Below are 115,343 nucleotides of genomic sequence, written 5' to 3'. Positions count from 1 at the left end.
GGGTGTCGCGCTCGACGCGGCGTCGCGCGGGCTGTCCGTCGCGCTCGTCGAGGCGCGGGACTTCGCCGCCGGGACGTCCAGCCGGTCGTCCAAGCTGATCCACGGTGGCCTGCGTTACCTGGAGCAGCTGGACTTCAAGCTGGTGCGCGAGGCGCTCAAGGAACGCGGCCTGCTGCTGCAGACCCTGGCGCCGCACCTGGTCCGGCCGGTGAAGTTCCTGGTGCCGCTGACGCACCGGGTGTGGGAGCGCGGGTACATCGGCGCCGGCGTCACGCTGTACGACACGCTCGGCGGGGCCCGCGCGCTGCCGCGGCACCGGCACCTGTCCAAGCGTGGCGCGTTCAAGGTGGCGCCGGCCCTGGCCGACGACGCCCTGGTCGGCGCGATCCAGTACTACGACGCCCAGGTCGACGACGCGCGCCACACGATGACCATCGCGCGGACCGCCGCCGAGCAGGGCGCTTCGGTGCTGACGCGGGCGCGGGTGACGTCGTTGCTGCGTGACGGCGAGCGGGTCGTCGGCGCGAAGGTCGTGGACCGCGAGAGCGGCGCCGAGATCGAGGTGCGCGCTCGTACCGTCATCGCCGCCACCGGCGTGTGGAGCGACGACATGTCCGAGGCGGCCGGGATCCCCGCGCCGTTCACCGTGCGCGCGTCGAAGGGCGTGCACCTCGTGGTGCCGCGGGAGAAGATCGACCTCGACACCGGGTTGATCCTGCGCACCGAGAAGAGCGTGCTGTTCGTGATCCCGTGGGGCAAGCACTGGCTCGTCGGCACCACCGACACCGAGTGGGACCTCGACCGCGAGCACCCGGCGGCGAGCCGCGCGGACGTCGACTACGTGCTGGAGCACCTCAACGCCGTGCTGCGCACGCCGGTCACGCACGACGACATCGAAGGCGTCTACGCCGGTCTTCGCCCGCTGCTGGCGGCGAAGGCGGCCGCGACGACGAAGCTGTCGCGGGAGCACGCGGTGGCGCACCCGGTGCCGGGCCTGGTGATCGTGGCCGGCGGCAAGTACACGACCTACCGGGTGATGGCCGCGGACGCCGTCGACGTCGCGGTCGAGGAGGTCGGTCGCCCGACGCCGCCGTCGTGGACCGACCGGCTGCCGATCGTCGGCGCGGCGGGTTACCACGAGCTGTGGGACGGCCGGTTCGCGCTGGCGTCGCGGGCGGGCCTGCCGGTGGCGCGGATCGAGCACCTGCTGGGCCGCTACGGCTCGGCGATCGAGGACGTCCTGACGTCGATCGCGGAGCGCCCGGAGCTGGGTGCGCCCTTGCCGGGCGCGTCCGAGTACCTGAAGGCGGAGGTGGTGTACGCGGTCTCGCACGAGGGCGCGCTGCACCTGGAGGACGTCCTCACCCGCCGCACGCGGATCTCCATCGAGGAACGCGACCGCGGCGTCACGGCGGCCCCGTGGGTCGCGGAGCTGATGGCCCCGCTGCTGGGCTGGGACGAGCACCGCCGGTCCCGCGAGGTGACGAACTACCTCGCCCGCGTCGAGGCGGAGCGCACGGCGCAGGAAGCACCGGACGACGAGGCGGCGAACGCCAGCCGCCTCACGGCCCCGGCCCTCCTCCCGAGCTGACCTGCACCCCCGCAAGCCCCGGAAAGCCGTGAAGGCCTCTCGGAGTCATGGAGTCGTTGCAACACCGCCCAGCGAAGGGTGGAACTGCGATGACACGGGTACGAACCCATCGGTGGCTACCACGCTCGGCGCAGCTGCTGTTCTGGCAGCAGATCCGGGCAGGCCTGACCGCGAAACCGGCCGCGCAAGCGGCCGGTTTCGCCCCCGCCACAGGCGGGCGGCTGTTCCGCCAAGCTGGCGGGGTGATCAGCAACGCACCCCACCAGCCCGGGCCGGTCCGGCTGACCATCGCCGAGCGGGAAGAGATCGCCTGTCTGAAAGCCGCAGGTCACGGCCCACGCGCCATCGGCAGAACGATCGACCGGCCGGCCTCGACAGTGTCACGGGAGCTGGCCCGCAACACCGGCCTGACCGGCCACTACCGGGCCAGCAGTGCCCAGCACGCGGCCGAGGAACGCGCGAAACGACCCAAACCGGCGAAGCTGCGCGCCGATCCGGCGTTGCGGGCGGCGGTGCAGGACGGGCTGACCCGGAAGTGGTCGCCGCGGCAGATCTCCGAGAGACTGGTGCTGGACTTTCCCGACCGGCCGGAGATGCGGGTGTCGCACGAGACGATCTATCAGTCGCTGTATGTGCAGGGCCGGGGCGCGTTGCGCCGGGAACTGACCGCGGCACTGCGGACCGGGCGGGCGTTGCGGATGCCGCGGCGGCAGGCCCAAACCCGGCGGGAACGCCCGTCGGGCGGGATCCAAGACATGGTCAACATTTCCGAGCGGCTCGGCCGAGGCCGCCGACCGGACGGTCCCGGGGCATTGGGAAGGCGACCTGATCCTGGGCAAGGACAATCGGTCCGCGATCGGGACGCTGGTGGAACGCTCGACCCGGTTCGTGATGCTGCTGCACCTGCCCCACGGGCGGGACGCAGCCACCGTCGCCGCGGCGATGACCGAGATGATCCAGACGTTGCCGCCGCTGCTGCTGGGCTCGCTGACCTGGGATCAGGGCAAAGAAATGGCCCATCACCGGAAGATCACCCTGGACACGGGGTTGCAGATCTACTTCTGCGATCCGCATTCGCCCTGGCAGCGCGGCAGCAACGAGAACACCAACGGTCTGCTCCGGCAGTACTTTCCCAAAGGCACCGACCTGTCCCAGCACAGCGCGGATGATCTGGTGCGGGTGGCGGAGGAGCTGAACGGGCGGCCTCGGGAGACCCTCGGCTGGCGGACACCAACCGAGGCCCTCACGAAGCTACTGTCAGATCAACAAACACCAGGTGTTGCAACCACTGCGTGAATCCGCCCCTCCTTACCGGCTCTTATGGCCGGTAAGGAGGCCTTCACGGCTTTGGACCGCAGCCGAGTTCGGCGAGGACGTAGCGGGCGTTGGCGGAGATGACGGCGTTCGTGTGGCGGTAGTAGGGGAGCTGGATCACGGCCATCGACAGCGCGCGGCCGCGGCCGCGTGCCCAGGCCGCGTCGTCGGCGCCGACGGCGTCGCGGAAGGCCGGGCGCGTGGCCTCGGTGAGCAGGTTCCACGCCGGGATCAGGTCGCAGGCCGGGTCGCCGAGGCCCGCGGTGGCCCAGTCGAGGACGGCCGTGAGGTGTCCATTGTGGACCAGCAGGTTGCTGGGCATCAGGTCTCCGTGGACCCAGCAGTTCGTGTCGGAGGGTGCTTCCAGGGCCTCGGACCACACCGTGAGGGCGGCTGAGGCGTCGAACGGCTCGTCGGTGTGGCGCAAGGCCTCCACGGCGTCGCGGGTCGCGTGGTCGAGGAGCGCCAAGGGACCGCCGCGGTAGGCCGGGGGACCGTCGGCCTTCGTCGTCCGCAGGGCTAGGACGAACTCCGCCAGTGCCTCCGGAGCGAATGGGTGGCCTTCGACCGCGGGCTCGCCGTCGAGCCACTCGTGCACCGCCCACGGCCACGGGTAGCCCTCGCCGGGTTCGCCGATCCCGGCGACGACCGGGACCGCCACCGGCAAGCCATCGAGCGTCGCCGGCAGCCGCTCCTCCTTCGCGACGTCCGCGGCGCCCCCGGCGGTCCGGGGGAGGCGGACGGTGAAGTCGTCACCGAGGCGGTGGACGGCGTTGACCGTGCCGCCCGACGCGAGCGGCGTGACCGGGAGTGCGGCCCACTGGGGGAACTGCGTGCGCACGAGACGCCGGACGAGGGCGGTGCTGATGGTGGGCTCGTCGGGGTGCATGCCGCTACCGAATCAGCAGGTCAGGCCGGGGTCAACGGGTTTCCGCGACCCCGAATTGCACGATGATGCATCGCCGTGCATAATCATTCGCATGTCCAAGGTGCTCACTTCCCTGCCCGTCGGCGAACGTGTCGGTATCGCCTTCTCCGGTGGCCTCGACACTTCCGTGGCCGTCGCGTGGATGCGCGACAAAGGCGCTGTCCCCTGCACCTACACCGCCGACATCGGCCAGGCCGACGAGCCCGACATCGGGTCGGTGCCCGGGCGGGCCCACGCCTACGGCGCGGAGGTCGCGCGGCTGGTCGACTGCCGGGAAGCTCTCGTCGAAGAGGGGCTCGCGGCGCTGACGTGCGGCGCGTTCCACATCCGCTCCGGCGGCCGCAGCTACTTCAACACCACCCCGCTGGGGCGCGCCGTCACCGGCACCCTGCTGGTGCGGGCCATGCTCGAGGACGACGTCCAGATCTGGGGCGACGGCTCCACCTTCAAGGGCAACGACATCGAGCGGTTCTACCGCTACGGCCTGCTCGCCAACCCCTCCCTGCGGATCTACAAGCCGTGGCTGGACGCCGCCTTCGTCACCGAGCTCGGTGGCCGCAAGGAGATGTCGGAGTGGCTGCTGGCGCACGACCTGCCCTACCGCGACAGCACGGAGAAGGCGTACTCGACCGACGCCAACATCTGGGGCGCGACCCACGAGGCGAAGTCGCTGGAGCACCTCGACACCGGTCTCGAGATCGTCCAGCCCATCATGGGCGTGAAGTTCTGGGACCCCGAGGTCGAGATCGCGGCCGAAGACGTCACGATCGGCTTCGAGCAGGGCCGGCCGGTGACGATCAACGGCAAGGAGTTCGCCTCCGCCGTCGACCTGGTGCTGGAGGCCAACGCCGTCGGCGGCCGGCACGGCCTGGGCATGTCCGACCAGATCGAGAACCGGATCATCGAGGCCAAGAGCCGCGGCATCTACGAGGCGCCGGGCATGGCGCTGCTGCACGCGGCCTACGAGCGGCTGGTCAACGCCGTCCACAACGAGGACACCGTCGCCAGCTACCACAACGAGGGCCGCCGCCTCGGCCGGCTGATGTACGAAGGCCGCTGGCTCGACCCGCAGGCGATGATGCTGCGCGAGTCGCTGCAGCGCTGGGTCGGCACCGCGATCACCGGCGAGGTGACGCTCCGGCTGCGCCGCGGCGAGGACTACTCGATCGTCGACACGACGGGCCCGGCGTTCAGCTACCACCCCGACAAGCTGTCGATGGAGCGGACCACGGACTCGGCGTTCGGCCCGGTGGACCGCATCGGCCAGCTGACCATGCGCAACCTCGACATCGCCGACTCGCGCGCCAAGCTGGAGCAGTACGCCAGCCTGGGCATGGTCGGCGGCACGGCGCACACCCACCCGAAGCTGATCGGCGCCGCCCAGGCGGCCTCGACGGGCCTGATCGGCGCGATGGCCGAGGGTGGCGCCGAGGTGATCGCCTCCCGCGGCAAGGCCTCGGGCGGCGACGAGCTGCTGGACCAGGCCGCCATGGAGTCCGGCACCGACTGACCCACTGACCTGCTGGCGAGAGAAGAGACCCGGCCGCATCGGTCGGGTCTCTTTTCGTCCGCGGGATGCGTGACTGGTCACTCACTCGACGGCACGAGAACGACCTTGCCAGTGACCGTGCCCGACTCTGCGAGGGTCAGCGCCTTTGCGACGTCCGTCAGCGGGAACCGCGCCGCCACCTGGGCCTTCACGGCACCCGTCGCCGCCAGGTCGAACACCGCCGTGAGGTCCTCCGCCAGGCGCGCGCGGAACTTCGGGAGGTTTCGCTTGCCGCCCCAGACGTTGTAGAAGTGGGTGCGGCGGCGGTTCGGCAGGGCGTTCCACCACAGCAGGCGGCCGACCAGCTTGAGCACCGCCGGGCGCGGGTTGCCGCCCGTGTCCTTCGTCGACGCGCTGCCGTACGCCACCAGCGTGCCGCCCGGGGCCAGCAGGCGGAACGAGTCCACGATGCCGGGGCCGCCGACGTGGTCGAAGACGGCGTCGACGCCGCCGGGCGCCAGCGCGCGGACCTGGGCCGGGACGTCGCCGCGGTAGTCGAGGGCCGTGGCGCCCAGTGCGGTCACGACGTCGGCGTTGCGGGCGGACGCCGTCCCGATCACGTGGATCCCGGCGGCGCGGGCGAGCTGGACCAGCGTGGTGCCGACGCCGCCGCTGGCGCCGTGGACCAGGATCGTGCCGCCCGGCCGGACGCGGGCCTTGCGGTGCAGCATCTGCCACGCCGTGATCCCGTTGACCACGAACGTCTCGGCGTCGGCCGCGTCCAACCCGGCCGGCACCGGGACGAGGTCGGCCGCGTCCACGATGAGATGGCTGCTCCAGCCGCCGATCTTGGTCATCGCGGCCACCCGGCGGCCGACGAGCGCCGGGTCGGGCGCCTCGAGCACCGTGCCGACGACGTCGTAGCCGGGCACGAACGGGAACGGCGGCTGGTCGTAGTACTTGCCGCGCCGCATCTGCTGCTCGGCGAACGAGATCCCGCTGGCCTCGACGCGCAGGAGCGCCTGGCCCGGGCCCGGCGCCGGCAGTTCGCGGGTGGTGACGCGCAGGCCGTCCGGCTCGACGAGGCCGGGGAGGACGATTTCGGTGGTCGTGGTCATGGGACTGTCCTTTCGGAGGTGGTGCGTGACTGGTCAATCACTCTTGGGCCGTGCGGAAACTCCCCAGGTGGGGAGGGGATTCAGTGGTGGCGGATGCCGGCGGACAGGACGGCCGCCCAGTCGCCGGGTTGCTTGTCCAGATCGAGGGTCGTGATGAGGTGGCAGAGCTGGCCGTAGGCGATGAACCGCTGGACCTGCTCGTCCGGCGCGCCCGAGCGGGAGCGCGCGAACTCGGTCACCTTGGCGAGGCCGCGGCGCACGGCGTCGGCGATCTCCGGGGTGTCGGTGGCCGACTGGGCGTGCACCTGCAGCATCAGCAGGTTCCGGTCGGCGATCAGTTCGGCGTAGGCGCCGCCCATCTCGTACAGGACGGTTTCCGGCTCGGCGTCCCCGGCGCGGGCGGCGCCGTTCGAGAGCGCGTGCACGACCTGCTCGTAACACCGGTCGAGTGCCGCCACGAACAGGGAAACCTTGCCGGGGAACAACTTGAACACGTAGGCGGGGGAGATGGCCGCCCGGGTCGCCACCGTGCTGATCGGCGTGCTGTGGAACCCGCTCCGCGCGAACTCGGCGATGGCCGCGTCGACCACGGCGTCCCGCCGGGCGTCCGAGGTGGAGAGGGTGGCACCGCGCTTCGTCATGTGAGTGACCGTACACTCACTCTTCTTGGCAGGCAAGCCGGGTGCCCGGGAACACAGCGACGCGGAGTGCGACGCGTCCGCGGGCACGGCAGGATCGAGGCCATGAGGACCACTGACGGGAGCGCGATCGTCCCGGAACCGCGGCATGCCTGACCGAGTGTTTACTGTGGACACAGCGGGGCCGGCGGCCTGGCCGGAGCGGGTGGTGGGCGAACTCCTCGACGGCGGCCTCACCGTCGTCCACCACTGGTACGGGCACACGGTCTGGCCGCTGCTGGGGCACTCCGACATCGCCGCGCTCCACCTGCGCGGGACGCCGGTGCCGGCGGAGACCTGGCGCGCGACCCTGGAACCCGCGCTGCGTGACGTCTACCGCCGCGCCTACCCCTACGACGACGCGTACGCGACGGCGGCCGTGGCGGCCGGCGGGTTCGCCCTGGCCCACGGCCACAGCGAAGCCGAGGCCACCGAGTACGGCGAGACCTACGCCGCGACGAACACCGACGCCAACGTGACAGCGCACGCCGAAGCCAACGCGGCGGCGAACGCCGCCGCGCTGGCCGCCGCGTTCGCCGCCGAAGACGTCACGGCCTACGCCGCGACCTACCCGGCCGCGTTCGTGCGGGCGTGCGTGCTCGCGGGCGGTCCCGGAGCCCGGCAGCGGCTGGCCGGCGGGCTCCGGGCGAGCCTCACCCCTTGAGCGGGCCGCCGTTGATCGCGATGCGCTGCCCGTAGCGGGTGTGCGGGAAGTAGTCGTACACCGCGTGGTGCTGGGCGCAGCGGTTGTCCCAGAACACCAGCGTGTTCGGCTCCCAGCGCACCCGGCAGGCCAGCATCGGCCGGTTCGGCACGAGCGCGAACAGCATGTCGAGCACCGCGCGGCTCTCGTCGGCCGACAGCTGCGGGATGTGCGAGGTGTAGGCCGGGTTGACGTAGAGCAGCTTGCGGTCGGTCTCCGGGTGCCGCACGACCAGCGGGTGCTCGCTGCACGGCGGCTCGTAGCCCGGCGGGATCGGGTGGCCGCGGAAGGCGAGCGCGCCGTCGTGGACCGCGGTGAGCCCGTCCAGCAGCGACTTCATCGTCGGCGACAGCATGTCGTAGGCCAGGTACATGTTGGCGAAGAGCGTGTCGCCGCCGCTGCCGGGCTCCGGGATCTCGGTGATGTGCAGCATCGAACCGAGTGACGGCTCGGCGTCCGCGGTGCCGTCGGCGTGCCAGCCGTTGCCGAACACGTTCGCCGCCTCGGGGCTGGTCGCGACCTCGAGGATGTACGGGTCGCCGTGCTCCGGCGGCGGGTTCACCGGGCGCAGCTCGCCGAAGCTCGCGGCCAGCCGCTTGTGGTCCTCGGCGGTGATGACCTGGTCGCGGAACACCAGCACGTGGTGGTCCAGGAACGCGGTCTTCAGCTCGGCGAGCTGCTCGTCGGTCAGCTCCGTCCCGAGGTCGAGGCAGGTGACCTCGGCCCCGATCACGGGGGTCAGCCCCCGCACCGCCAGCGTCCGGTACTCCCGCGCCGGGCGCGTCGTGATCGCCTTGACGGCGTCGAGTTCGTACTGCTCCATGGTTTCCTTTCCTCCCGGGTCTCAGAGTCCCAGATCGAGCAGTTCGGCCAGGACGATCCGTCCCCAGGCCAGGTTTCCGTGGATTTCGTCATCCGCTTCGCACAGCTCGGGCCGCTGGAACCCGTTCGTGCCGGTGATCCTCCCGCGCAGGTCGGCCACCTCGACGCCGAGGCCCTCGACCGCGCGGCGGACGGTTTCCTGCGCGGCCAGGAACACCGCGGCGTCCGACTGGCCGGGCACCCGCTGCGGCGGCAGCACGGCGATCACGCGCACGCCGAGGTCGCGCGCGTGCCGGTAGAAGGCGAGCGCGTCCCGGACCGTCGCGAGGACGATCGCGTCGAACAGCGCGCTGCCCAGGAACCCGGGCGGGAAGCCGTCGCCGGTCCGGTAGAGGTGCCAGTTCTCCTTGGTGGCCACGAAGTGCGCGGCGAACCCGAACGTCGTCACCAGCGGGACGCCCAGCTCGCCGAGCCCGGCGACGCCGAGTTCGCCGAGGAAGCCGCGGTAGTGCTTCTCGGCTTCGGGCCGGTGGAACTCGACGTCGGCGTCGCGCGCGGTGAAGAACCGGTCGGTGAACTCGCGGCCGGCGCCGATCGGGCCGCCCAGGAACGGCAACCCGGCCGCCCGCGCCGCGCGGCCGATCGGGCCCGCGTGGGAGTCGCCGAGCAGCAGGAACCTAGCGGGGGCCTCGAGGGCCGTAGTAGTCGAGGACGGCGTCGTCACAGACATCTCCTCCCTTCACCCGAGGTTCGCGGCGCTCCTGGACCGGCGCGGTCGCCGGGCCCCGCAGCGCGGACGTGAAGTGCCCCATCACGAACTCGACGCCCTCGGCGGTGACCTCGCGCAGGTTGGGCTCGTAGAAGCCGCCGCGGAACGGCTGCCCGGTGATCAGCTCGTACGCCGGGAAGTAGTCGACGTGGTCGTGCTCGTTGGCCAGCTGCCCGGCGACGCTCCGCAGCACGGACTTCGCGTGGGTGTTCGCGACGAGCGCGTGCTGCGTGCCCGCGGTGGCGGTGAGCGGCACGGGGGAGACCGTGAGCACGAACCGGATGTCCGGGTTCACCGCGCGGGCCAGGGCGAAGACGTCGAGCAGGTCCCGGTGCACGTCGGCGAAGGTGAAGGTGCGCAGGGTGTGACGGGTGTCGTCGAACGTGCCGCGGACCGTGCCCGGGCAGGAGGGGTAGACGGTGCCGTCGGCGTCGCCCCAGGCCTCGGTCAGGCCGAGGGTGAAGATCAGGCAGCGGGCCCGGGCGACGCCACGCCGGATCGCGGCGAGGGTTTCTTCGCGGGCGGCGAACACATCGTCGGCGGAGGCGAACCCGGCGGGCTCGACGGACGGGCGGTACGGGTCGAAGCACCGGCCGTCCCCGGTCCACACCGTGTCCGGCGCCTTCTCGTGGCCGAAGGCCCAGGCAAGCCACTGCCGCAACACGGCGGCGGTGTAGATGGTGCCGGTGCGGAAGGAGAACTCGCCGAAGTGCCGGGCGCGGCGCTCCTCGCGGGTCAGGCCCGGCGGCGGCGGTTCGGCGTCGAAGAAGTTCATGCCGTGGTCGATCAGCGCGCGCCCGAGCCGCGCGGCGAAGCAGGAGCCCGCGGTGAGCACCGGGTCGTCCTGGCCGATCGCGAACTTGGGCGTCCAGACACCGCCGATCGCGGCGGGCTCCGGTTCGGCGACGGCGGTCCGCCAGAACGCGCGGGCCGGCTGGGACTCGTACGGGTTCACTCGGCTCCGATCGTGATCGCGTCGGCCACGGCGCTGACGTGCGGGGCCCGCACGATGCCGTAGTGGGTGGCGGGCAGCTGCCGCCACTCGCTCGGTTCGGGCAGGATCGTGTGCCAGCCGTCCGGGTCGGCGGCGGGCGGCAGGCCGGGCTCGACGTCGGCGGCGATCCAGACGTGGCTGGGGGTCGTCGCGAGCTTCGGCAGTTCGTGGCCGGTCATGCTCCGCAGGTTCGCACGGCAGGCGCGGGCGAGGCGTCGCGCGTGCTCGCCCGCCGTGCCACCGGACGCGCCGAGCTCGCGCTCGAACACGGCTTCCAGCCGGGATTCGTCGTAGTCCGCGAAGCTCGCGCCCGGGGCGGGCGGGTCGATCAGGTGCAGCGCCCGCACCGGACGTCCGCCCAGCTCGGCCTCGGCGGCCATACCGGTCGCGACCCACGCGCCGAACGACCAGCCCGCCAGCTGCCAGCGCCACTCGTCGTCGGGGAAGCGCGCCTGCAACGCGGCGTGGTAGCGGCGGGCGCGCTCGGCGACCGGCCAGCCCGGCGGCTCGGGCCGGCTCAGCGCCGGGTCGGCGATGACGCAGACGGTCAGCTCCGGTCCGAGTTCTTTCACCAGCGGGCGGTACGCGTGGACGTCCCCGCCGACCGGGTGGACCAGGCACACGACGTCACGGCCGGTGCCCTCCTGCCACACCTGGACGGCGACGTCCTCGGGGCCGGCGGCCTCCGACAGCCGGGCCAGCAGGCCGGTGAGCGTCACTTCCGGGCCGAGCCAGGCCAGCTCGAGGTCGACGCCGAAGAGCCGTTTCACCGAGTCGACGACGTCGAGCAGCATCAGCGAGTCGGCGCCGAGGTCGTAGAGCGGGACGTCCGGGTCCAGCGCGTCGACGCCGAGCAGCACGCGCACCTCCTCGGCCAGTTCCGCGGCGGGGTCCTCCTGCGGCGCGGTGACGGCGACCGGTTCGCGCTCGTGGAAGCCGCGGGCGTCGGCGAGGTCGGTCGTCGACACCAGGAGCTGCGGGAGCCCGGCGTCGAGAGCACTGGCGAAGACGCGTTTGCCCTCCTCGGCGGTCAGGCCGACGGCGAGGTGGGCCTGGTGGCGGGCGTCGGTCCGCAGCGCCGTGACGGCCATGCCGGTGTCGCGCCAGACGTCCCAGCCGAGGCTCAGCCGGACGGTCGGCGCGTCCGGAGCGTGGTGGGCGAGGGCGTCGAGGAAGCCGTTGGCGGCGGCGTAGTCGAGCTGGCCGGTGCCGCCGAACTGCGCGGAGAGCGACGAGCAGTAGACGGCGAGGGCGGGCCGGTGGCGTTCGATGAGCCGCTCCACCAGCAGCGCGCCGGCGAGCTTGGCGTCTTGGCCGGTCGTGTCCCCCCGGGTCGCGATGAGGCCGCCCGCCGCGACCCCGGCGGCGTGGACGATCCCGGCCAGCGGCGTGTCGATCCGGATGTCGTCGGTGGTGAGGTCGGCTTCGAGGAGGTCGACGCGGTCGGCCCACGGCTCGAGCGGTGCGGGCAGCCGCGGGTTGCGGGCGGCAAGCACGACCCGGCCGGTGGTCCTGGTCAGCAGGACCTCGGCGACGGCGGTGCCGATGCCGCCGGTGCCGCCGAGGACGAGGTACGTGCCGTCTGCGGTCCGGCTGCCGCCGGGCGTGACCGGGGAGGTGCTTTGTTCCCACCAGAAGCCGTGCCGGAGGGCCACCCGCGCGGGCGGGGTGGGGCCGGTGAGGAGGCCCGCGACCGCGGTGTCCCAGTCGCCCGCGACGTCGACCCAGTGCCCGGGGACGCCGGTTTCCTGCGGCCCGACGGCGGTGACCCCGGCGAGCAGCCCGGCTTCGGGGCGGGTGACGTCGGTGTGCGCGGGCGCGGCCCCGGCGGAGAGCCACCAGGTGCGCAGCTCGCGGGTCCCGGCGGCGCGCAGCAGGGCGGCGGGGGTGTCGACGCAGGCCCAGCGCGCGTGGGCGAGGGCGGTTTCGCCGACCGGGCCGCCGATGCCGAGGGGGAGGGTGTGCAGCCAGTCGACGTCCCCGTCGAGGGCGGCGAGCACCTGGCCGAGCTGGGTCGCGTCGGCCGGATCGGCTTCGAAGAGGTCCGGCCCCGGGTGGGCGAACGACGTGGCGGCGTGCACGCGAACGACCCGGGTGTAGGCGGCGTCGAGGGCCGGGGCCGGCAGGGGGCCGTCGCTGGAGATGACGAGCACGCGGTCGGCGGGGGCCTGCGCGGGGGTGGCCCGCCGGAGCCGCACCCAGGTGGGCTGGTGGAGCCACTCGGCTTCGGGAAGCCGCTGGACGACGGGCTTCCGCGGGAAGTCGAAGTCTTCGCGGGCGAAGGAGGGCGGCGGGAAGTCCCACGGAGCCGGGGAAGCGGGGATGCCCCAGTCGACCGGCTCGCCGCGCAGCCAGGCCGCCGCGAGTTCCGCCGGGTGATCGCGCGGTGTGCTCGGGCCCGTGGGCTCTGCTTCGCGTGGCTCGGCCGTGCGCAGCCAATCCACTGCCGTCGACGCGTCGTCGCATGCTGCGGCGACGCGCCAGCGGTACTCCTTGCGGCCCGTCTGCAGGTGGCGCACCACGTCCACAAAGGACTCCGGATGCGCCTCCAGGTACTCCGCGATCCGTAGGGCGTCTTCGCGCAAAGCCGACGCGCTGCTCGCCGACAGCACGACCACCGGCGCGGGAGCGGGACGCGTGACGACGGCCGAGTCCGCCTCCAGGACCACGTGGGCGTTCGTGCCGCCGATGCCGAAGCTGCTCACCCCCGCCACCCGCGGACCGTCGGGCCACGGCTCCGCGGCCGTCGGCACCCGGAACGGGCCCAGCTCCAGCGCCGGGTTCGGCGCGTGGAAGTCCACTGTCGGCGGGATCAGTCCATGGTGGACGGACAGCGTCGCGCGGATCAGGCCGACGACCCCCGCCGCCGCGCCCAGGTGGCCGATCTGGCTCTTCACCGACGACAACGCGCACTCCGCCGACGGATCCAGCGCCTGCCGCAGCGCCGCGACCTCGATCGGGTCGCCCAGCCGGGTGCCCGTCCCGTGGGTTTCCACATAACCGAGGGAAGAACGCCCGGCGCGGCGGAGCGCGGCCCGGATCACCTCGCGCTGGCCGGCCGGCGACGGAGCGGTGTAACCCTGCTTCACCGCGCCGTCGTTGTTGATCGCCGAGCCCGTGATCACCGCGTACACCGTGTCGCCGTCGCGACGCGCGTGGCTCAGCGGCTTCAGCACCACGACGCCGACGCCGCTCGCGCCGACCGTGCCGCCCGCGTCGTCGCTGAACGGGCGGCAGTGGCCGTCCGCCGAGAAGATGTGCTGCGGCCGGTACCGGTAACCCCCGGAAAGGGTGACGTCGACCAGGACCCCGCCCGCCAGCATGACGTCCGCCTCGCCGGTGCGCAGCAGCCCGGCCGCCTGGTGGACCGCGACCAGCGAACTCGAACACGCCGTCTGCGTGGTCAGCGCCGGCCCGGTCAGGTTCAGGTGGTACGCGGCCTTCGTCGCGAGGAAGTCCTTCTCGTGGTGCAGCGCCAGCTGGAAGCCGTCCGGCAGCGCGGCCGGGTCGCCCTCGCGCAGCAGCGACTGGAAGTACGTGTCCTCGCCGCACCCGGCGACCAGCCCGACGCCCTCGCCGGACGTGATCCCCGCGTGGGCCAGCGCCTCGACGCAGCTCATCAGCAGGTGCCGTTGCTGCGGGTCCATCAGCGCGGCGTCGCGGCGGCTGATCCCGAAGTGCTCCGGGTCGAACGCCAAGGGCCCGTCGAGGATGCTGCGCGCGCCGACCAGGCCGTCGGCGGCGGCGAAGTGCTCGATGCCGCGGCCGCCGGACCGCACGAGGTCCCAGAACGCGGCCAGGTCCGGCGCGCCCGGCACTCGGAGCGCCATGCCGATCACGGCGATCGGCTCGTCGGCGGCCTCGGCACCGGAAGCCACGGCCGCCGGAACCGCCGCGTCGGACAGCAGCCGCGCCAGGTCGCGGACCGTGACGTGCTCGAACAGGTCCGCCGCGGTGAACCGGAGACCTTCCTCGGCGCAGCGCAGGTGGAACCGCATCAGCCCGAGGCTGGACGCGCCCGCCGCGAAGAACGTCTCGTCCGCGCCGATCGACGCGCCTGTCACCTCTTCGAACAGCTCGGCCAGCTGCCGCGAGACGCCCGAAAGCCCGGACCGGCGGCCGCGGTGCAGCTCCTCGCCGGGCGTGCGCAGCGCGGCTTCCCGGTCGAGCTTCCCGCTCGGCGTCCGCGGCAGGGCCGGAACGACGCGGAAGCGGTCGACACGCGCGTGCGGCGGCAGCAACGGCTCGAGGTGCGCGGACAGCTCCGCGGCCGTCGGCGTCCGGTGGCATTCGAGGCAGGCCAGCAGGCTCTCGCCGTCGTGGGTCACGACCGCGTTGACGACGTCGGGGTGCCGCAGCAGCGCGGCTTCGACCTGCCCCAGTTCGAGGCGGTACCCGCTGACCTTGAGCTGGTGGTCGGCCCGGCCGTCGAAGTGCAGGAGCCCGTCGCGGCCGAAGTGCGCGAGGTCGCCGCTGCGGTAGAACAGCTCCGGCGTCTCGACGAACTTCCCGGGGACGTCCCCGAGGTAGCAGCGGGTCGTCATCAGCCCGCCGATGAGCAGCTCGCCGATCCGGCCGGCCGCGCCCGCGGTGCCGGCGACCCGCAGCACCGCGCCCGCGACCGGGCGGCCGATCGCCGGGCGCTCGGGCCAGGTCATCGGGTCGCCGTCGAGCGTCAGCGCGCTGACGACGTGCGTCTCGGTCGGTCCGTAGTGGTTGTGCAGCCGCGCGCCGGGCAGGCCGGCGAACCAGCGGCGGATCGCGCCGGTGCACACGAGCTGCTCGCCCGCCGTGATCACGTCCCGCAGCCGCGACGGGTAGCTCCCGAGCCGCACACCGTGCTCGGCCAGCAGCTGCAACGCGACGTACGGCAGGAAGATCCGCTCGATGCCCGCGGACTCCAGCTGCGCCAGCAGCGCCGGGACGTCGTGCCGCCACCCCGGGCGGACCGGGTGCAGGCAGCCGCCGCCGCACAGGGTCGTGAAGATCTCCTGGAACGACACGTCGAACGACAGCATCGAGAACTGCTGGGTCACCGCGGGCGGCGCGGCCTGCCACTGCACGAGGTTCGCCAGGGTGCGGTCCGGAACGCGCACGCCCTTGGGCACGCCGGTCGAGCCGGACGTGAACAGCGTGTAGAGCGGCCGGCCGGCGTGCCGGGCCGGGACGTCCGGCGCCGGGCCGTCGGAGAGCGTGACGAACTGCCGCTCGATCCCGGTGTCGATCTCGTCGAACGCGGTACCCGGGGCGAGCAGCACACAACGCGGCCGGACCTGGTCGAGGACCTGGCGCAGCAGCGCCGGCGGGTAGGCCGGGTCCAGCGGCACGGCGGTGATGTTGAGCCGGGCCAGCGCGAGCAGTGCGACGACGTGCTCGGCGGACGGCCCGAAGTACAGCGCGACGTCGGTGGCGTCCCCGGGCAGCACGGCGGCGAGCCGGGCCGCGTGCGCGTCCAGCTCCGCGTAGGTCATCGTGCCCAGCGCCGGGGCGTCCGGGCTCCGCGCGACCTGCCGCGCGAAGCCCTCGGCCATCGTTTCCCAGTCCAGCTGCGCCTCTTCACCACGGCCGTGGTCGGGCAGGCTCCGCCGGTACGGTGCGGCCAGCTCCGCGGGGGTCGCCGGGCCCGCGTCGAGCAGGTCGAACGCGCGGGAGAACAGCTCGCCGAGCGCTTCGGCCTCCGCCTCGGTGAAGTGGCCTTCGGCGTACTCCCAGAGGCAGTCGAAGCCGCCGGGACGCTCGACCACCGACATCGTCAGCGCGCACTTCGCCCCGGCCGCCTCGATCCACTGTGGACTCACCGTGCAGCCCGGCAGGCTCAACGCGCCGAAGTCGGTGTTCTCCAGCACGAACAGGTAGTCGAACGCGGTGGCGACGTCGGCGAACGCGACGTCCTGCCGGTCGAGCACCGCGCCCGACGCCGTGCCGAGCCGCCGCAGCTGGGGGCGCAGGTCCTCGTCCGGCTCGACGGACAGGGGGAGCAGCACGGTGTTGGCGAACATGCCGACGCTGTGCTCGAACTCCCGGACCGGCCGGTTCGCCACCGGCGCGGCGATCCGCGGGCCGGTCTGCCCGGTGACGCCGTAGAGGCTCCAGGCGAAGACGCCGAGCAGCAGCTGGAACCGCGTCAGGCCCAGTTCGGCGCACCACCGGTCGACGCGCTCGGTGTCGAGCGTGGTCCGGCGCAACCGGCCGGCCATCGACGCGGTGAGCGACGGCTGGTCGTCGAGTCCACTGTGGAGCGACAGCAGCTCGTCGCGCTGGGCGAGGTAGGCGGGGGAGGAGAACCACTCCGTCTGCCAAAGAGCGAAATCCAGCGGCGTGCGGGAAGCCGTCGGAGCCGCGCCGGACAGCTCGCGGAACAGGACGTTCAGCGACCAGCCGTCGACCGCGATGTGGTGCAGGGAAAGCAGGAGCCGCTCGCCGTCCCAGGCGGCCCGGAACAGCCGGGGCACGGCCAGGTCGAAGGGCGCGGTGAAGAAGCCGTCCCCGGCTTCGGTCCACGGGTCGTAGACCGGGCCGGCCACTTGGCGCAGGCCGTCGGGCGTCGCCTCGAACGCCGTCCGCAGCGCGACGTGCCGCTCGACCAGGCCGTGCAACCCCCGGCGAAGCGCCTCGACGTCGACCGGTCCGGTGATCCGGAACGCCAGTGGCACGTGGTACGCCGTGGACGCCGGATTCCGCTGCTGCAGCAGCCAGAGCCGTTGCTGCTCGCTCGTCGCCGGGGCGGACGTCAAGCCCGCGGGAGGCGCGGCTACCGGGTACTGCGCCGTCCCGGCCCCGGCGATCGCCGCCGCGAGGTCGGCGAACGTCCCTTGCCGCACCGCGGAGTGCGGGAGTTCGGTGCCCCACCGCTCCTGGACGGCGAACCGCAGCCGCAACGCCTTGAGCGAGTCGCCACCGGAGGTGAGCCACGTGTCGCCGGGCCGCGGGTCGCGGGTCCCGAGGACGTCCGCCACGACGTCGAGGACCTCTTGCTGCCACGGCGTCGCGGGTTCGCCGGTACCCGGCCGCCGCCACGGCGCGAGGCCGAGCGCCAGCAGCGCGGCCTCGTCGACCTTGTCGTTCGCGGTGCGCGGCAGGGCGTCGACGCGGAAGACGTGGTGCGGGCGCATGTAGGCCGGCACCGACGCGGTCAGGTGCGCGTCGAAGTCCGGGTACGCCAGGTCCCCGGCCACGACGAACGCGAACAGCTCGACCGGCCCGGCCCCGTGGCGCGCGGCGACGTGGGCCTGCCGGACCGCCGGGTGGGCGAGGATCCGGCGTTCCAGCTCGCCCGGCTCGATCCGGAAGCCGCGCACCTTCACCTGCCGGTCGGTGCGACCGACGTAGGCGAAGGTGCCGTCCGGCAGTTCGCGGACCAGGTCACCGGTGCGGTAGTACCGCTTGCCGTCGCGCTCGACGAACCGCTGCGCGGTTTCGTCCGGCAGGTTGCGGTAGCCCGCGGCGACCCCGGCGCCCGAGAGGTACAGCTCGCCGTCGACCACGAGCGCGCCGGTGTCCGGCAGCGGCCGGCCGATCGGCACGATGTCGCCGTCGAAGCCGCGCGGGATCGGGTGGCTCAGCGCGAACGTCGTCGTCTCGGTCGGCCCGTAGCCGTTGTGCAGCCGAGTGGCCGAGCCCGGGTTGGCGGCGTACCAGCGGCGGATCAGCGGCGCGTTGAGCTGCTCACCGCCGACCAGCACCCGGGCCACGGTCGAGAAGCAGGCCGGCACCGTCTCGGCGACGGCGTTGAACAGCGACGCCGTGACGAACATCGTGTCGACGCGCTCGCGGACCAGCGCGGCGGCGAACGCGCGCGGGTCGCGGACGGTCTCGTCGTCGAGCACCACGCACGTGCCGCCGGTCAGCAGCGGCGGCCAGACCTCGAAGCTGATCGCGTCGAAGGCCGGGTTGGCCAGGCTCGCGTACCGGGCGCCCGGGGCCAGCCAGGCCGGGTCGGCCAGCCGCAGGATCCCGGCGTCGCGGACCTCGACGCCCTTGGGCCGCCCGGTCGTGCCGGAGGTGTAGAAGAGGAACGACGTCGCGGCGGCCTCGGCCGGTTCGCCCGCGACGGCGGGAGCGGCCAGCAGCTCGGCCGGGGTGAGCGGCGGGAGCCCGGGCAGGCCGTCGTGGACGACGGCGACCGCGCCCGAGTCGGCGATCATGTGGTCCCGGCGCTCCGGCGGGCTCTGCCGGTCGAGCGGCACGACCTGCCCGCCGAGGCGCAGCACGCCGAGCATGACGAGGATCAGGTCCGCCGAGCGCGGCAGGCCCACGGCGACGGCGTCGCCGGGGCGGACACCGCGCCGGGACAACGACTCCGCGACGGCCGCGGCGCCGGCGTCCAGCTCGGCGTAGGTCAGCGCGCGGGCGCCGTCGGACACCGCGACGGCGTCCGGCGTCCGCCGGGCCTGTTCGTGGACGCGGCGGGCGATCATCGGGCCGCCAGCTCGGTCAGCTCGGCGGTGATCACGTCGGCGACCTGCGGGAGGGCGTCGCTCTCCAGCATGTCCCAGTGCCCGCAGTCGGCCGGTTCGATCCGGTACTCGCCGGTCGCGCGGCGGCGCCAGAACTCGTCCGAACCGGGGATCGTGTCCTCGCCCACGGCTTGGACGAACACCAGCCGCGCGGCCGACTCGCCGGGCTCGTGGTCGCGGGCGGTCAGCCGGTTGTGGTTGTACGTGCGGTGGTAGCGGTCGATCTGGGCGTCGTCGATGCCGGGGTACATCCCGTTGAAGCGCACCAGTTTCTGCCGGAACTCGGACGCGGGTACGGGCTCGATCGCGGCGCGCGCGGCCGGGTCGTCGGTGGCGTTGGTGTCGAGCAGCACCACGCTCACCCGCGGGTGGCCGGCCAGCTGCCGGCCCATCTCGTGGGCGATCAGACCGCCGTAGGAAAGTCCACAAAGGACCAGTGACTCGTCCGGCCGCGGATCGACGAGCCGCAGGTACTCCGCGGCCATCGCCTCGACGCTCGGCAGCGCCTCTTCGCCGGGGTTGAGCCCGGAGGACTGGATGCCGAGGACGCCGGTGTCGTCCGGGAGCAGGGCGCTCAGCGGCAGGTAGCAGAACGCCGTCCCGCCGGCGGGGTGCACGCAGACGACGCGCTGGTGCCCGGCACCGCGGCGGAACTCGATCAGGCTGCCGCCGCTGGGCGGGCTGTCCGCGCGCAGCAGCGCGGCCTGTGCCTCGATGGTCGGGTGCACGATGACGTCGCGGATCGGCAGCTCGCGGCCGAACTCCTCGCCGACCGCGTGGGCCAGCTTGATGGCCGAGATCGACGTGCCGCCGACGTCGAAGAAGTCGTCGGAGATCCCGATCGCCGGGTGCAGCAGCAGCGAGCGCCAGATCCGGAGCAGCGCCAGTTCGACGTGGTCGCGCGGGGCGGCGGTGTTGACGACGGCGGGCGCGGTGTCGCGGGCGTGCGCGAGCAGCGCGTCGCGGTCCAGCTTTCCGCTGCGGCCCAGGGGAAGCCGGTCGAACTCGGCGAAGACGGACGGGATCATGTAGTCCGGCAGCCGGTCGGCCAGCGCGGCCCGCCACTCGTGCGGGGTCCGGCCACCGCCGCCCGCGATCCCCGCGACCAGGCGGGGTTCACCGATGCGGTCGACCAGCACCGCGGCTTCGCGGACGCCGGGGACGGCCAGCAGCGCGGCCGTCACCTCACCCGGTTCGATGCGGAACCCGCGCAGCTTGATCTGGTCGTCGCGGCGGCCCGCGTACTCGGCTTCGCCGCCGGGCAGCCAGCGGGCCAGGTCGCCGGTCCGGTACATCCGCTCCTCGGGCACGAACGGGTCGGGCACGAACTGCGCCGCCGTCAGGCCGGGCCGGTTCAGGTAGCCGCGCGCGAGGCAGTCGCCGGCGAGGAAGACCTCACCCGCGACACCCGGCGGGACCGGCCGCAGCCGCTCGTCCAGCAGGTACAGCCGCGAACCGGGCAGCGGCCGGCCGATCGGGGCCGGCCGGTCCAGGGGGCGCGGGTCGAAGTGGGCGGTCGCGTACAGCGTCGCTTCGGTCGGCCCGTACCCGAAGCAGATCCGCAGGCCGGGCAGGGTTTCCTCGAAGCGGGCCAACGCGGCTTCCGACAGCGACTCGACGCCGGTCAGCAGCTGCCGCAGCGCGAGCCCGGCGAGCCGTGACGGGTCTTCGTCGATCCAGCGGACGTAGGCGGGCGGCAGGAACGCCTGGACGACGCGGTGTTCACGCAACCACCCCAGCAATGCCGCCGGGTCGGGCCGGACCTCTTCGGGCACCACGTGCAGCACCGCGCCGGTGGTCAGCGGGAGCAGCAGCTCGTGCACGGACGCGTCGAAGCCGATGCTGGACCACGCCGACGTCGGCTCGCCCGGCGTCGCGCCGAACCGGCCGAGCCACTGGTCGAACAGGGCCAGCACGCTGCCGTGGGTGACGGCGACGCCCTTCGGCCGGCCGGTCGAGCCTGACGTGTAGATGACGTAGGCCAGGTCCGCGCGCCCGGTCCGGACGACGGGCCGGGTGGTGGCGTGGCCTTCGGCCTCGACGGCGGTGACGGACAGCCAGCCGTCGGGCCGGTCGAGCGCGTCGCTGAGCACGAACGCCGGGCGCGCGTCCTCGACCATCGCCGCCAGCCGTGCGGCCGGCTGGGCGGGGTCTAGGGGCAGGTAGGCCGCGCCGGCTTCGAGGATCCCCAGCACGGCCACCACCAGCTCGGCCGAACGTCCACTGTGGACGCCGACGACCTGGCCGGGCCGCACGCCGCGGGCGTGCAGCGCGTTCGCCAGCCGGGTGGCCCGCCGGTCCAGCTCGGCGTAGCTGACCGTCTTCCCGTCGCAGACCAGCGCGGGCGTGTCCGGGTGGGCGTCGGCCTCGGCCGTGAACCGCTCGACGAGCCCGCCGGGCCGGTGTTCGGGGGCCGGGCCGGTGCTCCAGTTCGCCAGGATCTCGTGGCGCTCGGCGTCGTCGAGCAGCTCGTAGCTCGCGACCTCGTCGCCGGGCCGCTCGGCCAGCTGCGTCAGCAGCCGGACGAGGTAGCGGGCGTACCGCTCGGCCGTCTCGTGGTCGAACAGGGCGACGGCGTAGTCGAGCTGCCCGGCGACGCCGCCGGCCTCGTCGGCCAGGGCCAGGGTCAGGTCGAACTTCGCCGGGGCGTACCGGTCGTCGATGGGGTCGACGCCGACGCCGGGCAGCGCCAGGACGCCGTGTTGCGTCGGCACCCAGGCGAACCCGTTCTGGAACAACGGCGTGTGCGCCGGGCTGCGCGGCGGGTTCACCAGCTCGACGACCCGTTCCAGCGGCAGCTCGGCGTGGTCGAGCGCGCCCCGCAGCGTCGCGCGGACCTGCTTGAGCAGGCCGGCGCCGGTGGGCGAGCCGGCGAAGCCGGTCCGCACCGGGAGGGTGTTGACGAAGAAGCCGAGCACACCGGCGTTGACGCCGCCCTTGCCGCGGTTCAGGGCCGGCACGCCGACAACGATGTCAGCCTGGGCGGAAAGCCGCGAGAGCAGCAGCGACCAGCCGGTCAGGATGGTCGAGAAGAGGGTGGTGCCGTGGGCACGGGCCACCGCTTTCAACGCCGCCGTCAGGTTCTCGCCCAGGCTGATCGGCACCCGGGCCCCGCGGTGGTCCTGCACGGCCGGGCGCGGCCGGTCGGTGGGCAGCTCCAGCAGGGGCGGCACGCCGTCGAGCCGGTCGCGCCAGTACGCCTCGTGCGGCGCCGGTCCCGGTCCGGCCAGCCAGTCCTGCTGCTCCCGGGCGTAGTCGCGGTACTGGCGCGGCTCGGGCAGCTCGGCGGGTTCGCCGCGCAGGAGCGCGGTGTAGAGCACACCCAGCTCCCGCAACAGGATCGTGCGCGACGCGCCGTCGAAGACGACGTGGTGGACGGTCATCAGCAGGACGTGGTCCTCGGGTCCTGCGATGAGCAGCCGGGCCCGGGCCAGCGGGGCGCGGCCCAGGTCGAACGGCGTGAGCGGGTCGGCGCGCCGTAGCTCGTCGAGGTCGTCGGGCCGGCCGGTGACGTCGGTCACGGTGAGCGGCAGCCCGGCCTCGACGGGCTCGACGACCTGTCCGGGGCGGCCCGCGTCGACGACGATCCGGGTCCGCAGCGACTCGTGCCGGGCGGCGAGCGCGTCGAGGGCCCGGGCCAGCACGTCGCGGTCGAGCGGCCCCCGCAGGGCGAACGCCATGGCCTCGTTGTAGGCCGGGCCGGCGCCGTCCAGCTGGGACAACGTCCAGATCCGCTGCTGCGCGGACGACAGCGGGGCGGGAACCTGCATGTAGGTGCGGCCTTTCCGGACGGGACGGTGCGCACCGGGCCCGCGCGTGCGCCGCTGCATCCGTGGCCGGAAAACGCTGTCTGCCTGTCCGGATAGTTAACACCACACCATCGGGTGAACACGAGTTGTGTAGCAGGTTTGCCCGAACTTCCCCGTGTACCGGTGTGTTCGCCGGTCGAACCACGCAAAAGCGGCACCTCCCCGGGGAAGTGCCGCTTTTGTGACGGTGGCTCAGACGCCCGCGGTCGCGGAGATCCAATCGCGGTACTTCGTGATGTTGATGTACGCGGTGTACGACTGGCGGTCACTCGTGGAGGCGACGCCGACCTGCTTGCCGCCGGCGTACATCGGACCGCCCGAGTCGCCGCCCGCGGTGATGCCGTCGCCGCGGTTCGCGCAGACCGAGACGCCGGCCGCGCCGTCCGGGCAGTCGATCGAGGTGACGCTGACCTTCGCCACCTTCAGCAGCTGCGACTGGCACTCGATCTCGGGCTTGTCGGTGCAGGTCGCGCCCCAGCCGTAGACCTCGGCCTGGTCGCCGACGTTGACGTCGCCTTCCGAGCCGAGCGGCGCGTAGTCCGTCTGCACCTGCTGGTCGATCTGCACCAGCGCGATGTCGGAGTCCGGCGCCTCGTGCACCGACGTCGCGTTGACGGTGGTGCCCTTCGTCTGGTCCAGGTCCCCGACGTGGAAGCTGATCTGCTGGCCGTTCGCGCCCTGGGTGCAGTGGCGCGCGGTCAGGATCCAGTCCGGCGCGATGATCGTCGCGGAGCAGATCTCCTGGCCACCCGCGAACATCCGGGCCGCCGCGTGGAGCGAGTCGGCGTTGCCGCCGTCGATGATGGCCGGCTGGGCGGCCAGGGACGGGGCGGCGGTCGCCAGGGCCGACAGCAGGATGCCGGAGACGAGCACGCCGGTTCGCGCAATACGCACTTTAGGATCAACCTCCATCCGCGGGCGGGGCCTCGCGGTGACGGGTGGTCAAGGACCCACCCACCGTCACCTCTGTGAGTGAATCTCGGAACCCGACGATGGTCGGTAAAGGAAATACGCGACTTTCGTCGTGGGCCGGACGGCGCAGCCCGGGATCGGCAATCGAGTGACATCCGCGCGACGTGCCCGCGATGTCGGCGATTCGCCCACCGGCCCCGCATCGCCTGGCTAAAGTCCGCCGTCGTGGGGGCGGTCGTCGTGATGGGGTACGACATGGGCGCTGAAGTGCGGTTCCACCTGCTCGGGCCGCTCACCGTGACGGTCGGCGGCCGCGCGCTGCCGCTCGGCGGCGCGAAGCAACGGGCCCTGCTGGCCCACCTGCTGCTCAACGCGAACCGGCTGGTCCCGCCCGGCCAGCTCATCGACACGATCTGGCCGAGCGACCCGCCGACGTCGGCCACGGCCAACCTGCAGACCTACGTGTGGCGGCTGCGCCGGCTGCTGCCGGAGACCACCCTGCGCACCCACGGCCCGGGCTACTCGCTGGCCGTCGAGCCCGGCGACGTCGACGCGCACGACTTCGCCCGGCTCGTCGCCGACGCCGCCCGCGCGGCCAAGGACGGCGCCCCCGAGACGGCGCTGACGCTGCTGGCCGAGGCGGAAGCGCTGTGGCGGGGCGATCCGCTGTCCGACCTGCCGACGGCGCCCGCCTGGGACGCCGAGCTCGGCCGGCTCACCGAGAACCGCTTCGCCGCCGTCGAGGAACGGCTTTCGCTGCAGGTGCTGCTGGGCCGCTACGACCCGGCGATCGCCGAGCTGACCGTGCTGCTCGCCGAGCACCCGTACCGGGAACGCCTGTGGCAGCAGTACCTGCTCGCGCTGACGGGTGTGGGCCGCCGCGCCGACGCGCTGCGGGCGTACACGACGGCGCGGGAGCGGCTGGTCACCGAGCTCGGTGTCGAGCCGGGGCCGGAACTGCGGGCCCTGCAGGCCGCGATCCTGGCCGGGCGACCCGTGGTGGCGGCCGGCGCCGACGGCTCGGCCCCCTTGCGCCAGCTCCCGGCGGACCTGCCCGACTTCACCGGCCGCGACGACTACGTCCGCGACCTGGAAGCCGCGCTGGGCGCGGGGCCGGCGCCGGTGGTGCTGACCGGCGCGCCCGGCACCGGCAAGACGGCGCTGGCCATGCACGTCGCCCACCGCCTCGCGGACCGGTTCCCCGACGGCCAGCTCTACGTCGACCTCGCCGGCACCGGCGCGCCGCGCGACCCGGCCGAGGTCCTCGCCGACTTCCTGCACGCACTGGGCGTCACCGGCACCGCCGTCCCGGCCGGGCTCGGCCAGCGGGCCGCGTTGTTCCGCTCCCGGCTGGCCGGACGCCGGGTGCTGCTCGTGCTCGACGACACCGCCACCGCCGCCCAGATCCGCCCGCTGCTGCCCGGCGACGCCGGCTGCGCGGTGCTCGTCACGACCCGCGGCCGGCTGCCGGAGCTGGCCGGCGCGAAGCACGTCGAGCTGAGCGTGTTCGGCGAGCGGGAGGCGCAGCGGCTGCTGGCCGGGGTCGCCGGCGTCGACCGCATCGACGGCGAACCCGCCGAAGCCGCAGCGATCGTGGCCTGCTGCGGGTACCTGCCGCTGGCCATCCGGATCGCCGGCGCGCGGCTGGCCGGGCGGCAGGCGTGGAGCCTGCGGACCCTGCACGACCGGCTGGCCGGCGAAGCGGGCCGGCTCAGCGAGCTGCGCGTCGGCGACCTCGGCGTCCGGTCCAGCTTCGAGCTGAGCCTGCGCCAGCTCGACCCGGCCGCGCGGACGGCGTTCTGCCGCACGGCCGTGCTCGGCGCGCAGGACTTCCCGAGCTGGGTGTTCGACGCGCTCCTGGACCGCCGCGGCACGCACGAGGTGCTCGACGTGCTCGTCGACGCCAACCTCGTCTCGCTGGTCGGGCTGGACGCGAGCGGGCAGCCGCGCTACCGGCTGCACGACCTGCTTCGCTGCTACGCGGCGGAACTCCTGGACGCCGAGCCCGCCGCGGTGCGCCGGGACGCGCTCGCCCGCGTCCTGTGTGGACTGCTGGCGCTGGCGAAGGCCGCGGCGGCGGCGCTGCCACCCGCGTTCGGCGCGATGACCGGGCCCTCGCTCGGCCCGCTGCCCCCGGACGCGGCCCGGCTGGTGGCCGATCCGCTGGCCTGGTTCACCGCCGAACGCAAGCTGCTGGCCGCCGCGGTCCAGCTCGCCGCCGACGCCGGGCTGGACGAGCTCGCGTGGCAGCTGACCGCGACCGCTGTCCCGTTCTACGACCTGCGCGGCGCCTACGACGACTGGCGGCGCAGCCACCTGACCGCGCAGGCCGCGGCGCGGGCCGCCGGCAACCGGGCGGGCGAGGCGGTGCTGGCCCGCGGGCTCGGCCAGATCGGCGTCTACAACGACGAATACCCCGCCGCCGTCATGGACCTGGAGCGGTCCGCGGCCCTGTTCGCCGAGCTCGGCGACGTCCGCGGCGAGGCCCTGGCGGTGGCCGGGCTCGGCACCGTGGCCCGCATCCGCGACCGGCCGCGGGACGCGCTGGACTGCTACGGCCGGGCGCTGGCCGGCCTGGAGCGGGCGGGCGACCGCAGCGGCGTGGCCCAGATGCGCAACTCGATCGGCGCGGCCCACGTGCGCCTGGCCGAGTTCACCGAAGCGGCCGACTGGCTGGGCCGCGCCCGCGACCTGGCCCGCGAGATGGGCGACGCGCACCGCGAGGCCAGGGTCCTCACCGAGTTCGGCACCCTGCACCGCGACACCGGGCGGCTGCCGGAGTCGCTGGCCTGCCTGCGGCTCGCGCTGGGCATCTTCGAGGACCTCGACGACGAACGCTGCGTCGCCTACGCGCTCCTCGGCATCGCCCAGACGCTCCTCGCGGTGGGCGAGCCGGTCCAGGCACGCGGGGTGTGCGACCGCGCGCTGCGCGTCTTCCGCGAGTCCGGCAACCGCCAGGGCGAGACGACGGGCCTGGCCCTGCTGGACCAGGCCCAGCACCGGCGCAGCCCGGCCCCGGTCGTGAGTGGCAATGCGGGTTAGAACACTCATTGCCACTCACGACCCGCGACGGCGCTCGGGTGGGCTCCCCGGACCGCTGGGCTAGCCTCGGGCGACCGCCGACCCGGGGAGCACCATGAGCTTGCGCGAGATCCTGCAGCGGCACGTCGACGCCGGTGCGCTGCCCGGCGCGGTCGGCGTCGTGGCCCGGCCCGGCCACGTCGAGGTCGCGGCCGTCGGCGCGGTCGACGTCGAGGGCAGCAAGCCGATGGCCGAGGACAGCCTGTTCCGGTTCGCCTCGCTCACCAAGCCCGTCACCGCCGCCGCCGTCCTGGCCCTGGTCGACGACGGCCGGCTCGCCCTCGACGACCCGATCGGCCGGTGGCTGCCCGAGCTGGCCGACCCGAAGGTCGTGCGCACGCCGGCGGGTCCCGTCGACGACCTCGTGCCGGCGAACCGGGCGATCACCGTCTTCGACGTGCTCACCAGCCAGGCCGGCTGGGGGTTCGCGTCCGACTTCTCGCTGCCGGCGGTGCAAGCGCTGTTCCCCGTCCAGCTCGACGGCCGCGAGGTCCAGCACTTCCCCGAGGCCGACGTCTGGCTCGCGCGGCTGGCCGACGTCCCGCTGCTGTACCAGCCCGGCGAGTCCTGGCTCTACGACACGTGCTCGGCCATCCAGGGCGTGCTCGTCGCCCGCGTGGCCGGCTCGTCGCTGCCGGAATTCCTCGATGAGCGGATCCTCGCCCCGCTGGGCATGGCCGACACCGGGTTCGTCGTCGGCGCGGACCGCCGCGACCGGTTCACCAGCTTCTACAAGGCCGGTCCGGAGGGCCTGGCGCTCGCCGACGCGCCGGACGGCCAGTGGAGCACGATGCCCGCGCTGCCGCTCGGCTCCGGCGGCCTGGCCGGGACGGCGGGGGACTGGCTGGCGTTCGGCCGGATGCTGCTGGCCGAAGGCGCCGCGGCGGACGGCAAGCAGGTCCTGAGCCCCGAGTCGGTCCGGCTGATGACCACCGACCACACCACCGCGGCGCACCGCGAGATCGGCGCGCTCTTCCTGGAGGGCCAGGGCTGGGGGATGGGCGGCGCGGTCGACGTCGCCGTCCTCGACCCGTGGAACGTCCCGGGCCGCTACGGCTGGGTCGGCGGCACCGGCACCACCGCCTACGTCGTCCCGGCCACCGGCACCGTCAGCGTGCTGCTCACCCAGGTCGGCGAGGACAACCCGGTCCCGCCGCGGTGGATGCGGGACTTCTGGCGGTACGCGTCGGCCGAGTGAGCAAGGCTTGAGTAGGGTCGGACGCATGGGCGAGTCGAACTGGGCCGGCAACCATCAGTACGCCGCCGAAACCGTGGTGACGCCGCACACGCGCGACGAAGTGCGCGCGGCGGTCGCGGCCGCGTCGAGCGTCAAGGCGCTCGGCAGCCGGCACTGCTTCAACGACATCGCCGACGCGCCCGGCGGGGTGCTCCTCGACCTGAGCGAGCTCGAGGGCCCGGTGGAGATCGACGCCGACGCCGCCACGGTGACCGTCGGCGGCTCGGCGCGGTACGGCGACTTCGCCCAGCAGCTGCACGACGCCGGGTTCGCGCTGGCCAACCTCGCCTCGCTGCCGCACATCACGGTCGCCGGCAGCGTCGCGACCGGCACCCACGGCTCCGGCCGGCGCCGCCAAGGGCTCGCCGCGGCCGTCTCGGCGCTGGAGCTGGTCACCGCGGGCGGCGAGGTCCGCACCTTCTCGCGGGCCGCCGACCCGGATGTGTTCCCCGGGCTCGTCGTGAGCCTCGGCGCACTCGGCGTCGTCACCCGGCTCACCCTCGACGTCGTGCCCGCGTTCGACGTCCGGCAGGACGTCTTCGAAGGCCTGCCGTGGGCGGCCGCCTACGAGCACCTCGACGAGATCGAGGACGCCGGGTACAGCGTCAGCCTGTTCACGAACTGGGCGAACGACGTCGTCGACCTGGCCTGGGTCAAGAGCCGGGTGGGCGCCTTCACCGAGCGCGCCGGCCTGTTCGGCGCCCTCCCGGCCGGCGCCCCGCGGCACCCGGCGCACGCGGCGGGCGTCCCGGCCGGCAACGTCACCCCGCAGCTGGGCGTGCCCGGGCCGTGGCACCAGCGGCTCCCGCACTTCGCCCTCGAGTTCACCCCGAGCGTCGGGGACGAGCTGCAGACCGAGTACTTCGTGCCCTACCGGGACGCCGCGGCCGCGATGGAGGCCGTGCGCGGGATCGGTGACCGGCTCGCGCCGGTGCTGCTGGTGTCCGAGATCCGCACGGTCGCGGGCGACGACCTGTGGCTGAGCCCGGCGTACGGCGGCGACCGCGTCGCGCTGCACTTCACGTGGCAGCCGCGTCAGCCCGAGGTCGAAACGCTGCTGCCGCTGATCGAGGAACGCCTCGCTCCGTTCGGTGCCCGGCCGCACTGGGGCAAGCTCTTCTGCGGCGGCGAGCTGGACACCGTGTACCCGCGGCTGGGCGATTTCCGTTCCCTGGCGGGAACTCTCGATCCCGGCGGCGTGTTCCGGACGCCGTTCATCCGGCGGAACGTCTTCGGCGAAACCGGCGTGTGAATGCTTTCGGAGTAACCATTCTTCGATGATTTCGAAGGCACGATCCGCGTATTGACACCTTTGTCGCGCACGTCCTACGGTGGACCGCCGAGTTCCTGTAAGCGCTTTCTCGCTGGGTCGTGGGAGCGCTCGCAGATCATTCCGACCGGACGGAGATGTCGATGCGTCGGACGCGTGTGCGCGGGTTCGGGGCGGTCGCCGCGATCGCCCTGCTGCTGTCCGGAACGGCCGCGTGCGGGTCGGACTCGGGTGGCGGCGGTGACGTCAGCATCACCTTCGCCTGGTGGGGCAGCGACGGCCGGGCGAACCTGACCAAACAGGCCGTCGAGCTGTTCCAGAAGAAGAACCCCACGATCAAGGTGCAGACGTCGTTCGCGGCGTACGCGGCCTACTGGGAGAAACTCGCGACGCAGACGGCCGGGGGCAAGCCGCCGGACGTGCTCAACGTCGACACCCGCTACCTCGCCGAGTACGGCGGGCGCAGCGTGCTGGCCGACCTGAACCAGGGCGCGGGCAAGGCGGTCTCGCTGGCCGACGTCAACCCGGAGCTGGCCGCCACCGGCGTCTACCAGGGCAAGCGGTACGCCGTGCCGTGGGCGCAGAACACCCCGGCGATGCTGTACGACCCCGCCGCCTTCACCGCGGCCGGCGCGGACCCGGCGAAGGGCCTGACCTGGGACCAGTACGCCGAAGCGACCACGAAGGTCGGCGCCGCCAGCGGGTTCGCCGCGCGCGGCGTGACCGACTTCGGCATCCTGGACACGCCGCTGGAGATCTGGCTGCGCCAGCAGGGCAAGCAGTTCTACACCCCCGACGGCAAGCTCGGCTTCACCGCCGGCGACCTCCGCGGCTACTGGCAGCTCGCGAGCCGCTTCCGCGACACCAAGGCCGCGTCGCCCGCCGACGTCACGGCGTCCTACAACACCTCGCCCGAGCAGTCGCCGCTCGGCAAGAAGCTGACCAGCTCGGAGTTCGCCTACGACAACCTGCTGCCCGCCTACCGCAAGGCGAACGGCAAGAACCTCAACGTGGCGCCGTACCCGACCGGCGCGAACGGCGACCTCGGGCAGTACCGGCGGCCGTCGATGTTCCTGTCCGTCTCCGCGCGCAGCCAGCAGCAGGAGGCCGCCGCGAAGCTCGTCGACTTCTTCGTCAACGACGCCGACGCGGCCAAGATCCTCGGCACGGACCGCGGCCTCGCGCCCAACCTCAAGATCCGCGCGCAGCTCGCGGCCGGCGCGACCGGCGACGACAAGACGCTCTACGCCTACGAAGCCGCGCTCGAACCGAAACTCGGGGCCGCGCCGCCGGTCCCACCGAAGGGTGCCGGCGCGATCCAGAAGCTCCTCCAGCGCACCTACGAGGAGATCGCGTTCGGGCGGCTGGGCATCGACGACGCCGTCACCCGGTTCATGTCCGAAGCCGACAAGACCCTGGCGTAGCCGATGACGTCGCTGCGCACCCCGGCGCCGCCCCGGCCGGTGGCGCCGGGGCCGCGCGCCGGGCACCGCCGTGAGAACCAGCCGGAGGCGTTCGCCTTCCTCACGCCGTGGCTGCTCGGGGCGGTGGCGCTGACCGTCGGCCCGATGGTCGTCTCGCTCTATCTGTCGTTCACCGACTACGACCTGTTCACCACGCCGCACTGGGTGGGCTTCGGCAACTTCACGCACATGTTCACCGACGACGACCGCTACCTGCGCTCGGTCGAGGTCACGCTGATCTACGTCCTCGTGTCGGTGCCGGTCAAGCTCGCCGTCTCGCTGGGGGTGGCATTGCTGCTCAACACCCGCCGCGGCGGAGGTGGCTTCTACCGCGCCGCGTTCTACGCGCCGTCGCTGCTCGGCGCGAGCGTCGCGGCCGCGCTCGTATGGCGGGCGCTGTTCACCGGCGGCGGCCCGGTGAACGACGTCCTCGCCCGGTTCGGCTGGCACACGCCGAGCTGGGTCGACGACCCGAACTTCAGCCTCGCCTCGATCGTGCTGCTCGGGGTGTGGCAGTTCGGCGCGCCGATGGTGATCTTCCTGGCCGGCCTCAAACAGGTGCCGGCCGAGCTGCACGAAGCGGCGGCCATCGACGGCGCGGGCGCGTTGCGCCGGTTCCGCCACATCACGCTGCCGATGCTGTCCCCGGTGATCTTCTTCAACCTCGTGATGGAGGCCATCCACGCGTTCCAGGCGTTCACCCCCGCGTTCGTCATCGGCGGCGGCCGCGGCGGGCCCGCCGACGCGGACCTGTTCTACACGCTCTACCTGTTCGAGGTCGGCTTCCAGGACTTCCGCATGGGGTACGCGTCCGCGATGGCGTGGGTGCTGCTGGTGGTGATCGCGATCGTGACGGCGATCGTGTTCCGCACCGCGAAGCTCTGGGTGTTCTACGAGGACCGCCCGTGACCGCGCTCCGGGTGCCCCGCACCGCGCGGTCGATCGGCTGGCACGTGCTGTGCCTGTGCGGGGTGGCCGTGGTGCTGTACCCGCTGGCGTGGCTGGCTTTCGCGTCGGTCAAGCCGCCGGACGAGATCCTCTCGCGGCTGGCCCTGCTGCCGACCCGGTTCGTCTTCGACGGCTACTCGAAGGGCTGGGAAGGCGCCGCGGGCGTCGGCTTCGGCCGGTTCTTCCTCAACTCGTTCCTCGTCGCCGGCCTTTCCGTGGTGGCCAACGTCGTCTCGTGCTCACTGGCCGCGTTCGCCTTCGCCCGGCTGCGGTTCCGCTTCCGCGGCGCGCTGTTCGCGTTCATGATCACGACGTTGATGCTGCCCTACCACGTCACGCTGATCCCGCAGTACGTGATCTTCCAGCAGGCCGGGCTGGTCAACACGTTCGTCCCGCTGATCCTGCCGAAACTGCTGGCCACCGAGGCGTTCTTCGTGTTCCTCATCGTCCAGTTCATGCGCGGGATCCCGCGTGAGCTCGACGAGGCCGCGACGATCGACGGCTGCAGCGTCTACCGGACGTTCTGGCACGTCGTGCTGCCGCTGTCGAAACCGGCGCTGGTCACGACGTCGATCTTCACGTTCATCTGGACGTGGAACGACTTCTTCACGCAGATGGTGTACCTGAACGACACGGAGAAGTTCACCGTGCCGCTCGGCCTGCGGCTGTTCGTCGACACCAGCAGCCAGTCCGACTTCGGCGCCATGTTCGCGATGTCCGCGCTCGCGCTGGTCCCGATCGTGCTGTTCTTCCTCGCCTTCCAGCGGCTGCTGGTCGAAGGCGTCAGCACCAGCGGTTTGAAGGGATGACCTCGTGTCGAAAGCGGCCGTGCGGCGGTTGGACTGGCGCACCGGGCTGGGCGAGTTCGCCGACTGCCTGTTGGTGGGATTGCTGGTCGCGCTGGCTTCGGTGCCGGTCTTGACCGCGCCGCCCGCGTTCGCCGCGGGGTGCCGGGCCCTGGACCGGGCCCGGCACGGGATCGGCCGTCCACTGTGGACGACGTTCTGGGCGGACTTCCGCCGCACCGCTCGTGGTGGGGTGGCGTTCGCGGTGGCTTGTGGTGCCGCCGTCGTGCTGGCCGCGGTCGACCTCGAAGTGGCGGCGTCGATGCCGGGCGCCGGTGTGCTCCGGCCGGTGTTGTTCGTCCTCGCCGCGGTGGGGGTGGTGGTCGCGGTGCGGACGTGCGAGGTGATCGCTGGCGGTGACGCACCGTGGCGCCGGGCGGTCGTGGCGGCCGCTCGTGAGACCGTGGGGGCGCCGGGGAAAGCGTTGCTCGTCGCGGTGGCGGTGGCGCTGTCGGCCGTGCTGGTGTGGATGCTGCCGGTGCTGGCCCTCGTGGTGGCAGGCCCGCTGGGCCTGGCCGCGGTCGCGACCGGCGTGCGTCGATGAACCAGCCGCCCAGCGTGGTCGTCTTCGGCACCGCCGGGTACGCCCTCACCCACCTGCGCCGGGCCCGGGAGCTGCACGACCGCGGCGAGCTCGTGCTCGCCGGCGCCTGCGACGTCCGGGACCCGCCGGCGGAAGCCCTCGACCTGCTGCCGGACAACGCGATCGTCACCTACAACCCCGCGGAGCTGCTCTCCCGCACCGGCGCCGGGATCGCGGTGGTGGCCACCCCGCCCCGCACGCACCTGCTGCTCGCGCGCCTCGCCCTCGACGCCGGCTGCGACGTGCTCGTCGAGAAACCGCCGGTGCTCGACCTGGCCGCCTTCGACGAACTCGCGCGGCGGGACCGGGCCGTCCAGACCGGGTTCCAGAGCTTCGGGTCCGCCGCGATCCCGGTGATCCGCGCGGCGATCGCCCGCGGCGAGATCGGCGCGGTCACCGGCGTCAGCGCGGCCGGGGCGTGGATCCGGCGGGACGAGTACTACCAGCGTGCCGCGTGGGCCGGCCGCCGCGACCTCGGCGACGGGTCGCTGACCAACCCGTTCGCCCACGCCGTCGCCTCCGCGCTGCTGCTCAACGGCACCGCCGGCCTCGACCCGGCCGGCATCACCGTCGAGCTGTACCGGGCGCGCGACGTCGAGTGCGACGACACGGCGTGCGCCCGGCTCACCTTCGCGAACGCGCCGGACGTCGTCGTCGCGGCCACCCTCGCCGCCGAGGCCGACCACGATCCGTACGTGCTCGTCCACGGGACCACGGGCCGGATCCGCTGGCACTACAAGACCGATCGTGTCCTCCTCGGCGACCGGCCGATCGAGGTGGGGCCGCCGGAGGACCTGCTCGCCAACCTCGTCCGGCACGTCCGCGACCGGGTCCCGCTGCTCGCGCCGCTGTCGGCGACACGCGCCTTCACCGCGTTCGTCGAAGCCGTGCGCGGCGCCCCGGAACCGCGTCCGCTGTCCGCCGAGCGGGACGGGGACCGGGTGGTCGTCCCGGGTGTCGACGCCGCCGTCGACGACGCGGCCGGCCGGCTCGCCCTGTTCTCGGAACTCGACCTGCCCTGGGGGTGCCCGGCATGACGCGGTACGCGATCGTCGGACTCGGCTCGCGCGCCGAGCTGTTCGCGCGGGCCCTGGCGAAGTCGCCCCGAGCGGAGCTGGTCGCGTTCTGCGACCGCAACGAGACGCGGATGCGCGTCCACAACGGCTGGCTCGGCACGTCCGTGCCGTGCTACCGGCCGGACGACTTCGCCGTCATGCTCGTCAAGGAGCGGGTGGACGTCGTCGTGGTGTGCACGCCGGACCACACGCACGCCCACTACGTCGCCGGCGCGCTCGGCGGGGGCTGCGACGTCGTCACCGAGAAGCCCATGACGACCGACGTCGACGGCGCCCGGCTGATCCTGGCGGCGCGGCGGGTGACCGGGCGGTCGGTGCGCGTGGCCTTCAACTACCGCTACAACCCGGTGCACCGCCGGGTGCGCGAGCTGCTCGCGGGAGGTGCGATCGGCGAAGTCGGCTCGGTCGAGTTCAGCTGGCTGCTCGACACCGCGCACGGCGCCGACTACTTCCGCCGCTGGCACCGCGACAAGGACCGCTCCGGCGGCCTGCTCGTGCACAAGTCCGGGCACCACTTCGACCTCGTCAACTGGTGGCTCGGCAGCGGCCCGGAGACGGTGTTCGCGCTGGGCGGGCTCGTCTTCTACGGCGAGGAGAACGGCCGCCGGCACGGCCACGCCACCGGGTACACCCGCGGCACCGGCGAACCGGCGGCGCGCGACGACCCCTTCGCCCTCGACCTCGAGCGCTCGCCCCGGCTGCGCGCGCTGTACCGGGACGCCGAGGCCGAAGACGGTTATCTGCGCGACCGCAACGTGTTCTCCCCGGGCGTCACGATCGAGGACGACCTTTCGGTGCTCGTCCGCCACCGCAACGGCGTGGTGCTGAACTACCACCTGCACGCCTATTCGCCGCGCGAGGGCTACCGCGTCGCGTTCGCCGGCAGCGAGGGCCGCCTCGAACTCGACGTCCGGGAGAACGTCCACGCGGGCGCGCCGGACCGGCCCGCCCAGGCGCGGCTGACCGTGCAACGGCACTGGGCGGCGCCCGAGGTCGTGCTCGACGTCCGGCTGGGGGAGGGCCACGGCGGCGGCGACGAACGGATGCTCGCCGAGCTGCTCGGCGACGCCGACCCGGACCCGCTCGGCTGCGCGGCCGACCACGACGACGGCCTGCGCGCGCTGCTCACCGGGCTGGCCGCGAACCGGTCGCTGATCACCGGCGAGTCCGTCGGGATCCGCGGCCTGCTGGACGAAATCGGCGAGCGACCCAGGGAGCGATGATGTGGCTCACGGCCTTGTCCTTTTCGGACTGCTCGCCACGGCGGCACCTCCATCGAGTACGGGCGCGAGTACGAGGTCCACGACGGCCTGCCTGACATCGTCACCGGCTCGGACCTGGTGACCTGGCCGGGTGTGCCGGCCCGGTTCGAGGTTTCGGACGCCCGGCGACCGGGTAGGCGGTGATCATCCGCAGCCGGAGGGAGCCCCACCTTGACCGAGACGCCCGCCCCAGACCCGACGGGCCTGATGCTGACCGTGGTGAGGTCCGGGCGCGCGCCCGGGGTCCTGCGCGTCACCGTGACGGGTGAGGTCGACATGTCCACCCGGCCGATGCTCGAAGCCGAGCTGGAGCGGGCCGTGGCCGAGGGGCCGTACCGGCTGGTCGCCGACCTGACCGGCGTCGGGTTCTGCGGGGTGACGGGGATGGCGACGTTCTCCCGGCTGCGGACCCGGTGCGCCGACGCCGGGATCGAACTGGTGGTCCGGCCCTCGAGCGTGGTGCGCCGCGCGCTCGATCTCGCGGCGCTGAGTTCGCTGTTCCGGCTGGAGGGGCCCTGGGCGAACGGCGACCGGGAGATCGCACAGGCCGCCGAGCGCTGAGTCACCTTCGGCGCGGCCCGGCCGTCGTGGAGGCGTAACCGCTTCCCAGGCAAGGACTCCGCCGATGACCACCGTTCATCTCGTCATCACCCTCGCGACCATCGCGGCGAACGCCGGAATGGGCGTCGCCGACGTGCTCCGCGCCCGTTTCGTGCTGGCCAGCTCCGCCGCGGTCGCCGTCCCGGCCGGCTGGGTACCGGCACTGGGCATCCTGAAGCTGGCCGGCGCGGCCGGGCTCACCGCGGGCCTGGCCGGGTTCCCGGCCGTGGGCACGGCCGCGGCGATCGGCTTGGTGCTGTTCTTCGTCGGCGCGATCGGGGCGCATGTGCGGGCCCACGCCTTGAGCACCCTCGGCGCGCCGGGCGCTTACCTGGCGTTGGCGGTCGCGTCGCTGGTCACCGGCATGGCGACGTGAGCTGCTCATCGAGGGCGCGGGCTTCCTCGTCGGCCGCGGCCAGCTCGCGGTCGGCCGCCGCCGCGTCGCCCGGGCGGCCGCGGCGGGTCAAAGCCTCCGCGTGCCGGCGGCGGGAGAACACCACCGCGGGCCAGTGGGCCAACGCGAGGTTGTGGCGGACCGCGGCTCGCAGGTGCGTCACGGCCAGGTCGGCGTCCCCCATGGCCAGTGCCGCGGTGCCCAGCGGGGAGTGGGCCGAGCCGAAGCAGGCGACCGCGAGGCTCGCCATCACCGGCAGGTGCCCGAACGGGCGGAGCAGGTCGTAGACCCGCGCCGCCGTCTCGGCGTCGTCCACCAGGTACGCCGTTTCCGCCACGCCGCACAGGGAAAGCAGCCAGGTGCTGGAGCGGGGCAGCGCGCCCAGGTCGTCGCCGGACAGGCGGGCCAGTGCGCCCACCGCCGTCCGGCGGTCGCCCGCGTACGCGGCGGCCACGGCCAGCGCCGCGTAGTACGAGTTGTCGATCGGGCTGAGCGTGGGGGAGTGCATCAGCCGGTCCAGCACCGGCACCAGCTCCGCCAGCCGGCCCTGGAACCAGCGGATCGCCACCAGCTGCGCGCCGTACCAGCCGAGCGCGTCGGGGTCGCCCGCCACCTGCCCGAGCTCGGCGCAGGCCTGCGCGCCGGCTTCGGCCTCGGCGAACCGGCCCGCCCGGATCGCCAGCATGACCTTCAGCGACGCGGCCACGAACCCGGCCGCCAGGTGCTTCCGCGCGGCCAGGACGTCTTCGAGCTCGCCGAGGCGCCGTTCGGCGTGCGGGTCCGCGGCCAGGAACCGGTCGACGGTGTCCCACACCACGCCCATGACCAGGTCGGTGCGCCGCCCGGACGGCCCGCTGACGCCGATCAGCTCGGTGGCGAGCGTCTGGCGCAGCGCGACGTGGTCCGGGCCGAGCAGGCAGTGGTGGGCCAGGCTCAGCGCCTCGGCGTGCGCGACGGGATCGCCGCCCGCCCGGGTTTCCGCGGCGAGGGCGAGGATCCGCTCGTGCGCGCCGTCCTCGTAGTCCTGCTCGCCGGCCAGCCGGATCCGCAGCCGCAGGCCCAGCCGCGACGCCGGGTCGACGCGGTCCAGCACCTGCCGCAGCCGGGTCAGCAGCGTCGTCGACGCGGCCGACGTCCGGTGCTCGTGCACCCACACCCCGCCCAGCCCGAGCACGGCCCGCCCGAGCGCGTCGACGTCGCCGTCGAGCTCGGCCCGGCGGTAGGCGTCCTCGAAGTGCGTCCGGCTCGTCCGCAGGTCGCCTTCCTCGAGCAGCGCGTGCTCCCCGGCGCCGAGCGAGCCGGCATCCGGGACGGTGATGACCTCCCGCGGCCGCACCGCGAGCAGGCCCGGGTCGTGGGCGAGGACACGCCGGTGCACCTCGGTGAGGACGGGTGACGGCTCCAGGCCGGACGCGCTGACGAGGTCGTGGCGGGCGCGGCGGAAGACCTCCAGGGCGTCGCCCTGGCGCCCGGCCCGGTAGAGGGCGGTCATCAGCTGCCCCCACAGCCGTTCGTGGCCGGGGAACGCGGCGGTCAGCACCTCGAGCTCGCCGATCAGCCCGGTGTCCTCGCCCGCGGCCAGGTCGGCGTCGATCCGGTCCTGCACGGTGTTGTGCCGCACCCGCTCCAGCCGCACCCCTTCGGCGGCCAGCACCTCGACGCCGTCGAACTCGCCGTACGCGGCTCCGCGCCACAGGTCGAGCGCGGTGGTCAGCTGCGTGCGGGCGGTGCCGTGGTCGCCCGCGGCGAGCGCCCGCCGGCCCTCCCCGGCGAGCTGCTCGAAGCGCACCGCGTCGATGGCCTGCGGGGCCACGTGCAGCACGTACCCCGGTGGCCTCGTCAGGAGCAGCGGCGGCGCGAAGGTCCGGCGCAGCCGCGAAAGGTAGGTCCGCACGGTCCGGTCGACCTGGTCGGGCGGCCGGTCACCCCACAGCGCCCGCCCGAGCGCACCGACGCTGACGACCCGGCCGGCGTCCGCGGCCAGCACGGCCAGCAGCGTGCGCAGCCGCGGCCCGCCCACGTCCACCGGTTCGCCGCCGATCCCGGCCTCGAACGGCCCCAGGACCCCGAGATCCACCCCACGCGTGCTCATTCCCGCCCCTCCAAGCACGGACGCGTCCGCGCTTGGTCTACAGGAGCAGGACGCGGCGCGCGGGATACGTCGCAGGCGCCAGGTCGTGGTCGACGGGCTGTCGGTGGATTGTCGATGGACTGTCGATGGGCGCTGTGAAGCTCGGCCACGTCCCGCCGAACAGCGGGAATCACCACACAGGAGGGAATTCGATGAGGCACACGATCCGGGGTCTGAGCACGGTTCTGGCGACCGCCGCCGCGGGGGCGGCCCTGCTGGCCGCCGCGCCGGCGGCGCAGGCGGCGCCCGCGGGCACCGCCGCCGTGCTCGACGTGAAGAGCGCGACCTGGGGCCAGCTGCACGCGGGCGACTGCGAGCAGGACAACGGCACCATCGTCCTGCGCTCGGACGGCACCGGCGACTGGAGCGCGACCACGCTGACGTTCCAGACCCACAGCGGGGACATCTGGCACTCCAGCTTCGACTTCAAGACGACGGCCGGGACGAAGCTGTTCTCCGCGGGCACGTTCGACAGCCCGCGGATGAACGACGGCAACCCGCCGCCGCGCTACAACTGGACCGCGCACTTCAAGTACGACGCCGCGCTGTTCAGCGCGGTCGACGTCTTCAAGACGATCCAGCACTCGAGCTGCTGAGCGCGGCCACCGGCTTCGGCGGCTACCCGTCGAGGCCGGTGGCTTCGAGGCAGTAGTCCAGCAGCTTCCGCACTCGTGCGTCGTCGGGGCGGGTGTGGGGGAACAGGTGCTCCGGACGCGGGCGGCGGTCGTGCCAGAAGCGGCCCGCGTCCGGGGCCGGCTCGGTCGCGGCGAGCCAGACGGCGGTGTCGGCACCCTGCGCGGCCGTGCGCAGGAACGGCCGCGTGACGCGCCGGAACAGCGGGAGCGACCCGGTCAGGCCGGGGGTGTCGGCCCAGCCCGGGTGACAGCTGTGCACGGCCAGGCCCCAGCGCCGCGCCAGCAATGGCGTCAGCTCGACCTGCATCCGTTTCGTGCGGGCGTAGGCGACCGCGCCGCGGTAGGTGCCCGTCCGGTACTCGGGGTCGTCCGCGGCGAGCGGCTGGGTGTACATCCCGCCCGACGACATGAAGATCACCCGGCCGTCCCGCAGCGCCGGTCGCAGCAGCTCGGTGAGCAGCAGCGGGCCGAGGACGTGGGTGGCGAGGGTGAGTTCGTGCCCGTCCTCGGTTTCCGAGCGCTCGCGCGGGAGCGTGCCCGCGTTGTGGATCAGGACGTCGGCGCGCGGGTGTTCGGCGGCGCAGGCGCGGACGGAGGCCAGGCTCGACAGGTCGCAGTGCGCGAGCCGGACGTCCGCGCCGGGCACCTGGGCGACGACGTCGTCGCGCGCGGGCGCGCCGCGGTCGAGGTCGCGCACGAGCATGACCACGGACGCGCCGAGCCGCGCCAGCTCGGTCGCGCACGCCTGGCCCAGCCCGGAACCCGCGCCGGTCACCAGCGCCACTTTCCCTTGCAGCGCGCCGGGTGCGGGGTCGCCGGGGCGCCAGTGCGGCCGGCGCAGCAGGTAGCCGAACCGGGTGTAGCCGGCCGCCGTCCGGTCGAGGACGACGTCGGCCAGGTCGGCGAGAGGAGCGATCACCTGCCCAAGCTACGGCCGGACCGGCGGTCGCGCCGTGCGGACCACGCGGACCGGGCAGCCCGCGTGGTGCAGGAGCGCCTGGGCCGTCGAGCCCAGCAGCAGCCCCGGGAAGCCGCCGCGGCCGCGGTCGCCCAGCACGATCAGCTGGGCCGCCGCGCTGCGCTCGACCAGCTCGCGCCGCGGGTGAGCCGGGACCACCACCCGCTCCACCTCGACATCGCCGACGTCGCCGGGCCGGACCTGCTCCGCCAGCAACCGGCGCCCCGCTTCGACGACGGCCTCGGGGGCCGGCTCCGCGGGTGGCTCGTCGGCCCACGCGTGCAGCACCACCAGCGGGACCTGCCGGGCCCGGGCTTCGGCCAGCGCCGTCGCGAGGACGGCCGTCCCGGCGTCGCCGCCGTCGATGCCGGTGACGACCGGGCCGCCGGAGCCCGGCTCGTCCCAGCGGTCGCCGCGGACCACCACCGTGTCGCAGTGCCCGTGGGTGCCGACCGCCGCGGCGACCGACCCGGCGAGCGGACCGGCGCACCGGCCCCGCCCGGTCGCGCCGACCACCAGCAACGCGGCGGTCCACGACACCTCGATCAGGGCCTGCGCGGCGCGGTCGGGGTCGAGCCGGGTGACCGCGTCCGGCACGCCCTGCGCGGCCGCGAGCTCCCGCGCGGTCCGCAGGGCGCGGCGGCCGCGGGCACGCAGCGCGTCCAGCATCTCCTCCGGCGGCGGTACCTCGCCGCCGGCGAGCAGGGCCGGGAAGTCGAGCGCGTGCCGGATTTCCAAGGGCCGGTCGTGCAGCCGGGCCGCCCGCGCCGCCCACCGGACGGCGTCGAGCGACTCCGCCGAGCCGTCGGCGCCCGTGACGATCGGCGGGGTGGTCATCGGCGGCTCCTGACGCGGCTGGCGTCCCCCGACTCTAGGCCCGCCTCAGGCGAGCGTGCGCCGCGCGGACCAGCCGATCAGTCCCAGCTCCAGCACCGCGAACCCGGCCAGCACGACCGAGCCGGGCAGCCAGAGCATCGCCAGCCCGGTCGTCAGCACCGGCAGGACCAGGCCCGCGTAGGCGGCGAGGAACAGCGCGGCCAGCACTTCGCCGCGGGTGAGCGGGTCGGCGAGCGCGGCGACGGTGCCGACGCCCGCCCGGAAGCCCAGGCCGAACCCGGACCCGCCGAGCACGGCCGCGACGAAGAACAGCGGGAGCGACGCGGTGAACGCCGACACCGCCAGCAGCACCAGGCCGGTGCCCATCAGCACGTACCCGGACCGCAGCTGCGGCCGCGTGCCGGCGCGGGCGAACACGATCTGGACGAGCGCGGCGCTGCCGAGCATCACGAAGGGCGCGATCCCGGCGAGCAGCCGCGACGTCTGGTGCAGTTCCTGCGCCAGCAGCGCGGGGGCGAGCGCCATGAACAGGCCGCTGATGGCGAACGCGCCGAACACGCCGATCGCGGCGCCGGTGAACTCGGACCGGGCGGCCGGCGGCAGGGAGAGCCGTTGCGGCCGGTAAGCGGGCCGCTCTTCCCGGCGTTCCACGGTTTCCGGCACCAGGCTCACCGCGAGCGCCTCGACGAGCAGCACCACCAGGAAGACGGTGAACGGCGTGCGCAGCGGCTGGTCGGCGAACCGGGCGAAGAAACCGCCGACGAGCGGGCCGATGGCGAGGCCGCCGGCGTTGACCACGGTCGTGATCAGGCCGGAGCGGCCGGGGTCGGCGTCCGGGTTCGCCTGGGCGCGCAGCTCGGACAGGTGCGCAGTGGCGGTCGCGGTGAGCGCGCCGATCCCGGCGCCGCTGATCAGCCGGGCGACGATCAGGCCCGGCACGTCCGGCCAGAGCAGGAACAGGGCCGCGGCGATGGCCTCGGCCAGCAGCCCGGCGAGGATGACGCGGCGGCGCCCCAGCCAGTCGCTGACGTGCCCGGCCAGGTAGAGGCTCAGCATCACCCCGACCGCGTAGGCGGCGAACACGACGGTGACCACGAAGGTGGGAAAGCCATCCCGCTGCTGGTAGAGCGCGTACAGCGGGGTCGGGACGGTCGAGAACGCGAGCGCGGTCGCGAAGGCGACCGCGATGATGCGGAACCCCAGGCCGTGGCTCACCCGCAGGCGCGCGGCGGGCCGGGCCGGGGTGATGGTGGCGGACATGCTGACCTCCTGGTCTACGGATCTTCCGCCTTCCACCATGACTCTGCTGACTCACCAAGTCCAACGAAGAGTCATGGTGTCAGTTATCGCTTCGAGCGATAAGTTGGCTCGTATGGAGACGCGTCAGCTGGAGTACTTCGTCGCCGTCGCCGAGGAGCTCAGCTTCACCCGGGCCGCCCAGCGCCTGTACGCGGTGCAGTCCACCGTGTCGGCCGCGGTCCGGGCCCTGGAGACCGAGCTCGGCGCCCGGCTGTTCGACCGGTCCACCCGCAAGGTCGCGCTGTCGGCGGCCGGCGTCGTGTTCCTGCCCGAGGCGAAGGCCGCGATCGAAGCGGTGGAGCGGGCCCGCGCGACGGTCCAGGAGGCGTCGGCGGGCCTGCGCGGCAGCCTCCGGATCGGCACGCTGACGGCGATCGGCAGCGTCGACCTGCCCGCGCTGCTCGGCGCGTTCCACCGCCGCTACCCGCTGGTGGACATCCAGGTCACGGTGTCGATCACCGGGTCGACCGGCCTGGCCGAGGACGTCCGCCAGGGCCGGCTCGACGCCGCGCTCGTCGGGCTGCCCGGCGTCGACCTGCCCGGGCTGGACGTCCGGGCCCTCGAATCCCGGCCGTTCGTCGCGCTGCTGCCGCACGGGCACCCGCTGGCGCGCGAGCGGGAGATCCGGCTCGAGAGCCTCGCGCGGGAGTCGTTCGTCGACATGCCGCGCGGCTTCGGCAACCGGGTCCTCGTCGACCGCGCCTACGAAGCGCTGGGCTCGCCCCGGCGCGTCACCGTCGAGGTCGCCGACCTGCGGACCGTGCCCGGCTACGTCCGGGCCGGCCTGGGGATCGCGGTCATCCCGGAGGTGCCCGAATCCGGCGAGGTGGACGTCGTCGCGCTGCCGCTGGCCGGCGCGGGCCTGGACTGGCCGCTGAACCTCGTCTCCGCGAGCGCGAAGCCGCCGAGCCAGGCGCTGCGCACGCTCCTCGACCTCGTCACTGCTCAGGACCATATTTGAACGCGTTCAACTCTTCCGGTACGGTCGGCGATGGGGGACGACCGTGAAGGGGGAACGTCATGAAGGTGGTGCTGCCCGGCGGCTCCGGCCATCTGGGCCGGGTGCTGAGCCGGGCGCTGACCGAGCGGGGGCACGAGGTCGTGGTGCTGAGCCGGGCGGGCGGGCCCGGGCCGTGGACGCGGAGCGTGCGGTGGGACGGGCGCACGCCCGGCGCCTGGACCGGGGAGATCGACGGCAGCGACGTCGTCGTCAACCTCGCCGGCCGGTCGGTGAACTGCCGCTACACGGCGGCGAACCTGCGGGAGATGATGACGTCCCGGACCGACTCGGCGCGTGTCGTCGGCGGGGCGATCGAACGCGCCGGGGCGCCGCCGCGGGTCTGGCTGCAGATGAGCACGGCGACGATCTACGCCCACCGCTTCGACGCGCCGAACGACGAAACCACCGGCGTGCTCGGCGGCGCCGAGCCGGACGCGCCCGCCTACTGGGGCTACAGCGTCGACATCGCGCGGGCGTGGGAGCGGGAGCAGGAACGGGCGGAGACGCCGCGGACCCGCAAGGTCGCGCTCCGGACGTCGATGGTGATGAGCCCGGAGCCCGGCGGCGCGTTCGAGGCGCTGCTGCGCCTGACCCGGCTGGGTCTGGGCGGCCCGGTCGCGGGCGGCGCGCAGTACCTGTCGTGGATCCACGAGGACGACCTGCTGCGCGCGATCGACCTGCTGATCGCGCGGGACGACCTGAGCGGCCCGGTGAACCTCGCGGCGCCGGAACCGTTGCCGTACCGCGACTTCCTGCGTGCCCTGCGCGCGGCGGCGGGCGTCCCGTTCGGGCTGCCCGCCACCCGCTGGATGGCCGAAATCGGCGCGTTCGTCCTGCGCAGCGACACGGAACTGCTCCTGAAGAGCCGCCGGGTGGTGCCGGGCCGGCTGCTGGACGCGGGCTTCGAGTTCGAGTTCCCCCAGTGGGCCGCGGCGGCCGAAGACCTGGTGCGGCGGACTAGGAAGCCGCGGCGATCGCGGACGAGAGCTTCCCGTTCCCGCTGATGACCGCGGGCTTGCCGCGAGCGGGCTCAACGGTCGAGGACGACTTCCGCTACGCGCTCGGCATCATGCTGTCCGGACTCCGGGCGACGCTGAGCCAGCGCGTGTCGACCCTCTGATCACGCGTGTCGACCCTTCCATCACGCGAGCCGACCGTTCCATCACGGGCTGAGCGGGCGCGGAACGCCGACACGTGTGATTGGGGAGTCGACACGCGTGATTGCGGGGTCGACACGGGTGCTGTGGCCCCCGCGTCAGAGGTTCGCCCGGCCGGTGCGGAAGAACTCCGTGATCGCGCCGTCCAGTTCGCTCAGGGGCCGGGCCGCGCCGAAAGGAGCGGTCCAGAACTCGCCTTCCCTCGGCTTGAACGGGCCGACGTACGCGTACGGCTCGCCCAAGTAGCCGTCGCCGGGGGAGACGCCGTAGTTGACTTCGTCGACGGTGATCGCGACGTCGAAGTGCTCGGGCCACAGCACCGGCGTCGCGTCCGGTGCGAACTCCCGCAGCGCCCGGTCGCCGTCGGCGAAGCCCTGCAGCAACGTCGTCAGCGCCGAGGCGTCGAGGGTGATCGTCTCGTCGAGCCGGACGCCGGGGCCGCCCGAGTAGACGCCCTCGGGCTCGCCCGCCGTGAACCCGGCCGACGCCGCGACGTCGAGGTACGTGCGGCCGGCCAGCGGGACGCGCACCGAGTTCGTCACCAGCTCGTCGCCGTCTAGCCGCAACGTCGGCGCGACGACCGTGGCGAACCCGCCGTCGACCACCCGCAGCTCGATCCGGCCCGCCGCCCGGTGCTGCGGTCCGGCCAGCAGCAGTTCGGCGACGCCGTGCAGGGATCGTCTGGTCGTGGCGAGTTCGGTCACACCACTGAGTGTAGGCACTGCCGGAGTGAGTCTGCTCGCGGTCTTCGCGCCCAGGCGGCCCCTGAGGCACGGGCAGCTCACCCGAGTACGACCCGGTACGAGGGCGATCCGCCCGCACCGTCAGGAACCACCTGGGTCACGAAGCCCATCGAGCAGACTCACTCCGGCAGCGCTTAGGCGAGCGGGAAGTGTTCGGCGGCCCACTGCTCGAACCCGAGCCCCGGCCGGCCGAGCACGCGCTCGACGGTGTCGGTCGCCGGTGAGCCGCCGCGGGCCGCGTTGGCGATGAACGCGAGGATCGCGTCGACGACCGCCGGCTTCTCGAACTGCCCGAACTGCTGGCGCGCTTCGGTTTCCGACAGCTCCTCGATCCGCACCGGCACCCCGGCGGCGGCGCCGATCAGCTCGACCTGCTCCCGCTGCGACAACAGCCGCGGGCCGGTGAGCATCCCGTCCGCCGCGTCGTGCCCCAGCAACGCCGCGACGGCGACCGCCGCGACGTCGCGTTCGTGGATCGGCGCGGTCTTCGCCTCCGGGTGCACGAGCTGCACCACGCCCTCGTCGCGGATGGCGTCGGCCCAGTTCAGCGCGTTGGTCGCCAGCACGAGCGGGCGGATCGGCGTCCAGCGCAGGCCCGAAGCCGCCATCGTCTGTTCGACGGCGCGGTGCTCTTCCGCGATCAGGTTGCCGTTCGCCGACGACAGCAGCACGCTGCCCGACGACAGCAGCACGACGTGCTCGACGCCCGCTTCCCTTGCCGCGGCGGCAAAATCGTCCGCGCCGTCCGTCGGCGCGTAGACGAAGACCTTCCGCACACCGCGCAGGGCCTCGGTCAGGGTGGCGGGCCGGGTCAGGTCGGCCGCGACGACCGGGACGTCGGCGGGCAGGTCCGCGGTCGCGGGGTTGCGCACCGACGCGCGCACGGGTTCCCCGGCGGCGAGCAGCTGGTCGACGACGTGCCGCCCGACGTTCCCGCGGGCGCCGATCACCAAGGTGGTCATGATGGTCCTCCTGCTCAGCTGCCGCGGGAGGAAGCGAACGACGGCTCACCTCGCGCGGCAGGCAACTGGTACCTGGCGCGCCAAGGGAGTCACAGTCGTGACAGGCGAAGCGTTCCGACGCTTCACTTCGCCTGTCACCAAGCTACCACGGTCAGGTTTTCGGCAGCTTCGCGACCAGGGCCTTGCCGAACGCGACGGCCGCGTCGCAGGAGCCGCCGGGTTTCGACGTGAAGATCCGGACGTGCTCGACCTGGTCCGCGTCGTAGGGCCGGTGGTCCCAGGTGAGGAAACAGCTGTCGCCGAGCGCCCGCTGGGTGGCCGTCCGCCCGCCGAGGTCGACCGGCGTCCCGGCGTCGGGCACCCCGGCGGTCAGCTTCTCGAACGACAGCTTCAGCGACGTCGTCGCGGTCCACTCGCACTCGCGGAGCCCGGTCAGCGCGACCTGGCGGACCGGGCCGACCGCCTGCGCCACCGCGGGTTTGGCCGGCACCGCGCACGGGTCCAGCGCCAGGAACGTCCCGGGTGCGAGGTCGTAGCGGTCGTTGCCCGCGCTGATCCGCTTCACCGCCTCGCCGAGCGCGGTCTTCGCCAGGTCGCAGGTGTCGGCGATGGCCGTCACGCCCAGTTCGGCCTGCGCCGGGAGCTGGACGGTCGCGTCGCAGGTACTGCCCCCGACCTTGCTGAGCAGCACCGGCCGGCCGTCGAGGTCCCCGGCCGGGCTCCCGCCTTCCAGAGTGAACTGGTCGCCCAGCTTCAGCGTGACCTTCCCGCCGGTGCGCGGCCGGTAGTCGCAGCGGTCGAAGTACAGCGTGTCCTGGGCCTGCAGCTTGCCGACGCCGGTGATCGAGACGCCATCTAGGACCTTGCAGGGATCCGTGCGGCGCAAGGTGTCCAGGCTCGTCGGGTCGAGGTTCGCCGACGGCGGCGGCGGGTCCGCGCGGAAGAGGCTCACCGCGATCAGGCTGCCTGCGGCGAGGGCGCAGGCGGAGGCCAGCACGGCGGTGACCGGCACCCAGCGCCGCTTCGGCGGCCGCGGGACCGGCGGGGTCACGGGTTCGGGGACCGGCCAGGACAGCGCCGTGCGGACCGCGGCTTCCTGGTCTTCGATCAGCCGGTGCACCGCCGGCGGCCACGGCCGGGTGCCCGGCGCCACCGGGCCCAGGTGGTCCAGGATCCGTTGGGGCGTCGGACGGCCGGCCGGATCCTTGGCCAGGCAGGGCTCGACGAGCGCGCGGATCTCCGGTGTCAGCCCGGTCAGGTCGGGCGCGGCGTGCACGACGTTGTAGAGCATCTGCGCGGTCGTCGTGCCGGCGAACGGGCCGCGTCCCGTCGCCGCCATCACCAGCAGGCCGCCGAGGGAGAAGACGTCGCTCGCCGGCGTCAGCAGCCGGCTTTCCGCCTGCTCGGGCGACATGAACGCCGGCGACCCGATGATGCCGCCGGTGCCGGTGAGGTCGGAGCCGCCCTCGGCCGCGCGGGCGATGCCGAAGTCGATCACCCGCGGGCCGTCGCCGGTGAGCAACACGTTGCCGGGCTTGAGGTCCCGGTGGATCAGGCCGACCCGGTGGATCTCGGTCAGCGCGGACGCGAGCCCGACGGCGAGCCGGCGCACGGCGTCGTCCGGCAGCGGGCCGGTGGCGTCGATCGCCTCCTTGAGCGACGGCCCGGTGACGTACACCGACGCCAGCCACGGCGTCTCGGCGTCGGGATCGGCGTCCATGACGGCCGCGGTGAAGGCGCCCGAGACCCGTTGCGACGCCTGCACTTCGTGCCGGAACCGGTCGCGGAACCGGGCGTTGTGCGCGAACTCCGGGTGCACCTGCTTGAGCGCGACGAGCCGGCCGTCCGGCGCCACGCCGAGCAGGACGCGGCCCATGCCGCCCTCGCCGAGCGCCGCGACCAGGCGGTACCGGCCGGCGGTCCGGGGCTCGCCCGGCTCCAGCGGCCTCACGGCTTCGGCAGCCCGGACTTGACCGTCTTGGCGAAGTCCTGTGCCTGGCGGCACGTGTCGTCGACGGTGAGCGAGCTGGCGGACGTCGTGAAGTCGACGATGACGTTCTCCGAGGTTCTGTCGTCGTAGGGCCGGTGCCGCCAGGTGTAGGTGCAGCTGACCCGCGCGGCGTTGGCCCGTTTCGTGGTGACGAACGCGGTGACGCCGTCGAGGTCGGCGGTCGTGCTCGTGTCGTAGTACGAGTCGGTCGTGCGGAACGGCGGCACGCCGCGTTCGAGCGTCACCGTGACGTCGCCCGCGACGTGCCACTGGCACTCGTGCAGCCCGCGCGGTTCGACCTTGGTGACCGGCCCGACGATCCGCTGGGCGGTGGCGGCCGGGACGAGCGGGCAGGGATCGATCGCGGCGAGGCTGCCGTCCGGTGGTGCCGCCGTGGTGTCGCGAAGGCGTTTCAGCGCTTCGCCGAGCGCGGCTTTCGCGACGTCGCAAGGCTTGTCGAACTTCTCGGCCGACCCCTCGGCCTCGACGCCGATGGTGGTGTCCGCGCGGTCCACCACCGGCACGGCGGCGGTGCAGCCACCGGCCTTCTCCTCGACGCTCAGCGGCAGGCCGTCCAGGTCCCCGGCCGGCGTGCCCTTCGCGGCGACCGGGCCGCCGATCGTCAGGTCCAGCCACTGGCGCCGCGCGGTCTCGTAGGTGCAGCTGAAGAGGTGGACGTCGATCTTCGGGGTGAGCGGGCCCGTGCCCGGTGCCGACGGCAGGACCTTGCAGAGATCGACGCCGCGGAGGCGGTCCGGGCCCAGGGGATCCGGGTTCGGCGCGGACGTCGTCGTGGTCACTGCACTGGTGGGTGGGCTCGCGGTCGTCGCGGGAGCGTTCCTCGTCAGCGCGACGGTGGTGATCGTGCCGCCGATCACGACGACCGCGGCCACGGCGGCGAGGGCGATCCGCAGGCCGCGCCGCCGCGGTTTCGGCGGTTTCGCGAGGGCGTCCCGGACGTCAGCCTGGCGTTGCGCGATGAGGGCGTGGACGGCGGGTGGCCACGGGCGGGGGACCGGCGGCAGCGGGCCGAGGAACTCGAGGATCTGCGCCGGCGACGGCCGTTGCGCGGGGTCCTTGGCGAGGCACGGCTCGGCGAGGGCGCGGACGTCAGGCGGGAGGACGCGCAGGTCGGGGTGGGTGTGGACGACGTTGTAGAGCGACTGCGGCGCCGATGCCCCGGCGAAGGGGCTCCGCCCGGTCGCGGCGAGGACGAGGAGCGCGCCGAGGGAGAAGACGTCGCTCGCCGGCGTCAGCGGCCGTCCCTCGGCCTGTTCCGGCGACATGAACGCGGGCGAGCCGAGGATCGCGCCGGTGTGGGTGAGGTCGGTGCCGCCCTCCGCGGCGCGGGCGATGCCGAAGTCGATGACGCGCGGGCCGTCTTCGGCGAGCAGGACGTTGCTGGGCTTGAGGTCCCGGTGCACCAGCCCGGCCCGGTGGATCCCGGCGAGCGCCGACGCCAGCCCGGCGGCGAGCTGCCGCACGGCGTCCACCGGCAGCGGCCCGGTCGCGTCGACGGCGTCCTGCAGCGACGGCCCGGCGACGAACACGGACGCGAGCCACGGCGTGGCCGCGTCGGGATCGGCGTCCATCACGGCGGCGGTGTAGGCCCCGGAGACGAGCCGCGAGACGTCGACCTCGCGCCGGAACCGCTCCCGGAACCCGGCATCGTGCGCGAACTGCCGGTGCACCCGCTTGACGGCGGCCAGCCGCCCATCGGGCGCCACGCCGAGCAGCACGCGCCCCATGGCACCCTCGCCGAGGGCAGCGAGCAGCCGGTACCGCCCGGCGTGCGCCGGTTCACCCGGACCCAACGGCTCCACACCCCACCTCCGCGGGCGATGGTAGAGCGAACGAGTGACGCGAAGGCCACGAATGTCCACTTCGGTGGCGCCGATCACCTCACCTGGGCCGCCCGCCTTAGGCCCGGCCCAGGTGAGGTGATCGGGACCGCCGGTCGAGGTCGTGAGTGTTTAGGAGGGTTAGAACCCTCCTAAACACTCACGACCAGCCGCGGCAGACCCACCTGCTGGAGCCGGTCGGCGTTTCCGGCACCGCGCCGGCGAGTCCGCCCGAGGCCGTGAGGGGCACCCTCGGGGACCTTTGGCCAGTCACCTGCTGGCGCCGGGCGCTGTTTCCGGGCGCCGCGCAACGGGGGTCCTGTCGGCCCAATGCCGTGAGGCACCCTCGGGGGACCTGAGCGCCGTGAGGGGCACCTTCACGGCCTTCGGCCGACCACCTGCTGGAGCCGGGGCGGCGTTTCCGGCACCGTGCCAGCGAAGTCCGTCCGGCCTAAGGCCATGAGGGGCACCCTCAGGGACCTATGCGCCATGAAAGTGCCCCTCAGGGACTCAAGCGCCGTGGGGGTGCCCCTCAGGGACCTTGAAGCCGTGAGGGGCACCCCCACGGCATTCGGTTGGCCACTGGGTCAGGGGTGCAGGAGGATCTTGCCCACCGCTCGGCGTTTCTCGAAGTCCGTGTGGGCCGCCGCTGCTTCCGTCAGGGGGTATGTCCGGCCGATCAGCGGGATCAGGCGGCCCGCCGCCGCCTCGGACAGGGCCTGGCGCACCCTTCGGGGTGTCTCCGGCCAGAACTCCGGGAGCTGGGACATGTCCGCCACCGATGCCAGCCGGCGGTGGTCGGCCAACGGGACCGTCGTCGGGGTTCCGCTGCTCATGCCGTAGCCCGAGAACCGGCCGCCGTCGCGCAGGAGGGACAGGGCCGCTGCTCCCAGGGCGCCTCCGACGCCGTCGAAGACCACGTCGACGCCGGGCACCTTCGAGGTCCAGTCCGGCGAGCCGTAGTCGACCGCCCGGATGCCCAGGTCGTGGGCCAGCTTCACCTTCTCCGGGCCGCGCACCGCCGCGATCACCACGGCGTCGCGCGGCAGCTGCACCAGGAGGCTGCCCAGCCCACCCAGGCCCGGCAGCACCAGGACGTCGTCGCCCGCCGTGACCGGCGTCTTTTCCAGCAGGGCCAGCGCCGTGCTGCCGTCGTCCAGGACCGCCAAGGCCTCCGGCAGCCCCAGGCCGTCCGGGACGCGGAAGGCGAACCCGGTGTCCGCGATGGCCGTGTCCGCGTAGCCGCCGTCCACCGCCCGGGTGACGACGCGTGCGCCCAGCCAGTCCGCGGTCACGCCCGGCCCGAGCGCGGTGACCGTGCCCGCGACGGCTCCACCCGGCACGTACGGCGGCGTCACCGCGAACCCCGGCGGGGCGTCGCCGCGCCGGATGAGTGTGTCCAGCCAGCCCACGCCGGCGTACGCGACGTCGACGCGCAGGTGCCCCTCGGGAGGCTCGGGCGTGGGTAGCGTGACGGGGGTCAGGACCTCGGGCCCGCCGAACCGGGTGGCCATGATCGCTTCCATGTCCCGAGTGTCGAACTTCAAGGACGCTCGAAGTCAAGGTGAAAGGAACACGCGTGACGACTTCCGTCGGGCTGCTGCACCCCGGGGCGATGGGCGCCGCGGTCGGCAAGCTCCTCGTGGACCAAGGCGTCCCCACTCGCTGGCTGCCCGCCGGGCGCGGCTCCGCCACCCGGCGGCGGGCGGCGGAAGCCGGCTTCACCGAGGCCGCCGACCTGGACGGCTGCGACGTCGTGCTGAGCATCTGCCCGCCCGCGTCCGCGGTCGACGTCGCCCGGGAGGTCGCCGCGAGCGGGTTCGCGGGCGTCTACCTCGACGCGAACGCCATCAGCCCCGGGCACGCGCGGGAGATCGAGGAGCTGTTCGACGGCCGGGCGTCCGTGGTCGACGGCGGGATCGTCGGGTCGCCGCCGCGCCACGACGGCTCGACGCGGCTCTACCTGTCCGGCAAGGACGCCGGACGCGTCGAAAGCCTCTTCACCGGGACCTTCCTGACGCCGATCGTGCTCGACGGCCCGGTCGGGCGGGCCTCGGCGCTCAAGCTCGCGTTCGCCTCGTACAACAAGCTCACCTACGCGCTCGCGGCGCAGGCCCACGCCCTCGCGGCCCACCACGGCGTCGGCGACGTCTTCCGGGAGCTGGCCGGCGTGGTCCGGCGGGACACCCCGCTCGGCGCGGCGGGCGCCCTCGAATCGGCGGGGCAGCGGGCCTGGCGGTGGGAGGGCGAGATGGCCGAGATCGCCGCCGCCTGCACCGAAGCCGGGCTCTCCCCGGCGCTGCTCACCGCCGCGCAGGAGCTGTTCGGCCGCTGGCGCGAGCACCGCGACGACGAAGGGGTGACGGCCGGCGAGCTGCTGGCCGCGCTGACCGTCACCCCCGACGTCACCCAGCCGGGGTGACGTCGATCAGCACCTTCCCGGTGGCGCCCTCTTCCGACGCGATGTGCGCCTTCGCCGTGTCGGCCAGCGCGAACCGGTGGACCGGCACGCCGCGGTCCTCGCCGAGGCGGAGCGCGCCGTCGGCGAAGGCCGCGTTGACGTCCTCGGCGCCGGCCCGCAGCTTGTCCGCCCCGACCGTGTAGAGCACCAGGAACTGGTAGCGCGTGTTCAGCCACAGGTTCGCGCCGAACTCCAGGCTGATCGTGCCGGTGCCGCGGTCGTCGCCGTAGGCCGCGACCGTGCCGCGCGTGCGCAGGACCTGCGCGTGCAGCGGGGCGTTGACGCCCAGCGCGACCTCCACGACCAGGTCGACGCCGTCGGGCGCGATCTCGCGGATCTTGGCGGCGAGGTCGGTGTCGGGGTAGCGCAGCACGTGCTGGGCGCCGGCCGCGCGGGCGAGGGCGGCCTTCGCGTCGCTGCTGACCGTCGCGATCACCGTCGCACCGGCCCAGCGGCCGAGCTGGATCGTGGCGTTGCCGACCGCGCCGGCGCCGCCGCTGACCAGCACCGTCCGGCCGGCGAGGGAGCCGGGGGACAGGCGGGCCGGACCGTCCTCGGCGACCGTGAGCGCGCGGTGGGCGGTCAGCGCCGGGACGCCGAAGCCGGCGCCCTCGTCGAAGCCGGCGCCGTCGGGCAGCACGGCGAGCTTTTCGGCGGGCAGGACGGTGTACTCCTGGGCGGTGCCGGACTCCGGCGCGTGGGTCCCCGCGAGGAGCGTCCACACGCGATCGCCGGGGGCGAAACCGGTGACGTCCGGGCCGACCGCGTCGACGACGCCGGCGCCGTCCTGGTTGGGGACGGTGTCGGGTACTTCGGTCCCGGCTTCGGCGCCGCGGCCTTGCCGCGCCTTCCAGTCGGTCGGGTTGACGGCGGACACCACGAGCCGGACGCGGACCTCGCCGGGCCCGGGCGCCACGACGTCCCGCTCGGACAGCGTCAGCTCTTCGGGCCCGCCGTGGCGGCGGTAGACGACAGCTTTCATGACCCGTGCAATCCCGCCGGGCCCCCGGGTTATTCCCGGGCCGCCGGAATTGGATGACGTGCGGAAATGCCCGGCGTTTCCGGGCCGGACCGGAAATGGCGGGTAAACGCGCGCGGTATGGGTGATCCCCCGGCCGGGCGATTTTCCGGTTTGCCCGAGCGAAATCGGCCGGCGCCCCGGAAACTGGGCGCGTGGGAGAGGAATTGCGCACATCGCGCGAACAGCGGTCGAAGCGTGACGAAGGTGAGCCGACGCCCATCTTCGACGCCGTGGCCAGCGCGGCCCGCGCGGGCTCGGCGGACAAGGCGAATACCGGGAATCCGGCGGGCGAGGGCAAAGCGGGGCGGTGACCGGCGGGAACCGCCCGCTCGTGAATCGGTTCCGGCGGCCTTGGCGGGGTGGGGAGGGGGCCGATGCGTGCCTGGCGCGGCCTGGCGGTGACGTACGCGGTGGTCGCGGCGGCGCAGGCCTACCTCGCCGTGACGACGGGGGTCGCCTGGGCGGTGGCGCTCGCCGCCGTCTTCCTGCTGGTAGCGGTGGCGTGCGGCCTCGCGGCGTGGCGGCCGCGCGGTGGGCACCGCGGAACCTGAGGCAGATTGTTCAACGTCCGCGCGGAAGCTGTAGCATCTTGGCTGCACGTGCATCTGCGGATGAGGAGTAGGACGTTGGCCGGGGTCGTGAACAGCATGATCGCCGCGGAGTACGCGGCCGGGGCCTCGATCTCGGAGCTGGCCGAGCGCTGGGGCATCGACCCGCGCCAGGTGGTCGAACGGATCTCCGCGGCCGACCGGTCCTGACCCGCCGAGCGGCCGCCCGGTTCCCGAGGCCGCCGCGCAGTTCTCCGGCGCCGTTCCGCCACCCTGCCGCGACGCGTAGCGGCCGCGGCCGGTCGGGCAGCATCCCCGCGAGGTGCGGGAGCCGGCTCCTCCCGCGCGGCGGACCCGGTCGTCGAACGGATCTCCGCGGCCGATCAGTCCTGACCGCGGTCGCCCAGCACGACGGGGCGGCAACCGCCGACCGGTCCTGACCCGCCGGACGCCGTCACCTCGGTGACGCCGCGCCCGGCTAGCCCGCGCTCAGATGGCGCGTTCGCCCTTGCCCAGCACCACGATGCCGCCTTCGCTCACGTGGTAGTGCCCGCGGTCGCGAGCCAGGTCCACGCCGATGTGCGCGCCCGGCGGGACCACGACGTTCTTGTCCAGGATCGCCCGCCGCACCACCGCGCCGCGGCCGACCCGGGCGCCGTCGAGCAGCACCGAGCCCTGGACCACCGCGCCTTGCTCCACGAGGACGTCAGGGGAGAGCACCGAGTCGACGACCTGCGCGCCGGAGATGATGCAGCCGGGGCTCACGATCGACTGGTTCGCCGAGCCGCCTTCGACGAACTTCGCCGCCGCGCGCTGGCCGGGGTGGGCCAGGATCGGCCACTTGCGGTTGTAGAGGTTGAAGATCGGGTGCGTGGAGATCAGGTCGGTGTGCGCGTCGTAGTAGCTGTCGATCGTCCCGACGTCGCGCCAGTAGCCGTGATCGCGCTCGGTTTCACCCGGCACGACGTTGCCGCTGAAGTCGTAGACCGCCGCCTCGCCGGACTTCACCAGGGCCGGGATGATGTCGCGGCCCATGTCGTGGTGCGACGCGGCGTTCTCGGCGTCGGCGTGCAGCGCCTCCAGCATCACCTTCGTCGTGAAGATGTAGTTGCCCATCGACACGTACGACTCGTCGGGGGAGCCGGGCAGACCCGGCGGGTCGGCCGGCTTCTCCAGGAACGCGTCGATCATCAGGCCGTCGGTGGTGCGGATGACGCCGAACGAGCTCGCCTCGGCGCGCGGCACCCGGATCCCGGCGACCGTGACGCCGGCGCCCGAGGAGATGTGGGTCTCCAGCATCTGCCGGGGGTCCATCCGGTAGATGTTGTCCGCGCCGAACACCGCGATGTACTCGGGGTCCTCGTCGTAGACCAGGTTGAGGCTCTGGTGGATGGCGTCGGCGCTGCCCTGGTACCAGCGCGGGCCCAGCCGCTGCTGCGCCGGCACCGGCGTGACGTACTCGCCGGTCAGCGCCGAGAGCCGCCACGTCGTCGAGATGTGCCGGTCGAGCGAGTGCGACTTGTACTGCGTGAGCACGCACAACCGCCGGATCCCGCCGTGCACCAGGTTCGACAGCACGAAGTCGACCAGCCGGTGCACACCCCCGAAGGGCACGGCGGGTTTGGCGCGGTCGGCGGTGAGCGGCATCAGGCGCTTGCCCTCGCCGCCCGCGAGCACGATGCCCAGAACGTCGGCTCCACTGTTCACGAGGACCTCCCGCACGCTTCGTAGAGGGCGACCGTCTGCTCGGCGATCGCCTTCCAGCCGAACTCGCCGACCGCGCGCTCGCGGCCGGCGGTACCCATCGCGGCGGCCCGGTCCGGGTCGCCCACCAGCTCGTTGAGCGCCGCGCCCAGCCGCGCCTCGTACCCGGCGGTGTCCGCCTCGTCGTAGTGCACCAGCAGGCCGGTCCGGCCGTCGTCGACGACCTCCGGGATCCCGCCGACGTCGCTGGCGACCACGGCCGTGCCGCACGCCGCCGCCTCCAGGTTCACGATGCCGAGCGGCTCGTAGACCGACGGGCAGGCGAACACCGCGGCGTGGGTGAGCAGCTGCACGACCTCGGGCCGCGGCAGCATGTCCGGGATCCAGCGGACGCCGGTGCGGGTCTTCTCCAGGTCGGCGACCAGGCCGCGGAACTCGGCGTCCAGCTCGGGGGTGTCCGCGCCGCCCGCGCACAGCACCAGCTGCGTGTCCGGGTCGAGCGCGGCACCGGCCCGGACCAGGTGCGGGACGCCCTTCTGCCGGGTGATCCGGCCGACGAACAGCACGTAGGGCCGGTCCGGGTCGACGCCGTGCTTCACGAGGACGTCGGTGCCGGGGTCGGGCCGGTAGAGCGTGGTGTCGATGCCGTTGTGGATCACGTGGACGCGCTCGGGCGGCACGGCCGGGTACGCGCTGAGCACGTCCTGGCGCATGCCGCCGCTGACCGCGACGATCGCGTCGGCCGACTCGTAGGCCTCGCGTTCGATCCAGGACGAAACGCGGTAGCCGCCGCCGAGCTGCTCGGCCTTCCACGGCCGCAGCGGCTCCAGCGAGTGCGCCGTGACGACGTGGGGGATGCCGTAGGTCATCTTCGCCAGGTGGCCGGCCAGGTTCGCGTACCAGGTGTGGCTGTGCGCGAGGTCGTGGCCGTCGAGGGCGTTCGCCATCGAGACGGCGATGTCCATGGTCGTGAACGCCGGCTGGCGGTAGCCGTGCGGGTCGGTGTGCCCGGTGGCGTCCGGGCGGTCCGGGCCCCAGCAGTGCACGTCGAGGTCGACGAGCGACCGCAACTCCCGGGCGAGGAACTCCACGTGAACCCCGGCTCCGCCGTAGACCTCCGGCGGGTACTCCCGGGTGAGCAGGCCGACCTTCATAAGGAGAACCCTATGGCCTCACCACCCCGCGGCGCAGTCTGGCGTCCCGGCGAATCTCCAGGAGTTTCCGGTGACCGATGCGGTAGGGGCGCTCAGAGGTCGTAGAGCCGGGTCCAGTTCTCCCTCGACGTCAGCTCGGGCATCGCGCCCCGGTACCGCGCCTGCGTGGCCGCCCCCTCCTTGCGCAGCCGCTGGATCACCCGGACGCCGCGTTTGGCCAGGTCGAGGGTCTTGGCGCGGTCGTAGGAGCGGACGCGGACGCCGTCCTGGTTCGCGTCGGTGACGACCACGGTCGAGAACAGCGACGTGTGCCACCAGTGGGCCTCGTCGGCCGGCACGGCGCCCAGCCCGAAGCGGTGCCGGCCGCGGGTCTGGTCGAGCAGCCGCTTGAGCAAGATCACCACGGTCCGGCTCGGCGGCGGCGCGCTGTTGATGATGCCGATGTCGTTGGACGCGATCCCGGGGACGTCGGTGGCCTTGTGGCGCTTGGTCTCCGGGTACTGGTCGCGGATCCGGCGGATCTCCTTCATCGCCTCCACGCCACCGTCGCGCAGGACTTCAGGGCCTTCGAGGAAGTCCTCCACGGCCTTGATCAGCGTCGCCGACAGGCCGTACTGCATGCCCAGCAGGTACCGGACCAGCTGGGCGAGCAGGACGCGGGAGAGGAGGTTCAGGTTGAACGGCGAATGCAGGGCGGCGGTGATGATGGAGTTGCGCAGGTTGAAGTAGCGGTGCCACTCGTCCCAGTCCTTCATGTGGAAGTCCGCGTGCCACACCCCGGCCCCGGGGAGGGTGACGGTGGGGAAGCCGTGGGCGCGGGCGCGGTAGGAGTACTCGGCGTCGTCCCACTGGAAGAAGAACGGCATCGGATACCCGGTGGCCTGCACGACCTCGTAGGGGATCAGGCAGGACCACCAGCCGTTGTAGCCGGCGTCGAGACGGCGTTCCTGCCGGTTCGGCTTCAGCGTTTCCTCGTCGACCCCGAGCAGGTCGGCGGTGGTCAGCGAATGCTCGACCGGCTGGCCGGGTTCGAGGGTGTTCAACCGGGCGTATTCGGCGCCGACGTGGAGCTGGTTGGGGTGGAACAGGTTCAGCATCTGCCCGCCGACGATGATCGGGTTGGCGGCGCGGTTGGAGAACGCCGTCATCCGGATCACCAGGTCCGGCTCCAGCAGCACGTCGTCGTCCATGAACAGGACGTTGGCGTGGGCGGTGGCGGTGTGCCCGGCGACCTCGTAGAGGCCGCGGGTGAACCCGCCGGCGCCACCGAGGTTGGGTTGCTTGATGTAGTGCAGCTTCTCCCCGAGGTCCTTCACGACCTGGTCGAACCCGTCGCGGGATTCGACCAGGTCGGTGCCCTGGTCGGCGACGTAGATCGCGTCGAGGGTGTCGAGGGAGGAGACGTCGGCGGCGAGGGCCTGCAGGTTCTTCAGGCAGTCATCGGCGCGGTTCATGGTGCAGATGGTGACCGCGGTCGGGCGGATCGTCTCGGGGGCTTCGACGGTCCAGCGGACCTGCTCCACGCGCAGGGTCTGGCCGCCTTCGGTTTCCAGGTCGAGCCAGAGCGCGCCACCGTCGTAGAACTTGTCCAGCTTCCCGGTGAGGGCGATCTTGTGCTGGGTGACGTCGGTGACCTGCTCGGCCTCGATGACCCGCGGTTCACCTTCGACGTCGGAAGCACCCATGGACAGCAGCCCGGTGCCGGTGACGACCGCCTCGACCGACACCTCGGTGACGGTCGTCCAGCGCTGCCAGTAGGACGCCGGGAACCGCCCGAAGTACGTGTTACCGGACACCCTCGTGCCCGGGTCCAGCCGGATCGAGCCGCGGTCCCGGATCGCCGAACCGGTGCAGACCTCGGCGTAGAGGTCTTTGCTGACGATCGGCGCCGGGCCCGCGTACAGGCCGCGCTGCGCGGTGAGGTCGGTCATCTGTTTCAAGCTCCGCTTCCGTTGCCCCGGACGAGATACAGCTGCTGGGTGCCGGCCCACGGCGACGACAGTGTCCAGTGGGCCAGCGCACCGGGCGGCGGATCACCGCGCACCAGGGCGTAGTCGGTGACGATCGGCCGGTCGCCGTGGTCGAAGTACCGGAAGTTGACGTCGACCAGCGCGCGGCCGAGCGCGCCGAGGTCGGCCTTCCGCGCGGTGATGGCCGGCCCGACGGCACCGCGGTCGTCGAAGAGGTCGACGATCGCGCAGCCGCAGCTGTAGGCGAGCACGCCGATCTCCCCGCCGCTGCGGACCGTGCCGTCGCCGACCAGCCGGCCCAGCTCCGGGCCGATCCGCTCGTAGTCCGCCGTCGAGTCGTGGTTGGACATCAGCGGCGCGAACCGCCGCGGCAGGCCGTCCGAGACGTAGAAGCCGACGCTCAGGACCAGCACCCCGGCGACGGCGACCGCGCCGGCCACCCGGGCGGGCACGCGCACGCAGGCCGCCGCGGCGGCGGCCAGGAAGAGCGTCACCGTGATCAGGCTCGGCCCGTAGTACCAGTGGTAGGGCGGCACGTGCAGCCGCGTGTAGGCGAGGTAGTGCGCGAGCCCGGCGGGCACCAGCGGCGCGAACGGCAGCACCTTCGTCCACAGTGGACTGCGACGAGCGGAACCCGCCAGCCAGAGCACGAAGGCGCCCAGCGCGAGGGCGGCGGGCAGGAACGACAACGCCGTCGCCCACGGGAAGACCCGGGCGTACAGGCCCACGCCGTTGCCGAAGTCCCAGGTGCCCCAGGACTTCTGCAGCGTCTTGATGATCACCGTGTCCGGCACGGCCGACCCGAGCACCACCCAGCTGAAGGCGAACCAGGGGAGCGCGACGGCCGCCGCGGCGAGCACCGTCTGCCAGGCCTTTGCCCAGAACCGGCGGCGCAGCAGGAAGAGCACCAGCGCGACCACGACCAGGTCGAGCCGGACCAGCGCGACCAGGCCGGTGAGCACGCCGAACGCGACCGGCCGCCGTTCACCGGCGCAGACCAGCAGCCAGGCGATCCCGGCCGCGCCGAGCTCGACCTCCAGCCCGATCGACGACAGCAGCAGCGGGTTCACCGTGAGCAGCGCGACGGCGGCCGGCGCGAACCAGGCCGGCAGGCCCGCCCGCGTCCCGCTCCGGCGCAGCGCGAGCACCAGCGCCACCTGGCCGAGCACGAACAGCACGCCGCAGGCCAGCACGGCGTCGCGCAGCACGAACGTCAGCACCGCGAGCAGCAGGACGTTCAGCGGTGACGTCGCGGTGTTCGACGTCTCGGCCGTGATCAGGCCCCAGTGCCCGTGGAAGGCGACGTTGCGGGCGTAGGACAGGGTGATGAACGTGTCGTCGATCAGGTGCGGGCGCACCGCGGCGAACACCAGCGCCGACCCCGCGGCGACCGCCACGGGCAGCACCCAGCGCCGTGGCGTGCGGGGCCGCGGTTCGGGAGCCGTGTCCACAACGGGCTCCCGATGGGCGACGCTCACGGCTCGCGGGTGAGGACGAAGTGCCCGACGCCCTTGGCGGCCGAGTACACCTGCCAGCTGTCCGGCCCGGTCGCTGGGCCCGAGGCGTACTGCAGCCGGTAGTCCGGCTTGCGCGGCCCGGCCGAGCGGTCCAGCCAGTGGTAGTTGACCCGCAACGCCAGGCTCATCACCGGGCTCGCGTTCGCGATCCGTTGCTGCACCAGCGAAACGGCCTCACCGCGATCGGAGAAGACGTCGAGGATCGCGCACTGGCAGTAGTAGGCCAGGGTGCCGATCTCGCCGGGGCTGGCGACGCTCGCCCCGTCGAGCCGCTTGCCGAGCTCGGTGCCGACCCGCGCGTAGTCGTCCGCGCTGGCCCAGTTCCCGAACACCACCGGCGACTTCCAGGGCAGGCCCTGCGCGGCGTCGACCGCGGCCCCGCTGAGCACCAGCAGCCCGGTCAGGCCCAGCGCGAGCAGCGGGGGACCGGTCCGCAGGGCGGGGCGTTCGCGCGTCTGGGCGTACCAGGCGCCGAACGCGGCCACGGCGAACGCGCTCGTCGCGGTCACCGGCGCCACGTAGTACCAGTGGAACGGGCCCACTCCGAGGTAGGAATAGGCGATGTAGTAAAGGATCCCGCCCGCGGCCAGTGCGGCGAGCGGGCCCAGCGGCGGGAAGTCGGGCCAGCGGACGGCGAAGCGCGCCGCGGCCCAGCCGGCGAGCGCGACCACGCCGACCAGCGCCGGGAGGAACGAGACGAGCACGGTGACCGGCCAGCCGAGGTAGTACATCATCGGCCCGGTGCTGTAGCTCCACGGCGCGAACAGCCCCGCCTGCGACTGCTTGATCACCAGGGTGTCGGGCACGAACGAGCCGAACACGATCCAGCTGACCAGGAACCACGGCGCCGTCGTCAGGACCGCGAACCCCGCCGCGGGCAGCAGCCGCCGCCGGATCGCGGGGGTGCCCAGGGCGATCACCACGACGAACACGACGAGGTCGAGCCGGGTCAGGACGGCCAGCCCGCCGGCGACGCCGAACCAGACCGCCCGGCCTTCCAGCGCGAGCGCCGTCAGCACCAGCAGCACGGCGGGGATGAGCAGGACTTCCAAGCCGATCGCGGACAACACGAACGGGTTCAGCAGCACCAGCGTGATGCCGAGCACACCGGCCGCCGTCGGCAGCGACAGCACCCGGCCGATCCGCTGCCACGCCCAGCCGAGCGCGCCACCGCACACCACGGTCAGGATGCCCAGCGCCACCACCGGGTGCGAACCGCCCGCGATGCGCGTCACCAGCGTCAAGGCGCCGAGGAGCAGCACGTTCAGCGGTGACGTCGCGGAGTTCGCCGGGGAACCGGGGATGATGCCCCATTCGCCGTGTTCCGCGAGGTTCTTCGCATAGGCGAGGGTGATGTAGCTGTCGTCGGTCAAGCTGCCTCGCACCACGAGGAAGACCAGCGCGCCCAGCACCGCCCCGAAAACGGGCAGCACCCAGCCCCGCGACACTCTCGTTTTCTCGTTTTCTACCGCAAGCACCCGTTCACCTCGCGGAGCCACCACCGGCGCGGGGCCCGCCATTTGCCCGATCGACATGCCCCGGGGACCGTAATGACCCTTCATTACGAGAGTGCTACGCCCTTGTTAGGTCCACGGGCCCGCGAGGTACTTCACCCGATGGTGACACGCTCCCCGTGAGCCCGCAGTGTGAAAGATCGGTCCATTGTGGAGTTACACCTGCCGGGTCACCGGGTGCGGCGGCGGACGGTCACGAGCACCAGCGCGGTACCCCCGGTGACCAGCAGGGCGCCGAGGCCGAGCAGCGGGCCGGCGTCGGTGCCGGTGTCCGGCAGGCTGCCGGAACCGCCGCCGGTGACCGGCACCGGAACCGGGGTGGTGTCGGACGTCGTGGTGTCGGTGGGACTCGTCGACGTGTCGCCGGTGGTGCTCGCCGGCACGGTGGACGTGCTCGTGGCCGTGGTGGTCGTCGACGTCGGCCCGGTGGTGCTCGTGTCCGTCGTCGGGGCCGTGCTGGTGGTGGTCGGCTCGGACGTGCTCGTGGTCGGTTCCGTCGTGGTGGTCGTCGGCCCCGTCGTGGTGGGCTCGCCGGTGGTCGTCGTGGCCGGGCCGGTGGTCGGCGTTGTCGAAGTCGTCGATGTGGTGGTGCTGGTGCCCGGTGTGGTGGGCGTCGTCGGCGGGGTGGTCGTCGGCTCGGGCTTCGTGCACGACGGCAGGTCGCCGGTGAACGGGTAGGCGTGGAACTCCTGGCCGCTGCCGGGGCCGCCGCTCGAGCCGTGGACGAGGTTGCCCGTGGTGAAGAACCGGCCGTTGCTGCCGGGCAGGGTCATCGTCGTGGTGCCGTCGGGGTTGCCGGCCAGCACGCTGCCCTGGAACTGGCCGCTGCCGGTCAGGGTGACCGTCGTCGCGTCGGGGATGTTCCACAGCAGCCGCGACCGCAGCTTGTTGAGCGGGTCGTCGTCGTCGAGGGTGCCGCTGTAGGTGTTGATCGTGCGCGGGCCGCCGGTGAGGTTGACCAGCACCGTGGCGCCGGCCGGGATGCCCTCGAACGTGATGCCCTGCGTGGTGCCGCCCGGCCCGGCGATGTCGGCGGTGACGTTGAAGACCTGCAGCGCGGACTTGCCGTCGCCGGTGAAGAGCGTCTGGTAGCCCTGGTTGACCACGGTCCCGGTGGCGGTCCGCGGCGCGCCGTCGACGCGGGCGTAGCACCGGCTCGCGGCCGTCAGGTCTTCGCGCAGGCCCGCGTACGGCTTCATCGCGGCCGGGTCGTGGACGAGGGTGCCGATCACGGTGCCGGTGGCCGACCCGGCGTGGCGCACCACGCCGCCGCCCGAGTCGCCGACCGCGTCGAGCCGCTGGGTGTCGGCAACGGTGAGATCGCCGCCCACGGTGAGGAAGTCGGCGCCGTCCGGTGGCGGCACGCGTGAGCCGACCCCGGCCACGCCGACGTTGTAGATCGAGGAGCCCGACGTCTTGCGCAGCGTGAAGTCACCGCCGACGACCACCCGGCCCTCGGCCTCGGCTGCGCTGCCGGTGACGCGCATGGTGCCGCCGACGAAGACGTTGACGCCGTTGTCGCGCCCGGCGAACGACCCGTTGCCGACCGGGGGGAAGGTGCCGGGGCAGGTGCCCGGCACGCACGGGCCGAGGCCGCCGGGCAGCGGGTCGGCGTGCGCGGACCACGGCGCGGGGAGGGCGAGCAGCACGAGCCCGCAGGCCGCCAGCGCCGCCAGAGCGGCATGGGTCACGCGCACGGGGTCCCCTCCCAGTCCAGCTTCGGTCCATTGTGGACGCTTCGACCGGACGATAACCGCCTGACCCGCGCCGATCCGCCCATCGAGCGGTTATCCACCCGTTGGGGGTCACCCACGCGTGACTGGCTGTGCCCGGCGTCACAGGCTCAGGTTGAGCGGTCCTGGAACAACTAAGTTGAGTCGGTAGTTGTCAACTTTGCGAGGGCGCGGCCACCACCGCCCCGACCACGAACCCCTGGTGGGAAGGAGATCCGAAATGGTGCTGCGTACCGATCCGTTCCGCGACTTCGACCGGCTGAGCCGGCAGTTCTTCGGCGCCACCGGCACGGCGAGCCGTCCGGCGAGCGTGCCGATGGACGCCTACCGCGACGGCGACGACTTCGTCGTCCAGTTCGACCTGCCCGGCGTCACGCCCGGCTCGATCGACCTCGACGTCGAGTGCAACGTCCTGACCGTGCGCGCCGAGCGGCCCGTCAACCCGGCCGAAAGCGCTCGGTACCAGGTCAGCGAGCGCCCGCGCGGGGTGTTCACCCGCCGCCTGCTGCTCGGCGACACCCTGGACACCGACCGCATCGAAGCGGACTACGACGCCGGCGTGCTGACCGTCCGGATCCCGGTGGCGCAGCGGGCCCAGTCCCGCCGCATCACCGTCGGTTCCGGTGCGGCCAGGGAGGAAGTCACCGCCTGACCACCCCGCGAAAGCCGGCCCCGGAACCTCCCGGGGCCGGCTTTCGCGCGTTCGGCGAATGACCCCTGAATGACCACAGTGGACGGCGTTACCCTGGTCCGGTGAACGCGCCGCGGATCCTGGTCGTCGAGGACGCCGAGGCGATTCGCGTCGCCGTCGAGATGGCGCTGAGCACCGCCGGGTTCGACGTCCGGGCGCTGTCCGACGGTGCCGGGCTCGAAGCGGAGCTGTCCCGGGCCCGGCCGGATCTCGTGGTGCTGGACGTGATGCTGCCGGGCCGTGACGGGTTCGAACTGCTGCGCGTGATCCGCCGGCTGTCGGCCGCGGGGGTCGTGATGCTGACCGCGCGCGACGGCGTCGAGGACCGGCTGCGCGGGCTCGGCGAGGGCGCCGACGACTACGTGGTGAAGCCGTTCGCGCTGGCCGAGCTGGTCGCGCGGGTGACGGCCGTGCTGCGCCGGACCGGACGCGCGCCGGCGGCGGTGGAGATCGGCGAGCTGGTGGTCGACGTCGAGGGCGGCCGCGTCCGGTACGGCGCGGCCGAGGTCGAGCTGACCTCGACCGAGTGGAAGCTGCTGGTCTACTTCGCGCGGCACCGCGAGCGGGTCGTGGGCAAGACGCAGATCCTGACCGCGGTGTGGGGCTACGGCGACTACGCGGCGAACCTGGTCGAGGTCAACGTGAGCACGTTGCGCCGCAAGCTGGAGGCGCACGGCCCGCGGGTGCTGCACACCGTGCGCGGCCAGGGGTACGTCCTGCGCGGCGAGCCGTGACCGGGCTGCGGACGGTGTCGCTGCGCCGCCGGGTCACCGTCACGGTGCTGGTGGTGCTCGCGGTGGTGCTGATCGCGGTCGGGTTCGTCGTCGACACGGTGTTCCGCGCCCAGGCCGAGAAGGACGTCAACGGCCTGCTCACCGCCCGCGTGCAGCTCGCCCAGCAGCTGGCGAAGCAGAACGCGGCGCCGCAGAACCTGGTGCGGCGCATGGAAACCCGGGGCGTGCAGGCGTCGCTGGCGCTGCCGGACGGCACGTTCCTCGGCGCGGCCGACCTGCCGCCCGCCGACCGGATCCGCCAGGTCCGCGCGACCCTGTCCGGCCCGCCCCGGATCAACGGCGCGAAGCTGACGCTGACCGCGGACGAGACCCTCGTGGCGGCCGCGGAACAGAGCCTGCGGTGGGTGCTGCTCGGCACCGGGCTCGCCGCGCTGCTCGTCGCCGCGGTCGCCCTGCTGCTGGCGGTCCGGTTCGCGCTCGCCCCGCTGGACGCGATGACCCGGCTGGCCCGCTCGATCGTCGCCGGCCGCCGCGGCGACCGCCTCGCGCCGGAGCGGGCGACGACGGAACTGGGCCGCGCGGCGGCCGCGTTCGACTCGGCGCTCGACGCCCTCGAAGGCGCGGAACGGGCGGCGCGGGCGTCGGAGGCGCGCACCCGCCGGTTCGTCGCGGACGCCGCGCACGAGCTGCGGACGCCGTTGGCCGGCGTGCAGGCGGCGGCCGAGGCGCTGCTGCAGCTGCCACCGGACGCCGACCCGGCCCGGCTGCAGCTGCTGGTGGTCCGCGAGTCGCAGCGGGCCGGGAAGCTCGTCGCGGACCTGCTGGACCTGGCCCGGCTCGACGCGGGCGCGGACCTCGAACGCGCCCCGGTGGCGCTGCTCGCGCTGGCCCGGGCCCAGGCCGACCGCCTGGAGCTGACGGCGCCCGAGGTGACGGTGGTGGTCACCGGCCCGGACGCGCGTGTGCTCGGCGACAGCGCCCGGCTGACGCAGATCCTGGCCAACCTCGCGGACAACGCGGTCCGCGCGATGGCCGGGCCCGGCACGCTGACCCTCGAGGTCGCCCCGGACGGGGTCACGGTGACCGACACCGGCCCAGGCGTCCCGGGCGCCGACCGCGAGCGGATCTTCGACCGCCTGGTCCGGCTGGACGAGGCCCGCGGCCCGGGTGGCTCGGGCCTCGGGCTGCCGATCGCGCGCGGCTTCGCCCGGGCCCACGGCGGCGACCTGTGGTGCGAGGCGGCGCCGGACGGGGGAGCGCGGTTCCGGCTCGCCGGACTGCCGCCCGCGTGAGGCAGCCGGGCGGGTCCGCACGCCGGTGAAGGCCGGGCCGGAGATGCCGGCGAATCCAGCCTCCGTGCTGTGCCGCAGCGGTCGTGAGTGTTTAGGAGGGTTCTAACCCTCCTAAACACTCACGACAAGCCGCGGCAGACCGCTCACCGGCGCCCCTGCACGAATTCGCCACCAGCGTCGTCGAACGCCGCGGCCCCTGCCGCCCGCCTGAGTCCTAGGCGAACAAGCCCGTCAGCCGGCCGCTGTGGCCCGGCAGGACCGGGCCCGCGTCGGTGCCCAGGACGTCCTCCACCATCGTCGCGTAGACGTCGCGGAAGTCCGTGGTGAGCTTGAGGTCGCCGTCGTCGAGGTCGGTCAGGCTCGGCTCGGCGCCGTGGAAGCCGCCGTGGACGTTCGCGCCCAGCACGAACATCGGGCCCGCCGTGCCGTGGTCGGTGCCCTGGCTCGCGTTGGCGATCACCCGCCGGCCGAACTCCGAGTAGACCATCACCACCGCCTGCTTGCCGCGGTCGGTCTTCGCGAGGCGCTGCACGAACGGCGTCAGCGCGCCGTCCAGTTCGGTGAGCAGCCGCTGCTGGGTGCCGCGCTCGTCGGCGTGCGTGTCGAAGCCGCCCAGCGACACCGAATACGCCCGCGACGGCACGCCCGCCTCGATCAGCCCGGCTACCACGTCGAGCTGTGCGGCCAGCTCTCCCTTGCGCGGCTGGGCCTTTCCCTTGTCCTTTCCGGAAGCGTCCTTTGTGGACGCGTGCGGCCCGAGCGTCGCCACCGCGCGGTGCAGGTCACCGACCGACCGGGCCGCGCGGGCCTGCCAGTAGCCCTCGCCGGACTGGGCCGCGCCGAGGCCCTGGAACGCCGTCCCGAGCGCGCCCTTCGGCAGGGTGAGCCCGCCGACCGGCAGCGACGCGGCCGCCGTGCGGGCGCCGGCCAGCAACGGCGGCAGCACCGGGTCGACCGACACGGCGCGCAGCGGGTCGTCGCCGGTCGCGTCGAGCCAGCGGCCGAGCCAGCCGGTCGGCACCGACGTCTCCGGCGACGCCGTCTGCCAGATCGCCATCGACCGGAAGTGGCTGTGGTCCGGTTTCGGGTAGCCGACCCCGCGCAGGATCGCCAGCTGCCCGCTGTCCCAGAGGCTCTTGAACCCCTTCAGCCCCGGGTTGAGGCCGAGCCCCTCGCCGACGTCGAGCACCTCTTCGGGTTTGTAGGCCAGCTCGGAGCGCGCGTTCTGGTAGGCGCTGTCGCCCGCCGGGACGACGGTGTTGAGGCCGTCGTTGCCGCCGTAGAGGGTCACCACCACGAGCACGCCGGCGTCCGGGTCCAGCGGGTTGTCCTGCGCGGCCGACATCAGCCGCGGCCAGTCGACCTGGGTCGCGCCGGCGGCGAGCGCCGCGGCGGCCGTCACCCCGGTCGCGGTGAGGAACCGGCGTCGGTTGACCTGCACGATCGTCACCCACTCACTACGTATTCGGGAGCACAGGCGGCCACGGTGGCCAGCTGCCGGACGTCGCCGGCGACCCCGGCCAGCGCGGCCCGCGTCCGGTCCGACCACGCGTCGACGCCGAGCAGCTCGCCGATCGCCGCGGCCTTGTCCGACGCCTTGGCGACGCCGCCGAGGTCGGCGTGCGCCGCGACCAGCTGGGCCAGGTGCAGCCGGGCCACCCCCGCGGACGTCGTCAGCCAGGCGCCGCCCGCCGCCCAGCCCCCGACGCTGGGCGGCAGGAACGGCACCTGACCGAGCCCGCGCAGCCCGGCCGGCAGCTGCGCGCGGGTCTTCTCGTCGAGCGAGCCGGGCCGCACGCCGAACGCGCGCAGCAACCCGGCCAGCCACTCGACCGGCTGCTTGACCAGCGACGTCGCGCTGTCGCGGAACGCCGGTTCGGCGGTGATCGCCCGCAGCAGCGCCCGGATGTCGCGGCGGCTGCCGTAGGCCGCGACCAGCCGGTTCAGCACGTCCGGGGCGGGCGGCGCCGAAGACACCAGCCGGAACCAGATCCGCCCGGCGACGAACGGCGCCGACTCCGGCCGGCCCAGCACCAGGTCCACAAAGGACTGAGCGGCGAAGTCGCCGGTGGCGCCGAGGATGTGCTTCTCGCCGTCGTCGCGCCGCTTCGGCACCAGCTTCGCGGTGGTCGTGTCCCGCTGGGCCGTCCAGCCGGTGAGCGCCCGCGCGGCTTCGCGGACGTCGTCCTCGGTGTAGTGGCCGACGCCGAGGGTGAACAGCTCCATGAACTCGCGGGCGAGGTTCTCGTTGGGCTTGCCCGCCTTGTTGCTGTTGCCGTCGAGCCACAGCAGCAGGGCCGGGTCGACGACCATCGCGCGCGCCAGGTCGGTGAAGCTGCCGAGCGCGTGGTCCCGCTGGGCCTGGTTCTGCGCCAGCATCAGCTCCGGGCTGCGGACCTTCTGCTCACTCGTGGCGAAGTGCCCGTGCCAGAACCAGGTCAGCCGCTCCACCGACGCGACGTCGGCGGCGGTCATCCGGTCCAGCCACCAGAGGGTGGCCTGGGCGGCCTGCGCCTGCAGCTGCTTGGTGGCCGCCTGCTTCGCGGCCTTGTCTTGCTTACCGGGCCGGTCGGGCGGCGCACCGGGGGACGGCATCGGCGTCGCGGCCGCGCCGGCGTCGGGACCGGTGCCCAGCAGCCGGTCGCGCGTCTCGGCGAACCCGCGGTCGAGGTCGCCGGGCCGCGGGCCGAAGCCGAGCCGGTCGTGCAGCCGCCGCACCGCCGCTCGTTCGGAGAGGACCACCATGCCCTCGATCCTGGGGTGCCCGCCCCGGGTGCGGCGACCGTGCAGCCGGTTTCTTCAGCCGATCCACAGGGGCGTCAGGAGACGCGGGTCTGCGGGCACCGGCTGACGGCCGCGCGGGCCGCGTCGAGGTCCGCGTAGAGCGGCAGCAGCGTGTCCAGCCCGAGGATCTCGAGCGGCCGCACGACCGAGGCCCGGTCGGCGGTGATGGCGAACGGGACGCGGCCGGCGAGGGCTTCCCGGTGCGCGTCGACGAGCACGCTCAAGATGGTGGAGTCGCAGAAGGTGACGGCGCTCAGGTCCGCGACCACGCCGCGGGCCGCCTCCCGGACGGCGGTGAGCAGCAGCTGGCGCAGCCGGGGTGCGCAGCCGAGATCGAGGTCGCCGGAACCGCGGACGGTCACGAACCCGGCTTGGGTGGTCCGGCCGACGGCGGCCGCGGTGCGATGGTCGTCCATGGGGGTGTCTTCCGTGCTCGGCGATGGGAACCGCTCTCCCCGGACGGGTGGTACCCCGGCGACCGCGAAACCACACAGCGGTCATCCGCGCGGGGGATCTTCCGCTGGTACCGCATCCGTGCGGCAACGATGCCCGACCGTTGCGAGCCGGGTGTAACTTGGCCGGGACGGGACAGCGCCTCCCCGGTTCGCCACCGGCCGACGCGGGCGGATCACCGGTGCCGGTGGGGACGCGACCGGTCGTCGTCCCGGCTGCGGTGTCCCCGCGCCGGCCGGCGGCGAACCTGCCCGCCGCTATGCTTCCGCCAGCTCACCGGGCCGGTGGGTGCCAACAGGACGGTGGATCCGGATGGACGTCGGCGCGATACCCGTCCCGGCCGCGGGTTCGTGGGCGCCGGGCAAGGTCGCCGAGCTGCTCGGCGTGTCGCCCGTGACGCTGCGCAGCTGGAGCGCGCGGTACGGGATCGGGCCCTCGGCCCGGAGCGAGGGCCGGCACCGCCGCTACTCCGACGCCGATGTCCGCCGCCTGCAGCACATGCAGCGGCTGATCGGGCGCGGCATGCCGGTGCGCGAGGCGGCCGCCGCGGCCTTCACCACCGCGCCGCGACCGCGCGTCCCGGCCACCCGCCGGGTGCGGGAGCTCGCGGAAGCGGCCGAGGACCTGGAGTTCGAGGCCGTCGCCGCGCTGATCGACGAAACGCTGGCCACGCTGGGCGCGGCCGCGGCCTGGACCGACGTCCTGGTCCCGGTGCTGCGGGAGCTGGGCGACCGCTGGCAGCGCGGCGACGTCTGCTTCGCGTCGGAATGGGCTCTCACGACGGAAGCTTCCTTCGCCCTCGAGCGTTTCGGCCGCCGGTTCCCGGAGACGGTGCCGGGCCGCCCGGTGCTGCTGGCGTGCTGCCCGGCCGAACGGCATTCGCTGCCGATGGAGGCGCTGCGGGCGACGCTGGCCGAGTCCGGCGTGCCGGTGCGCTACCTCGGCCAGCTCGTGCCGGCCGAGACGCTCGCCGAGCTCGCCGAGCGCCTCGACCCGGTGCTGGTCGTGCTGTGGTCGATGGCCGCTCCGACCGCCGACGACCGCCTCGTGCTCCGGCTGCGCGACCTCGGCCTCGACGTCATGACGGCGGGACCGGGCTGGGCGCACCTGGGGGAGCGCGGCTTCACGGTGGTGGACGACCTCGGGATGGCGGCCGACGTGGCCGCCGGGCGCATCAGCGCGTCTTGAGCCGCTCCAGCGCGGTGGTCAGCTTCGGGACCACGGCGTCGCCGAGCCCCTCGAACACCCGCTTGAGCAGCGGGCTCGCGAGCTTCGCCAAGCCGTGGAAGACGATCGTCGCGCGGTAGTGGACCGTTGTGCCGTCCGGGCCCGGCGTCAAGGTGAAGTCGTCGGTCGAGGTGGCCGTCTTGTTCTGCCCGACGAAGGTGACGCGGCCCGGCTCGAGCCGGGTCAGCTCGTAGTCGAGCTCGGTCTGCTTGCCGCGGAACTCCGAGACGTTGTGCCACCGCGCGCCGACCGCCACCGGCCCGGCGTCGGTGCGGGTGCACCGGACCGTGCCCGGGTCCCACTCCTCGGTGTGCGCGAAGTCCGCGAGGTAGCCCGCGACCTGGTCGACCGGCGTGCGGACGGTGACGGTGCGTTCGACCTGGACCATGGCGTGCTGCCTCCTCGGGTGAACCCGCGCCGGAGCTTCGGTGCGGAGTCGATGCAACCGTACCGAGCGCGACCCCGTCCGGCAGGACGACGTCACCGCTGAACGGGACGCCGCACGCCATCGCAGACATCGATGTCATTATTCCTAATTTTTGTCTTCCTTGTCTTCTTGACCGCCGCCGCGAGCACGGCGGATGCTCACTGGCAACGTTGTCAGTCACCGGCGCCGACACCCCGCGAGGGCCCGCGTCGTGCGTGACTGCCGCTTCGAGAACGGGAGCTTCCATGGCGGAGGAGTACGGCATCGGGGCCGGCGTCGAACCGGGGGAGGTGGCTTCGGTGTCCCGGCGGAACCTCCTGGCCGTGGGTGGCGGGCTGCTGGCCGGGTTCGGCCTGGCGGCCGTCCTGCCGGGCGGGGCCGCCTCGGCCGCGCCCGAGGCGGCCGACGGCCGGGCCGCCCGGACCGACCTGGCGTTGTTCCGGCCGGTCCAGGTGTCCTCGACCGACTACGCCGCCACCCCGGCCGAGTTCGCCGTCGACGGCCTCGCCCAGGTCGGCGTCCGTGGCTCCGGCTGGCGCGCCACCCCCGGTGACGGCCAGTGGATCGTCGTCGACCTGCAGGGCCAGTGCGTGATCGAGTCGGTCGTGCTGACCTTCGAGGCCAAGCCGGGCGACCCGGCCCTCGACCTCGGCGCGTCCCGCACCCACACCGCCGGCGACGAGGTCTTCTCCAGCTACGCCGTGGCCTTCGACCTCGACGTCTCCGGTGACGGCAAGGCCTGGCGCACGGTCCACCACACCGACGCCGGCACCGGCGGCGTCGTGACGATCCCGGTGTCGGCCACGGCCCGCTGGGTGCGGTTCACCGCGGCGAGCCGCTCGACCACGAACCCGCTGGGCCTCAACGGTTTCCAGGTGTTCGGCACCAGCCGCGACCACCGGCCCGCGGTCCGCGGCTGGACCAGCTTCCCGGCGCGCCCGCACGACGACCCGCCCGCGCTGGCGCTCGCGCCCGACGGCACCGTGCCGCTCGAGTCCGGCTGGGTGCTCACGATGGACGACTGGACGCCCACCGGGGACGGCGCCGCGCTGTCCGGCGCGTCGGTCGACACCCGCGGCTGGCTCCCGGCGACCGTGCCCGGCACAGTCCTCGCGTCGCTGGTCGAGCAGGGCCAGCTGCCCGACCCGGTGTCCGGCATGCACAACATGCACGTCCCGGAAGCGCTTTCCCGGCACGCCTGGTGGTACCGCCGCCGGTTCTCGCTCCCGCGTGGCCTCGACACCTCGCCGGGCCGGCACGTGTGGCTGGAACTCGACGGCGTCAACCACGAGGCCGCGATCTGGCTCAACGGCGCGAACATCGGCACGCAGAGCCACCCGTTCGGCCGCGGCGCCTTCGACGTCACCGCGGCGCTGCGCCGCTCCGGCGACCAGGCCCTCGCCGTCAAGATCTCGCCGATGCCGCGGCCCGGCAGCCCCGGCGACAAGGGGCCGGCCGGGCAGTCGTTCGTCGACGCCGGCAGCACGATGTTCGACAACTCGCCGACCTACCTCGCGGTGTCCGGCTGGGACTGGATGCCGGCGGTGCGCGACCGCGCGGCGGGCATCTGGGACCACGTCCGGCTGCGCTCGACCGGCGCCGCCGTGCTGGGTGACGTGCGCGTCGACACCAAGCTGCCCGACGCGACCACCGCCGAGGTCACGCTCACCGTGCCGGTGCGCAACGCCGCCGCCACCGCGCAGCGGATCAAGGTCTCCGCCGCCTTCGGCCCGGTGAAGGTGTCGAGCACGGTCACCGTCCCGGCCGGGCAGGCCACCGACGTCGTCTTCCCGGCTCAGCAGGTGAAGAACCCGAAGCTGTGGTGGCCCAACGGGTACGGCGACCCGAACCTCTACGACCTGACGCTCACCGCCGCGATCGGCGCGTCCACCAGCGACCGCCGGACGGTGAAGATCGGCCTGCGTCAGATCGGCTACCGCTACGACCTGCCGATCGTCATCGCCGACGGCCGGGCCACCCAGACCGTCGACCTCGCCCCGCAGAACGCCCGGTACGTCCGGATGCAGGGCCTCAAACGCGCCACCGGCTGGGGCTTCTCGCTCTGGACGATGTCCGTTGTGGACAGTGCCGCCCCGGACACGGACCTGGCGAAGGGCGGGACCGCGACGTCGTCGTCGGTCGCGGACGGCAACCCGCCGGAGAACGCCGTCGACGGCGACCCGAACACGCGGTGGACGTCGGCCTACGACGACAACCAGTGGCTGCAGGTCGACCTCGGCGCGGCGACGGCGTTCGATCGCGTGGTCTTGACCTGGGAGACGGCCTACGCGGCGACGTTCACCGTCCAGGTCTCGGCCGACGGCCAGACCTGGACCGACGCGGTGTCGGTGGACAACAGCCCGAAGCCGCTGACCTTCCTCGTCAACGGCGTCAAGGTGTTCGCCCGCGGCGGCAGCTGGGGCTGGGACGAATTGCTGCGCCGGATGCCGCAGGAGCGGACCGACGCCGTCGTGGCGATGCACCGCGACATGAACTTCACCCTGATCCGCAACTGGGTCGGCTCGTCCTACCGCCAAGAGCTGTTCGACGCGTGCGACAAGTACGGCATCCTGCTGTGGAACGAGTTCTGGGACGGCTGGTCGACCGACCCGGCCAACCACGACATCTTCCTCGCCCAGGCGAAGGACACCGTGCTGCGCTACCGCCACCACGCGTGCGCGACGGTCTGGTTCGGCTGCAACGAAGGCACCCCGCCGGCGGTGATCGACTCCGCGCTGCGCGAGATCGTCACCACCAGCACCGACCTGCTCTACCAGGGCAACTCCGCGGGCGGCGTGATCACCGGCGACGGCCCGTACCGCTGGCTCGACCCGAAGCAGTACTTCACCGGCGAGGCGACCGGCGGCAAGCACGGGTTCTGGAGCGAGATCGGGCTGCCGACCGTGTCGGTCGTCGAGAGCATGCGCAACCTCGTCGGCGAAGGTGACGCGGGCTGGCCGATCGGCGCGCCGTGGTTCCTGCACGACTGGTCGACCAACGGCAACCAGTCGCCGCAGACCTACCTGGCGGCCATCGACGCGCGCCTGGCGCCGTCGACGAGCCTCGCGGAGTTCTGCCGCAAGGCCCAGTTCGTCAACTACGAGAGCATGCGCGCGATCTTCGAGGCGTGGAACACGAAGCTGTGGGCCGACGCCACGGGCGTGCTGCTGTGGATGTCGCACCCGGCGTGGCACAGCACGGTCTGGCAGACCTACGACTACGACCTCGACGTCAACGGCAGTTACTACGGCGCCCGCAAGGGGTGCGAGGCGCACCACGTCCAGGCCGACCTCTCGACGTGGCAGGTCCGGGTGGTCAACCACACGCCGGCCGCGCTCAGCGGCGTCACGGCGTCCGCGCTGCTGTTCGGGCTGGACGGCGTCCCGCTGGGAGCGGCGCGGCAGCAGCAGGTCGACGTCGCCCCGATCGAGGCCACGGACACGTTCACGGTGCCCTTCGACGCGGCGCTGCCGGACCTGCACCTGCTGCGGCTGACGCTGACCGACGCCCACGGCGCGGTGCTGTCGGAGAACACGTACTGGCGCTACCGGACCGACGCCGCGATGCGGGCGCTCAACCAGCTCCCGGGCGCGCAGCTGACGACGTCGCTGCGGCCGGACGGCGCCGGCTACGTCGCGACAGTGCGCAACACCGGCCGGACCGTCGCGGCGATGATCCGGCTGTCGCTGCGGGAGCGCAACGGGAAGGATCGGGTGCTGCCGACGCGTTACGACGACAACTACTTCTGGCTGCTGCCGGGGGAGAGCCGCACGATCCGCGTCGATCCGACACGCCGGGTGCCGCAGGCCCGGCTGCAGGTGGAGGCGTACAACGTCGCGGCCAAGCTGATCTGACGTCCGGCCCCCGGGTTCGTCGGTTTCGACGAACTCGGGGGCTGATTTCGTCTGTGCCGACGAACTAGGCTGGCGGCGACACGCCTAGCTTCGGGAGGTGCTCGTTTCCGTGAACCTGCGCCCGCACGCCAGCCTCGGCCGCGTCCTCGACGACCTGGGCGGCACCCTCCTGGACCTGGTGCTCGGGGACGGCGACCGGGCCGGCGGCATCGGCGGCGTCGCCATCCACGACCCCCTCGACGAACCGGCGCTGCCGCAGCACGCCCTGGTGCTGGGCGTCGGCCTCGGCGACCCGGACGAGGTCGTCCGGCAGCTGCGGATCCTGGCCCGCCACGACGCCGCGGGGCTCGTCCTGCGCGCGCCGGTCACGGTGACAAAAGCGGTCACCGCCGCTGTCGAAGAGACCGGCGTCGCCCTGCTGTCCCTGACGCGCGGCGCGTCCTGGACCCAGCTCGCGGCGATGCTGCGGTCGCTGCTGGCCGAGGGCGACGTCGGCGACGCCGAACCGGAGACCCTCGCCGGGCTGCCGTCGGGCGACCTGTTCGCCGTGGCCAACGCGATCGGGGCCCTCATCGACGCGCCCGTCACCATCGAGGACCGCCGCTCCCGCGTGCTGGCCTTCTCCGGGCGGCAGGACGAAGCCGACCCCTCGCGCGTCGAGACCATCCTCGGCCGCCAGGTGCCCGAACGGTTCGCGCGCATGCTGTCCGACCGGGGCGTGTTCCGCGAGCTCTACCGCACCGACAAGCCGGTGTACGTCGACCTGCCCGTCGAACGCCTCGACGGGCTGACGATGCCGCGCGTGGCCGTCGCCGTCCGGGCCGGCGACGAGATCCTCGGCTCCATCTGGGCCGCGGTGTCCGAGCCGCTGACCGCCGACCGCACCCAGGCGCTCTGCGACGCCGCTCGCCTGGTGGCGCTGCACATGCTGCGCGTCCGGGCGGGCGCCGACGTCGAACGACGCCTCCGCGCGGACCTGCTCAGCACGGCGCTCGAAGGCGGGGCGGCCGCTCGCGAGGCGCTGAGCCGGCTCGGCCTGGCCGACCAGCCGGTCGTCGTGCTGGCGCTGGCCGTGCTCGACAGCGGCGAGGCCGCCGACGCCGGCCTCGCCACCGAACGGCAACGCCTCAGCGACGGCCTGGCCATGCACCTGAGCGCCGTCCACCCGCGCTGCGCGGCCGCCCTCGTCGGCGACACGGCCTACGGCCTGGTCCCGGTGAGCCGCGACGCCGACGGCGAACAACGCGCGATGCGCATCGCCCGGGACTTCCTGGACCGGGTGGGCGACCGCGTCCGCGCGGTCGTCGGCATCGGCCCGGTGGCCCGCAGCGCGGCCGAGCTGCCGGAAGCGCGTGACAGCGCCGACCGCGCGCTGCGGGTGCTGCGCACGGGCAGCGGCGCGGGCCGTCGCGCCGCGCTGCTGGCCGACGTGCACGTCGAGGCGTTGCTGCTGGAGCTGCAGGACCTGGTCGCCGCCCGGGGTGACCGCCCGACCGGGACGGTCGCCCGCCTCCTGGAGTACGACGAGCTGCACCACGCCCACCTCGTCGAGACGCTCCGGGCCTGGCTCGACGCCTTCGGCGACGTCATCGCCGCGTCGGCCGCGGTCCACGTCCACGCGAACACCTTCCGGTACCGCCTCCGCCGCCTGGCCGAGGTGGGCGGCTTCGACATGACGGACCCGGAAGCCCGCTTCGCGGCGATGCTCCAGCTCCGAGTGGTCGCCCCACCCCCCACGTCCTGAGCCCCGCCGGCCGACACGCGTGATCCGAGAGCCGACACGCGTGATCGAAGGGTCAACTCGCGTGATTGAAAGGTCAACTCGCGTGATTGGGGAGTCGACACGGCGCGTCCGCCCGGGCCTCGTCGTGTCGACCCTTCAATCACGCGAGTTGGCGTCCCAATCACGCGAGTTGGCGCTCCAGTCACACGCGGTGCCTGCCGGGGTCGTCCGAAATGTCGGTGATTTAGCAACCGTTACTCGACCTCAGATGGTCAGTTACCTACTTTCAGCCGGTGTGCTCACCCTTCGGGGCATGTGAACCTGCACGGACTTCACGTCAGGTGATCAAACCTTCCACGGAGGTGTACCGGGTGTCACGCAAACGGGTCATCGTTGGGACAGCGACAGCGAGCGCTGCCCTCGTCGCGGTATCGCTGATCGTGACCGGCTCGCCGGCGTCCGCGACCATCGCGCAGCCGTCGATGCGCGCGATGAACGCCCAGGCGATGCCGTTCGGCAGCGTGCTGCGGTCGCAGCAGGAGATCGGCGGGGTGCCGGTCTTCGGCGGGCAGACCGTCCAGATCCGCGACAAGGCGGGTGCGGTGCTCGCCACGCACGGGCGGACCACCAAGAAGACCGAGGGGATGTTCCCGGCGAGCGACGCGGGTGCCGCCGACGCGGCCATCACCGACGTCGCCAAGCGGACCGGGCTCGCGAAGGCCGAGCTGAAGGCCGACGCGCCGCGCGCCTACTGGTTCGACCCCACGCTCGGCGGGGCGAAGGGTGACAGCGTCGCCGTGCCGACCTACCAGGTCACGGTGCACGGCCAGAAGTTCCAGGACAAGTGGACCGAGGTCGTCAAGGCCGGCACGCCGCAGGTCCTGACCTCGTGGTCCGAGGTCCGCGAGGCGAACCGCGACGTCTGCGACGCCAACCGCAAGGTCGTCAGCGGCACCACCGACTCGGTCCGCTGCGGCACCGCGTTCGACGTCGCCCGGAAGGAAGGCGCCGCCGAGTCGAGCGTCGAGGACGTCAACCACGTCTACGACTTCTTCGGCCAGGCCTCGGACTTCTACTCGAAGTACGTCAACGTCGACCTGACCGGCTTGATCGGTGCGGACTACAGCGACGGGACCGGCAAGGCCCTGCGCGGCACCGTCCGGATCTGCGTGGACGGCGAATGCCCGTTCGCCAACGCCTTCTGGGACGGCGAGCAGATGGCCTTCGGCGAGGGCGTCACCACCGACGACATCACCGGTCACGAGCTGACCCACGGCGTCACTCAGGCCACCTCCGGGCTCAGCGGCGGCCAGGCCGACTCGATCAACGAGGGCCTCTCGGACGTCTTCGGCAAGTTCATCGGCATCACCTCGAACGACCCCAACGACACCGGCGGCAACCGCTGGCTGCTCGGCGCGGGCTCGTCGCTCGGCGCGATCCGGAACATGCAGGACCCGCGCTCGTCGCTGTCCCCGCAGCCGGACATGGTCAACGGCCCCGGCTGGGAGACGAACAACCCGGACGAGCACATCAACGACGGCGTCGTGAACAAGGCCGACTACCTGATCACCGACGGCGACACGTTCAACAACCAGACCGTGCGCGGCCTCGGCCTCGACAAGTCGGTCCAGGTCTGGTGGGGCGTCGAGAACACGCTGACCCCGAGCGCGACGTTCAAGGACGTCGGCGAGGCCCTCAACTCCTCCTGCGCCGCGCTGGCGAAGGCGGGCACCGCGGGCATCACCGACGACGACTGCACCCAGGTCGCCAACGCGGTGAAGGCGACGCAGCTCGACCAGGACCCCAGCTGATCCCGAGCTGACCCGCCGAAAGGCCACCCCGGCAACCGTCCGGGGTGGCCTTTCGGCTTTCACGGCCCGAAAACCGGTTGGTGCCCGGCGGGGCCGTCGCTACGCTGCCCCGGAACCGCACACCCGCGCCGAACGAGAGGAGCCCGCCATGCGTCCGCGCATCGCCGTCTCCCGTTCGCGCTTCGAGGTGATCCTGGTGTCTTCGGGCCCGCGGTGCCGGCCGCGCGGCTGACACCGGACCCGTGACAAACCTTTGTGGACAGTCACGCGGAATCGCGCTGCCCTGAACCGGATCTTCCGCACAAGGACCGCACCGTGCGCACCTCGAACCTCGACAACATCCGCAACCTCGGCATCCTCGCCCACGTCGACGCCGGCAAGACCACCGTCACCGAACGGATCCTGCACCGTACCGGCGTCATCCACCGGACGGGCGAGGTCCACGACGGCACCACCGTCACCGACTTCGACCCGCAGGAACGCGACCGCGGCATCACCATCTTCGCCGCGGCCGTGAGCTGCGCGTGGGCCGGCCACCGCCTCACCCTCATCGACACGCCCGGCCACGTCGACTTCACCGACGAGGTCGAGCGCTCGCTGCGGGTGCTCGACGGCGCCATCGCCGTGTTCGACGCCGTCGCGGGCGTCGAGCCGCAGAGCGAAACCGTGTGGCGCCAAGCGGATCGGCACGGCGTGCCGCGGATCGCGTTCGTCAACAAGCTGGACCGCGCGGGCGCCGACCTCGACGCCGCCGTCGAGTCGATCCGGCGTCGCCTGCACCCGGCGCCGCTGGTCGTGCAGCTGCCGATCGGGCGGGAGGACGGCTTCACCGGCGTCGTCGACCTGCTGCGCCCGCACGCGGTACCCGACGAACTGAGGGAGGAGACTCAGCGACGCCGTCGCCGGCTGGAGGAGGCCATCGCCGAGCTGCACCCGTTGGCACTGGACGAGTTCTGCGCCGCCGGGACCGTCTCGGCGGAGACCCTCGAGAAGGCCCTGCGCGACCTGACCCGCACCGGCGACGGTCTCGTGGTGCTGTGCGGCTCGGCCTACCGCGACCGCGGCATCGAGCCGCTGCTCGACGCCGTCGTGGCCTACCTGCCGTCGCCGGCCGACGTCACGCCGGTGCGCGACGACCGGCCCGCCGACCCGGCGGCGCCGCTGGCCGCGCTGGTGTTCAAGGTCGTCGCGACGGCCACCGGCCGGCTGACGTCGGTCCGGGTGTACTCGGGAACGCTGCGGAAGGGGGAGCAGGTGCTGGACGCCGGAACCGGGCGCACGGAACGGATCGCGCGCATCCTGCGCGTCCAGGCCGACCGGCACGCCGAAGTGGGCACCGCGGTGGCCGGCGACATCGTCGCGCTGGCCGGGCCGAAGGCGGCCCGGGTCGGCGCCACGCTGTGCGTGCCGGGCGACCCCGTGCTGCTGGAACCGCCGGTGGCGGCGGACCCGGTGGTCTCGGTGGCCGTCGAGGCGCGCCGGTCGGCCGACGGCGAGCGGCTGGCCTCGGCGTTGGCGCGGCTGGCGGAGGAGGACCCGTCGCTGGTCGTGCGGACCGATCCGGAGACCGGCCAGACGCTGCTGTCGGGGCTGGGCGAGCTGCACCTGGAGGTCGCGGTGGAGAAGCTGCGGCTGACGCGCGGCCTCGAAGTCGCGGTCGGGCGGCCGGAGGTCGCCTACCGGGAGACCGTCGTGCGCGGGGTGTCGGGGCTGGTTCACCGGTACGTCAAGCAGGACGGCGGTGCCGGGCAGTTCGCCCACGTCGTGCTGGACGTCGAGCCGCTCGACGAGGGGTTCGAGTTCGCGTCGGCGATCGTCGGCGGGCGGGTGCCGCGCGAGTACGTGCGCGCGGTCGAAGCCGGTTGCCGCGACGCCCTGGCCGAGGGCCCGCTGGGCGGGCACCCGGTGACCGGCGTGCGCGTCACGCTCGTCGACGGCGCCACGCACGTGAAGGACTCGTCGGAGCCGGCGTTCCGCGCGGCGGGCCGGTTCGGGCTGCGGGAAGCGTTGCGCGCCAGCGAAATGCGGCTGCTGGAGCCGGTCGCGTCAGTCGTCGTCACGGTGCCGGACGACGTCGTCGGCGGCGTGCTCGGCGACCTCAGCCGACGGCGAGCGCGGCCACTCCGGCCACGAGGCGGTCGACGTCGGTTTCCGTGGTGTACGGCGCGATTCCCGCTCGCACCGCGCCGACGTCGGCGATCCCGAGGTGACGGGCGGTCTCGATCGCGTAGAAGGTGCCCGCGGGCGCGTTGACGCCCTGCTCCGCCAGGAAGCCGTACGCCGCCGTCGGCGCGACGTCCTTGATCGAGAACAGCACGGTCGGCGTGCGGTTCCGGTCGGGTGCGCCGTACCGGGTGACGCCGGGGATGGCGGCCAGGCCCGTTTCCAGGCGCGTGAGCAGCAGGTTTTCGTGCTCCTCCAACGCCTTCAGCGACCGGGCGAGCCGTTCGAGGCGGAGGCCAGGACCGTCGACGAGGTTCGAGAGGAAGTCGATGGCCGCCGTCGTCCCGGCCAGCAGCTCGTACGGGAGGGTGCCCAGCTCGAAGCGCTCCGGCACGACGTCCGTCGAAGGCAGCAGCTTGTCCGGGTGCAGCGTCTCCAGCAACGCCGGCGCGGCGGCGACCACACCCAGGTGCGGGCCGAGGAACTTGTACGGCGAGCAGGCGTAGAAGTCCGCACCCAGCGCGGCGACGTCGACGACCGCGTGCGGCGTCAGGTGGACGCCGTCGAGGTAGAGCAACGCGCCGGCGTCGTGCACGGCCGCGGCGATCGCGGGCACGTCCGGCCGGGTGCCGAGCAGGTTGGACGCGGCGGTGACCGCGACGAGCCGGGTCCGCTCCGACAGCAGTGAGGCGACGGCGTCCGTCGCGAGCACGCCGGTCGCTGGGTCGAAGTCCGCCCAGCGCACGGTCGCGCCGACAGCCTCGGCGGCCTGCACCCAGGGGCGGATGTTCGCGTCGTGGTCGAGCCGGGTGACGACGACTTCGTCGCCGGGGCCCCAGTTCTTGGCCAGGGCGCGGGCGAAGTCGTAGGTCAGCTGCGTCATGCTCCGGCCGAAGACGACGCCGTCCGGGGACGCGGCGAGCAGATCGGCCACGGCCTGCCGGGCCCGGGCGACGACGTCGGAGGCGCGCCGTTCGGCGGGGGTGACGAAGCCGCGGTTGGCGATCGCCGAGCACAGCGTCCCGGCCACCGCCTCCCCGACGACGTCGGGGACCTGGGACCCGCCCGGTCCGTCGAAGTGGGCGGCGCCCTCGGTCAGCGCGGGGAAGTGCTCGCGGATCTTCTGCACGTCGTAGGCCACGCAGCCAGCATGCCGGGTATCAATGAAGCTGGCGAGCCCTCGTGGGCACCGGGGCCGGGACCGCGGGCCGCTTCGGCGCGGGCGCGCGTAGGTGCCGCCGCAGCCGCTGGGTCGGTTTCTCGACGTAGCTCCAGGACAGCTGCCCGACGACGTAGGCGCTGGGCAGCGCCAGCAGGATCAGCAGCCACACCTCCCGCACCCCGGCGAAGATGAACAGCTGCTGGATCGGGAAGCCCCAGATGTAGGTGCCGTAGCTGCCGTAGACCCACGGCCCGGCCGCCTCCAGCCGCTTCGGCCAGTGCATCGCCAGGGTGATCGCGCCGTAGGCCGCGCTGAGCGCCAGCGCGTACCGGCTCGCCGGCGTCTGGCTCAGGCCGAGGTAGGCGGCGAACAGGATCCACGCGTACAGCGGCCGGAACGGGATCTTGCCCCGGTAGCTGTGCAGGATCACGCCGATCACGAACGGGACCAGGAACGACACCGTCGACCCGATCGGCACGACCAGCAGCGAGCCGCCCAGGCCGTGCTGCTCGAACGTCGCGTGCAGCACCGTGTCCGTGTAGACCATGCCGCCGAGGACCAGGAACAGGAACCAGCGCGGCATCCCGATCAGGATGATGATGCCGACGACGAGGACCAGCGCGTAGCCGAGCAGCTCCATCGGCAGCGTCCAGAGCGCGCCGTTGACGGAGAACGGGTACGGGTTGCCGCTGAACACCCCGGGCAGCTCGTGCTGCATGTAGAACAGCACGGTCGTGCCGACCAGGTAGCGCCAGGTCTGGATGTGCGTCCAGTAGTCGTGCGCCGGCCAGGTCGTCACCAGCGGGCCGATGACGAACACGGTCACCAGCAGCACCACGACCAGCGGCGGCATGATCCGCAGCAGCCGCCGCGCGGAGAAGCGCCACCACGACGGGTCGCGCGCCCAGCTGTCCTGGATCTGGTAGCCGCTCATCGCGAAGAACCCCATCAGCGCGATGTAACCCGGCGACATGTGCCAGGACGCGGGGAAGATCGTCATCCGGTCCGGGTGCAGCAGCGGCATGCTGTGATCGACGATCACGGTGATCGCGCCGATCATCCTCAGCCAAGCGAAACCGATGTTCGGGTCGGCGTGAATCTTTGGCGAGGTCTTCGGCACGGTGGCCGATGTTAGCCCATCCGTCTGGTGGGGTTACGCCGAACGGGGTGGAAATCCCGGTTACCCGTCAACGGCCCCGGTTGCGCGCGTGGTTGCGGGCCTGCCGCTCGTTGCGACGGCGCTTCGGACAGCTCGGCGCAGCGCCTCCAGGCCAGTGGCCTTGGCGTCGCCGCGGCGGAGGATCCGCTGGCGAGGAGGCCGTCCACCGCCACGAACACTGGAGCACATCCCCGGAACTGCGGTTCGTCCGGCCTGGCCCGGCGGCCGGATCAACGGCCCCGGTTGCGTGCGTGGTTGCGGGCCTGCCGCTCGTTGCCGTGCTTGTAGTTGCCCGTCGCTTTCGCCATCACCAGCTGCGGGTCGTCCTTCTCGACGGCCGCCAGGAAACGCGCCGCGGTGCCGCCGCGGAGCGTGCCGGCGGGACGGCCGTGGTGGGTGATCGTCACGGTGCCGCGCTCGTCGACGTCGTAGGCGAAGCCGCCCGGAATGCCCATCGGCCCAGGTTGGCCGGTCCGCTCACGCTCGGCAACCGGATTTCCCCGGGGTCGATCCGGGGGATACCCGGATGGCGCAGTCGTGGGGAACCGCCAGAATGCGGGGAGAGACGAAGGGGGAGCGGGGTGCGGCGATGGCTGGGGAACAAGTACGTGCTGCTGGGGGCGCAGCTGCTCCTGCTGGTGCCACTGCTGGTGTCGGTCACCGGCGGCCGGTTGCGGTTCCCCGCGTACCGCGTCGACCTGGACGTCTACCGGCTGGGCTCGGCGGCGCTGCTGCACGGCGACGCCCTCTACGGCACGCTGCCCCGGACCCAGGACGGGCAGTTCCTGCTGTTCACCTACCCGCCGTTCGCGGCGATCGTGCTGACGCCGCTGACGGTCCTGCCGTACTGGCTGGCCTGTCTCCTGCTGACGCTGCTCACGCTGGGCCTGCTGGCCGTGGTCCTCTCGACCGTGCTGGGCGCGCTCGGCGTGCTGCCGCCGGGGCTGCGTGGCTGGCGCCGGATCACGGCCGTTCTGCTGCTCGCCGAGGTGCTCGAACCGGTCCTGCGCACGGTGTACGCGGGCCAGATCGACCTGCTGCTGCTCGCGCTCGTCGTGCTCGACGTCCTCGTCGACACCCCGAAGTGGCCACGCGGCCTGCTGATCGGCATCGCCGCCGCGGTGAAGCTGACTCCGGCGGTGTTCCTGCTGTACTTCCTGCTGCGCCGCGACACCCGCGCCGCGGTGACCGCCGTCGTGACGTTCCTGGCCGCGACGGCGCTGGGCTTCCTGCTCGCCGGCGCCGACTCGGTCCGGTACTGGACGGGCGCGCTCTGGGACACCGGCCGCGTCGGCGAGCCGACCTACGCCGGCAACCAGTCGCTGCTGGGCCTGCTGGCCCGGATCGGCGTGCCGGCGGATGCGCGGACGGCGTGGTGGCTGCCCCTGGTGGTGGTCGTGCTCGTGCTGACGGCGTGGGGCGTGCGACGCGCGCTGGCCGCGGGGGAGCGCACGATCGCGCTCGGTGTCAACGCCGTCGGCGGCCTGCTCGTCTCGCCGATCTCCTGGACGCACCACTGGGTGTGGGCCGTGGTCGTGCTGCTCGGCTGGGCGGAGCTGGCGCGCCGCACCCGGCGCCGTGGCTTCGCGGTGTTCGCCGGAGTGGGTGCGGTCCTGTTCGTCGCGGGCCCGCAGTGGTGGTGGCCACGCGGGGAGCAGGTCGAGCGCCACTGGACCTTCGTCCAGCAGCTGACCGGGAACGGCTATGTCCTCTTCGGACTCTCGCTGCTGCTCACCGCGGTGCTGGTGCGGTTCCCGGGCCCGGAATTCCTCACCGCTCGCTCGGCGGTGCGTACCGGAGCCAGCCCGCTCCGAGGATGACCATCGCCGTGCCGAACCCCAGAGCGAGGCAGACGCCGGCGCCGTTCATCGGCATGACGTCGGTGACGGCGTCGGGCAGCGGGAGCAGGCCGGCGATCCCCAGTACGACGTAACAGATCCCGCCCACGAGCAGGAACCGGCTCGCCAGCCCGGCGGACCGGGTGCAGAACACGGCGGCGGCGCCGGTCAGCAGGTGCACGAGCGTCCACACCCCGGACACGGCGAACACACCGAAGAGCTGGTTGTCGGTGGTGACCCCCGGGATCAGCTCGCACGCGCCGAGCACGAGGAACAGCAGGCCGATCAGCATGCCGATGCCCTGCACGGGGGCCGGTCCGGGTTTCGGCACCGGGGCCGCGGGTTCGATGGGCGTCATGTGATCCGGGTTCCCCGCCGGTGGCCGTGTCAATCGCCCCGCGGGGTGTGGACGCACCGCGCGCGGGTAACCCGCCCGGGACCGCGAACGCCCCCGAGGAGCCCCGATGACCGAGTACCGGTACACCGCCACCGCCGACCTGCCCGCCGACGAGCTGTTCTCCTTCCTCAGCCACCCGGAGAACCTGCCGCGCTACTTCCCGGCGATGAAGGTCGCCGAGCCGACCGGTGGCGAGAGCGTGCACGTCGAAGCCGAGGTGCACGGTCACCGCGTCGAGAGCGAGGCGTGGCTGCACACGGACGCGGCCACGCGCACGCTGACCTGGGGTGCCGAGGGCCCGGACGACTACCACGGCGAACTGCGCGTCGCGGACGCCGGAGCGGCGTCGGCCGAGATCACCGTCACGCTGCACAGCGTCCGCGAAGCCGACGGCGGTGAAGTCCAGAAGGGCCTCGAGCAGACCGTCGCGGCGATGACCCACGCGGCGACGGCGGACGCCGACGTCGACGCGGCCGAGAGCCAGGGCGGCTGGGCGTCCTACGACGAAAGCCGCTGAGCCAGGACGGACTCGTCGAGCTCCGGCGGGTACGGGCCGTAGGCGTTGCCGCGCGCGCCGCGGGTGCGCAGCGCCGGGATCGCGAACAGCGCCCGCAGGAATCCCGGCGGTGCCGCGCTCTTGCCGCGGGCGCGGGCCGCGGCGGACCGCCGTTCGACGCTCACCTGGTCGGCCTGGACGCGTTCGATCGCCCGGATCCGGTCGGCCTGGATCGCGGCCAGGTCCGGGGTTTCCCCTCGGCGCAACGCCGGGACCAGCCGGTTCGCCGCCGCGACGGCGTCCTGGATGGCCATCAGGATCCCGTTGCCGCCGACCGGGGAGATGATGTGCGCGGCGTCGCCGAGCAGCAGCAGGCCCGGCCGGTGCCAGCGCTCGACGCGGGAGATGTCCACCGACAGCAGCGTGGTCTGCGTGAAGTCGGTGAGCAGGTGCGCCCGGTCGGCGAGCCACGGCACGCGCTCCCGCAGGAACGCGCGGATCGGCTCGACACCGCCTTCGCGCAGCGCGGGGTAGGAGCCCTTCTCGATGCTGTAACCGACCTGCCAGTCGTGGACGCCGCCGAGGACGCCGACGTAGGCGTCGCGCCCGAAGTACAGGTCGAGGTCGGCGTCGCCCGGGTCGGCGGGGGAGCGCGGCAGCCGGAACCAGAGCAGGTCCGTCGTGGCGCCCAGCGACTTCGCCGGCAGCCCGGCCAGGCGGCGCACCGTGGAGAACCGGCCGTCGGCGCCGACGACGAGCGACGCCGCCAGCTCGCCGCCCCGGTAGCGGACGCCGGTCACGGTCCCGGCATCGTCCTCCAGGAGCCCGGTGACCTTGGCGCTCGTCCGCAGGGTGAACGTCGGCAGCGCGCTCGCGCGCTCGGCGAGGAAGTCGAGGAACCGCACCTGCGGCATCAGCGCGACGTAGCCGAACGGCGTCGGGAGGCGGTCGTAGTCGGCGCAGCTGTACACCCCGCCCGGGGTGTGGAAGCGGAACGAACGCGCCTTGAAGTGGTCGAGTTCGAGGAGATCGGCGGCCAGGCCGAGCCGGTCGAGCAGTTCGAGGGTGTACGGGTGCAGGGAGTCGCCGCGGAAGTCGCGGTCGAAGCCGGCGTGCGACTCGAGGACGGTGACCTCGACGCCGGCCCGGGCGAGCAGGTAGCCGAGCACGAGCCCGCCGGGACCGCCGCCGACGACGGCGACACTCACCGCTTGTCCTTGTCCGACAAGCGGAAGACCGCCATGGCCGGCAGGTGCTCGCGGATCTGGGTGGGGGTCGCGTCCTGCGCGACGGGGAACGCCTTGATCGCCCACGGCACCGCCATGGCCGCCAGGTACGTCGCGACGACCTCGGCCGCCTCCGCGCCGCTCGCCTCCTCGGCGTGGCACTCCTGACGTCCGGCCGCCGACAGCAGCGCGCACTCCGGCGTCCCGACGAGGTTGGCGACCCAGTCGCGGTCGCGGACGGGGGAGACGAGGTAGTGCCGCCCGGACCGGGCGACCACCGCGAGCGGGACCTGGCGCGGCGTGCCGGTGCTGCGGCCCCGCGTCTCGACCACGCGCAGCGCGTACCCGCCTTCGGGCGGGGTCTCGGCGGGGGCGTCGCTCAGCTTCGCCGCCATTTCGGCGTTCATCGCACGGATGTCCACGGAGGTGCCTCTCGTCGGGGTCGCTAGACAATCTAGCAACATTCGCTAGATTGTCTAGCGACCCCTAGGATGGCCGGGTGGAAGACAGCTCCGTCGCGTTGCGGGTGAACCTCGCCCTGCGGGAACTCCTGGCGCTCGCGCACGACGTGCAGCAGGCCCTCGCCCGGCGGCTCGCGCTCGGCCCGACCGACGTGCAGGCCCTGCAGCACCTGGCGGGCGGCGGCCCGATGGGCACCGTCGACCTCGCGCACGCGCTCCGGATCCGCTCGGCGTCGGCCACCGTGCTCGTCGACCGCCTCGAAGCCGCCGGGCACGTCCGCCGCGGCCCGCACCCGAGCGACCGGCGCCGGATCACGCTCACCGTCACCGACCCGGCGCGCGCCGAAGTCCGGGCCGCGCTGGCGCCGCTCGTCGACGCGATCACCGCGCTCACCGAAGGCCTCGAACCGGACCACGCCGAGAGCGTCGCGCGTTTTCTGGGCGCCACCACGGAAATCCTGCGTTCCTACGCCGCCGGGCCCGGCTGACGTTCACTCCATTGTGTGGCTAGCCGGTCACGGCGAGTTCTTCTACGGTGGTTGTCTCCCTTCCCCCGGCGAGAGCGATCCCCGATGCCCGACGTGTCCTCGGCCCGCGCCGGCGTGCTGTCCAAACGCGCGCTGGTGACCGCGTCCCACGCGGTCGAACGCGCGGCGCTGGCCGAAGGCACCGGCGCGGACACCGTGGTGTTCGCGCTCTTCCAACGGCTGCCGTACTTCGAGCGGGAGCGCGAGGTGTACGCGCGGATCGCGCGGACGGCGGCGGTCACGGTCGTCGGCATGGTCGACTCGGGCCGCCCGGACCTGCCCCACGGCGTCACCCCGGTGCTGCTGCGGCCCGACGAACCCATGGCGCGCGAGTGGTCGGTCGCGGTCCTGTCGCCGACGTTCGGCGCGTCGGTGGTGGCGCAGGACCTCGACGACGTCGACCCGCAGGCGACGTCGGTCGAGTCGGCGCGGCTGTTTCGCGGCCGCTGGGGCCTGCGCCGCGACGAGGCGTACGCCGAGATCGTCCGGCTGCGCGACGCGCTGGGCGACCGCCTGCCGCCCGCGGTGCGGCACAAGGTCGGCGAGGTCCTCGCGTCGGTCGCCGCGCCGGCGGCGGTCGACGTCGAGAGCCGGGCGGAGGCCGCGCTGCGGCACGTGGCGTCGCGGCTGGAGGCGCTGTCGCCGGCGGCCGCGGGACCGGTCGACGCGGAGACGGGGCTGGCGACGCTGGCGGGCATCACGCCGTGGCTCGGCGACGCGACGGACACGGTGCCGCTCGGCTTGGTGCTGGTGACGGTCGACGACCTGACCGCGGTGGAACGCCGGCACGGCAACCGGATCCGGATGCACACCGAGCAGAACATCGCGGACCTCCTGCGCGACGGCCTGCGCCCGCTGGACCGCGCGGTGCGCCTGAGCCCGGGCGAGTTCCTGGTGGTGCAGCCGGTGGTGGGCCCGGACGAGCTGACCGACCGCAGCCTCCGCCTGGAACGCCGGCTGGCGGCCCTGCACGCGACGTACCCGTTCGTCGACCTCCACCCTCGCACGACGACGATGCTGACCCGCCGCCGCCCGCTCCCGTTGAACACGCTGCGAAGCCGGCTACGCCACATCCCGGCGACGACGCTGTGGCCCCCGAGCCAGGGATCACTGCCGATAGCACCCCGAAGCCCAGCCACCCGCGGCGGCGGCTGGTTCCGCTGAGCCCACCCAGACCAACCGGCGACCGCCTCTGCGGCCATCCCGCCCCGCAGTTCTCCGAGGTCCGTGAATGCCACATTTGCCGCCTTGCAACTTACGTTCCTAAACCATGATCTTGACGGGAACGAAAAAGTGGCCTGGACCTGCGGTTTCGCGGGTCCAGGCCCGGCAACTTCAGCCTAGGGGGTCGGCAGAGGGCCGGGCACGGGTCGTGACAGGCTGCAAGCCCTCGAAACGCGCTCTGACGTGCGGTTTGTCCACTAGGATGGGCACGCACAATCCGAGGTCCAATGGTGACCAAAACCCGGCTACTTGCTGGGGGTTTGTTCGTGGGTAGGGCACTGACACGTCAGCTGATGAAGGCAGCTGCGGGTGAGCGTGTGCGGTTGCAGGTGGTGATCTACGCCCGTGCGTCGAAAGACGGCAAGGGCCGCAAGATCTCGGTTGCCTCGCAGATCGCGCAGGGCCGTAAGTGGTGTGAGCAGGTCGGGGCCGTGGTCGTGGCGGTCCTGGTCGACAACGATCTATCGGCGTCGCGGTACGCGACTGAGGCACGAGGCGACTACGAAGAGGCCCTACGGCTGCTCGCGACCGGCGTAGCCAACTGCTTGTGGACTTGGGAGAACAGCCGGGCGCAACGGGAGCTGGACGTGTTCGTCCGGCTCCGCAAGATCCTTGTGGACGTCGGCGGCTACTGGGCCTATGACGACCGGCTGTACGACATGAACGATCCGGACGACCGGGTGGACACCGCCGAGGACGCGGTGGACGCGGAGCGCGAGTCCGAGAAGCTGCGTAAGCGCGTGCTCCGAGGTGTCGAGGCACGCGCGCGGGAAGGGCTTTGGGCCGGTCCGCTGTCCTACGGCTACCGGATCTTCTACGATCGGGAGACCGGCGAGGCTGACCGGGAGATCGACGAGACCACGCGCGACTACGCGCGGGAGATCGTTCTCACGCTCACCGAGACCGGCAATGAGACCGCACTCGCCAACGACCTTGAGCGACGGGGCGTTCCATGCGCTTTGGCGACGCGGTGGCGCTCCGACCACGTCGTCAGGCTCCACCTGCTTTCGCAGGACGCAGAGGGCTGGTCCAAGTTCATCGCAGAGCTGCTGCCCGAACAGATCGAGTCAGCCTATGAGGCGCTAGTGCGCCTACGCACCGAGTCAGCGTCCCAGGTTGCCAAGGACATGAACAAAGGGCACTGGGACCACCCGCTGCCGGGGCACTGGAACGCGTCGAAGGTCCGCAACATCGCCTTGAACCCGGCACTCGCCGGGCTGCGGGTGTTTCGCGGCAAGGTGATCGGTAAGGGGACGTGGAACCCGATCATCACCGAGGAGGAACACCACGCTGTCGTGGCGAAACTCGGCGACCCCGGGCGGCGGAACGTCAAGGACGGTTCCCGGGTGAAATGGCTGCTCTCGGGCATCCTGCTGTGCAGCATCTGTGAAACTGGAGTGACCTCGACCTTGCGCGGCGGACACATGGTCTACCGCTGCAAAGCCGGGCACCTCTCGCGGAACATGGCGAAGACGGACTCGGTTGTGGTCGAGCGGGTGTTGCGGCGGTTGTCGTCGGTTGCGGCGCGGGAGTTCTTCCAGTACGAGGGGCAGGCCAGGGAACTGACGGAGGCGGTCCAGACAGCGCGGGATCTCCGCGCACGGTTGGACGGGTTCACGGACAAGGCGGCCGATGGAGAGCTGTCACCGGAGCGGCTGTCTCGGATCGAGGCGAAGCTACTTCCCAAGATCAAGGCAGCCGAGGAACGCGCTCAGCAGATCGGTGTGTCTCCGGCGGTTGCCGAGCTGGTCGGCCCAGATGCGTCGGTGGTCTGGGAAGGGCTGCCGATCACGCAAAAACGGGCTGTCCTCCGTGCGGTGGTCCGGCCCCGGCTGCTACCCACGCCAGGTGGGAGAGCACCGTTCAGGCCGGATCGGATCACGATGTCGTGGATGGGTCGGCCAGCACCGATCCCGGGTGTAGACGACGTCGAGGACGCCGCAGACGTGGCCTGACGGGTCCACAATGACAAACAGCGGCCCCGGCACTCAAATGAGTGCCGGGGCCGCTTGTCGTCCTACGTCTGGGGGCTGGTCTGCATCCGGCGGACGGCCGGACCGAAGATCTGACGCAGGTGATCCCGCTGGCTGTCAGTGAACGGCGGTTCGTCCTCGGCGTCGGCAGCCGCGTGAACGGCGGCGAGTTCATCCGGGGTCAGCGCGGAGCGCGGGTCCAGCGGAATCAGGCCGGTCGTGGTGTCAGGCATCGAGGGTCCCCCAGTCGAGTGGCTTGCCCTGCCGCGTGACCGGCGCGGGCACCAGCGGGTCCCCGTCCTGGGTGCGCGGGTCGACCAGGGGGGTCACCTTCTTCTCGGTGGAGACGACCACTCCGAAGGTCGCCAGCAGGGTGATCACGCCGGTGATGATACCGGTCACGGCATTGCCCTGGTCTGCCGTGAACAGGCCGGAGCCGACCAGTCCGGACACAACGGCGGTGAGGGCACCGACGATCGATCCGGCGAATCGAAGCGGGTAACGGGACATGCGGGGTGGTTCTCCTTCTTCTCGGGTGGGGCGGGGTTTGAGGTGATCGAGCAGTTCGTAGGCGCGCACGAACGCGCGTGCGGTCTTCCAGGCGGCGTAGCCCACGAGGGCCAGCAGCAGCAGGAGTCCGCCGCTGCCGGCACTCGTGGACGTGGCGGTGCCTACGGCAGCCAAAGCCACTGATTGGCCTGGATCTTGTTCGGATCGGCGATCCCGTTCCGGGAGCAGAGCGCCGCCACGGTGGTGTGGAAGCGCGCGGCGATCGCGGACAGGGTGTCGCCGTAGCGGACCTGGTAGCGGCCGCCGCCGCTGCCGGTTCCCGACCCGGGCAGGCGGAGCACCTGACCGACTCTGATGAGGTTCGGGTTGCTGATCGAGTTCAGCGACCCCAGGGCGGCCACGCTGGTCTTGAACCTGACGGCGATGCCGGAGAGGGTGTCTCCGGCGCGGACGGTGTATGTCCCGCCTCCAGCGGCAGGCGGCTCGGGAGCCGGTGCCGGGGTCGGCGGAGTTGCGGGGGCGGAGCCGTCCAGCGTGAGCTGCGCCAGGGTGTAGCTGCCGACGGTGGCGTCACGGTCGACGTTGCCGGAGATGCCGGGCACCCGGCCCTGCTGGGAGTGCTGGTGGACGGCCAGCTGCGGGTGCGACCAGCCGGGACGGCCGGGGATGCCGTTGTACCGGGCGATCCACAGCAGGATGTCCGCGTCGGCCCAGTCCCCAGGTCGCAAGACGTTGGTGTACCAGTCCAAGTTCCCGTACACCAGGACACGGCGGATACCGGACTCCGCCCGCAGACGGGCGATGAAGTCGCGCACGAATCCGTTCGCGCCGTCGCGGACTTCCGCGGCTTCCATGTCGAGCATCGGGGCGAGCGCGCCGGCGCCGAGAAGGCCGGCCGCGCGCAGGCTCGCGGCGAAGCGGGCCGCCTGGCCGCCGACGTCGCCGGGCCGCGCGAAGTGGTATCCGCCGGGGACGATCCCGGCAGCGCGGGCGGCGGGGATACGGCCGGGACTGGTGGTGTCGGTGTTGCCGGTTCCTTCGGTGAGCTTGAAGGAGCAGAACGAGATGCCGTTGCCGCGTACTGCGTTCCAGTCGGTGACCGGGTTCCAGTGCGAGACGTCGATACCGTAGTCCGTCAGGGGTCATTCTCCTTGCTGTGACGGAATTTCCCCGTGTAGGGGCCGGTTGAGCTGGGCGCGGAGCGCGCCCACTTCGAGCAGAAGCCGGGCGTTTTCTTGTCGGAGCGCGGCAAGCTCGGTCTTGACGGCGGCGAGTTCGGCGAGAACGTCGCGGGTGTAGGTGGCGCGATCAGTCAGCAGGGCTTGGTAGCCGGTGTGTAGCGCGGTCAGTGCCTGCTGGTCTGAGCTGAGACGCGCGCTGCGCACAGCCCGGCGGGCGGCCACGACTCCGGTAAGGATGCCGGTGGCGGGCCCCAGGAACGCGGCCAGCGCGGTGAGCCATTCCGGCGTCACAGGTAGCCCTTCGGGTCGTTATGTCGTCGGTCAGGTGCCGACGTCGTCGACCCACAGGAACGCGGGCTGTCCCGCGTCGGCGCGGAAATCGGTGGTTCCAGAGCCGCCCGTGCGGCGGGTGAAGAACCCGATGGTCACTTGGCCCACGGGGAGGCCGATTGCTTCGGCGGTAAGGATCTTCGGGCCTTCCCAGTTCCCAGGCGATCCAGCCGAGGTGTCGCGGTAGTAGAACTGGGTTCCGGTGTTGGTGACGGTTGTGCCTGCCGCGTACCGGCCCCACATCCCGAAATAGCTGGTATCACTGCCGACGTTCTGATAGTCCATCGTGATGCGGTAACGCCGTCCGGTTTGGACATTGAACGTCACAGCTTGCAGCAGAGTTTCCGTGGTGAATGCCGACGGTCCGACGCCGCTGGTTCGCCGGGATCCGGCGATGCGGCCAAGCGAACTCGACGTGGCACCTTCGAGGACTTGTAGCCGGGCGTCGAGATCGCGGATGTTGGCAAGTGCTTTGTTGTATTCAGCCGCCAGGGCCACGCCGTTCGGGACGGCGTCGGTCATGGGGACATTTGGCATGGATGGTTCGCCTCAGTTCCAAATCAGGCTTTGGTCCCAGCGGCCGTACTGCGGCGAGTCCCAGATGCCCAGACCGGGCGGTCGAAGAAGCTCGACACTGAGTGTGTCGACCAGCCCGCCGTCTCGGCTGACCTTGCGGTTGATGCCGAAGATCTGCATGCGCAGCCCGACGCCGAGGCCGTCCGGGTCCTCGACCTGGAGTGTGTCCGCGAGCTGTAGTCGCGGGTCGCCAGGCATCGAAATCTGTTGTGTCGTAGGGATTGGCTTCGCAGTCCGGGGAAGCAGGACGTTCAGGAGCCCTTTGTCGTTGTAGTTCTGCTGGTACCAGTCGCCCCGGGCTTCGAAGTTCCGCGGACCGTGCTTGGAGACGGAACCCTTATCGGTAGTTCGGAAAACTTGATCGGATCCCTTGATGATCCGGGTGCCGTCGATCCGCAGGGCGGGCTGATTGTCGTTCTGGGTGACGCTGCCGTCGCCGTTGCCGACCGCGAGGCGCGCCGTCTCCTGCCACGGGTTGTTGACACGCAGGACAAGCATGCCGTCGTTGTTGAAGAACGCGTAGACGTCCAGTTCGACGTTCACGTAATTGGGTTCATGCCAGCCCTCGGGGTATAGCAACTGCATGACATAGCCGTGGTGCGACCAGTCGTTCGACCACTGCAAGAACTTGTTTCCCGTCGGGGTCCCCAGTGGGATCGTGGTGTGGCGCGGGAGTCGGCGCGGCTCGGCGAACTGGACGTCGTCCACGTACAGGATGAAGTCGTTGCGAGTGAAGCCGGGGACGATGAACTGGTCGACCGCCTGCGCCTCATAGATGCGTCCGGCATTGGCGGTGCGCTTCGACGCCTGGACCGAGTAGATGTTGCGGACCGAGTCCGACGAGTTCGTGATCTCCAACCCTGACAACGTGTCGAGCGAGACGGTCCGGACGACTTGGTCTTGCTTCGCCTTGACCGTGTTGTAGTTCCAGAAGCGAAGAACGCCGGACTCGTCCCAGAAGACGCTGCCGAACTCGGCGGCGGCCAGCCCGGTGATAACGTCCCACGCGTCCTTGCCGTTGACGCCAGGGTTGAACGAGAGTGTGTTCGCTCCACGGTCGAGCACGGCGGCATACTTCGCCTGACGCCACAGATTTGTTTCCGGGGCAAGGGTTCCTTGGAACAGGTTCCGGTAGGCGTAGCAGATATCGAACATGGCGACCCGGTGGCGCACCAGCAACAGACCTTGGAGAGCGTCGAACGGGTAGGTGTTCGGATCGAAGTTGGGGCCGATCTTCGTGTATCCGCTGGCGTTGCTGCCCGCCCGGATGTACGCCTTGATTCCGTCGCTTTGGGAGATCATGACCGTGGCGTAGACCTCGACGCTGTCACGTCCTGATGGGATGGTGACCTTCGCCGTGGACGAGGATGTCTTCGTGTTCTCGTTGTAGACCTCCACCCAGACCTGGTTGCTCTGCAAGTGGATTCGGAACACGAAGTTCCCGCCAGCTCGGTACTCGTACAGCACGGTGTCCGGAGCGGTCACGTGGTAGGCCGCGTTGGAGAAGCCGGGTGCGATCGACAGGACGAAGCCGAGGAAGTGCGAGCCTTCCGCGCGCGTGAGGTCTCTGTTGGCCACCCAGTACTTCACGTAGTCGCCATCGCCGCTGCCGCCCATCGCAGACAGCGCCATCGGGCGGTTGCCCTGGTCTGGCGAGTTGGGGTGGGGTTGGGCGCTGGCCTGGTACATCGGGACGCTGTCGACCGGGTAGGTGATGGCTTGCGCGTTGTCGATCCAGCCGACCGTAGGGACGATCCCGCCATTGGCCGGCACGAACACCCCGACGCCGTCCAGTGAACCGTCCGGGACATCCAGTTCGGCCCGGGTGGCGGGCCGGTACTTCGTCGAGGACGTGTCGCACTGCTGAAGGCAGTTGTCGATGAAGCAGGCGGTGTCGGCCTGCTGTCCGGCAATCCGGCCGAGGTTGGTCCAGTAGTCCGACATCGCCCATGGTGCCAGCACGACCGGACGGCGCAGCTTTTCCACTCGGTCCAGCGCGACGAGATGCACCTCGCCGCTGTCCCGGTTGACGCCGATCGTGGTGATGTTGCCGACGAACTGGGGGTACCACACCGTTCCGTAGACGGTATCGATGCCGAGATCGAAGAAGCACTCAACGCCGACCTGCAACTTGGTATAAAGCGGCGAGAAACCGTTGTAAGGACTGAAAATCGCGTCGAAGCCTAAGCCGCTTGTCTCGTCTCGACCAGCGAGTATGACACGCAGTTCGGCAGCCGAGGATCCTTCGATGAGCATGATGGGTTCCGGGGCGGAGCCCTTGAGTGCGCGGTCGATCTCGGCTTCGATCACGTAGGCGGCAAGGAAGCTGAGCGGGTGGTCGTAGCTGCCTGTTCCGTTCCAGTCGCAGTTGAAGCGCCACCGGATCCGGCGCTCGTTGTCGGTGATGGCGCGCTCGGCTGGCTCTCCGCCGTGGGTCTGCACTACGCCTCCCCGAGAGTGACCGTCACGTCGGACAGCGGATACTGCGGCGATGTGCTGGTGATCTGGTCGACCACGACCTTCGTGCTACCGCCGCCGAGGTCCCACGGTGTTGCGGATGCGCCGTATTCGACCTGCGGGGCGGCGAAAGCCGTGTTGTAGGTCTGCGTTGCGGTGAAGGCGAATCCCGGTCGCAGCGCGGCAGTACCTGCGGTCGGGACGTAGGTCAGCGTGAATCGCTGCCACGCCGTCGTGACGTTGACGATCTGGATCGGGCCGCCGGTGATCGGGGTTCCGAACTTGTCGATCTTCTCCAAGTACATGGAGACCGACCGGGCAGCGTCGGCCTTGAGGTAGACCGAGAAGGTGACCGGCTCGTCCGTCAGCACGGGGACGAACTTCTTACTGCCGTCCAGGATCAGGTAGCCCGGCGCGGATGAGACGTTCGTGACCCGAAAGGTGCGGTTGCCCGCGAGCGTCACGGCGGCGGGATAGTCGAGCACGTAGTCATAACTGGAGCCGACGGCTTGCCATCCGTAGTCCTGAACCCCGTGGATGTATCCCGTGCTGCACTGGGGTGAGAGCAAATTCCGGCGTAGCGGGTTGATCAGGTAGTGCGGGCCGCGGATGTGGCGCAGGTACAGCGCACGCAGCCACTGATACTCGGGCTCGGCCAGGTAGGTGAAGGCGAACCGGTACTCCGTGCGGAATCCGGTGACGTCCACCGTGCGTGAGCCGTTGAGCGATTCGTGTACGCCACCAAAGCGCTTCTCGGTAGTGGTCAAACCCGGCTCGGGGACTGGGAGAGCCCGTAGCTCTCCCAGCCACCCGAGGTACCAGGCTCCTGGGTCGAACGGCAATTCAGCCTCGCCGTGCCTTTCGTGCGTTGGCCCGGTTCACCAGTCGTGCGATACCGGCTCCGTCGACAGTCATCTGTGCGCCGTCCAAGGCGGCCAGCACACCGGCGGCCACGGCGTCCGTGACTGCCGCGAGGTCCACGCCCCGGCCGGCCGGACCGTCCGTGCTGGCGAGCGCGGACCCGTTGTGGCTCGCACCCGCCGAGCTGGGCTGCATCGAGACCGACCCGGAGACGTCGAGGGGCAGCGATTTCGTGAACCGGGAGAGGTAGTCGCGGATCTCGGGTTCGCCGTCGTTCAGCCCGGCGAGCAGACCGCGCATGATCAACCGACCGTTGCCGGAGAGCAGGACGCGGTCCCGGGCAGGCGGCCCTTTCCACTGGGTGATCCAGTTCGTCAGCTCGCCAAGTTTGTTCTTCACCCAGCCGAAACCGGCGGAGATGCCGTCGACCAAGCCCCGGATGATGCTGCGGCCCGCGTCCAGCAGCAGCCCGCCGAGATTGCCGAGCGCACCGAGGATGCGGCCGGGCAGGCTCGTGAACCAAGAGAGCAGGCCGCCGATCCCGTCGGATACGACCCCGGAGATCGCGCGCCAGATCCCGCCGAGCAAGTTCTTGATCCCGGACCAGGCTTTGTTCCAGTCGCCGGTGATCAGCCCCATGACAAGGTCGATCACGCCCTGGATCGCTTGCATGGCACCGGAAATCACCGCGACGATCGCCGTGAAGATCGGCTGGACGAAGTCGAACAGGGCCTGAATGATCGGGATCAGTAACTGAGCGATCTGCGTTATCAGCGGCGCAATCGCCGATACCAGCGACGCGAATAGCCCCGCCGCCTGCACGATGATCGGCAACAGGGACGTGATCAGCCCGAGTAGCGGCGGCAGCAGCGCGGACACCAGCTGCAAGATCGGCGGCAGGATCGGCAGCAGCGCCGTCACGATCGACAGGAACGCCGAGGCGAGCGGCGGAAGCACGGGCAGCAGCGCCGAAAGGACCTCACCGGCGATCTGTCCGAGCAGCGCCCCGACTTGGGTCAGGACCGGCGTCGCCGCCTGCAGCGCGGACCCGACGACGTCGGCGAGCTGCTGGACGACCTGCACGACCACCGGGAGCACGGGCATGACCGCATTCAGTGCGGCCAGCAGGACCGAGGTGAACAGCCCGGATAGTGCCGAGATCACCGGCAGCACGGCCGAGAGCGCTTGCAGCAGCGCGCCGCCGAGCTGGCCGATCAGCGGCGACAAAGCGGTCATCAGCTCGCCGAGCGCGGGCGCGACAAGCGCGAGTGCTTGCACGAGCAGGCCGCCGAATCCGGAGATCAGCGGGGCCAGCGTCTGCGCGAGCTGCACCAGCCAGGGCATCAGGGTCGTGATCGCACCGCCGAGCGCGCCGCCGAGCTGGCCGACCAGGTCGGCGACCACCGGGGCGAGGGCCGCCACGATGGGCGCCAGCGCGGCCGCGGCCGGCACCAGCACCGCCGCCAGCGCCTGGGCGGCGGCACCGGCGACGGGTGCCAGCACCGCGAGGATCTGCCCGAGAGGGGCGAGGGCCGGGGCCAGCGAGCTGAAGGCTTGCCCGATCATCGGGCCGAGCTGGGAGATCGCCGGGGCAATCGAGGTCACGACGGTCTGGCCGAGCGCGACCAGGACCGGCAGCAAACCCGTGCTGACGGCGTGCAGGCCGTTGAAGATCTGCACGAGCGCGGTCGCGCCTTGCGCGGACTGGACGAACGCGGCGATCTGCCCCGTGATCGCGACCAGAGTGGACAGCAGTCCATCGTCGCCGGTGCTCGCGGCGGAGAACACCGCGAACACGATCTGGCCGAGGTTGCGCAGAACCGTTACCAGGTCCCCGACTGCCGAGAGCCCGGCTGAGATCCATTCGCGGAGTTGGCCGGTCTGGCGCGCGGTGGAGATGAAGTCTGCGAAGCGCTGGGCACCGTCGGCGAGCCCGGAGGCAAACCCGGGCAGGAACTCCGCGCCCACCGCAGCGACGTCCCGGAGCGCTTGCAGGAACGGCTGCACTCCGGCTGAGGCCGCTCGCACGGACGCGCCCGTGCTGTCCAGGATCGAGCGGACGTCGTCCACGGTGCGGCCTTCGCGGGCGAACGCGGCCAGGCCGCCCGCTCCGGCATTGAGGCCGTCCGCGATTCCGCCCAGCTCGGTGCGCAGCAGCGGGAGGTACGTTCCGGCCAGACCGGTGATCTCCGCCGCGAGGCGAGTGAACAGGCGTTGCTGAACGTCCTGGCGCAGCCCGGTCAGTTCCGGGCGCAGGGCGCGGACCGCGTTCGCGGCGGCGGCCATCGCGGGTGGAAATTCGGCGATGGCCTGCGCGTACTTGGCCGGGTCGCTCACCTTGAGGGCATCGGCGAACCCGGAGACGCCGAGCTTGAGGGTGGCGATTGCCGCCGCGGCGGCAAGGCCGGCCGCGGGGACGACCAGCAGGGCGCCGGAGGCGGTGGCCGCCGCCGATCCGATGCCGCCGAGCACGGTCACGGCCTGGCCCACGGCGGCGGCCATCGCGCCGTACTTGAGCACCGACGCGCCCACGGACAGCGTCATGCGGGTGAACTGGGCGGTCGTGCGGTTCAAGCCGTCGTCGAGTTCGCCGAGGCCGCGCACGGTCGAGCCGATCGACTTGTCGGCCACGGCCTTGATCGAGACGGACTTGCCCGACAGCTCGCGCATGAGCCGCTGGAACCGGGTCTCCGCCGGAACGGCGTCCAGCTCGGCCAGCAGCCGTACTGCACTGTCGTTGCCCTCGCGGGCGGCGGCCCGGATCTGCTCCTTGAGCAGGGCCGTCTGCACCTGCGCCGACAGCGTGATCGTCGGGGCGGTGCGCTCGTTCTGGCGGACCTGGTCGCGGATCTCGCGGCCGAGCCCTTGCAGACTGGGCAGTAGCTTGAAGTAGGCGTGACCGATAGCCGCCAGGGCTGCCACCCCCCAGCGTCACTCCGTCGTGTGAGGCCAATGGCCTGCCGCCGTGGCATCCTTGTGGTGCCTTGCCGATTACGGACACCATCGGGAGCCCTTTGTCGGAGCACGCACCGCCCGGAGCGGGCGGGTGCTCGCTCCGAAAGGAGCTCTCGATGGTGTCCCTGGTCGAGGCGGCGGCTGCGTTGCAGGCGGCCGCCGCCCTCGTGACTGCCGGGTTGGAACTACGTTCCTGGCGCGCCGCGAGGCGCAAGGAACGCGGGCAAGGCGCCCGCAAGCGTGGTGCTCGCCGTAAGCGTCACTAGGCTGATTCGCGGGCCGGACTGCACTCCGGCCCGCACCTACTCTCCGTGGCGCATCCACAATGCGATTTCGCGCAAGGACTTCAGCTCTGGTTCGCCGCCGCCGGCCGTGGCCATGCGGGCAGGTGGAGCCGGGGCGGTGATTGCCTCGATCGGGTCGGCCAGCTGCGCGTCCGTGAGTTCATGGCCAAAGGCACCCGCGACGATGGCCCACAGGGCGGTGATCCGCCGCTCTGTGACCGAGGCAAGCAGGTCGGCGCGAGTCCAGGCTCCGCGTGGGTTCAGCGTGCGCCAGACGGCGGCGTCGTCGTGCAGGTGGGTGATCAGCGCGCACACGCGCCGGTAGGACAGGCTGCCCCGGTAGAGGTCGAGCAGGTCGACCCCGTACCGGAGCAGGTCCGTTTCCAGGGCTTCGGCGGTCGCCTCGTCGGCCAGGAGCAGGGCGACCGTTACCGGTTTCCCCGGCCCAACTCCTTCATGACCACGGCCGAGAAGTCCTCGGCGTCGGCGGCCGTAGCGGCCAGGCCGCGCCAGGTCGCGTACTGGGCGGTGCCGAGGATGAGCTTCAGCGCGGTGAGGTGCTTGCCCTCTTCCTCCGCCTCGAGTGCTTCGAGCGGGAACTTCTCCGGGCTGGGCAGGGTGAACCGCTTGCCGCGCCAGGTCACGGCCAGGTCGTTGCCGGTCGAGGCGGGTTTGCCGTCCGCTTCAGCGCGCTGTCGAGTAGCCAAGAGGTTGCCTTTCCGTAGCTAGTCAGTCACAAAAAGTCAGACGCCGGGTAGGCTAAATGGATGAAAGGCTCAAGAGTGTCTGCGCGGCGCCAGGGCTGGCCATCTCACGCTATGTAGCTTCCAACCTATGTCGGTGATGCAGTTCATCGCGAGCCTCACCGGCTCGCTGGCCTGGCCTTTAATAGTGCTGACGTTGTGTCTCATTTTTCGGAAGCCGATATCGAAGATTGCATCTGGCATTACCAGCGGTCGAATGTTGAAAAACTGAAGCTTGGCCCAGTTGAGGCCGAATGGGAAGAGTTAGACGAGGCGGAGCGTGACGTTGCCGCAGACTCCCAGGCGCCAGGGGTCACGAACGAGGACTTGCTTGCATCTAATCCAGACTTCGCAGACATGGCCAAGCTGGCGGAAATATCTCCACCTGCCGCCGTGTTGATGTCGTTTCAAAAAGTCGAGCTAGAAACCCGCAAGGCTCTTTCCAAGCTCGACTACTCGACTGAAGAGCTGAGAAGAATGCCACCATCGAAACTGTTCAGCGCCGCCGTTGACAGCGGACTTGTAAGCATCGCAATCGGCAATGCGATGCAAGCACTCAGGGACCTGAGGAATCGAGTTTCTCATGAATCCGACGAAGAGGTCACCAAGGGGCGCGCTATACAGTACGCCCTGATCGCCGCAGAAGCGGCAATAGCACTGAAACGTGGAGGGCCTGCAAATCCAATGATCGGCTCCGACAGCCCTTAATCGACTTTTGACCCGACGGCGATCACGTCGAGAGCGCCGGTTGCCACGGCCGGGGCACCGAAGAGCACAGCCGGGTCGTTGGTCAGCCAGACGGCGATGTAGGTCTTGCCCTTCGGTGGCGCGAGTGCCGAGAACGTCATGCCCCACCGGGCTTCCTGAGTGCGGGAGAATTGCGAGTCCTCGGTCTCGGACACCTCCGCGCGCGGCAGGTAGAGCCGGTGACTGTAGATCTCCTCATCGGAGACGACGTCGGTCCAGTCGACACAGAGCGCGCGGACGTCACTCTTAGGGATCGAGCTGATCTCCGCGCGGTAGTTCTTTGGCGTGCCGGTGCCAACAGTGGCGAACTTCATCCCGCCGAAGTAGGCGCTCAGGACTTCACCCTTGGTCTCCTGGAACACCGACGCCACGGTGAGTTCCTGAGACTTGTAGATATAGCGAGCCGGGGTGAGCTGCTGCCAGTGCTCGGTGCCCTCCTTCTCCACCTTGCGGGCCAGCGTGGTCCCGTCCGGCGTGGACAGGCCGAGGCCGGTCCACGCCGCCGCCAGCGGGGTCGTGGCGTCGAGTGGTTCCGGAGTGTCCGGTGCGGCGAGCGACACCTCACCGGTGCCGGGCACGCGCACGAGCGCGCTGTTCATTGCCATATAAGTAGAGACCTCCGGATCGTGCGAGACCCGCACCATCCGGAGAGTGCGAGCCTCCAGACTTCAGTAGTCGGTTATAACTCAGTTGCAACGAGCGTGCCGCTTCCGTAACGCGCGTCCTCGATTAGCGACCATCATGCATGGGAAACGTGAATTGGACTGAGGAGGAGACGCTATCCGCGTTCCTCAGTTACCGGGAGCCGCAGGGTGGCGCACACTGGATGTCCTGCCTGATCGCCTTGCTGCGCGATGCACGCGTGGTGACCGGGCGCGATGTCGCCACGGGCGAGGTTGAGCAAGACAAGCAAGAGTTGGCGGGTCGTTGGCTTGGCGCCGTGGGATACATGACCCTTTTTGACCAGATCGGTAGCGCCTATCGACCGAGCAACGAGGCTGAGCTCTCCGGACAAGCATTTATCAAGGCATTGCAGTACTTTGCCCCCGAAATTGGCGAACTTGAGCGCGATGCCCTGTATGCACTGCGCTGCTCGTTTGTTCACGACTATTCTCTGATTAACATTCCCTTCATGGGTAGTCAACAATTACGAGAGCGCCGGACCCATCACTTCATGCTTACGGCGTCCGACGAGGCCGGTCCGATCGTAAGGCTCCCGTCGCAGCGATGGGATGGAAGTATTGATCGTTGCAGGCTGAGCAATGCAACGTGGGTGAACCTCCGAGCTCTTGGCGATCTTGCCGAACAGGTCTTTTGTCGATTGGTGGCTCATCACGAAGCTGGCACTTTGACTATTGCCCTTCCTGGAGGACTGAACGAGCTCCAGCGCCGATACGCAATGACCATTCGACCAATTCGATTTGTCGACCCGTGACGCTCAAGCAGGTGTCCGGGCGTAGGCGGTCAGGCTGGCGGTTGCCAGCGGTCCGGCGGTGTAGGGGTCGATGCCGCCGACCGGTGCGGTGACGGGTTCGCCGCGCAGCAGTGCCTCGGCCGGCTGCGGCGCGCACAGCAGGCCGAGGGCGATTCCAACGAGCCGTTTCGCGGTGTGGGTGTCGCGGTGCCAGCAGGTCAGCCGGATGACGGTGCGCTGGACGGCGGGCCAATCCCAGCGGTGCCCGTCCTCGGCGACCAGCAGCCACGGCAGCGATGGCGGGCCGCCGTCGTGGCCGCGCCCGGTCTCGGTGGAGACCTTGACCAGCTCGACGGCCGGATCGGTCACGGCGGCGAGCTGGACGCGCAGGCGTCGCACAACCAGCTCGGCCACGTCGAGCGGCACCGGCGGGAGCGGGCTCACTCGTCGCCGGGTTCCAGGCCGGTTACCTCGAAGCCGTTGGCTTCGGCGGCTCGCTTGAGAACGCCGTGCCGGGCCTCCATGCCGACCCCTGCCGCGTGCTGGATCGCGACCGTGGCGGAAACCCGGTCGGTGGGTGGCTCGGAGATGACCTCGACCGGCAGCGCTTCGCCGTCAGTGACGCGGTGCCCTTGCGCGGTGGCGGTGTCAGCCACCCGCTGCGCGGCCGCGCGCACGGCCGCGGCGACTTCCGGGCAGTTCAGCAGCTCGCGCGCGCCGTCCGAGTCGATCGTGATTCCGAAGATGCTGGACAGCGCCAAGGGTCAGCCCTCCGTGTGGGTCAGGACGGTTTCGTAGTGCAGGAACCCCGGCCGGGGCTCGAACCGGGCGGGTTCCCCTTCGACGGTGAACGTGCGGCCGTCGAAGACGACGCGTTCACGGGCACCGATCGGCTCGGCGGTCAGCAGCCACCAGACACCGGTGACCGCGCTCCGTCCCGGGGACAGCTCGGTGTCGCCGCCGCGCGGCAACATGAGGCCGGCCACGGCGCGCCGTGGCGCGTCCGGTCCGTAGTCCAGCGCCGGGACCGGGTTGTCGTAGGCGTCGGGCACTTCCCGGGGTGTGATGACGACCAGCCGGTGCGGGAGGTTCAGGGCGGGGGCTCCTCCCAGGGGAATGGCTCGGCCAACTGGCCGTCCGGTCCGAGGACCGGCAGCGTGACGGGGCCGACGTCGTCCGGCTCTGCTGCGTAGGGAGTCCGGACCGAGCGCAGACCGCTGCGGCGGGCCAGCCGCCGCAGGACCTTGTGGTCGTGCTCGGTGAGGTAGACCCCGGATGTGGCGTCGTCGCCGTAGCGGTAGGTGTACTGGCCTGCGGTTTCGGAGCTGTAGCCCTCGGGGTTGCGGACTGCCCGGCCCGCCGCCTGGCACACGATCGTGACGACGGCGGGCGGGACGGTCGGGGTGAGCAGCGCAGGCGGCAGCTCGGCACGCACCAGGTTCGACGCGTCGACCAGCGCTGTCAGGGCGCGGGCTTCGGCGTCGGGACTGGTCAGGTTGATCCCCGGGCGGGCCTTGAGCTGGGCGAGGGTCGCCAGCGGGTCCGGCTCCGCGGCTTCGGTCACGCGGCGGGCGCGGTGGTGAATCGCACGGCGCGCTTGACCGAGCCGTCGTCCACGGTCGTGCCGGTGCCCGCCAGCGTCGAGACCACCGAACGGTCCTGCTGGAAACCCGGGTCGTAGTCGCGGATCAGCCGCATGGCGAACCCGCCGTAGGTCATCGCCTGCCCGAACGTCGCCCCGGCCGGCACTTCCAGCGCCCGAGTCACGAGCGGGAACGCGCTCGTGTGGTAGGCGACGCCGGAGCCGTCGGCCAGGTAGTTGCTGGGCAGGACGGTGAACCCGTAGAGGCGGCCGATGATCGCCTCGCGCAGAGCCTGCGGCGAACCCGAGGCGTCCACCCGGATCAGGCGTTCCTTCGGGTCGTTGAGCAGCATCGATTCCAGCTCGGACGACACGGCGAACCAACGCTGGTCGAACGGCACGCCCGCCTTGTTCAGCAGCGCACGGGCCCGAACCAGCTGAGTGTGCAGATCGGTGCCGTCAGCCTTGACGGCGATGGTCGAGGGAAGGGCGTTCATCTGCCCGGCGACCATCGTTTCGACACCGATGGCCACGCTCTTGGCCTGCGGGGTGGCGACCTGCTTCGTGAAGTCCTTGACCTGCAAGGTCAGCTGCTCGTCAGGGAGGTTGATTCCTTTGTACAGGTAGGTGTCCAGCTTGACGTCTACCGACTTCTCTTCGGCCTCGTCGATCACGATGGGCTTGTTCTCGGCCCGGTTGAACGTGCGGGCCGGGCCGACAACGGTGTCGGTGCGGACGGTGACGGTGTCGCCCTGCTTGCCGGTGAAGTCGGCTTCGGCGTCGCGCCACGTGGTTCCGGCCAGCACGGTCTGCTGGGTCAGGGCCGCGATCGAAGCGGACGCGATCTGCTTGGGGGTGAGGAACTTGTTGGCCATAGACGGGTGAGGTTCTCCAGAGGGTGACGGGTGGGCAGGTGGAGAGCGGGGCTACTTGCCCCAGACCAGGCGGCTGATCTGCTCGGGGGTGTCCTCGACCGGCTCGGCCGGAGCGCTGGCCGCCGGACGCAGCGCCTCCACCGGAGGCCGTCCGGCCGTGCTCCGGGCGGGCGGAGCGGCGGCGGTGACCAGGGCCGTGATGACCTCGGCCAGCGCGGCGGCATCGGCGGTCAGTTCCTCCGTGGTCGCGCCGGACAGCCGAGACGCGAGGGCATCGGGCAGCTTCGCCGCGCGGATGACGGTGAGCCGGGACAGGTCGAGTTCGGCGGCTTCGGCGCGCTGCTGCGCGGCGGCGGCCTGCTCGGTGAGCTGCTGGGCCTGCTCGCGCAGGGACACCAGCTCGGCGGGCTCGTCGGCCTGCTCGGCCGCCGGAGCCGGCTGGCCGACAACGGGTGTGTCAGGTGCAGCCGGAGCGGCGGGGTCGTCTGCGGGCTGGCCGGTCTCGGCCGAGGGAGCATCGGGCACTGCTGGCCTCCAAGAGGTCGGTGGGCACGGAATGGGGTGGAAGGCCACCCGCCCGGTTTCCTCATGCGCGACAGCGGGGAGAGGGCTGTTGTCGGGCTGTCGTGGGAATCCGGGCGGGCGGCCGGTCTGGGGCGCTTCAGCCGCGACGGGCGGCGGCGTGAGCGCGGCGGAAGGCGTTGCGGGCGTCCTTGCCGGACAGGCCTGCGGTGGAGGTCTCCCATAGCGCGGCGAAGCGCTGGGAGGGCTCGGGAAGTACGGCGGTGCGGAACACCGGCTCGGCCTGGCAGCCGCAGCCGTCGTGATACGGCTCGTCGGTGTCGCCTCGAGTACTGGCGGAGCCTTGGTTGAGGTAGACCGCACCTCGGCTGGCGAGCATCGCGCAGAACCAGCACGGGTCTGCGTCGGTGACGCGCAGCCACCCACTAGCGGCCGGGTCCGCGCGCAACGCGCTGTCGACGACGTCACGTCCGGCGGCCAGCGCGTGCCGGAAGCTGGCCGCCGCGACTCCGGGGCCGGCCTTGTCCAGGGCCCGCGCGGGGTCCCAGCCGCCGAGAATGAGCCGGGCGACCGCGCGTGTGCCGGTGACGCGCAGGGAGGTGAGCGCGCGGTTTCGCCACGGCGAGGAAGTGCCGGCCGCTGCGGGATGCGGCGAGACTGCCGCAGCCGCGGGGGCCTCGGCGCGGCGGAAGTCGCGGTAGTAGTTAGCGGCCAGCTCGGCGGAGTCGTCGCGGTACCGCGCCAACGCGGCCAACACGTGGCCGGTCCATGCGGGATCGGTCAGCCGCAGCGGGTCCAGCGCCTGCCAGATTCCCAGGACGTCAGCGACGACCCGCGCCGAGACGCGGCCCTGGGCCAGGCGGTGAGTGGTGCTGGCTGCGCGCCCGGCCGGGGTGCTGGCCACCGGGTCACCGCCCGGTCGGGTCGGTGGTGGCGCGGGCCAGGGAGTCGGCCAGCAGCGCGTGCCCGTCGAGGTTGGCGGGCATCTGCTCCCAGCGGCGCACATCCTGATCGGTGACGCCCGGCAGGCGCTCCCAGGTCGCGCGGGCCGGAACGTCGAGCATCTGCACGGCCTTGCCCCAAGCGTCGACCACGGCCGCCAGGGAACGGGTCGAGGTGTCGCGCCAGCGCACGACCGCCGTGGTGTCGAGCCAGCCAGCCTCATCCCCGGCGGCGAGGCAGGACAGCCGCAGCGTCTGCTGCCAGGACTCCCCGTAGGAGGTCTTCCGCTCGCCGACTCGGCGCTGTAGTCCGGCGTCGGCGGCGTCGATCGTGTCGGCGGCCAGGTTCGACAGCGACCCGTGCAGCGCCCACGCCGGTGTCTGGGTGATCGCGGCCAGGTGCCGGAGGATCTGTTCCAGTACGGCGACGTAGCCGGACATGTCGGTGGAGTCGAAGGTCCCGAATCGCGTCTCCGGCGAGTCGGAGTGCAGCAGCCGGTCCGGGCCGATCGGCGGTTCTTCGTCGTCGTCGAGCTCCAGCCCGGCGGCCCAGCGCTGCCGGTGGGCGCCGTGCTCGCCGGTCGTCATGAGCAGGAAGGTCTGGTAGTTGAGCCGGTCCTGAATGTCAAGGACCGGAGCGACGACTCCGGGACTGTCGGCGTCGAGGTCGTCTTCGTCGAGAAACCGGACGACCGGGCAGACGCCGAGGCCGTGTTCGGCGTGGTCGAGGTAGGCCGGGCCGTCGCCAGGGTCGTTCTCGGCGAGGGTGTAGACGGCCTGGTCGTCGAAGAGCCGGTAGACCTGGCGCGGCCCGTCCGGGGTCCAGGACGTTTTCCGCTGGAGGGCGTAGACCGGCCACGGATCTGCGTCGTCGGCATAGACGGCCGTCATGTTGCGCGGGGAGACGCCCCGGATGACCGGGGCCGTGTCGCCGGGCAGCACAGTGGTGTAGGCCCAGCCGTATTTCAGCGTCGCCCGATGCACCGCGGCCTGGCGGCGCGCCAGGCCGTTCTGGTTCCAGTGCGACCAGCCCAGCGGCTCGTCCGCCTGGTCGTCGCCGAGCGCACGGTAGCCGTCCACGAAGAGGTTCTGCGCCAAGAGCTGCATGAGGAGGCGGCACCAGTTTGTCCGGGACCGGTCGAGCAGCCAGCGGTACGCACGCCGCGCCGAGCGGGGTGCGAACGGCAGATCGTGGTCGCCCTGGACGTAGCGGTGAATGCGGTTGTTGCGGGCCTGGTCCGGCCAGACAGCTTCGATTCGGTGTGCAGTATCTGCAGCCTGAGAAGGGGGCAGCGTCATGCAGAAAGCTCCTCCCCGAGTTGGTAAGATGGCCTGTCTTGAAAAAACCTCACCAGAAGGTAAAAGGAGGCAATGTGGGCTACCTGGGGCTTGACTGGGGAAATGTGCCGTCTTGGTTTTCAGCCGCATCGTTTGGCGCGGCTGCGTATGTCATTGCCAGAGATAGGGGAAGCAAAAACCGAAATCAAGTGAACCAGGTCGGCGTATGGTTAGAAATTACACCCGAAAAGATGCGACTGAGTGACGACAGCTTGTCAGAAACATTTCGGATCACGATCCATGTCAAAAACTCTGGAGATTTGCCAGTTCGATACTTAGGGGCTCAGGTAGCAATGCAGATTAGCCGAAGCAATAAATTGAAGCCAGAAGAGATGCCAGGCGGTGCGGGCACTCGACGACGACGTCGCACGCTACATACGACCGAGGACATTTACGTCCATGATCGAAGCACTGTTCCGCCCGGGCGGGAAGTGGTTATCGTGAGCGACGTTGAAATCGAGTTCAAAACGAACCGAGAACTGAATTTGCTCGAAGTTCACGCGCTAATTGATCGGTATGACTTACTTGACAACTCCATGCGCAATTGGCGAATTTCAACTTATGAAAGCAGAGAAAATGGAAGGACGGCCACAGTTAAGAGAACGAGAAACATTTACGGAAGGTATTACTGGTTGCTTCGTTTTCCAAGATCACTGTGGTCGGTTTTTTATCGACGATTTGACGATGAATCTAAGTGAAGACGCGAAGCTTACCGGTGCGCTTGCGTCCGCGCTTGGCCCACTCCGGAGAGGCGAGCACCAGACGGCGAACATGCCGGGCACCAATTAGGCACACCGCGAGGTCGATCTTGTGCGGCGAGTCCCGCGCTTCCTTCCGGATCAGCACGCCGTAGCGGGTCGGCTGACGGCGGGCGTTGAGCACGTGCCGCTTGAGTCGGGGGTCGCCGTCGTGGGTCAGGGCCTTCTGCTTGATCTCCGCCAGTGTGCGACCCACGGCCGGAGTGAACTCGGGGACCTTGGCGCGCATGTCGAACGCGACGGCCGAGCGGCTGCGGCCGGTGGTTGCGTCGATCAGCAGCTGGTCCCCGAACTCGAACGCCCACGTGTCGACGTAGGACTCGAACTCGCGGACGTCGGCGAAGAACCCGACGACGTCGAACCGGTCGAACGCGGTGCGCACCGCCAGGTCGGCGGCCGCCCGGTCGACCTCCCAGCCGGCACCGGCGGGGCCTTCGGGCTTCTCCTGGCAGTGCAGGACGGCGGCGTGCCCGTCGGACATGCGCACCGCGACCAGGCCGGTGGCGTCGTCGTTCTTGGACCCGTCGAAGAACATGACCACCGTGTCGCCGTCGAGCAGCGGAGGCCGCTCGGGGTCGTGGCAGGCGCTCCACTCCGGATCGGTCGTCCACGCGGTAGCAGCTGAGGAACGCTGGTTGAAGAAGTACCGGCGCGACTCCTCCGGAGCCTTGGTCAGGTCCCAGAACTCGTTCTCGACGATGCCGGGTAAGTCCATCCAGTCGGCGGCCGGGCCGTAGACCTCCCGCAGCGCCGCCACCATCGCGTCCAGGTCCGTCAGGTCGACATCGGCCGGAGCTTCGCGGTGGTCCCACAGCAGCCGCGCCGAGCGGGTCCGGCCTTCCCGGATCGCCTTCGCCTGCTGGTCGAGGGCTTCCAGGGTCGAGTCCTCACCGGCCTGGTACATCGTGGACGTCAGCAGGCCCCAGGGCTGAGCGGCCTTGCGCTTGCGCAGGTTGCGGTCCACGGTCTTGAACATCCGCCGCAACTCGGGCGTGATGTACAGGTGCGGTTCGTCGAAGATCGCGAGCGATTCCTTGCCGCCGTCCTTCGCGGACGAGCTGGCGGTGGACGGGACGATCTCTCCGCCGCCGGGCAGCAGGACGCGGGTCAGCCCGGCGGCGTTCTTCGGCAGGTCTTCGCTGAGCGGGCCTTCGGTGAGGTTGAAGTGGATGACATCGAAGGTATTGCCGGTCTGGCTCTCTTCCGTTGCCAGACAACGGATGTAGGGGTAGACGAGCGGCTGGCCCATCGGCTCGCCGGGCTCGTAGGTGTAGGCGAAGTCCCGCCACTGGTAGGTCTCGCCGCCTTTGGCCCAGCCGCAGAAGCGGCACGGGCCGAACGCCTCGAACAGCCCGACGAACCCGGCGATCTCCGATTTGGCGCGGCCCTTTGCCCGGGAGAGCACGGCCCGGCTGTACTGGCGGCGGCCGTGCCCGTCGAGCGCGTAGGCGTCGACCAGGAACCCGGCGAACTCGTCGTCCAGGTCGACGTCATCCCCTTGGACGTCGCCGGGTCCGTGCACGGTGAAGTGCTCCGTCCACGCCGAGGCCAGCCAGCCGAGCGAGCGGCCCCGGTCGTGGCCGGGGGCGTAGATCAGCTCACGCGCCACCGGACAGCCTCCGGCGCCGCTCGTCGAGCCGGGTCACCGCCGCTGCGTCCGGGGCCGGCGGGGCGTCGCTCTCCCCGCCTGGGGTGGCGTAGCGGATGCGCAGCTTGAGCCGGTCTTCGTGGGTGAGCCCGAGCTTGGCCGCACGCAACCGCAGCTCGGCGGCGCGGTTGGCCTCGCCGCGCCAGAACGCGTCGACCAGGACAGCGGTTTCGATCGCGAACCGCCAGTCAGTGTCCGTCCACAGGCGACAGTGCGGCATCTGCCGGACCGCGTCCCACCAGGCGACCGTCTCGGGGTGCCACTTCTTGCGGCCGCTGCGCGGCAGCTCCGGCGACTCGCCGTCGAAAGGGACCGCCTCGACGGTGGTCCAGTCGTAAGCCTTCGGGTTGCGGTTGCGGGGATTGGCCGAGGGCGGCCGTCCGGTGATCGCCACGGCTCACCCCCTCGATTCAGCCGGGTGCGGCCGGGTACGGCTTCGCCAGCGGGATGATCTGGCGACGCATCGCGCGGTCGAGCGGATACAGGTAGCGGTGCTTCACCGTGCTCTCGACCACCCGGCGCACGTGCGGGTCGACGGTGCGCCGGACGAACTGCTCGGCGGTCTCTCCGGCCGGCCGATGGACCGCCATGTGGCGCAGAGTCCGGCCGTGCACGAGCTGCCCGTGAACGAGGTAGGACGCGTTCGTGGGGTTGGTGGTGCCGGTGTAGATCCAGTTCCCGGCCTGGTAAATGCCGCCTCGGTGGCCTTGCGCGGTGTCGGCGTAGGACACGATCAGCCGGAGGCCGGGGCAGGCGGCGCGGAGCTGGCGCAGGCTGGCGGCGACCATCTGGGTTACCGGGTGTTCGTGTGGGCGCAGCGCGACGCGCAGCAGCTCGACGCATTCAGTCTGGTCCAGGCCGTAAGGGCTGCCGAGCGCGGCCGTGGCGGAACGGCCGAACATCACGACACCGGTGAACTCACCGTGCTCCCAGACTCCGAACGGAGCGATCTTGCTGCGCGGCATCTTCTGCGAGTAGTGCCAGCGCAGCACGGCGTACTGCGCTGCGTGCCAGGAGCACGGAGCGACCAGCAGCGGGACGGCTGGGTCAGCGTGCGGTCCGCCGGGCGGAGGCAGTTCCGCGGCTCCGGCGGGCAAGGGTTCGGGCTGAGAACTGATCGAGGCGGGGCACGTGGGTGAGCGGGCGGAAGTCGGGTTCGCGGTCATCCTTGGTCCGAGGACGGAGTGAGGTGGCGGCCAGAGCGCGTCACCTCCTGGATAAGAGACGGGCGAGCACGATGCGGGAGTCAGATGCCCGGCTACAGCAGACGATGGACGAGTTTGGGTGTGGCCGACCACCTTGAGCGTTGGACAAGCAGGCGCTACTCGCGCATAGGGCTGGTGGGGTCGGACAGACGAGGTGGTTGCGGAATTGTCAAAAAATTCTCTGACCTGCGGCGTTACGGCAGTTGTCCACAGGTTTGCCCTCAGACCGCTTTGACAAGGGCTTGCGGCCAGGGGGACCATCTTTTTGGCCTCTTCGAGCATGGATCTTGATCTTTAAGGAGAGGTAGGTCCATGTCGGTGGGTGTGTGGCTCGCAGCTATCGCGTGCATTTTGGTCCTGACGGGTCTCGTGCTTGTGTCTGTCCTGCTTCTCAAGCTTGATGACCGCATGTGCCTTCGCCAGATCAAACTCGACGCTCGGGCGGGCCGATGGTTCGGCCTGACGTTTCAAGTTGAACGAGAACCGCACGGCGAGACCGTGTCTCAACCGAGCGAACCCGGCGGAAGCCTCGCACGTAAAAGTGCCGCCATCCCGGCACATGATTCAGACGGGAGCCTGCCCCCACCATCGCAGCCGGGACCGTGAAGTTCAACGGCGCTCTGAGGCCGGCCGCGGCGAAATTCGCCGGAGTTTCGTACAGACCGCGAGGTGCTATGCCTAACCGGTGCGGCGGCCGGGGCGGCAAGGGGTCACCCCCCAGGGGTGGCGGTGCGTGACGGACGTCGACCGCGCCGTGCGGACTCGCTGGTCACCGGTTCGGCCGTGGCGGCAGGCTCGACCTCGGCCGGGCCGGTCGGCTCGGTGATCTCCGGCTCGGCTGGATCGTCGGGCTCCGGGTCCGCGTCGGGTGCGGTGACGGCCAGTCCGGTGGACAGCAGCCACTCGGCGGCGGCCTGGTCCTGGTCTACGACGGTGCGGGCGGGGTGTCCGCCGAGGGAGCGCAGCAGCAGCACGCGCACGTGTTCACCTCTCGATCAGTCCGGGGTGCGGGTCAGCGGGGCGGCGGGCGGGCGGACGTCGGGCAGCAGCAGCCCGGCCGCCTTCGCGTCCGCTCTTGGTGGCGTGGCACGGCGCGCAAATCCCTTGCAGGTTCGCGTCCGAGTGGTTGTCACCGGGATTGACGTGGTCGACCTCGGTCGAGGACGCGAGCAGGCACACCTGGCAGACCGGATCGCGGCGCAGGATGCGGGCACGCCTGCGCGGCCAATCCCGAGGCAGGCGCGCGGCTCGGTCGCTGCCAGACCAGGCGGGCATGACTCACCGCCTCGACTCCGTTGGACGGGCCGCGCATGGCGCTGGTGAGGAAGGGCGGAATGGGAGAGCCCCGGCTACCGAGGGGGAGGTAGTAACCGGGGCTCTCAACCGAAACTGTAGCGGGTCGCCGTGCACGCACACGGGTCCAACATGATCAATCTAGCGTTCGGTCCTGGTCGGGCGCAACCGGGGTCCGTTCGCGGGCGGCGGTGACGTGCCGCAGCGCCGTGCGGTAGTTGACGCCGAGACGGCGTGCGATCTCCGGCGTGGACAGTGGTTCGCCGTTCTCGTCCCGCTCATTCAGCAGCTCGGCCACGCGCGCGGCCAGCTCGGCGCGCGGAACCTGCTCGGTCCGTCCGGCAGGACGTCCCCCGCCGCGCTTGCGGTCCGGGTCCGCCCGGCCGGCGCGGTAGGTCTCGATCGTGGCGCGGTACCAGAACGGCACCCCGCCGAACTCTTCGTCCGCTGCCGGGACCAGCGGACGTTCCCCGTCGGAACGGGTCTTCTGCCGCTCCATGCTTTCGTAGCGGCTCCAGGTGGCGGTGCTCATGCCCGCTTCCTGCGCGGCTTCGGGCCGGTCCAGCAGGTCGTGCGGGTCGCCGAGCGCGGGCAGCTCGGGCACCGGCTCACCGCGCGCGAAGGCGGCGGCCTGCTCGGCGTCCCAAAGCTTGCGGTGTGTCTTGCCGCGTTCGGGGTTGACCGGTGCCGGGTGCCCCGGCCGGTCCCAGGGAGCAGGGTTGGCGCGTCGCGCGGTGCGCAGGCTCATGCCGTGCAACGCGGCGACGTCGTCCTGAGTGATGAGCGTGCGCCCCGCCGGTATCACGTGCTCTCCGTTCCCTGCTCGGCCTGATCGTTCCGGCGTCGAGGGTAGTCCGCCGCCCCGGCTCCGAGTCGGAGCCGGGGCGGCGGGTCGGCTAGCTGGTGACGGCGGCACGGCTGGTCTTGCCGACCTTGGTCTGTCCGGTGTCGGCGTTGCGGCCGTCGCGGCGGCCCGCCTCGGCGCCGAGGACGTTGTGGCTGTCGTCGCGGCTGAACCCGAGTTCCGGGAACTTCTTGTCGAACGCCGCCTTGGTGCGCTCGGCGTCGGTGACCAGGACCAGTTCCCCGGCCTTGCCCTTGACCTTCTCGGCCATCGTGGCGCGGGACGCGGTGATCTTCTCGGCCACGCCTGTGCCGTAGGCGGGCAGGTAGGAGCGGAAGAAGACGCGGCGTTCGATGTTGGCGTTGGCGGCCGTGTCGAACTTGCCCTTGCGCTCGGCCATGTGCGCCTTGGCGGCGGCGATGCCCTGCGCTTCGGCCTGGATCAGGATCGAGGGCAGCAGCAGTTCCAGCGCCTTGAGCGTCGCGGCCGGGCCCATGATCAGCACCCACCGGGCGTTGCCGTTCATCTTGTTGCCCATCGTGCACACCGAGCAGCCGTGCGCCTCGGCCACCGCGTAGACCAGCGCGGCGCGGGCCTTGCCGTGCCAACCCTGTCCGGAAACCTCGAACTGGAGCAGCTTGATCGGCTCGGGCCGGGTGCCGTTGCGGTGGCGCAGGGTGGCCTGGTCGAGGTTGTGCTTGCCGATCAGCTCGGCCGCCTTCGCGGCGTAGGTCTGGGCTTCCTCGGGGGTGACGGCGGCGTCCTCGGCCTTGTCCAGCAGCTTGCGGACCCGGTCGGCGATGTTGGTGTTGTTGGCCATTGTGGTGGTTCCTTCCAGGTGATCACGGGGGGTTGTGGGTGTCGGGAGCGGGGTTCTAGTTCCGTTCCCGACATGAAGAATACTATCTGAACTTAGCGACACGGGGAAGGGGAAGAGGGGTGACCCGCCCCACGTTCTCGCCAGTGGGCGGGTCACCCCGATGTGCAGGTATCGATTTCGGGCTACTGCCAGTCGTCAGACTTCCCGGTCGACGGAGGCGGATTCTCCCTGTCGCGCTTGATAATCAGCGTGTACAGCTGGGTTGCACACATCTCCACGGCGACATGCGGAGGCAGCTCGAACACGTCGACCTCCAGTGGC

At 71.9% G+C, this 115,343-nt stretch carries 97 protein-coding genes and 2 pseudogenes (1 of these 99 running past the window's edge); 38 read left to right on the top strand and 61 right to left on the bottom strand.

Annotation, left to right across the window (positions count from 1 at the left end):
* Positions 1-1,591, top strand: the 3' portion of a protein-coding gene (glpD, locus tag OG439_RS17010) for a glycerol-3-phosphate dehydrogenase (protein WP_326950334.1). 113 nt of this gene lie to the left of the window's left edge; the window shows 1,591 of its 1,704 coding nt (coding positions 114-1,704); its start codon lies off the left edge, out of view; the stop codon is at positions 1,589-1,591.
* A gap of 89 nt (positions 1,592-1,680) precedes the next feature.
* Positions 1,681-2,887 (top strand): annotated as a pseudogene (locus OG439_RS17005) (IS30 family transposase).
* Positions 2,888-2,930: 43 nt separating this feature from the next.
* On the opposite strand, the gene OG439_RS17000 reads toward OG439_RS17005, so the two are convergent.
* Positions 2,931-3,794, bottom strand: a complete 864-nt coding sequence (locus OG439_RS17000) for an aminoglycoside phosphotransferase family protein (RefSeq protein WP_326950333.1) — start codon at positions 3,792-3,794, stop codon at positions 2,931-2,933.
* Positions 3,795-3,885: 91 nt separating this feature from the next.
* On the opposite strand from OG439_RS17000, the gene argG reads away from it, so the two are divergent.
* A complete protein-coding gene (argG, locus tag OG439_RS16995) occupies positions 3,886-5,343 on the top strand; it encodes an argininosuccinate synthase (protein ID WP_247052477.1) in 1,458 nt (485 codons plus the stop codon).
* A 77-nt stretch (positions 5,344-5,420) separates the two neighbouring features.
* Here argG and OG439_RS16990 read toward each other — a convergent pair whose 3' ends face one another.
* Together OG439_RS16990 and OG439_RS16985 are read right to left on the bottom strand one after the other, a co-directional pair.
* Positions 5,421-6,440, bottom strand: coding sequence for a medium chain dehydrogenase/reductase family protein (locus OG439_RS16990; RefSeq protein WP_326950332.1), 1,020 nt, complete (start codon positions 6,438-6,440; stop codon positions 5,421-5,423).
* Positions 6,441-6,520: 80 nt separating this feature from the next.
* The gene (locus OG439_RS16985; RefSeq protein ID WP_326950331.1) at positions 6,521-7,081 is read right to left on the bottom strand and encodes a TetR/AcrR family transcriptional regulator; all 561 of its coding nucleotides are present in this window, start codon (positions 7,079-7,081) and stop codon (positions 6,521-6,523) included.
* Positions 7,082-7,247: 166 nt separating this feature from the next.
* Between OG439_RS16985 and OG439_RS16980 the strand changes: the two genes are divergently transcribed.
* Positions 7,248-7,781 (top strand): hypothetical protein, encoded by a 534-nt coding sequence (locus OG439_RS16980; protein WP_326950330.1) that lies wholly within the window; start codon positions 7,248-7,250, stop codon positions 7,779-7,781.
* Here the strand turns inward: OG439_RS16980 and OG439_RS16975 are convergent.
* The 6 genes from OG439_RS16975 to OG439_RS16950 all read right to left on the bottom strand — a co-directional run bounded on the left by OG439_RS16975 (position 7,771) and on the right by OG439_RS16950 (position 23,564).
* Positions 7,771-8,643, bottom strand: coding sequence for a TauD/TfdA dioxygenase family protein (locus tag OG439_RS16975; protein ID WP_326950329.1), 873 nt, complete (start codon positions 8,641-8,643; stop codon positions 7,771-7,773). The genes OG439_RS16980 and OG439_RS16975 overlap by 11 nt on opposite strands.
* A gap of 21 nt (positions 8,644-8,664) precedes the next feature.
* Positions 8,665-9,258, bottom strand: coding sequence for a hypothetical protein (locus OG439_RS16970; protein ID WP_326950328.1), 594 nt, complete (start codon positions 9,256-9,258; stop codon positions 8,665-8,667).
* A 61-nt stretch (positions 9,259-9,319) separates the two neighbouring features.
* The gene (locus tag OG439_RS16965; protein WP_326950327.1) at positions 9,320-10,366 is read right to left on the bottom strand and encodes a GSCFA domain-containing protein; all 1,047 of its coding nucleotides are present in this window, start codon (positions 10,364-10,366) and stop codon (positions 9,320-9,322) included.
* The gene (locus tag OG439_RS16960) at positions 10,363-18,822 is read right to left on the bottom strand and encodes a non-ribosomal peptide synthetase (RefSeq protein ID WP_326950326.1); all 8,460 of its coding nucleotides are present in this window, start codon (positions 18,820-18,822) and stop codon (positions 10,363-10,365) included. Before OG439_RS16960 ends, OG439_RS16965 begins: the two co-directional genes overlap by 4 nt.
* Positions 18,819-22,631: a non-ribosomal peptide synthetase gene (locus OG439_RS16955; RefSeq protein ID WP_326950325.1), complete on the bottom strand. Its 3,813-nt coding sequence runs from the start codon at positions 22,629-22,631 to the stop codon at positions 18,819-18,821. Before OG439_RS16955 ends, OG439_RS16960 begins: the two co-directional genes overlap by 4 nt.
* A 231-nt stretch (positions 22,632-22,862) precedes the next feature.
* Complete coding sequence (locus OG439_RS16950) at positions 22,863-23,564, bottom strand: S1 family peptidase (protein ID WP_247052468.1); 702 nt, start codon at positions 23,562-23,564, stop codon at positions 22,863-22,865.
* Positions 23,565-23,807: 243 nt separating this feature from the next.
* On the opposite strand from OG439_RS16950, the gene OG439_RS16945 reads away from it, so the two are divergent.
* From OG439_RS16945 to OG439_RS16895, 11 genes are all read left to right on the top strand, one after another.
* Entirely contained in the window at positions 23,808-26,624 is a 2,817-nt protein-coding gene (locus tag OG439_RS16945; protein ID WP_326950324.1) for an AfsR/SARP family transcriptional regulator, read from the top strand.
* 94 nt (positions 26,625-26,718) lie between these two features.
* Positions 26,719-27,861, top strand: coding sequence for a serine hydrolase domain-containing protein (locus OG439_RS16940; RefSeq protein ID WP_326950323.1), 1,143 nt, complete (start codon positions 26,719-26,721; stop codon positions 27,859-27,861).
* Positions 27,862-27,886: 25 nt separating this feature from the next.
* Entirely contained in the window at positions 27,887-29,152 is a 1,266-nt protein-coding gene (locus tag OG439_RS16935) for an FAD-binding protein (protein WP_326950322.1), read from the top strand.
* A 161-nt stretch (positions 29,153-29,313) separates the two neighbouring features.
* Positions 29,314-30,594: an ABC transporter substrate-binding protein gene (locus OG439_RS16930; RefSeq protein ID WP_326950321.1), complete on the top strand. Its 1,281-nt coding sequence runs from the start codon at positions 29,314-29,316 to the stop codon at positions 30,592-30,594.
* A 3-nt stretch (positions 30,595-30,597) separates the two neighbouring features.
* On the top strand, positions 30,598-31,542 hold the full coding sequence (locus tag OG439_RS16925) for a carbohydrate ABC transporter permease (RefSeq protein ID WP_326950320.1): 945 nt from the start codon (positions 30,598-30,600) through the stop codon (positions 31,540-31,542).
* On the top strand, positions 31,539-32,390 hold the full coding sequence (locus OG439_RS16920; RefSeq protein WP_326950319.1) for a carbohydrate ABC transporter permease: 852 nt from the start codon (positions 31,539-31,541) through the stop codon (positions 32,388-32,390). The genes OG439_RS16925 and OG439_RS16920 overlap by 4 nt, the downstream gene beginning before the upstream one ends.
* 4 nt (positions 32,391-32,394) lie before the next feature.
* Entirely contained in the window at positions 32,395-32,970 is a 576-nt protein-coding gene (locus OG439_RS16915; RefSeq protein WP_326950318.1) for a hypothetical protein, read from the top strand.
* The gene (locus tag OG439_RS16910) at positions 32,967-34,046 is read left to right on the top strand and encodes a Gfo/Idh/MocA family protein (protein WP_326950317.1); all 1,080 of its coding nucleotides are present in this window, start codon (positions 32,967-32,969) and stop codon (positions 34,044-34,046) included. The genes OG439_RS16915 and OG439_RS16910 overlap by 4 nt, the downstream gene beginning before the upstream one ends.
* Positions 34,043-35,308 (top strand): Gfo/Idh/MocA family protein, encoded by a 1,266-nt coding sequence (locus tag OG439_RS16905; protein ID WP_326950316.1) that lies wholly within the window; start codon positions 34,043-34,045, stop codon positions 35,306-35,308. The genes OG439_RS16910 and OG439_RS16905 overlap by 4 nt, the downstream gene beginning before the upstream one ends.
* Positions 35,309-35,518: 210 nt before the next feature.
* The gene (locus tag OG439_RS16900; protein WP_326950315.1) at positions 35,519-35,908 is read left to right on the top strand and encodes an STAS domain-containing protein; all 390 of its coding nucleotides are present in this window, start codon (positions 35,519-35,521) and stop codon (positions 35,906-35,908) included.
* 64 nt (positions 35,909-35,972) lie between these two features.
* Entirely contained in the window at positions 35,973-36,323 is a 351-nt protein-coding gene (locus OG439_RS16895) for a DoxX family protein (protein ID WP_326950314.1), read from the top strand.
* On the opposite strand, the gene OG439_RS16890 is transcribed toward OG439_RS16895, so the two are convergent.
* Positions 36,304-38,433, bottom strand: a complete 2,130-nt coding sequence (locus tag OG439_RS16890; RefSeq protein ID WP_326950313.1) for an AfsR/SARP family transcriptional regulator — start codon at positions 38,431-38,433, stop codon at positions 36,304-36,306. The genes OG439_RS16895 and OG439_RS16890 overlap by 20 nt on opposite strands.
* A 191-nt stretch (positions 38,434-38,624) precedes the next feature.
* On the opposite strand from OG439_RS16890, the gene OG439_RS16885 reads away from it, so the two are divergent.
* The gene (locus OG439_RS16885) at positions 38,625-39,068 is read left to right on the top strand and encodes a DUF6294 family protein (protein WP_326950312.1); all 444 of its coding nucleotides are present in this window, start codon (positions 38,625-38,627) and stop codon (positions 39,066-39,068) included.
* A 22-nt stretch (positions 39,069-39,090) separates the two neighbouring features.
* Here the strand turns inward: OG439_RS16885 and OG439_RS16880 are convergent, their stop codons facing one another.
* The 3 genes from OG439_RS16880 to OG439_RS16870 are packed head-to-tail and all read right to left on the bottom strand — an operon-like array spanning position 39,091 to position 42,162.
* The gene (locus OG439_RS16880; protein WP_326950311.1) at positions 39,091-40,026 is read right to left on the bottom strand and encodes an SDR family NAD(P)-dependent oxidoreductase; all 936 of its coding nucleotides are present in this window, start codon (positions 40,024-40,026) and stop codon (positions 39,091-39,093) included.
* 9 nt (positions 40,027-40,035) lie between these two features.
* Entirely contained in the window at positions 40,036-40,902 is an 867-nt protein-coding gene (locus OG439_RS16875) for a universal stress protein (RefSeq protein WP_326950310.1), read from the bottom strand.
* A gap of 45 nt (positions 40,903-40,947) precedes the next feature.
* Positions 40,948-42,162 (bottom strand): MFS transporter, encoded by a 1,215-nt coding sequence (locus tag OG439_RS16870; protein ID WP_326950309.1) that lies wholly within the window; start codon positions 42,160-42,162, stop codon positions 40,948-40,950.
* 112 nt (positions 42,163-42,274) lie between these two features.
* Between OG439_RS16870 and OG439_RS16865 the strand changes: the two genes are divergently transcribed.
* Entirely contained in the window at positions 42,275-43,162 is an 888-nt protein-coding gene (locus OG439_RS16865) for a LysR family transcriptional regulator (RefSeq protein WP_326950308.1), read from the top strand.
* A 59-nt stretch (positions 43,163-43,221) separates the two neighbouring features.
* Positions 43,222-44,205, top strand: coding sequence for a TIGR01777 family oxidoreductase (locus tag OG439_RS16860; protein WP_326950307.1), 984 nt, complete (start codon positions 43,222-43,224; stop codon positions 44,203-44,205).
* A gap of 251 nt (positions 44,206-44,456) precedes the next feature.
* On the opposite strand, the gene OG439_RS16855 is transcribed toward OG439_RS16860, so the two are convergent.
* The 5 genes from OG439_RS16855 to OG439_RS16835 form a co-directional block, all read right to left on the bottom strand.
* The gene (locus OG439_RS16855) at positions 44,457-45,062 is read right to left on the bottom strand and encodes a hypothetical protein (protein ID WP_326950306.1); all 606 of its coding nucleotides are present in this window, start codon (positions 45,060-45,062) and stop codon (positions 44,457-44,459) included.
* 173 nt (positions 45,063-45,235) lie between these two features.
* Positions 45,236-46,063 (bottom strand): NAD(P)H-binding protein, encoded by an 828-nt coding sequence (locus OG439_RS16850; RefSeq protein WP_326950305.1) that lies wholly within the window; start codon positions 46,061-46,063, stop codon positions 45,236-45,238.
* Positions 46,064-46,214: 151 nt separating this feature from the next.
* Positions 46,215-48,014, bottom strand: a complete 1,800-nt coding sequence (locus OG439_RS16845; RefSeq protein WP_326950304.1) for a serine/threonine-protein kinase — start codon at positions 48,012-48,014, stop codon at positions 46,215-46,217.
* Positions 48,011-49,876, bottom strand: a complete 1,866-nt coding sequence (locus OG439_RS16840; protein WP_326950303.1) for a serine/threonine-protein kinase — start codon at positions 49,874-49,876, stop codon at positions 48,011-48,013. Before OG439_RS16840 ends, OG439_RS16845 begins: the two co-directional genes overlap by 4 nt.
* A 605-nt stretch (positions 49,877-50,481) precedes the next feature.
* Positions 50,482-51,420, bottom strand: a complete 939-nt coding sequence (locus tag OG439_RS16835) for a zinc-binding dehydrogenase (RefSeq protein ID WP_326950302.1) — start codon at positions 51,418-51,420, stop codon at positions 50,482-50,484.
* Between the two features lie 53 nt (positions 51,421-51,473).
* On the opposite strand from OG439_RS16835, the gene OG439_RS16830 reads away from it, so the two are divergent.
* Positions 51,474-52,316, top strand: coding sequence for an NAD(P)-dependent oxidoreductase (locus OG439_RS16830; RefSeq protein ID WP_326950301.1), 843 nt, complete (start codon positions 51,474-51,476; stop codon positions 52,314-52,316).
* On the opposite strand, the gene OG439_RS16825 is transcribed toward OG439_RS16830, so the two are convergent.
* Positions 52,300-53,337 carry an NADPH:quinone reductase gene (locus tag OG439_RS16825; protein WP_326950300.1) on the bottom strand — a complete coding sequence of 346 codons (1,038 nt, stop codon included), beginning with the start codon at positions 53,335-53,337 and terminating at the stop codon, positions 52,300-52,302. The two genes, OG439_RS16830 and OG439_RS16825, sit on opposite strands and share 17 nt — an antisense overlap.
* A gap of 191 nt (positions 53,338-53,528) precedes the next feature.
* Between OG439_RS16825 and OG439_RS16820 the strand changes: the two genes are divergently transcribed.
* The 3 genes from OG439_RS16820 to OG439_RS16810 all read left to right on the top strand — a co-directional run bounded on the left by OG439_RS16820 (position 53,529) and on the right by OG439_RS16810 (position 54,134).
* Positions 53,529-53,687 (top strand): hypothetical protein, encoded by a 159-nt coding sequence (locus OG439_RS16820; protein ID WP_247052441.1) that lies wholly within the window; start codon positions 53,529-53,531, stop codon positions 53,685-53,687.
* A 63-nt stretch (positions 53,688-53,750) separates the two neighbouring features.
* Positions 53,751-53,927: a hypothetical protein gene (locus tag OG439_RS16815; RefSeq protein WP_326950299.1), complete on the top strand. Its 177-nt coding sequence runs from the start codon at positions 53,751-53,753 to the stop codon at positions 53,925-53,927.
* Between the two features lie 75 nt (positions 53,928-54,002).
* On the top strand, positions 54,003-54,134 hold the full coding sequence (locus tag OG439_RS16810) for a hypothetical protein (protein WP_256474923.1): 132 nt from the start codon (positions 54,003-54,005) through the stop codon (positions 54,132-54,134).
* Positions 54,135-54,413: 279 nt separating this feature from the next.
* Here the strand turns inward: OG439_RS16810 and glgC are convergent, their stop codons facing one another.
* The 6 genes from glgC to OG439_RS16780 form a co-directional block, all read right to left on the bottom strand.
* Positions 54,414-55,631 carry a glucose-1-phosphate adenylyltransferase gene (glgC, locus tag OG439_RS16805; protein ID WP_326950298.1) on the bottom strand — a complete coding sequence of 406 codons (1,218 nt, stop codon included), beginning with the start codon at positions 55,629-55,631 and terminating at the stop codon, positions 54,414-54,416.
* A complete protein-coding gene (gene glgA, locus OG439_RS16800; RefSeq protein WP_326950297.1) occupies positions 55,628-56,782 on the bottom strand; it encodes a glycogen synthase in 1,155 nt (384 codons plus the stop codon). Before glgA ends, glgC begins: the two co-directional genes overlap by 4 nt.
* Positions 56,783-56,874: 92 nt before the next feature.
* Entirely contained in the window at positions 56,875-58,713 is a 1,839-nt protein-coding gene (locus tag OG439_RS16795; protein ID WP_326950296.1) for a glycosyltransferase, read from the bottom strand.
* Positions 58,714-58,718: 5 nt separating this feature from the next.
* Entirely contained in the window at positions 58,719-60,230 is a 1,512-nt protein-coding gene (locus OG439_RS16790; RefSeq protein ID WP_326950295.1) for a hypothetical protein, read from the bottom strand.
* Positions 60,227-61,747, bottom strand: coding sequence for a hypothetical protein (locus tag OG439_RS16785; protein ID WP_326950294.1), 1,521 nt, complete (start codon positions 61,745-61,747; stop codon positions 60,227-60,229). Before OG439_RS16785 ends, OG439_RS16790 begins: the two co-directional genes overlap by 4 nt.
* Before the next feature lie 206 nt (positions 61,748-61,953).
* Positions 61,954-63,480 (bottom strand): choice-of-anchor A family protein, encoded by a 1,527-nt coding sequence (locus OG439_RS16780; protein ID WP_326950293.1) that lies wholly within the window; start codon positions 63,478-63,480, stop codon positions 61,954-61,956.
* A 256-nt stretch (positions 63,481-63,736) separates the two neighbouring features.
* Between OG439_RS16780 and OG439_RS16775 the strand changes: the two genes are divergently transcribed.
* The 3 genes from OG439_RS16775 to OG439_RS16765 all read left to right on the top strand — a co-directional run bounded on the left by OG439_RS16775 (position 63,737) and on the right by OG439_RS16765 (position 66,233).
* Entirely contained in the window at positions 63,737-64,168 is a 432-nt protein-coding gene (locus OG439_RS16775; RefSeq protein ID WP_326950292.1) for an Hsp20/alpha crystallin family protein, read from the top strand.
* 101 nt (positions 64,169-64,269) lie between these two features.
* Entirely contained in the window at positions 64,270-64,941 is a 672-nt protein-coding gene (locus OG439_RS16770; protein WP_326950291.1) for a response regulator transcription factor, read from the top strand.
* Positions 64,938-66,233 (top strand): sensor histidine kinase, encoded by a 1,296-nt coding sequence (locus OG439_RS16765; protein ID WP_326950290.1) that lies wholly within the window; start codon positions 64,938-64,940, stop codon positions 66,231-66,233. Before OG439_RS16770 ends, OG439_RS16765 begins: the two co-directional genes overlap by 4 nt.
* 214 nt (positions 66,234-66,447) lie before the next feature.
* Here the strand turns inward: OG439_RS16765 and OG439_RS16760 are convergent, their stop codons facing one another.
* The 3 genes from OG439_RS16760 to OG439_RS16750 form a co-directional block, all read right to left on the bottom strand.
* Positions 66,448-67,683 (bottom strand): DUF1501 domain-containing protein, encoded by a 1,236-nt coding sequence (locus OG439_RS16760; RefSeq protein ID WP_326950289.1) that lies wholly within the window; start codon positions 67,681-67,683, stop codon positions 66,448-66,450.
* Positions 67,680-68,978 (bottom strand): DUF1800 domain-containing protein, encoded by a 1,299-nt coding sequence (locus OG439_RS16755; RefSeq protein WP_326950288.1) that lies wholly within the window; start codon positions 68,976-68,978, stop codon positions 67,680-67,682. The genes OG439_RS16760 and OG439_RS16755 overlap by 4 nt, the downstream gene beginning before the upstream one ends.
* A 74-nt stretch (positions 68,979-69,052) precedes the next feature.
* Positions 69,053-69,433, bottom strand: a complete 381-nt coding sequence (locus tag OG439_RS16750; protein ID WP_326950287.1) for an STAS domain-containing protein — start codon at positions 69,431-69,433, stop codon at positions 69,053-69,055.
* Between the two features lie 349 nt (positions 69,434-69,782).
* Here OG439_RS16750 and OG439_RS16745 point away from each other — a divergent pair, with 349 nt between their 5' ends.
* A complete protein-coding gene (locus OG439_RS16745; RefSeq protein ID WP_326950286.1) occupies positions 69,783-70,658 on the top strand; it encodes a MerR family transcriptional regulator in 876 nt (291 codons plus the stop codon).
* Here the strand turns inward: OG439_RS16745 and OG439_RS16740 are convergent.
* Positions 70,645-71,085, bottom strand: a complete 441-nt coding sequence (locus OG439_RS16740) for an SRPBCC family protein (RefSeq protein ID WP_326950285.1) — start codon at positions 71,083-71,085, stop codon at positions 70,645-70,647. The two genes, OG439_RS16745 and OG439_RS16740, sit on opposite strands and share 14 nt — an antisense overlap.
* A gap of 284 nt (positions 71,086-71,369) precedes the next feature.
* Here OG439_RS16740 and OG439_RS16735 point away from each other — a divergent pair, with 284 nt between their 5' ends.
* The 4 genes and pseudogenes from OG439_RS16735 to fusA all read left to right on the top strand — a co-directional run.
* The gene (locus tag OG439_RS16735; protein WP_326950284.1) at positions 71,370-74,978 is read left to right on the top strand and encodes a discoidin domain-containing protein; all 3,609 of its coding nucleotides are present in this window, start codon (positions 71,370-71,372) and stop codon (positions 74,976-74,978) included.
* 97 nt (positions 74,979-75,075) lie between these two features.
* Entirely contained in the window at positions 75,076-76,722 is a 1,647-nt protein-coding gene (locus OG439_RS16730; RefSeq protein ID WP_326950283.1) for a PucR family transcriptional regulator, read from the top strand.
* Between the two features lie 350 nt (positions 76,723-77,072).
* The gene (locus OG439_RS16725; RefSeq protein ID WP_326950282.1) at positions 77,073-78,512 is read left to right on the top strand and encodes a M4 family metallopeptidase; all 1,440 of its coding nucleotides are present in this window, start codon (positions 77,073-77,075) and stop codon (positions 78,510-78,512) included.
* Between the two features lie 315 nt (positions 78,513-78,827).
* Positions 78,828-80,729 (top strand): annotated as a pseudogene (gene fusA / locus OG439_RS16720) (elongation factor G); the annotation flags it as partial.
* Here the strand turns inward: fusA and OG439_RS16715 are convergent.
* From OG439_RS16715 to OG439_RS16705, 3 genes are all read right to left on the bottom strand, one after another.
* Positions 80,611-81,816: a cysteine desulfurase-like protein gene (locus tag OG439_RS16715; protein WP_326950281.1), complete on the bottom strand. Its 1,206-nt coding sequence runs from the start codon at positions 81,814-81,816 to the stop codon at positions 80,611-80,613. The pseudogene fusA and the gene OG439_RS16715 sit on opposite strands and share 119 nt — an antisense overlap.
* A 19-nt stretch (positions 81,817-81,835) precedes the next feature.
* A complete protein-coding gene (locus tag OG439_RS16710) occupies positions 81,836-82,957 on the bottom strand; it encodes an acyltransferase family protein (protein ID WP_326950280.1) in 1,122 nt (373 codons plus the stop codon).
* 269 nt (positions 82,958-83,226) lie between these two features.
* Complete coding sequence (locus OG439_RS16705; protein ID WP_326950279.1) at positions 83,227-83,451, bottom strand: hypothetical protein; 225 nt, start codon at positions 83,449-83,451, stop codon at positions 83,227-83,229.
* Between the two features lie 126 nt (positions 83,452-83,577).
* On the opposite strand from OG439_RS16705, the gene OG439_RS16700 reads away from it, so the two are divergent.
* Positions 83,578-84,816, top strand: a complete 1,239-nt coding sequence (locus OG439_RS16700; protein WP_326950278.1) for a glycosyltransferase 87 family protein — start codon at positions 83,578-83,580, stop codon at positions 84,814-84,816.
* Here OG439_RS16700 and OG439_RS16695 read toward each other — a convergent pair.
* Positions 84,767-85,192: a DUF4383 domain-containing protein gene (locus tag OG439_RS16695; RefSeq protein ID WP_326950277.1), complete on the bottom strand. Its 426-nt coding sequence runs from the start codon at positions 85,190-85,192 to the stop codon at positions 84,767-84,769. The two genes, OG439_RS16700 and OG439_RS16695, sit on opposite strands and share 50 nt — an antisense overlap.
* A 106-nt stretch (positions 85,193-85,298) precedes the next feature.
* On the opposite strand from OG439_RS16695, the gene OG439_RS16690 reads away from it, so the two are divergent.
* Positions 85,299-85,748 (top strand): SRPBCC family protein, encoded by a 450-nt coding sequence (locus tag OG439_RS16690; protein WP_326950276.1) that lies wholly within the window; start codon positions 85,299-85,301, stop codon positions 85,746-85,748.
* On the opposite strand, the gene OG439_RS16685 is transcribed toward OG439_RS16690, so the two are convergent.
* Both OG439_RS16685 and OG439_RS16680 read right to left on the bottom strand, forming a co-directional pair.
* Positions 85,730-86,935 (bottom strand): FAD-dependent oxidoreductase, encoded by a 1,206-nt coding sequence (locus OG439_RS16685; protein ID WP_326950275.1) that lies wholly within the window; start codon positions 86,933-86,935, stop codon positions 85,730-85,732. The two genes, OG439_RS16690 and OG439_RS16685, sit on opposite strands and share 19 nt — an antisense overlap.
* Positions 86,932-87,375, bottom strand: coding sequence for a nitroreductase/quinone reductase family protein (locus OG439_RS16680; RefSeq protein ID WP_326950274.1), 444 nt, complete (start codon positions 87,373-87,375; stop codon positions 86,932-86,934). The genes OG439_RS16685 and OG439_RS16680 overlap by 4 nt, the downstream gene beginning before the upstream one ends.
* Before the next feature lie 77 nt (positions 87,376-87,452).
* Between OG439_RS16680 and OG439_RS16675 the strand changes: the two genes are divergently transcribed.
* The 3 genes from OG439_RS16675 (at position 87,453) to OG439_RS16665 (ending at position 91,120) form a co-directional block, all read left to right on the top strand.
* The gene (locus OG439_RS16675; RefSeq protein ID WP_326950273.1) at positions 87,453-87,902 is read left to right on the top strand and encodes a MarR family winged helix-turn-helix transcriptional regulator; all 450 of its coding nucleotides are present in this window, start codon (positions 87,453-87,455) and stop codon (positions 87,900-87,902) included.
* An 84-nt stretch (positions 87,903-87,986) separates the two neighbouring features.
* Positions 87,987-89,105, top strand: a complete 1,119-nt coding sequence (locus OG439_RS16670) for a DICT sensory domain-containing protein (RefSeq protein WP_326950272.1) — start codon at positions 87,987-87,989, stop codon at positions 89,103-89,105.
* Positions 89,106-89,482: 377 nt separating this feature from the next.
* Positions 89,483-91,120: a recombinase family protein gene (locus OG439_RS16665; protein WP_326950271.1), complete on the top strand. Its 1,638-nt coding sequence runs from the start codon at positions 89,483-89,485 to the stop codon at positions 91,118-91,120.
* A 62-nt stretch (positions 91,121-91,182) separates the two neighbouring features.
* Here OG439_RS16665 and OG439_RS16660 read toward each other — a convergent pair whose 3' ends face one another.
* The 10 genes from OG439_RS16660 to OG439_RS16615 form a co-directional block, all read right to left on the bottom strand.
* On the bottom strand, positions 91,183-91,371 hold the full coding sequence (locus tag OG439_RS16660) for a hypothetical protein (RefSeq protein ID WP_326950270.1): 189 nt from the start codon (positions 91,369-91,371) through the stop codon (positions 91,183-91,185).
* Positions 91,364-91,822, bottom strand: coding sequence for a hypothetical protein (locus tag OG439_RS16655; RefSeq protein WP_326950269.1), 459 nt, complete (start codon positions 91,820-91,822; stop codon positions 91,364-91,366). The genes OG439_RS16660 and OG439_RS16655 overlap by 8 nt, the downstream gene beginning before the upstream one ends.
* Positions 91,810-92,772, bottom strand: a complete 963-nt coding sequence (locus tag OG439_RS16650; RefSeq protein ID WP_326951561.1) for a LysM peptidoglycan-binding domain-containing protein — start codon at positions 92,770-92,772, stop codon at positions 91,810-91,812. Before OG439_RS16650 ends, OG439_RS16655 begins: the two co-directional genes overlap by 13 nt.
* An 18-nt stretch (positions 92,773-92,790) precedes the next feature.
* The gene (locus tag OG439_RS16645; protein ID WP_326950268.1) at positions 92,791-93,120 is read right to left on the bottom strand and encodes a hypothetical protein; all 330 of its coding nucleotides are present in this window, start codon (positions 93,118-93,120) and stop codon (positions 92,791-92,793) included.
* 30 nt (positions 93,121-93,150) lie between these two features.
* Positions 93,151-93,681, bottom strand: a complete 531-nt coding sequence (locus OG439_RS16640; RefSeq protein WP_326950267.1) for a hypothetical protein — start codon at positions 93,679-93,681, stop codon at positions 93,151-93,153.
* Positions 93,682-93,708: 27 nt separating this feature from the next.
* Positions 93,709-96,177, bottom strand: coding sequence for a hypothetical protein (locus OG439_RS16635; RefSeq protein WP_326950266.1), 2,469 nt, complete (start codon positions 96,175-96,177; stop codon positions 93,709-93,711).
* Positions 96,177-96,959, bottom strand: coding sequence for a hypothetical protein (locus tag OG439_RS16630; protein ID WP_326950265.1), 783 nt, complete (start codon positions 96,957-96,959; stop codon positions 96,177-96,179). Before OG439_RS16630 ends, OG439_RS16635 begins: the two co-directional genes overlap by 1 nt.
* A gap of 76 nt (positions 96,960-97,035) precedes the next feature.
* Positions 97,036-99,975, bottom strand: coding sequence for a phage tail protein (locus OG439_RS16625; protein ID WP_326950264.1), 2,940 nt, complete (start codon positions 99,973-99,975; stop codon positions 97,036-97,038).
* Positions 99,976-100,310: 335 nt separating this feature from the next.
* Entirely contained in the window at positions 100,311-100,607 is a 297-nt protein-coding gene (locus tag OG439_RS16620; protein WP_326950263.1) for a hypothetical protein, read from the bottom strand.
* A gap of 113 nt (positions 100,608-100,720) precedes the next feature.
* The gene (locus OG439_RS16615) at positions 100,721-100,999 is read right to left on the bottom strand and encodes a hypothetical protein (protein ID WP_326950262.1); all 279 of its coding nucleotides are present in this window, start codon (positions 100,997-100,999) and stop codon (positions 100,721-100,723) included.
* Positions 101,000-101,194: 195 nt separating this feature from the next.
* Here OG439_RS16615 and OG439_RS16610 point away from each other — a divergent pair, with 195 nt between their 5' ends.
* Complete coding sequence (locus OG439_RS16610; protein WP_326950261.1) at positions 101,195-101,743, top strand: hypothetical protein; 549 nt, start codon at positions 101,195-101,197, stop codon at positions 101,741-101,743.
* Here OG439_RS16610 and OG439_RS16605 read toward each other — a convergent pair.
* Positions 101,740-102,381, bottom strand: coding sequence for a phage tail tube protein (locus OG439_RS16605; protein WP_326950260.1), 642 nt, complete (start codon positions 102,379-102,381; stop codon positions 101,740-101,742). The genes OG439_RS16610 and OG439_RS16605 overlap by 4 nt on opposite strands.
* Positions 102,382-102,608: 227 nt before the next feature.
* Between OG439_RS16605 and OG439_RS16600 the strand changes: the two genes are divergently transcribed.
* Positions 102,609-103,217 carry a hypothetical protein gene (locus OG439_RS16600; RefSeq protein ID WP_326950259.1) on the top strand — a complete coding sequence of 203 codons (609 nt, stop codon included), beginning with the start codon at positions 102,609-102,611 and terminating at the stop codon, positions 103,215-103,217.
* 3 nt (positions 103,218-103,220) lie between these two features.
* Here the strand turns inward: OG439_RS16600 and OG439_RS16595 are convergent, their stop codons facing one another.
* From OG439_RS16595 to OG439_RS16560, 8 genes are all read right to left on the bottom strand, one after another.
* Positions 103,221-103,622, bottom strand: a complete 402-nt coding sequence (locus OG439_RS16595; RefSeq protein WP_326950258.1) for a hypothetical protein — start codon at positions 103,620-103,622, stop codon at positions 103,221-103,223.
* A gap of 14 nt (positions 103,623-103,636) precedes the next feature.
* A complete protein-coding gene (locus tag OG439_RS16590; protein ID WP_326950257.1) occupies positions 103,637-103,957 on the bottom strand; it encodes a hypothetical protein in 321 nt (106 codons plus the stop codon).
* A 3-nt stretch (positions 103,958-103,960) separates the two neighbouring features.
* Complete coding sequence (locus tag OG439_RS16585) at positions 103,961-104,248, bottom strand: hypothetical protein (protein ID WP_326950256.1); 288 nt, start codon at positions 104,246-104,248, stop codon at positions 103,961-103,963.
* A gap of 38 nt (positions 104,249-104,286) precedes the next feature.
* Positions 104,287-104,760, bottom strand: a complete 474-nt coding sequence (locus OG439_RS16580; protein WP_326950255.1) for a hypothetical protein — start codon at positions 104,758-104,760, stop codon at positions 104,287-104,289.
* Entirely contained in the window at positions 104,757-105,653 is an 897-nt protein-coding gene (locus OG439_RS16575) for a hypothetical protein (protein ID WP_326950254.1), read from the bottom strand. The genes OG439_RS16580 and OG439_RS16575 overlap by 4 nt, the downstream gene beginning before the upstream one ends.
* Before the next feature lie 51 nt (positions 105,654-105,704).
* The gene (locus OG439_RS16570; protein WP_326950253.1) at positions 105,705-106,178 is read right to left on the bottom strand and encodes a hypothetical protein; all 474 of its coding nucleotides are present in this window, start codon (positions 106,176-106,178) and stop codon (positions 105,705-105,707) included.
* Between the two features lie 136 nt (positions 106,179-106,314).
* The gene (locus OG439_RS16565; protein ID WP_326950252.1) at positions 106,315-107,079 is read right to left on the bottom strand and encodes a VG15 protein; all 765 of its coding nucleotides are present in this window, start codon (positions 107,077-107,079) and stop codon (positions 106,315-106,317) included.
* A 4-nt stretch (positions 107,080-107,083) separates the two neighbouring features.
* On the bottom strand, positions 107,084-108,415 hold the full coding sequence (locus OG439_RS16560; RefSeq protein WP_326950251.1) for a phage portal protein: 1,332 nt from the start codon (positions 108,413-108,415) through the stop codon (positions 107,084-107,086).
* A 74-nt stretch (positions 108,416-108,489) separates the two neighbouring features.
* Between OG439_RS16560 and OG439_RS16555 the strand changes: the two genes are divergently transcribed.
* Positions 108,490-109,152, top strand: a complete 663-nt coding sequence (locus tag OG439_RS16555) for a hypothetical protein (protein ID WP_326950250.1) — start codon at positions 108,490-108,492, stop codon at positions 109,150-109,152.
* Here the strand turns inward: OG439_RS16555 and OG439_RS16550 are convergent.
* The 7 genes from OG439_RS16550 to OG439_RS16520 all read right to left on the bottom strand — a co-directional run bounded on the left by OG439_RS16550 (position 109,145) and on the right by OG439_RS16520 (position 115,022).
* Positions 109,145-110,821, bottom strand: a complete 1,677-nt coding sequence (locus OG439_RS16550) for a Terminase (RefSeq protein ID WP_326950249.1) — start codon at positions 110,819-110,821, stop codon at positions 109,145-109,147. The two genes, OG439_RS16555 and OG439_RS16550, sit on opposite strands and share 8 nt — an antisense overlap.
* Positions 110,811-111,254 (bottom strand): phage terminase small subunit, encoded by a 444-nt coding sequence (locus OG439_RS16545; protein WP_326950248.1) that lies wholly within the window; start codon positions 111,252-111,254, stop codon positions 110,811-110,813. The genes OG439_RS16550 and OG439_RS16545 overlap by 11 nt, the downstream gene beginning before the upstream one ends.
* Before the next feature lie 16 nt (positions 111,255-111,270).
* Complete coding sequence (locus tag OG439_RS16540) at positions 111,271-112,026, bottom strand: Mom family adenine methylcarbamoylation protein (protein WP_442792311.1); 756 nt, start codon at positions 112,024-112,026, stop codon at positions 111,271-111,273.
* Between the two features lie 749 nt (positions 112,027-112,775).
* The gene (locus OG439_RS16535; RefSeq protein ID WP_326950246.1) at positions 112,776-113,045 is read right to left on the bottom strand and encodes a hypothetical protein; all 270 of its coding nucleotides are present in this window, start codon (positions 113,043-113,045) and stop codon (positions 112,776-112,778) included.
* Positions 113,046-113,049: 4 nt separating this feature from the next.
* A complete protein-coding gene (locus OG439_RS16530; RefSeq protein WP_326950245.1) occupies positions 113,050-113,340 on the bottom strand; it encodes an HNH endonuclease in 291 nt (96 codons plus the stop codon).
* 154 nt (positions 113,341-113,494) lie between these two features.
* Positions 113,495-114,163 carry a hypothetical protein gene (locus OG439_RS16525; RefSeq protein ID WP_326950244.1) on the bottom strand — a complete coding sequence of 223 codons (669 nt, stop codon included), beginning with the start codon at positions 114,161-114,163 and terminating at the stop codon, positions 113,495-113,497.
* A 91-nt stretch (positions 114,164-114,254) separates the two neighbouring features.
* Complete coding sequence (locus OG439_RS16520; RefSeq protein ID WP_326950243.1) at positions 114,255-115,022, bottom strand: DUF2786 domain-containing protein; 768 nt, start codon at positions 115,020-115,022, stop codon at positions 114,255-114,257.
* Positions 115,023-115,343 lie beyond the last annotated feature (321 nt).

It is taken from the genome of Amycolatopsis sp. NBC_01307 (genome assembly GCF_035975215.1).
Taxonomy (GTDB): domain Bacteria; phylum Actinomycetota; class Actinomycetes; order Mycobacteriales; family Pseudonocardiaceae; genus Amycolatopsis.
The sequence above is the reverse complement of the archived record's forward strand: the minus strand, read 5'-3'. Positions and strand labels throughout refer to the sequence as shown.

Excerpts from the sequence above, each read along its gene's own strand:
- OG439_RS17000 (WP_326950333.1), bottom strand. The coding sequence starts at position 3,794 with ATGCACCCCGACGAGCCCACCATCAGCACCGCCCTCGTCCGGCGTCTC.
- argG (WP_247052477.1), top strand. The coding sequence starts at position 3,886 with ATGTCCAAGGTGCTCACTTCCCTGCCCGTCGGCGAACGTGTCGGTATC.
- OG439_RS16990 (WP_326950332.1), bottom strand. The coding sequence starts at position 6,440 with ATGACCACGACCACCGAAATCGTCCTCCCCGGCCTCGTCGAGCCGGAC.
- OG439_RS16985 (WP_326950331.1), bottom strand. The coding sequence starts at position 7,081 with ATGACGAAGCGCGGTGCCACCCTCTCCACCTCGGACGCCCGGCGGGAC.
- OG439_RS16975 (WP_326950329.1), bottom strand. The coding sequence starts at position 8,643 with ATGGAGCAGTACGAACTCGACGCCGTCAAGGCGATCACGACGCGCCCG.
- OG439_RS16960 (WP_326950326.1), bottom strand. The coding sequence starts at position 18,822 with ATGATCGCCCGCCGCGTCCACGAACAGGCCCGGCGGACGCCGGACGCC.
- OG439_RS16955 (WP_326950325.1), bottom strand. The coding sequence starts at position 22,631 with ATGCAGGTTCCCGCCCCGCTGTCGTCCGCGCAGCAGCGGATCTGGACG.
- OG439_RS16940 (WP_326950323.1), top strand. The coding sequence starts at position 26,719 with ATGAGCTTGCGCGAGATCCTGCAGCGGCACGTCGACGCCGGTGCGCTG.
- OG439_RS16935 (WP_326950322.1), top strand. The coding sequence starts at position 27,887 with ATGGGCGAGTCGAACTGGGCCGGCAACCATCAGTACGCCGCCGAAACC.
- OG439_RS16930 (WP_326950321.1), top strand. The coding sequence starts at position 29,314 with ATGCGTCGGACGCGTGTGCGCGGGTTCGGGGCGGTCGCCGCGATCGCC.
- OG439_RS16925 (WP_326950320.1), top strand. The coding sequence starts at position 30,598 with ATGACGTCGCTGCGCACCCCGGCGCCGCCCCGGCCGGTGGCGCCGGGG.
- OG439_RS16910 (WP_326950317.1), top strand. The coding sequence starts at position 32,967 with ATGAACCAGCCGCCCAGCGTGGTCGTCTTCGGCACCGCCGGGTACGCC.
- OG439_RS16905 (WP_326950316.1), top strand. The coding sequence starts at position 34,043 with ATGACGCGGTACGCGATCGTCGGACTCGGCTCGCGCGCCGAGCTGTTC.
- OG439_RS16895 (WP_326950314.1), top strand. The coding sequence starts at position 35,973 with ATGACCACCGTTCATCTCGTCATCACCCTCGCGACCATCGCGGCGAAC.
- OG439_RS16890 (WP_326950313.1), bottom strand. The coding sequence starts at position 38,433 with ATGAGCACGCGTGGGGTGGATCTCGGGGTCCTGGGGCCGTTCGAGGCC.
- OG439_RS16885 (WP_326950312.1), top strand. The coding sequence starts at position 38,625 with ATGAGGCACACGATCCGGGGTCTGAGCACGGTTCTGGCGACCGCCGCC.
- OG439_RS16875 (WP_326950310.1), bottom strand. The coding sequence starts at position 40,902 with ATGACCACCCCGCCGATCGTCACGGGCGCCGACGGCTCGGCGGAGTCG.
- OG439_RS16870 (WP_326950309.1), bottom strand. The coding sequence starts at position 42,162 with ATGTCCGCCACCATCACCCCGGCCCGGCCCGCCGCGCGCCTGCGGGTG.
- OG439_RS16865 (WP_326950308.1), top strand. The coding sequence starts at position 42,275 with ATGGAGACGCGTCAGCTGGAGTACTTCGTCGCCGTCGCCGAGGAGCTC.
- OG439_RS16860 (WP_326950307.1), top strand. The coding sequence starts at position 43,222 with ATGAAGGTGGTGCTGCCCGGCGGCTCCGGCCATCTGGGCCGGGTGCTG.
- OG439_RS16850 (WP_326950305.1), bottom strand. The coding sequence starts at position 46,063 with ATGACCACCTTGGTGATCGGCGCCCGCGGGAACGTCGGGCGGCACGTC.
- OG439_RS16835 (WP_326950302.1), bottom strand. The coding sequence starts at position 51,420 with ATGGAAGCGATCATGGCCACCCGGTTCGGCGGGCCCGAGGTCCTGACC.
- OG439_RS16825 (WP_326950300.1), bottom strand. The coding sequence starts at position 53,337 with ATGAAAGCTGTCGTCTACCGCCGCCACGGCGGGCCCGAAGAGCTGACG.
- OG439_RS16815 (WP_326950299.1), top strand. The coding sequence starts at position 53,751 with ATGCGTGCCTGGCGCGGCCTGGCGGTGACGTACGCGGTGGTCGCGGCG.
- glgA (WP_326950297.1), bottom strand. The coding sequence starts at position 56,782 with ATGAAGGTCGGCCTGCTCACCCGGGAGTACCCGCCGGAGGTCTACGGC.
- OG439_RS16795 (WP_326950296.1), bottom strand. The coding sequence starts at position 58,713 with ATGACCGACCTCACCGCGCAGCGCGGCCTGTACGCGGGCCCGGCGCCG.
- OG439_RS16775 (WP_326950292.1), top strand. The coding sequence starts at position 63,737 with ATGGTGCTGCGTACCGATCCGTTCCGCGACTTCGACCGGCTGAGCCGG.
- OG439_RS16755 (WP_326950288.1), bottom strand. The coding sequence starts at position 68,978 with ATGGTGGTCCTCTCCGAACGAGCGGCGGTGCGGCGGCTGCACGACCGG.
- OG439_RS16750 (WP_326950287.1), bottom strand. The coding sequence starts at position 69,433 with ATGGACGACCATCGCACCGCGGCCGCCGTCGGCCGGACCACCCAAGCC.
- OG439_RS16745 (WP_326950286.1), top strand. The coding sequence starts at position 69,783 with ATGGACGTCGGCGCGATACCCGTCCCGGCCGCGGGTTCGTGGGCGCCG.
- OG439_RS16740 (WP_326950285.1), bottom strand. The coding sequence starts at position 71,085 with ATGGTCCAGGTCGAACGCACCGTCACCGTCCGCACGCCGGTCGACCAG.
- OG439_RS16735 (WP_326950284.1), top strand. The coding sequence starts at position 71,370 with ATGGCGGAGGAGTACGGCATCGGGGCCGGCGTCGAACCGGGGGAGGTG.
- OG439_RS16705 (WP_326950279.1), bottom strand. The coding sequence starts at position 83,451 with ATGGGCATTCCGGGCGGCTTCGCCTACGACGTCGACGAGCGCGGCACC.
- OG439_RS16695 (WP_326950277.1), bottom strand. The coding sequence starts at position 85,192 with ATGACGCCCATCGAACCCGCGGCCCCGGTGCCGAAACCCGGACCGGCC.
- OG439_RS16690 (WP_326950276.1), top strand. The coding sequence starts at position 85,299 with ATGACCGAGTACCGGTACACCGCCACCGCCGACCTGCCCGCCGACGAG.
- OG439_RS16670 (WP_326950272.1), top strand. The coding sequence starts at position 87,987 with ATGCCCGACGTGTCCTCGGCCCGCGCCGGCGTGCTGTCCAAACGCGCG.
- OG439_RS16660 (WP_326950270.1), bottom strand. The coding sequence starts at position 91,371 with ATGCCTGACACCACGACCGGCCTGATTCCGCTGGACCCGCGCTCCGCG.
- OG439_RS16640 (WP_326950267.1), bottom strand. The coding sequence starts at position 93,681 with ATGACCGACGCCGTCCCGAACGGCGTGGCCCTGGCGGCTGAATACAAC.
- OG439_RS16605 (WP_326950260.1), bottom strand. The coding sequence starts at position 102,381 with ATGAACAGCGCGCTCGTGCGCGTGCCCGGCACCGGTGAGGTGTCGCTC.
- OG439_RS16600 (WP_326950259.1), top strand. The coding sequence starts at position 102,609 with ATGTCCTGCCTGATCGCCTTGCTGCGCGATGCACGCGTGGTGACCGGG.
- OG439_RS16575 (WP_326950254.1), bottom strand. The coding sequence starts at position 105,653 with ATGGCCAACAAGTTCCTCACCCCCAAGCAGATCGCGTCCGCTTCGATC.
- OG439_RS16560 (WP_326950251.1), bottom strand. The coding sequence starts at position 108,415 with ATGACGCTGCCCCCTTCTCAGGCTGCAGATACTGCACACCGAATCGAA.
- OG439_RS16540 (WP_442792311.1), bottom strand. The coding sequence starts at position 112,026 with ATGACCGCGAACCCGACTTCCGCCCGCTCACCCACGTGCCCCGCCTCG.
- OG439_RS16530 (WP_326950245.1), bottom strand. The coding sequence starts at position 113,340 with ATGCCCGCCTGGTCTGGCAGCGACCGAGCCGCGCGCCTGCCTCGGGAT.
- OG439_RS16520 (WP_326950243.1), bottom strand. The coding sequence starts at position 115,022 with ATGGCCAACAACACCAACATCGCCGACCGGGTCCGCAAGCTGCTGGAC.